The organism is Streptomyces sp. NPDC046939 (assembly GCF_040644575.1).
In the GTDB taxonomy this organism is placed as follows: Bacteria; Actinomycetota; Actinomycetes; order Streptomycetales; family Streptomycetaceae; genus Streptomyces.
In genome coordinates this window covers 1-114,615 of sequence record NZ_JBEYWV010000010.1, presented here as the reverse complement: position 1 = coordinate 114,615, position 114,615 = coordinate 1, and the positions used below count along the sequence as shown (strand labels likewise).

Sequence of the window (114,615 nt, the reverse complement as noted above, 5' to 3'; positions counted from 1 at the left end):
GCTCAGCCTCGTCCTGTCCCTGGTCTGGTTCTGGCAGATGCGGGACCTGCGCAGCGACGCCCGCCTGTGGTCGGAGGAGGTCGCGGGGCTGGGCCCGGACCCGTTCGCCGGGCCCGCGAAGCCCGCGCCGCCGCTCCTGGAACGCTGCACCGACAGGCCGCCGCCGCTCACCGGCGACCTTCTGGACGAGGCCCGCCGCCAGGTCCACCTCGCCCGCCTGGGCTACATGGACATGGAGATGGACACCTGGCAGTCCGAGGAGGGCCAGGCCAGGCTGCGCGTCATCCGTGAGACCTACCGCGCCGACCTGCCGCAGGCGTGCCGCACCCCGGGCAACATCTGGTACTTCGCCGTCCTGATGACAGGGCAGCTCGACAAGATGAACGACCTGGCCGACACGACCGTACGCACCTGTCGTGAGCTGGGCTACGACTGGGAGCTGGCGCTCGTCCTGCAGTTCCGCGCCAACATGGCGGCCAACAGGAGCGACACCGCCCCCACCGGGCTCGCCGACGCCGACGAGGCGCTGGAGCTGTTCACGCGGCTCGGCGACGCGTGGGGCGTCGCGGAGGCGCTGTCCTCGCGCGGCGAGGCCCACGAGAAGCTCGGCCGGTTCGCGGACGCCGCCGCCGACTACGCCCGCGCCCGCGACCTCGCCGAGTCCATGGGCGCGCACGCGCAGGCCACGATCCTCAAGGTGCGGCTCGGGCAGGTCGCCATCGAACAGGGGGACGGCGAGCGGGGCGAGCGGATGCTGTGGGAGACCCTCGACGTCAGCAGCCGGCACAGCAACGAGGCGCGGCCCGCCGCCCGGATGATGCTCGTCGGCCGTCTCGCGGGGACCGGGCGGACCGCCGAGGCGCGCGAGCAACTGGCCGCCCTGCGAGGCGAGTTCAAGGTCGCGGACATCACCTTCTTCCACGGCATGTCGACCGGCATGGAGGCCATGCTCGACGCCGTGGACGGGCACGCCGAGAAGGCGCTCGCCGGCGCGGTGCGCGCCATCGGGCTCGCCTCCGACCCGCTGGCCGCCGTGATCATGCCGAACCTCGCGGCGCTGCACCTGATCACCGCCGCGCGGGCGCTCGCGCTGCGCGGCGGCCCCGGCGACGCGGAGCTCGCGGCCCGGCTGCTCGGCGCGTCCGACGCCTCGCTGCCCACCGGGCACGTCCGGTCCCGGATGGAGCGCGAGTGGCGCGCGGACGCCGAGGCGGCGGTGCGGGCGCTCCTCGACGCCGCCGCGTACGGGCGGGCACACGCCGAGGGCGGTGGCCTCTCCACAGCGGAGGCCACCGCCCTGCTCTGACGCGCACCGACCGGGCATCCCAGCGGGCGCTCAGCTCTTCTTGGTGAACTTGCGGATGGCGACCGGCGCCATGACGACCGTCAGGCCCGCCGTCCAGGCGAGCGTCACCCACAGGCCGTGGGCGACCGGGAACTTGCCGCCGACCATCAGGCCGCGGGCCGCGTCCGCCAGCCCGGACATGGGGTTGTACTTCGTGAAGTTCTCCAGCCAGCCCGGCATGGAGCTCGGCGGGGCGAAGATCGACGAGCCGAACTGCAGCGGCATCATCACCAGGAAGCCCATCGCCTGCACGGACTGGGCGTTCTTCATGGTCACGCCGAGGACCAGGAAGATCCACATGATGGCGGAGCCGAACAGCGCGGACAGTCCGACCGCGGCGAGCAGACCGGCCCAGTGGCCGTTGATGTCGAAGCCGACGAGCACCGCGACGACCATCAGGACCGTGGTGGCGGTCAGCAGCCGCAGCAGCTCCACCGCGATCTTGGCGATCAGGACCGAGCCGCGGCCGATGGGCAGGGACCGGAAGCGGTCCATGATGCCTTTGTGGAAGTCCTCGTTGAAGCCGGTGCCGACGCCCTGCGCGATGTTCATGCTCATCATCGCGACCATGCCGGGGATCACGTACTGCACGTACTGCTGCTGGCCGCCGCCGAGCGACTGGCCGATCGAGCCGCCGAAGACGTAGACGAACAGCAGGGTGAAGACGACGGGCATCAGGACGGCGTCGAACATCGACTCCGGGTCCTGCTTGATCCACAGCAGGTTGCGGCGGATGAGGGCGCCGGTGTGGCGCAGATGGCCGCGCAGCCCGATCCGGGGGTCGGCGTCGACCTTGATGGTGGGAGCGGTCGTGGGGGACAAGGTGGTGGTGCTCATACGGCGACCTCCTGGAGTGCGGGGCGGGCGTCCTGCGGCGCGGACGCCTTCTCGCCGGTGATGGAGAGGAACACCTCGTCCAGGCTGGGCAGTTCGGTGGTGATGGAGCCGATGGTGATCCCGCGCGCGGTGACCGCGCCGACGACGGCGGTGAGCTGCTCGTCGCTGAGGATCGGGACCAGGACGGTGTCGGTCGAGGTGTCGATCGTGGAGGCGGCGAGGCCGGTCAGGCCCATGTCGTCGAGGGCCGCCGCGAGCGGGCGCAGTTCGAGCGGGTCGGCCGGGCGGATGCGCAGGGTGCGCCCGCCGACCTTCGCCTTCAGCTCCTCGATGCCGCCGCCCGCGATGACCTGGCCGCGGTCGATGACGGTCAGCTCGGAGGCGAGCTGCTCGGCCTCCTCCATGTACTGGGTGGTGAGCAGGACGGTCACGCCGTCCCGCACCATCGACCGGACCTCGTCCCACACCTCGTTGCGGGTGCGGGGGTCGAGGCCGGTCGTCGGCTCGTCCAGGTAGAGGACGTGCGGGCGGCCGATCATCGAGGCCGCGAGGTCGAGGCGGCGGCGCATGCCGCCGGAGTACGTCTTGGCGGGGCGGGTCGCCGCGTCGGTGAGGGAGAACCGCTCCAGGAGGGAGTCGGCGCGGCTGCGCGCCTCCTTCCTGGACAGGTCGAGCAGGCGCCCGATCATGTACAGGTTCTCGCGGCCCGAGAGCTTCTCGTCGACCGAGGCGTACTGGCCGGTGAGCCCTATCACGCGGCGCAGTTGCCGGGGCTGCTTCACCGCGTCGTAGCCGGCGACGACCGCCGTGCCGGAGTCGGGGGTGATGAGGGTGGACAGGCAGCGGACGAGGGTGGTCTTGCCCGCGCCGTTGGGGCCGAGGACACCCATCACGGTGCCTTCGTGGACGTCGAGGTCCACGCCGTCGAGGGCCTTGGTCGCGCCGTAGTGCTTGACCAGTCCCCGCACGGACACGGCCACCGGGCGGCCGCTGTCGCCGGGATTCTTGTCGATTCGCGTCATGGGCACCAAGGTGCCAGCCGCCACCGACAAGTCGCCGACAGCGGGCCGACAGACAAGAACGATCGCCGATATATCGCCGACAGAACGGCCGCGGCCCGTCGACGGGGGAAGATCGACGGGCCGCGTTGGTGCCGCTATGGCTCAAGGGCGCATGCCGCGCATCAGTGGACGGAGTGCTCCTCCAGAGGGAACGTTCCGCCGACCACGTCCTCCGCAAACGCCTTCGCCGCGTCGGACATCACCGTGCGCAGGTTGGCGTACTGCTTCACGAAGCGCGGCATCTTGCCCCCGGTGAGGCCGAGTGCGTCCGTCCAGACCAGGACCTGGGCGTCCGTCTCCGGGCCCGCGCCGATGCCGACCGTCGGGATGTGCAGGACCCGGGTGACCTCGGCGGCCAGCTCCGCCGGGACCAGTTCGAGGACGACGGCGAACGCGCCCGCGTCCTGCACCGCCTTCGCGTCGCGCAGCAACTGCTGCGCCGCCTCCTCGCCGCGCCCCTGCACCCGGTAGCCCATGGTGTTGACGGACTGCGGGGTCAGGCCGATGTGGGCCATGACCGGGATGCCCGCCTCGACGAGCAGCTTGATCTGGTCGTGCGAGCGCTCGCCGCCCTCCAGCTTGACCGCGCCGACGCCCGCCTCCTTCACCAGGCGCATGGCGGAGCGCAGCGCCTGGACCGGGCCCTCCTGGTAGGAGCCGAAGGGCAGGTCGCCGACGATCAGCGCCCGGCTCGTGCCGCGCACGACGGCGGCGGAGAGCATGGTGAGCTGGTCGAGGGTGACCGGGACGGTGGTGTCGTAGCCGAGGTGGCAGTTGCCCGCCGAGTCGCCGACCAGCATCACGGGGATGCCGGCCTCGTCGAAGACCGATGCCGTCATCGCGTCGTACGCGGTGAGCATCGGCCACTTCTCGCCCCGCTCCTTGGCGAGGGTGATGTCGCGCACCGTGATGCGCCGGGTGCCCTTGCCCCCGTACAGCGCCTTGGGGTTGCTGCTGTCGGTGGCCGGTGTCTGGGCAGCCTGGAGTTGCGTCATCGCAACGGCTCCTTCATGTCGTCTCGAGGCGCCCTGACGGCGTCCCCGGATCGCTTCCCATGGTGGCACCGCGTGCCGCCCGCGCGCCAGGCCCCCTCCCCGGCAATGCCGTCGCAAAGGCTCGGTAAGGCTTTGTCCCTGATTTCAATACGAGACGGGACCGTATCGAAACGGGGCTAGGGTCGTACACATGACCAGTCCTGCCGCCCCAGCGGCTCCGCGTGTACCGGAGGCCGTGCATCGCCGCCGATGGGCGATCCTCGGCGTGCTCATGCTGAGCCTGCTGATCGTCGTCCTCGACAACTCGATCCTCAACGTCGCGATCAAGACGATCTCGACGCCCGCGCCCACCGGCCTCGGCGCCACCCAGAGCGAGCTCGAATGGGCCATCAACGCCTACACCCTCGTCTTCGCGGGCCTGCTGTTCACCGCCGGGCTGCTCGGCGACCGGCTCGGCCGCAAGAAGGTGCTCATCGGGGGCCTCGTCGTGTTCGGCGTGGGCTCCGCGCTCGCCGCCGAGTCCGGCTCCCCGGTCCAGCTCATCGCGTTCCGCGCGCTGATGGGGCTCGGCGCCGCCTTCGTCATGCCGGCCACGCTCGCCGTGCTCATGAACGTCTTCGAGCGCGAGGAGCAGCCCAAGGCCATCGGCATCTGGGCGGGCGGCGTCGGCCTCGCCATCGCCATCGGCCCGATCACCGGCGGTCTGCTCCTCGACCACTTCTGGTGGGGCTCGGTCTTCCTGGTCAACGTGCCGATCGTGATCCTCGCCGTCATCCTGATGCTCGCGCTCGTGCCCGACTCCAAGGACCCGAAGCCGGGCCGCATCGACCTCGTCGGCGTGGCCCTGTCCATCGTCGGACTCGTCCTGCTCGTCTACGGGATCATCAAGGGCGGCGACGAGGGCGACTTCACCGGCGCCCAGGTCCTCGCCACCATCGTCGCCGGGCTCGTCGTGCTCGCCGCCTTCGTGGTCTACGAGAAGCGCAGCGACCACCCCTCGATCGACATCGACTACTTCAAGAACAAGGTGTTCTCGGCCGCGATCGCCGCCATCGCCCTGGTCTTCTTCGCGCTGATGGGCGTCACCTTCTTCTCCGTCTTCTACACGCAGAGCGTGCGCGGGTACTCGCCGCTGCAGACCGGCGCCCTGATGCTGCCGCTCGCCGTGGCCCAGCTGATCTTCGCGCCGCGCGCCCGGATCGTCGTCGACAAGATCGGCGTACGGGCCACCACCACTGGGGGGCTCGTCCTGCTCGCGGGCATGCTGGCCGCCTTCACCATCCTCGACGCGGACACCCCGATCTGGCTCCTGGAGGTCATGTTCTTCCTGATGGGCACGGGCATGGCGCACGTCATGACCCCGACCAGCGTCGTGATCATGCAGGCGCTGCCGCGCGAGAAGGCCGGCTCCGCGTCCGCGCTCAGCAACACCTTCCGGCAGGTCGGCGGCGCGCTAGGGATCGCCGTCCTCGGCTCCGTGCTCTCCACCGCCTACCGCAGCGGCATCGAGGACAAGCTCGGCCTGCTCCCGCCCGGCCTGCGGGACACCGCGGGCGGCTCCATCGAGGCCACGCTCGGTGTCGCCCAGAAGCTCGGGCCGCGCGCCGAGAGCCTGGTCGGCGCCGCCAACGACTCGTTCCTGCACGCCATGCACGTCACCGCCCTGTGGGGCGCGGGCGTCGCCCTGATCAGCGCCGTCGTCACCGCCCTGTTCCTGCCCGGCAGGGTTCCGGCCGCGCCCGAAGGGCAGCCGGGGGAGACGGAGAAGGTCGGGGCGGGCCACTGACGGGCCGCCCGTACGCGAGCGGTCCCCGGCGGCGCTGAGACAATCACCCCGGAAGCCGGCGGAGTGCCGGATTCCGGGGCGTGGCGGAAAGGCGGAGGCGTGGACACGGAATGGGCCGGGCGGCAGGCGCGACGGCACAGGAGTCCCGGCACGCCGACACCGCCCCCGCAGCCCGGGACGGCGGAGCCCGAGGCGCCGGTCAGGGGCCGCCCCCGCAGCGAGGCGGTGGAGCAGGCCATCGTCGAGGGCGTCGTCATGCTCCTGGAGGAGGGCGTCCCGCTCGCCGAACTGTCCATCGAGCGGATCGCCCGGACCGCGGGCGTCGGCAAGGCCACCATCTACCGGCGCTGGAGCGGCAAGGAGGAACTCTTCGTCGACGTCCTGCGCTCCATCGAGGTCCCCGACCCGGAACTGCCCGGCACGTCCATGCGGGACGACCTCGTCTGCCTCCTCGAACACCTGCGCAAGCGCGGTCTGTCCATGCGCAGATCGGTGCTGCTGCACAACGTGTTCGCGCAGATGAAGACCCTGCCGCGGCTCTGGGACGCGTACCACGAGATCGTCATCGACCCGCGCCGCCGCACCATGCACGACGTGCTGCGGCGCGGCGTCGCCGACGGCGAGCTGCCCCCGGACACCGACATCGAGCTCGCCAACGACCTCCTCACCGGACCCATGCTGCTGCGCTCCATCATGCGGAGTGACATGCCTCTCGCCGACGACCTCGCGGAGCGGATCGTCGACCTCGCCCTCGCCGGACTGCGCGCCGGAGACCCGCGCTGAATGTGCGCGTTTCGTCACAAGCGGCCCATCCCGGCGCCCTGTCCGGAACTCCGGACGCCGTGCCGCTCGTCATCGTGGCCGTACGGACGTCAAGGACCCCGCCCGATCGGGGTGTGACGGGACAGAAAGCCGCCGCTCATCCCCTAGGGTTTTTCGGGCAGGAACGGCGGGCACGGCAGTGAGGCGACGACGGTATGGCGCAGGCGTACGACACCGACACGGCGAACGGCCAGGAGACCCGGCACACCGGGCCGGGTGACCGCCTGCGCGGTCTCGGCCGCCGGCTGCGGACCGACCGCGGTCTGTGGCGCCGCGGCATCGTCCTCGCGGCCGTCGCGGTGCTCCTCGCACTCGTCATGCTGCTGCACGCGCAGATCCCCAACAGCGTCGGCAACCTCGGCTCGCTGATCGAGACGTTCCTGCCGTGGCTCGGCGTGTTCCTCCCCGTGCTGCTGATCCTCGGGGTGCTGCGGAAGTCGGCGACCGCGCTCGTCGCGCTGCTCGTCCCGACGGTCGTCTGGTTCAGCGGCTTCGGCGGCCTGCTCACCGACAAGCAGGGCGGCGGCGGCGACCTCACCGTCGCCACGCACAACGTCAACGCGGACAACGCCGACCCCGTCGGCACCGCCAGGGACGTCGCCGCCTCCGGTGCCGAGATCCTCGCCCTGGAGGAGCTGACGGCCAGGGCCGTACCCACGTACGAGAAGGCGCTCAGGTCGGCCTACCCCTACCACTCGGTGCAGGGCACCGTCGGCCTGTGGAGCAAGTACCCGCTCTCGGCGACCAAGCCCGTCAACATCCGGCTGGGCTGGACCCGCGCCATGCGCTCCACCGTCGCGACGCCGAAGGGCGACATCGCCGTCTACGTGGCCCACATGCCCTCGGTACGGGTCAAGCTCAACTCCGGGTTCACCGCCAGCCAGCGCGACAAGAGCGCGAACGCGCTGGGCGAGGCGATCTCCGACGAGCCGCTCGGCAAGGTCGTCCTGCTCGGCGACCTCAACGGCACCATGAACGACCGCGCCCTCACCGCCATCACCTCCCAGATGCGCTCCACCCAGGGCGCGGCGGGCAGCGGCTTCGGCTTCAGCTGGCCCGCCTCGTTCCCGATGGCCCGCATCGACCAGATCCTGGTCAAGGGCGTGGAACCGGTCTCGTCGTGGACGCTGCCCGAGACCGGGAGCGACCATCTGCCGATCGCGGCGCGGGTCACGCTGTGACGCGGGGGTTCTGAGCCCCGCGGGGTTTCGCAAGGTGTCACAGGGCTTTTACCTGCCGGAATACTGCGTGCGGGACACTTTGTTCCGTACGTAAACTAATGAGTTCAGCCCCGCTCCCTGTGTCCCCCTGTGTCCCCACTCCCTTTGGACGATTTCTCATGCCCCTCGCCCTGCTCGCGCTCGCCGTGGGCGCCTTCGGCATCGGCACGACCGAGTTCGTGATGATGGGCCTGCTGCCCGACGTCGCGGACGACCTCCACATCTCGATCCCCGCCGCCGGACACCTCGTCTCCGCCTACGCGCTCGGCGTCGTCATCGGCGCCCCGCTCCTCGCCGCCCTCACCGCCCGCATGCCGCGCCGCCGCGTCCTCATCGGGCTCATGGTCCTCTTCGTCGTCGGCAACGCGGTCTCCGCCGTCGCCCCCGACCACCACTGGCTGCTGCTCGCGCGCTTCGTCAGCGGGCTGCCGCACGGCGCCTTCTTCGGCGTCGGCGCCGTCGTCGCGACCTCCCTCGTCGCGCCCGAACGCAAAGCCCGCTCCGTGTCGCTGATGTTCCTCGGCCTGACCGTCGCCAACATCGTCGGCGTCCCCGTCGCCACCGCCATGGGGCAGCAGCTCGGCTGGCGCGCCACCTTCCTCACCGTCAGCGCCATCGGCGTCGCCGCGATCGCCGCCCTCGCGGCGCTCGTCCCCGCCGACCACGGGCACGGCTCCGCCGTCGGCGTCCGCGGCGAACTCCGGGCGCTCCGCTCGCTCCCCGTCTGGCTCGCGCTCGGCACCACCGTCGCCGGGTTCGGGGCGCTCTTCTCGGCGTACAGCTACATCACGCCGATGCTCACGGACAGCGCCGGGTTCGCCGAGTCCAGCGTGACGCTGCTGCTCGCCCTGTTCGGCGTCGGCGCCACCGCCGGCAACCTCGCCGGGGGCCGCCTCGCCGACCACTCCCTGCGCGGCACCCTCTTCGGCGGCCTCACGTCCCTCGTCGCCGTCCTCGCCCTGTTCCCGGTCCTCATGCGTACGGAGTGGAGCGCGGGGCTCGGCGTGCTGCTGCTCGGCACGGCGGCGTTCGTCACCGGGTCGCCGCTCCAGCTCATGGTGATGGAGAAGGCGTCCGCCGCGCCGTCCCTCGCCTCGTCCGCCAACCAGGCGGCGTTCAACCTGGCCAACGCGGGCGGCGCCTGGCTCGGCGGCCTCGCCCTCGCGGCGGGCCTGGGCGTCACGTCCCCGGCGCTTACCGGGGCGGCGCTGGCCGTCCTGGGCCTCGGTGTGGCTGCGCTCGCGTATGTTGTCGACGCTCGGCGGGCCACGGTGCGGTTGGGCCCGGGGCGCCTGATCGCGAGCCATGTTCCTGCGGAGCGGGAGCCGACCGACACCAGCGTGTGAGGCGCCGCCCGCGCGGGTGCCGGCGTCTGCGTGGCTCTGTCTCGTTGCCGGGTGCCGCGCCGTCGTGGCTGGTCGCGCAGTTCCCCGCGCCCCTGAGATGCGCACTTCGTGCGCCATCTCAGAGCCATCTCCCGATGGAGGCGCGGCGAAGCCGCACGCCTCCAGGGGCGCGGGGAACGGCGCGAGCAACCACGATGCGACCGTGAGTCGCCCACGAGGCCGCGCTGGGCAGACGGGAAGGCGCCGGGGGCGCGGGGAACGGCGCGAGCAACCACGATGCGACCGTGAGTCGCCCACGAGGCCGCGCTCGGCAGACGGGAAGGCGCCAGGGGCGCGGGGAACTGCGCGATCAGCCGTGGTGCACCCGCACCGAAGCCACCGCCGCAACAGAACCCCGCCCCCCAGAGGGCCTAACCCGAAGCAACCCCCCGAGCCGAACGCCCGCAGAACTATCGCCCGCGCCCCCAGGACGCCACATACCCGAGCGCCGGCGACCCGACCCCGGTGACATCGTCATAGCCCCGGACCGCCTTGAGGGAGGAATCCTTCCCCAGGCTGCGTACAGAGGTCAGCAACCCCTCCGCCGCGTCGTACCCGTTGGCGAAGTCCACCCGCGCGACCGCGAGGTCACCCTTCACCGGGTGGTCCGTCACATCGTGGTAGACCCGCGAGCCGTACCGGTCGTAGATCGCCGGGTTGGCGAACCCGATGGCCCGCCCGCCCCGCGACTGCTGCGCGAGCGCCTGCACACCGGCGATGACGGGCGCGGCCAGCGACGTACCGCCGATGCGGTACTCGTCGTACCCGAGTGATCCGTCCGGCATGGTCTGCGTCTGCCCGACGAGGAACCCGGTGTTGGGGTCGGCGATGGCGGCGATGTCGGGGACGACCCGGTTCAGCCCACCGTTGGCGCGCGCCAAGGCGCTCGGGACGACGCCCTTCTGGTAGTACGGCTGCGCGACGGTACGGCTCGTACCGCCCCCCGCACCGGAGGTGTACGCGCCGGGGAAGTCGACCCAGCTCTTGCCGTCGGCGGAGAGGTTGGCCTTGAGGGTGCCCCAGCCGGTCTCCCACTGGTACGTGTCGCCCTTGCCGACGGCGAGCGAGGTGCCGCCGACCGCGGTGACCCACGCGGAGTTGGCGGGGGTGTCGACCTGCTTGACCCCGGTGTTGGCGACTTCGTCGCCGTTGTCGCCGGAGGAGAAGTAGAAGCCGATGCCCTGGACCGCGCCGAGCTGGAAGACCCGGTCGTACGCGGCGGCGAGCTGCGGCGTCTGGTTGGCCTCGATGTCGCCCCAGGAGTTGGAGACGATGTCGGCGAGGTGCTTGTCGACGATGGTGGCGAGGGAGTCGAGCAGGTCGTCGTCGTAGCAGGAGGCGGCGCCGACGTAGGTGATGTCGGCCTTGGGCGCGACCGCGTGCACGGCTTCGACGTCGAGGGTCTCCTCGCCGTACCAGCCGGCGGCGCCGCACTCCTCGGTCTTGGTGTAGTCGGCGGGAAGGACCTGCTTGAGCTGGCCCTTGGCGTACGGCGCGTCACCGTGCTTGGCCGCGTACGTCTTCGCGTCCTTCGCGATGGTCGGCGAGGCGTACGCGTCGGTGATGGCGACCCGTACGCCCTTGCCGGTGGCCTTGCCCGCACCGTAGGCGGCGCGCAGTTGCTTGCCGGTGTAGCCCTTGACGGCGTACGGGACCTTCTTGCCGTACGCGGTGGGCAGCTTCTCGGCGATGTTGGAGCCGTAGTAGGAGGAGAACGGCCCGGCGTTGCGGAACACCGCGTCGGGTGGCGGGAGTTCGTCCTGGTGGGCGGCCTTGTGGGGGGCGCTGTCCAGGCCGGTGACGGTGAGCACGGCGCCGTGGAGGGAGCGCGGCACGGACGCGGTGCCCGCGGGGGCCCGGTAGGTGTGCTTGCCCTTGGCGTAGTTGTGGAGCTGGGTGCCGAACGCCTTCTCGGCGGCGGCGACGTCACCGGAGACGGATATGTAGTGCTGGGTGGTGCCGGTCACGGTGAGGCCCGAGGACGTGAGCCACTTCGTGACCTCGGCTATCTGCGCCTTGGTGGCGCCGAACCGTTCCCGCGCCTGCTTCGCGCTGAGGTACTTGCCGTAGGAGGCGGAGGACGGGTCGGAGACGGCCTTCGCGTAGGCGGCCAGTCCGGCGGCGTTCCGCCCGGCGAGGTAGACGCGGGCGGTGACCCTGTTGCTGTCGGCCGTCGCGCCCTTGTCGGCCGTGCCGGTGGCCCACAGCGGCTTGGTGCCGGCGAGGGCGGCGCGGCCGCTGTCGGCCTGGGCGGCCGGGGCGGCGAGGGCGAGCGCGCCGGCGAGGAGCGGCAGGGTCGCCGCCAGGCTCAGACCGGCGCGGGTGCGGCGCGAACCGCGGATGGATCTCATAGAACCCCCTGGTCTCATGGAACCCCTGGGCGAGGTGCGCATGGTGCGAACCGCGTGTAACGCACACGCAGGGGCCTCACTCTTGCCAGGAACCGTTCACGTCGGGGGAATGCGGCGGCCAAGAAGGGGTCAAGTCACGTCAAGTCCGATCGGAAACGGCCGATTTGACCGGGGCGCCGCCGCTCAGGGTGTCGTAGACACCGTCGCTCCCCGGTCCTTCAGCATGTCCGTCATCAGGTCGATCTCGGACTGCTGCGAGGCCACCATCCCGCGCGCGAGCCGCCGCTCGGCCCCGACGACGCACAGCTTCACGCACCCCTCGGCCATGTGCACGCCGCCCTTGTGGTGGGCGATCATCAGCCGCAGGTACATGATCTCGGCCGCGCGCCCGCGGGCCATGCCGAGCGCCGCCATCTGCCGGTCGGTGGCCATGCCGGGCATCAGCGCCCCGTCCTCGCCGGCCGGCGCGTCGCCCATCCCCATCCACGCCATCGGCGCCTTCTCCGACACCTTCGGCAGCTCCCACAGGTCGAGCCAGCCGAGCATCATCCCGCGCTGGTTGGCCTGCGTCTGCGCGATGTCGTAGGCGAGGCGGCGCACCTCCTCGTCCTCGGTCCGGTCGCGCACGATGTACGACATCTCGACGGCCTGCTGATGGTGCACGGCCATGTCCCGCGCGAACCCGGCGTCCGCGGACTCGGCCGCCGGCACCTTCAGATCGGCCGGGCCGCCGTCCCCGTCGGCGGCCGCGTAGGTGACGGCGCCCGCGGCCACGGCGACCGCCGCGGCCACGGACACCAGCCACCCTGTCGTCCTGCGCGTCACTTGGAGAGACCGCCCGTGCACGAGGCGCCCGGCTCGGGGGTCTGCTTGCCCTGCACGAACGTCGAGAAGAACGAGGCGACGGCGGGGTCCGACGCGCTCTTCACCGTCCGCTGGTGCCCCCAGGCGCTGAGCATGATCGGGTCCTTCTGGTCCTCGACCGGGCTCATGAGCGAGTACGGCGTGCTCTTGACCTTCGTGGCGAGCGCCTTGACGTCCTTCTCGGCGGCCTTGTCGGTGTACGTCACCCAGACGGACCCGTGCTCCAGGGCGTGCACGGCGTTCTCGTTCGGGATCGCCTTGTCGTAGACGTCACCGTTGCAGTTCATCCACACCGGGTGGTGGTCGCCGCCGACCGGCGGGTTCATCGGGTAGGCGACCTTCTTGGTGACATGGTTGCGCGTGAGCTTCTCGCTCCAGGTGCCGACGCCGTCCTTGTCGTAGGAGAAGTGACCGGAGCCGCTCGGCGCCTTGGCGTCCGGCTTGTCGTCGTCATTGCTCTTCGTCACGGCCCACGCGGTGACTCCTATCAGGGCGGCCACGACGACCGTGCTCACCGAGATCACGGCGATCCGGCCGCGCCGGGCGCGGGCGCGCTCGGCGCGGCGCATCTCCTCTATGCGGCCCTTGCGGTCCTTGGCGGGAGAGGCGGAGGTCTTCTTGGCGGAACCCATGGCATGTCCTTCTGCGGAAAGGGCGAGACGGGCGGGCCCGCTGATCGTAGTGCGCGAAACGGCCTGCGTGGGAGGTGGCTGTCGTCCGTGCCGAGGGCGGCAGGCACTATGGCCCTGGGGGGTGCAACGGGCACTATGAACACGACACCGGCCGATCAAGGACGATCAAGGTCGGCAACGCGAACGAAACGGGCGTGTGGTGGGATGGGGCCGGGCGCCTCCACGTCCCCGGAGCAGGTGGCCTGACCAGCAAGGATGGGTGGAAGCGGAAGATGGACAAGCAGCAGGAATTCGTGCTCCGGACCCTGGAGGAGCGCGACATCCGGTTCGTACGCCTGTGGTTCACGGATGTGCTGGGCTTCCTCAAGTCGGTCGCCGTGGCCCCCGCCGAGTTGGAACAGGCGTTTGATGAGGGAATCGGCTTCGACGGCTCTGCCATCGAGGGGTTCGCCCGGGTCTACGAGTCCGACATGATCGCCAAGCCGGACCCCGGGACCTTCCAGGTCCTGCCCTGGCGCGCGGAGGCCCCGGGCACCGCCCGGATGTTCTGCGACATCCTCATGCCCGACGGCTCGCCGTCCTTCGCGGACCCGCGCTACGTCCTCAAGCGGGCCCTCGCCAAGACGTCCGACCTGGGCTTCACCTTCTACACGCACCCCGAGATCGAGTTCTTCCTGCTGAAGAACAAGCCCCTGGACGGCTCGCGCCCGACGCCCGCCGACAACTCGGGCTACTTCGACCACACCCCGCAGAACGTGGGCATGGACTTCCGCCGCCAGGCGATCACCATGCTGGAGTCGATGGGCATCTCGGTGGAGTTCAGCCACCACGAGGGCGCGCCGGGCCAGCAGGAGATCGACCTGCGCTACGCGGACGCGCTCTCCACGGCCGACAACATCATGACGTTCCGCCTGGTGATGAAGCAGGTGGCCCTTGAACAGGGCGTCCAGGCCACCTTCATGCCGAAGCCGTTCTCGGAGTACCCGGGCTCGGGCATGCACACCCACCTCTCCCTCTTCGAGGGCGACCGGAACGCGTTCTACGAGTCCGGCGCCGAGTACCAGCTCTCGAAGGTCGGCCGCTCCTTCATCGCGGGCCTGCTGCGCCACGCCGCCGAGATCTCCGCGGTCACCAACCAGTGGGTCAACTCCTACAAGCGCATCTGGGGCGGCTCGGAGCGCACCGCGGGCGCCGGCGGCGAGGCCCCCTCCTACATCTGCTGGGGCCACAACAACCGCTCGGCCCTCATCCGCGTCCCGATGTACAAGCCCGGCAAGACGGGCTCGGCGCGCGTGGAGGTCCGCTCCATCGACTCGGGCGCCAACCCCTACCTCACCTACGCGGTCCTCCTGGCGGCGGGCCTGAAGGGCATCGAGGAGGGCTACGAGCTTCCCCCGGGCGCCGACGACGACGTCTGGGCCCTCTCCGACGCCGAACGCCGCGCCATGGGCATCGAACCCCTTCCCCAGAACCTCGGCGAGGCCATCGCCCTGATGGAACGCTCGGAACTGGTCGCGGAGACCCTGGGGGAGCACGTGTACGACTTCTTCCTGCGCAACAAGAAGCAGGAGTGGGAGGAGTACCGCTCCGAGGTCACGGCGTTCGAGCTGCGGAAGAACCTGCCGGTGCTGTAGCGGGCGCCGCGCCGCGCTAGCCGAGCGTGTCCCGCAGGGGCACGCTCGCCCGCTTGCGGTACTCCTGGAGCGCCCAGCCGTTGCCGTCCGGGTCCGTGAAGTAGGCGAACGTGCCGCCGTCGTCCGTGCCGAACTGGACCGGGTCCGAGACGTCGACGCCGCGGTCGGTGAGTTCGGCGTGGGCGGCCTTGATGTCGGTGACGACGAGTTGCAGGCCGTGGTAGGTGCCGGGCGTCGGGGTGCCCGTCGGGATCGGGATGCCGGCGGCGAGGACGATGGAGCAGCCCGAGCCGGGTGGCGTGAGCTGGACCAGGCGGGAGCCCGGCATCAGCTCACGGTCCACGTCGCAGCGGAAGCCGACCTTGTCCGTGTAGAAGGACTTGGCGCGGTCGATGTCCGTGACGGGGAGCGGGATCACTTCCAGGGTCATGTCCATCGGTCAAAGGTAGGCGGGGGAGACCGCCGCCGTAAGGAGGCGCCGCGCGCTCCCCGTACCGTCGGCCGGGACCGTGTACAGGTCGGCGCCGTAGTCGCCCGGCAGCGCGTACGTCAGGTGCCCGGCGTCGCTCCACACCGCCTGATCGTCCACGCTGCGCGGCTCGGCCAGCGCCGTCTCCCGCATCGTGGCCAGGTCCAGTACGTACAGGCGCCAGGGGGCGTCCGCGGAGGCTCCCCGCACGCGTTTCTTGTAGGCGATCCTCGTGCCGTCGGGGGAGAGGGAGGGGCATTCGACGTTCCGGTGGAGGGTCGTGACCGTGCGGGTGGCCATGTCGCCCCGGACCAGGTACGTGCTGCCCTTCGTCGCCAGCGTCGCGTAGAAGTGCCGGTCGTCCTGCGCGAACGTCACGCCCCAGAAGTTCACGTCCGCCGAGCGGTAGGCGCGCCCGTCCTTGATGATCCTGTACGACTCCAGGGTCGGGGTCAGTTCTCCCGTCGCTGTGTCCACGATGGCCGCCCGCGTCGAGAAGTCCGTGCCCGCGTAGCTGTCGCCGCCGACGAACGCCGTCCATGCCGCGTACCGCCCGCTCGGCGACACCCGCGCGCGCGAGGGGATGCCGGGGACCGCGTAGTGCGCCTTCTCGTGGAGGCGAGCGTCCAGGACCGTGGCCCGGTAGGTGTCCGTCAGGGTGCCGTGGACCGACTGCAGGCAGATGCCCGTGCCCGCGCTCGCGTAGAAGCGCAGGCACTTCACCCCGGTCGCCGTCGCTGTACGCCGGCCTCCGTCGGGGGCGTCCGCCCGGACCGTCGCCAGTTCGTCCCTGTGCGGGCCCCACGCCATGTTGCGGAAGACCAGACGCGGGGCGCCGGGGGACAGCAGCACCTTTCCCGTGGTCACCGCCGGGCCGCCCGGCCGCGCCTCGTTCCTGCGGTCCGCGCGCGCGGAGGCGTGCAGGACCGCCGCCGTCGCCACCGCGGCCAGGGCGAGCACCGCCGCCATGAGGACCGTGAGCCTGCCGCGGTTCGTCATGCGGCCACCTTCCTTCCGGGCCGAGGGGGCCACAGCGCGTACGACACCGCGCCGCACCCCACGAGGAGCACCGCCGCCACCGTCAGCGCCGTGCGGTCGCCCCACGCCGTCCACGCCGCCCCGAACCCGAGCGAGCCGCCGAAGCGGGCCAGCGCCTGCCCCGTCTGCACCACCGCCAGGCCGGACGAGCGCCGGTCCTCGGGGAGGTCCCCGGACGCGGCTGCCATGAGCACGCCGTCCGTCGCCGCGTAGAACGTGCCGTGGAGGAGAAGCACCGCGTAGGGCAGCGCCGGGCTGTGCGCGTGGGTGAGGAGGAGCCCGTACACCGTCAGCAGGGCCACGTGGCCGCCGAGGAAGACCGGCCAGGCCCCGACCCGGTCGGAGAGGCGGCCCAGGGGCGCCGCCAGGAGCAGGAACGCCGCCGCCGTGCCCAGAGGGAGGAGCGCGAACCACTTCTCCGGTACGCCGAGTTGGCGCTGGAGGAGCAGGTAGACGAAGGCGTCGCTGACCGTGGCCAGGCCGAGGAGCGTCGCGCAGAGGGTGGGGCGGATCAGACGGGCCCGGTCGAGCCGCTGCGGCGATCGGGGAGCGGGGTCCGGGGCGGAGCCCCGGGACGGCGGCACGAACAGCACCAGCACGACCACCCCGAGCACCGCCACGCAGAAGCTGACCGTGAACACCGCGTCGTACCCGTCCACGGTCCAGCGCAGGACGAGGAACGCCACCAGCGGGCCGAGCAGGGCCCCGGCCGTGTCCATCGCCCGGTGCACGCCGAAGGCCCGGCCCCGCGTCTCCGGTTCGCTCGACAGGGAGATCAGCGCGTCGCGCGGGGCCGTGCGCAGGCCCTTGCCTGTGCGGTCGGCGGCGAGGACCGCGCCGATGAGGGGGAGCGAGCCGGCGAGCAGGAGCAGCGGCTTGCACAGGGCGGAGAGGCCGTAGCCGAGGACGGCGACCGTCTTGTGGCGTCCGCCGCCGCTGTCCGCGAACCGGCCGCCGACCAGGCGGACGAGGGCCGAGAAGCCGTTGTAGACGCCGTCGAGGACGCCGAAGCCGAGCGGGCTGAGGCCGAGCCCGGTGACCAGGTACAGCGGCAGCACGGCGGTGACCATCTCGGAGGAGACGTCGGTGATCAGACTGACCGTGCCGAGGGCGAGCACGGTGGGGCCCACGGCGCGCCGCCGCCCGGCGAGAAACCGGGCGGCGGGCTCCGCGGACGTCGGCGCCGGACCCGACGGGGCGCCGGCGCGGCTGTCCGCTACGTACATGTCACGAGGTCCAGACGCCGGTGATGTCCTTGGCCGTCGCGGCGTTGCCCGCGTGCGGGAGGCCGTGCATGTCCTCCAGGGTGCGCAGCAGGTCGTAGTGGTTGTACGTGGTCGAGGACGTCGAGCCGGGGGTGACCCGCTGCCCGTACAGGACCGTGGGGATCTTGTTGCCGCTCAGCCGGTTGTCCTCGTCGAACGTGACGACCAGGAGGCTGTTGTGGGTCTTCGCCCAGGTCGCGTAGGAGCCGAGCTTGTTCTTCAGCCAGGTGTCGCCGGTGGAGACCGAGCAGTCGTGCATGTCGGAGCAGAGGTCGGGGACGACGAAGGAGACCTGGGGGAGGGTGGAGAAGTCGGCCGGGAACTGGGCGAAGGTCTTCGCCGAGGACGTGGGGACGTTGCTGAAGCCGAACCACGGGTTGTGCTTGCGGGCGTAGTCGCCGGACGAGCAGGTCGTCGAACCCGCGCTGGGCAGGCCCTCGTTGTAGCTGCCCCACGTCTTCCCGGCGGCGATCAGCTCCGAGGCGAGGTTGGGCGCCTTGGAGAAGCCGGGGGTGTAGCAACTGTCGTCGGTGACGCCCTGGGTGGAGCCGGAGAACAGGGCGAAGTAGTTGGGCTGGCTGGGGTGGGTCTCGGCGTAGGACGCGGTGAGGTTGGCGCCGCCCGTGCGCAGGCTGTTGATGTAGGGCGCGCTGGACGAGCCGATGACCTGGCTGTACGCGTGGTTCTCGAAGACCACGACGACCGTGTGGTCCGGGGTGGGCACGGCGGCCGCGGCCTGCGCGGGGGAGATGCCGGTGAGGGCGAGCCAGCCGCCGGTGGCGGCGGCCGCGAGGGCGAGGGCCGAGGCGAGCGCCTTGCCGCGGGCGCGCGCGAGGAGTGATCTGCCGGACACGGTGACCTCCGAGGGATCCGAGGGAGCGGGCGGGGGATCTTGGCGTGCGGCCAGATCATGCACACGCCAAGAGCCTCCCGCGTCACACGTGCCGGTCCTGACGGATGAAGCCTCGGTGAACGGACGGCGCCACCACCCCGGCCCGTCACGCCCGCCGCCATGAGCCATCCCGGCCCCCGCCACGGGCCGTCACGCCCGCCGCCCCGGGCCGCCCCGGCCACCGCCCCGGGCCGTCACGCCCACCGCCACGCCCGCGCCGGCGCGGTCTCAGCGCTGTGACAGCGGTGCCGGTGCCTCCTGGACCGTCCACCCGTTGCCGTCGGGGTCGCTGAAGAACATGAACGTGTTCCACTCCTCGTCGCCGGGGCCCTCCGTCCAGCCCTCCGCGCCCGCGTGCTGGACCGGCGAGACGTCCACGCCGCGCGCCACCAGCTCCTCGCGCGCCGCCGCGATGTCCGTGACGCACACCTGGAGACCGGAGAGCGACCCCGGCGCCATGGCCGACTGGCCGGGAGCACCCGGCATCCCTTCCAGCAGCGAGATCGAGCAGCGTGATCCGGGCGGCGTCAGTTGCACCACGCGGATGCCGGGCGCGACCTGCTGGTCCACGTCGACCTTGAAGCCCACCTTGTCGGCGTAGAACTCCTTGGCCCGGTCCACGTCCGACACCGGCACGACGACCACTTCCAGCGTCCACTCCATGTCCTGCTGTCCTTCCGATGAGGCGACGTTCAGGCGATCATGCGTACGTGGGGCGGCTCCGCCTCCCCATCATGACGACTCCGCGCGCGCCCACAACTCATCGGTCAGGCACCGACCGCAGTACCCTCTTGACCAGCGTGTGATCGAACAGGAGGCCGGGATGTCGGTGCCGCAGGGGCGCAGGAGCAGTACCTTCACGCGGCTGCTGCGGCACGGGTTCACCGATCCGTCCGGCGCCGAGCGGCTGCTCGACACGCCCGCCCTGTCCGGGGTGCGCTCCGACCCGCTGCTCCTGGACGCGCTCGGCGCCACCGCCGACCCCGACCTGGCCCTGCTCGGCCTGGTCAGGCTCGTCGAGGCGCAGGAGCGGGCGGACGGCGACGCGGGCCGCCGCGAACTGCTCGACACGCTCGTCACCGCCAAGCCGCTGCGCGACCGCCTCCTCGGCGTCCTCGGCGCCTCCGAGGCCCTCGCCGACCATCTGGCCCGGCACCCGGCCGACTGGCGGGCCCTCGTCACGTACGAGCACAGCGATCTGCACCCGGGCATCGAGGAGTTCGAGCGCGGCCTCGCGGGCGCCGACGACCCCGACGCGCTGCGCGCCGCCTACCGGCGCTCCCTGCTCTCCATCGCCGCCCGCGACGTGTGCGGCACGACCGACGTGGCGCAGACCGCCGCCGAACTCGCCGACCTCGCGACCGCGACCCTGCGCGCCGCCCTCGCCATCGCCAGCGCGGCGGCGCCCACCGACGCCGCGCTGTGCCGCCTCGCCGTGATCGCGATGGGCAAGTGCGGCGGCCACGAGCTGAACTACGTCTCCGACGTCGACGTCATCTTCGTCGGCGAGGCAGTCGAGGGCGAGGACGAGGGAAAGGCGGTCCAGGCCGCGACCCGGCTCGCCTCGCACATGATGCGGATCTGCTCCGACACCACCGTCGAGGGCACGATCTGGCCGGTCGACGCGAACCTGCGCCCCGAGGGCCGCAACGGCCCGCTGGTGCGCACCCTCTCCTCCCACGTCGCCTACTACCAGCGCTGGGCCAAGACCTGGGAGTTCCAGGCGCTCCTCAAGGCCCGGCCCGTCGCGGGCGACGCCGAACTCGGCGCCGCCTACATCGAGGCCGTCTCCCCGATGGTGTGGCAGGCCGCCGAGCGCGAGAACTTCGTGGCCGACGTGCAGAAGATGCGCAAGCGCGTCATCGCGGGCATCCCGGCGGGCGAGGTCGACCGCGAGCTGAAGCTCGGCCCCGGCGGACTGCGTGATGTCGAGTTCGCCGTCCAGTTGCTTCAATTGGTGCATGGGCGCTCGGACACGTCACTGCGCAGCGGCACGACCCTCGACGCGCTGGCGGCCCTCGCCGAGCGCGGCTACGTCGGCCGGGTCGACGCCGTCCAGCTCGACGACGCGTACCGCTTCCTGCGTACGCTCGAACACCGCATCCAGCTCTACAAGCTGCGCCGCACCCACCTCGTCCCCGAGGACGACGCCGACCTGCGCCGCATCGGCCGCTCGATGGGCATGCGCACCGAACCGCTCACCGATCTCAGCCGCGCCTGGAAGCGGCACACCTCCGTCGTGCGCCGCCTGCACGAGAAGCTGTTCTACCGGCCGCTCCTCGACGCCGTCGCCCAACTCGCGCCCGGCGAGACCCGCTTGAGCACGGAGGCCGCCCGCGAGCGGCTCGTCGCCCTCGGCTACGCCGACCCCACCTCGGCCCTGCGCCACCTGGAGGCGCTCGCCTCCGGCGTCTCCCGCAAGTCGGCGATCCAGCGGACGCTGCTGCCCGTGCTGCTCGGCTGGTTCGCCGACTCCGCCGACCCGGACGCGGGCCTCCTCGGCTTCCGCAAGGTCTCCGACGCCCTCGGCAAGACCCCCTGGTACCTGCGGCTGCTGCGCGACGAGGGCGCCGCCGCCGAGAACCTCGCCCGCGTCCTGTCCGCCGGACGCCTCGCCCCCGACCTCCTCATGCGCGCCCCCGAGGCCGTCGCCCTGCTCGGCGATCCGCACGGCCTCGACCCGCGCCCGGCCGCCCAGCTCGAACAGGAGGTGCTCGCCGCGGTCGGCCGCGCCGACGGCGTCGAGCAGGCCGTCGCCGCCGCCCGCGGGGTCCGCCGCCGCGAACTGTTCCGCACCACCGCCGCCGACCTCATCGCCTCCTACGGGACCGAGGAGAGCCCCGCCGTCGCCGACCAGGGCGCCCTCGTCGACCGGGTCGGCGCCGCCGTCTCCGACCTCACCGCGGCGACCCTCGCCGGCACCCTGCGGGCGGTCGTCAGGGACGGCTGGGGCGATCAGCTCCCTGCCCGCTTCGCCGTGATCGCCATGGGCCGCTTCGGCGGCCACGAGCTGGGCTACGGCTCCGACGCCGACGTCCTCTTCGTGTACGAGCCCCGCGAGGGCGCCGACGAGCAGGAGGCGGCCCGGGCCGCGAACAAGGTCGTCGGCGAGATGCGCCGCCTGCTCGCCCTGCCCAGCGCCGACCCGCCGCTCCTCATCGACACGGACCTGCGCCCCGAGGGCAAGACAGGTCCCCTCGTGCGCACCCTCAAGTCGTACGAGGCGTACTACCGCCGCTGGTCACTGGTGTGGGAGGCACAGGCGCTGCTGCGCGCCCAGCACGTCGCGGGCGACGCCGACCTCGGCGCCGCCTTCATCGAGCTGATCGACCCGCTGCGCTACCCCGCCGAGGGGCTCGGCGACGACGCCGTGCGCGAGATCCGCCGCCTCAAGGCCCGCATGGAGTCCGAGCGGCTGCCCCGCGGCGCCGACCCCACCCTGCACACCAAGCTCGGCCGCGGCGGCCTGTCCGACGTGGAGTGGACGGTCCAGCTCCTCCAGCTCCAGCACGGCCACGCCCTGCCCGGCCTGCGCACCACCCGCACCCGCGAGGCGCTGGCCGCAGCCCGCGCGGCGGACCTCCTGCCCGAGCAGGACGCGGCGACGCTGGACGAGGCGTGGGTCCTCGCGTCCCGGGTGCGCAACGCGGTGATGCTGGTGCGCGGCCGGGCCGGCGACACCTTCCCCTCCGACGGGCGCGAGCTGGGCGCCGTGGGCCGCTACCTCGGCTACGACCCCGGCCACGTCGGGGACATGCTGGACGACTACCGCCGGATCACGCGGCGGGCACGGGCCGTGATGGAGGAGCGCTTCTACGGGGCGCCCTGAAGCTCCCCGCCGACCTGGCGCGGCAGGGCGTGGGGCAGCGCCCCGTACCAGAGCCGCGCCACGAGGAAGCCGAAGGCCAGGCAGATCATGCCGCCGACCGCGTCCAGCCAGAAGTGGTTCGCCGTCGACACGATGACGAGCAGGGTCAGCGCCGGGTAGAGCAGGCCGAGGACCCGGACCCAGGGCACGGAGGCGAGCGCGAAGATCGTCAGACCGCACCAGAGCGACCAGCCGATGTGCATCGACGGCATCGCCGCGTACTGGTTCGACATGTTCTTCAGGTTGCCGGAGGCCATCGACCCCCACGTCTCATGGACGGCGACCGTGTCGATGAAGTGCCCGCCGGTCATCAGGCGCGGCGGCGCCAGCGGATAGAAGTAGTAGCCGACCAGGGCGACGGCGGTGGTCGCGAAGAGGGCCAGGCGCACCGCCGCGTACCGGCCCGGGTGGTAGCGGAAAAGCCACACGAGGACACCGAGCGTGATGACGAAGTGCAGCGTCGCGTAGTAGTAGTTCATGCCGACGATCAGCCAAGTCACCGAGTCGACCGCGTGGTTGACGCTGCGCTCGAAGGCGATCCCGAGGTGCTGCTCGACGGACCAGATCCAGTCCGCGTTCCGCAGGGCCTGCGCCTTCTGCTCCGGGACGGCGTTGCGGATCAGCGAGTACGTCCAGTAACTGACCGCGATCAGAAGGATCTCGAACCAGAGCCGGGGACGCCGCGGCGTACGCAGGCGGTGCACGGCATCGAGGCGGCCACGACCGGTCCGCCCGCCGCGGTCCTCCGCGATGGGTGACGTGGTGGGGGCCTCGCGGCCTTCCAGTGTCGTCACCGTCGTTTCACCCATAGCAACAGAGTCTGCCAGATATCGGCCCTCGTCCGATCATCCCCCGGTCGGGTTCCCGTCGCATCCTCTACGCCCTAGGGACGAGGGCGGACCCCAGGGGACGACGCGGTCGACCCCCGGACCACCAGTTCCGGCATGAACACGAACTCACTGTGCGGCGCGGGCGTACCACCGACCTCCTCCAGGAGCGTGTTGACGGCCGCCTGACCCATCGCGTGCACGGGCTTGCGGATCGTGGTCAGCGGCGGGTCCGTGAAGGCGATCAGCGGCGAGTCGTCGAACCCCACCACCGACACGTCCGTCGGAACCTCCAGGCCCCGCTCCCGCACCGACCGGACGGCACCCAGTGCCATCATGTCGCTCGCGCAGATGATCCCCGTGCACCCGCGGTCGAGCAGCGCCGCCGTCGCGGCCTGACCGCCCTCCAGCGTGTACAGCGAGTGCTGCACGAGATCGCGCTCCACCTCCTCGGGCGCGAGGGCGAGCAGCTCCTTCATCGTGCGGACGAACCCCTCGATCTTCCGCTGCACGGGCACGAACCGGCGCGGTCCCACCGCGAGCCCGATCCGGGTGTGACCGAGCGAGACCAGGTGCGTCACCGCGAGCCGCGCCGCCGCCCGGTCGTCGGGGGAGATGAACGGGGCCGCGACCGCCGGGGAGAAGCCGTCCACGAGGACGAACGGGACACCCTGCCCGCGCAGCCGCTCGTAGCGCCGGGTGTCGGCCGTGGTGTCGGCGTGCAGCCCGGACACGTAGATGATGCCGCTGACCCCCCGGTCCACCAGCATCTCCGTCAGCTCGTCCTCCGTGGAGCCGCCGGGCGTCTGCGTCGCCAGGACCGGGGTGAAGCCCTGCCCGGTCAGCGCCTGGACGATGACCTGCGCGAGCGCCGGGAAGATCGGGTTCTCCAGCTCGGGCGTGATCAGGCCGACCAGGCCCGCGCTGTGCCGGCGCAGCCGCACCGGCCGCTCGTAGCCGAGCACGTCGAGCGCGGCCAGGACGGACTGGCGGGTGGCCGAGGCGACCCCGGGCTTGCCGTTGAGCACGCGGCTGACGGTCGCTTCACTGACCCCCGCTTGAGCTGCTATGTCGGCAAGACGTGCGGTCACGGGACGGGACCTTACCGGTCACATGCCGTATTGCACACCGAGCGGGCCCCGCGGAGGAAGTGCCCTGCCGTGACACGGGGTTGGCAGGGGGACACCCGGAACGGTGAAGCTGCGCCTTCCCGAGGCCCGCCGGGGGTGCCCGGCGCTACCTTGGTGCGGTGGGCCGCAGGGGGCCCGCCCGCTCCGCCCCGAGGGGGCCGCCTCGTGAACAGCACCGTCCAGCAGTACAGGACCGACAGCGCCAGCACGGTCCTGGTCGTCGACGACACCGCCGCGAGCCGCTACGCCATGGGCGCGGTCCTCACCCGCGCCGGGCACGTCGTCGTCCCCGTCGCCTCCGCGGGCGAGGCCCTCGTCGAACTGGACACCCGGCTGCGCGCCGGATCCCTGCCCGACGTGGCCCTGGTCGACGTGGGCCTGCCCGACCTCAGCGGCTACGAGCTGTGCCGCCGCGTCAAGGCGCTGCCCATGCTCGCGGGCATCCCCGTCGTGCACTTCTCCGCCCGCCCCTCCGGGCCCGGCGACCGCTGCCGGGCGCTCGACGCGGGCGGCGAGGCGTATCTGACGGTCCCCGCCGAACCCGAGGAGATCCGCGCCGTCGTCCGCGCCGCCCTGCGCGGCGCCCGCGAACTCACCGACGCGCAAGGCCAGTTCGACCGGCTCGCGCTGCTCTCCGAGGCCGTCGTCGACGTGCAGGGCGCGCGCTGCCTCGTCGAGCTGGCCACCACCACGGCGGAGGCGGCGGCCCGGCTCACCCGGCAGAGCGCCGCCGTCTTCGTCCTCGGCGACGACAGGGACGTGCACGCCGGGCTCTCCCGGCGCGGCGGCACCGCCCCGGCCCCCGACGCCGTCGCGCGCGAGCGGGCCGCCGCGCTCGCCCGGCGCGTGGAGTGCGCCCCCGGCGGCGTGCGGAGCATGATCGTGCCCCGGTCCGTGTGGCCGGACGCCTACTTCGGGCCCCGCGACGTCCAGCTCGTCCTCGCCCGCACCCGCGCCGGGCACCTCCCCGTCTGCCTGGCGATGCCCGTCGCGCCCGACCCCGGCGGGCGGGTCGGGCCGCTCGTCGCACAGCTCGCCCGCGCCTCCGCGCTCGCCGCCGAACCCCTCCTCATGTACGAGCAGGAACGGCACGTCGCCCTCACGCTCCAGCGCAGCTTCCTGCCCGCCCAGTTGCCGCCGCTGCCCGGTGTCGACGTCGCCTTCCGCTACGTACCCGCGTCGCAGCAGACGGAGATAGGGGGTGACTTCTACGCGGCGCTGCCCACCCCCGCCGGCACGCTCGTCGCCATCGGGGACGTCGTCGGGCACTCCCTCGACGCGGCCACCGTCATGGTCGAGATCCGGCACGCCCTGCGCGCGTACAGCATCGAGGACCCCGACCCGGCCCGGCTCCTGACCCGCCTCGACCGGATGTTCCAGCACTACCACCCCGAGAGCTCGGCCACGGTCTGCCTCGCCCTCGTCGACCCGGCGACCGGCCGCACCCTCATCGCCAACGCGGGGCACATCCCGCCCCTGCGCGTGCCCGACGACGGCCCGGCGCACTACGCCGAGGCGGCCGGACCGATGCTCGGGCTCGGCCTGCCGCACCCCGCGCCCACCGTCATCGACCTCGCGCCCGGTGAGCGGCTCCTCATGGTCACCGACGGGCTGATCGAGACCCGCGGCACCGACCTCTCCGTCTCCATGGACCAGCTCAGCGCCGCCGCGAGCGCCGCGCCCGCAGCGCCCGACGCGCTGTGCGACACCCTGCTGTCCTGCTTCGGCGCCGACCGCGCCGACGACATCGCCCTGCTCGCCCTGCGGCTCAGCCCCGTGGTCCCGCCCTGAGGGCCACCGCGTCCGCCAGGCGGAACGAGAGTTGTGCGCGCACGCCGATCACCGTAAGGGTGGCCGGTGGCAGCGGACGCCGCAGCCCTCGCCCACGGAACACGGAGCAGCCATGCCCAACATCACCGTCGACCACTCCGCCGCGCTCGACGGCCGCCTCGACAGGCCCGCGCTCGCGGGCGCCGTCCACCAGGCCTGCGTCGACCTCGTCGGGGCCCGCGTCCCCGCCTGCAAGACGCGGTTCCGCAGCGCCGAGGAGACGGTCGTCGGCGACGGCACCGAGGAGGCGCACGTCGTCCACGTGGAGATCGCCCTGCTCGCCGGACGCACCGAGGAGGCGAAGCAGGCCCTCACGGAGTCGGTCCTGACGCTGCTCCCCACCCACATCAAGGACCCCGAAGGCGTTCACCTCTCGGTGGAGGTACGCGACTTGGCACCGGCCTACAAGTCAGCCCTCGGCTGACCCCGCGATCCCAGCCAGCGCACCGAGCCGCCTGAGCGGTTCCGTGAACGGGCCGTCGATGGGTTCGTTCCTGAGGATGGTGTGGAGGAGGGTGGCCGTCTTCGGGTCGTTCGCCGCGCTCACCGCTGCCAGCGCGGCGAAGTCGTTCACCAGTTGGAGCTGGAGCTCCTCGCGGGGGACGCGGCGGCCGTCCAGCCAGAGCAGGGCCGTCGACTCGGCCAGCGAGATCCAGGAGCGGATCACCAGCTCCAGGCGGGGGGACGGCTCGGCGACGTCCAGGTGCGCGAGGATCTGGTCGTACGCGGCCTGGCGGACGGAGTCGATGAGGGCGTTCGTCGCCGACGCCGTGCCCAGGGCGCAGGAGCCGCCCGCGGAGACCGCCGGGCCGCCGCGCATCAGCGCCGAGAAGCCGGGGCCGTGCTCGTCCACGAAGTCGAAGAACCGGCCCATCACACGCAGCAGCCGTGCGCCGAGCGGCCCTTCGCGGGGCTCGTCGAACCGCTGCGCGAGATCCTCGGCGGCCCGCTTCAACGCGGCCTCGTACAGGCTGAGTTTGCCGGGGAAGTAGTGGTAGACGAGCGGCCGGGAGATGCCGGCCGCGGAGGCTATTTCGTCGATGGAGACCTCGTCCGGCGAACGGTGGCTGAACAGTTCGAGGGCGACCCCGATCAACTGCCGCCGCCGCTCCTCGACACCCATCCTGCGCCGCCGCACCCCGGTCGTCATACGAACACTCTACCGAGCGGAAACGCCCCGCTCAGTTGCCCATTGGCCGCCCGGCCCAGACGTTCCGGGCCGACCACCGCACCCCCACCGCACCCCCACCGCGCCCTCAAGCCCCGCCTGTGTACGAGAGGCAGCGGGGGCCGGGGCGGAGCCCCGGGGCTGGACTACCGCAGCGGCGCCACTTGAACCCCGCCGTCGGTGACCCCGGCAAGAGTCACGTCCGCGCCCCGCGCAACGCGCACCGCAAGCACATGCCCCGCCTCGCTGACCCCCGCCGCGCTCAGGGACTTCACTTCGTTACTGCCCGCCGCCACCAGGTACCAGTGGCCGCCCCGCGACTTCCAGCGCACCCCGGCCACCACCGCCTGGTCCCGCTCCCCGCACGCGGCCGACGTCTGGGACTTGGCCGCGACGACCGCCGAACCGGCCCCCGGCGGGCGGAACAGGGCGAGGGTGCGCGGGCCGCCGCCCCGCCAGGTCTCGGCCCGGGTGCACACCCACTCGGCCCGCCCGTTCCCCTCGGGCAGCCTCTGCTCCGCGTACGCCCACGCGTTGACGGAGCGGACGCCGTGCGAGCGGGCGGCGGCGAGGGAGCAGGCCGTGGCGGCCCAGTCGGCGGGCCGGGCCTCGCGCGGCGCGTCCGGCGCCCCGGCCGTGAGGTGCGCGGGCACGAGTTCGCCGAGGTCGGTGGCGTACCGGGTGGCGTCGGCGGAGGTGAGCGCGAGCGCGTTCCAGCCGGTGCAGGGCTGCCCGGCCGGGGCGAGCGCGGGGCTCGGGAACGGCGCCGTCACGCCGTCCTTCGTACGGGCCAGGGGGCGCGCCGCGTCCGACGGCCTCAGCAGGTCGCGGACGGCGGCGCCGGTCACCCAGGGCGCCGTCAGATACCGCACGTTGCCGTCGGACCGGTCGACGACGACGGCGCCGGACTGGGCGGCGCTCGCCCCGTCGACGCGGGCGAAGTCGAGCGCGGCGCCGCTCGTGCCCTCGGCGGGTTCGGCGTAGCGGACGATGCGCAGGCCGTCGTAGAGGAGCACGACGCGGGCCTGGTCCAGCTCGCCCGCGTAGAGGAGTTGGGCGGGTCCGGGCGGGGCGCCGGCCGGGGTGCCGGGCGTCGCGGAGACCTGGACGCTCTCGCCGGGCCGCGCCCACACCGCGAGGGCGCGGCGCAGGAGCGCCTTGTCATCGGTGAGGGAGCCGCGCGCGGGCCACACGGAGAAGTCGGTGCGGGCCGACGACCGCCATGTCGCCGGGTCGACCCGGGTCAGCTTCGCGGGATCGAGCGCGGCCTGCCCCGCCGGGTTCCGCGCGTACGGGGGCGCCGCCGCGCCGTCCGGGCCCCAGCCCTCGCCGGGCAGGCCGAGGAGGGCGCCGCAGACCAGGAGCGCGGCGGCCCCCGCGACCGCCGCCTTGGCGTGCTGGCGGCGGCGCATGAGGTCGGTGGGGCGCGCGTGCAGGGAGCACGGGTCGAACTCGGGGGAGGAGAGCAGCGCGTACTGCGGCTCGACCCCGTCGGCCTCGTACAGCGCGGCGGTGGTCTCCTGGGGCGTGCAGCCCGCCGCGGTGAGGACGGTGCGCACGGCGGCGTCGTCGAGGTGTTCGAGGCCGCGCAGGACGTACACGGCGCGGGCCGGGCCGCTGAGCGCGGAGAGCCGCTGGTCGAGGGCGAGTTCGTCGGCGCCGCCGGACTTCGGGAAGAGCCGCAGGCCACGCACCCGGGGCAGCAGCGGCGGGAACTGGGACCGCTTGGGCCAGGCCGCGCGGAGCAGCGGACGCCCCGCTTCGAGCGCGCTGCGCAGCACCTTGAGGCGGACGTAGGCGTAGCCCGGGTCGGCGCCGCGCGGCGCGCTGCCGCGCTGGGCGGGCAGGGCCGGGGGCGCGGTGGCGGTGCGGCCGCGGGGGAGGGCCCGCTGGGTGACGGAGTGGGCGGTGAGCACGCGGCGGTTGCGGCCGAGGCTCGGCGGGAGCACCAGATAGGCGAGGCGGACAAGGCGCGGGTAGTGCTCGACCAGGGCCGCCTCGGCCTGCTCCACGTCGATGACGTCGGGCGTGCCGGGGGTGCCGGAGGGCCGTGCGGGACTGGGTTGCTCCACCTGTGGCTGCACGTTCAGCAGAACGAGCGAATCGTGGGATGGTCACCCGGCCCCGCTGCTCACTCCGATCGGACCAGTTCCCGCGCGTAGTTGGCCATCGACCGCTGATAGCGCGGCAGATGCGGGGCCAGCGCCCCGAGCACGAGGGACAGGCCCTCGCGGTCGCGGCCGAGCGAGGAAAGGCACAGCGCGAGCGTGGCCCGTACGGCATCGTCCAGCTCGTCGCTCGGAGCGGTCAGCTCCGGTTCGAGGAGCGCGACACCCTCCTCCGCGCGCCCCGTGTTCCGCAGGGAACTGGCCAGTTGGATCTTCGTGCGGCGCGCACGGTACCCGGAGAGACCGCGCCGCAGTGCCTCCTGGTACAGCGGCACCGCCTTGTCGGAGTGGCCCGTCGAGTCGAAGGCGCAGGCCCGCTCGAAGGGGCCCACCGGGCTGTCGGCGGGCAGCTCCGCCACGAGGCCGTCGATGAGCGCGCGGAACTCGTCGGCGCGCTCCTCGCCGTACTCGTCGAAGGCGGCCCACGCGGCGGCGATCCGCTCTTCCCAGACACTGTTCTCGGTGCCCATAGGGGTGCTCATAGGGGTGCTCATCGGGCCACACTCGGAGATCGGCCGGTGCGCGTCAACCGTTTTCCGAGTGCGGCCCGGCTCCTTGCGCGGACCTACGTGAGCTGCCACCCGCTGAACTCGACGGTGCCGCGCGCCCCGTTCCCGCCGTTCGTCGCGGTCATGAACTGGCCCACGTCCTGTGTCGCCGCCGCCCCCGGCACGGGCACGGTCGCCACGGTCCGCCAGGTGGTCCCGCCGTCCGTGGAACAGGCGCCGGTGTACGAGCCGCCGGTGCGGGTGAGGCGGAGGAGCACCGGGGCCTTGACCCCGGTGATCCGCTGGTAGGTGTCGAGCGTGCCGTCCCCGTTGGTGTCGTAGGAGAGGACCACGCCGTTCGAGGGCGTCACGGCCAGGTTGAGGAACCCCGGCGAACCTGCGGTGGCGAGGGAGTTGCGCACGATGATGCCCGCGCGCGCCCACGCGCCCGTGACGGCCTGCGAGTCCACCCGCAGGACGACGGACGTGCCGTCCTGGAAGGCGCCCTCGCGGTAGATGGTGCCGAACTGCGTGGTGCCCTTCCACAGGTCGTTGCCCGCGCCGTTGATGGCGAACCGGTCGCCGAGCTGGCCGAAGATCGCCTCGTTGTTGGTGTACGTCTTCCAGCCCGCGTCGAGGGGCCCCGCTTCGAACAGCGTTCCCTTGTACGAGGTGGTGACCCGGTCCTCGCCCTGCGGCCCGTACGTGACGTCGAGCGTGTACGGCAGCGGGCGCAGCGGCTTGTCGAGCGGGGTGCCCGGGGCGCTGGCCTGCCAGGAGACGGTGCCCTGGCCCGCCGGGGGCACGCTGCGCAGCGACGTGCCGTCCTCGGGCGTCGCGTCGATGCCCTTCAGCGCGAAGTCGACGCGGCCCGTCGCGCGCAGGCCGTTGACATTGCGGAAGGTGGCCGCCACGCGCGCGTGGCCGCCCGGCGGGAAGGCGGGCGGCTCGGCCGTCACCGTCAGGGAGCCCTGGTAGGGGGCGCGGGAGAGCACGTCGTACACGCGCGAGGCCGTGCGGTAGGCGTCCCCGTACGGGCGCAGCGGGTAGTCCTTGCGCTCGCGGGTCCACGGCTCCTCGAAGGCGAACCAGTCGACCTTGGCGGGCTCACGGCCCGCCGCAAGAGCGTCCTGGAGCTCGTCGAGCCACTTCTGCCAGCGCGGCAGGTAGAAGTCGGCCATCAGGCCGTGCCACTCGCGGTTGCCGTACTCGTGCAGGTTGCCCGGGTCGGAGGTGGCCCGGTCGCCCCACACGGTGATGAGGACCTTGGCGCACCGCTCGAACTCGGCGCGCTCGGCGTCGTTCGTCGCCATGTTCCGCGCGTCCTGGATCCACGGCCCGAGCAGGAAGGCGCTGTGCGTCCCCGTCACGTCGTCGGACAGCCGCATCAGCTTCAGCCACAGGGTGGCGAGGTCCTTGAAGCGCGGCAGGTCCTTGTCGGCGTACGCGGCCTTGAGCTGGGGCAGGTACTGGCGGCTGCGGTGCGCGAGCGCCTGCCGGGCGACGTCGACGAGGTCGTACTTGTACGCCTGGCTGCCGCGCAGGCTCCCGGCCACGCCGAGCAGCCCGGTGAACGCGGCGTCGAAGCGCGCCGGGTCGTACGTCAGCGCACGCGGCGCGTAGTAGGCCGCGCGGTCGGCGGAGAGGTCGGGGCGCGCGGCGAACAGCGAGTCGTGCGGGTCGGAGCGCTCCACGGCCTGCTGCTGGTACGCGGTCTCCTCCATGGCCCGCCAGGCGGCGCGGGCGTCCTTGTCGCGGCGCCCGTAGCGGAAGTCGGCGTACCCGTCGAACCACTCGGCACGGTCGATCTTCCGCTCGGTCCAGGCCAGTTCGGACCACAGCTCGAACGCGGCCGGGTCGCGGTCGGTGCCCTCGGGCATGTACGCGGTGCCGGCCAGGGCGCTGTTCGGCTTGTCGCGCCAGGCGAAGAACTTGTCCATCCAGATGTGCGCGCGGGCGCCGATCGTCGTCCGGCCGCCGAAGTTGGGGATGGTGCCGAACGCGTACGGGGTGCCGCCCCAGTCCTTCTCACGGTCGGTGACGGAGGTGAACCGGTCCGAGACGCCGTCGACGATCAGCATCTTCTTCTTGTCGATGGCGTCGAGGAGCGCGGGCAGCGGGTTCGCCTCCCAGCCGAGGATGACCCAGGTGGCGCCCGGCCGGTTCTTCTGGAGCGCGGTCTCCACGCCGCGCGCCGCGTCCGCGACGGGCACGTCACCGGGGGTGCCGCCCTCGTGGAGCAGGTCCATCTTGAACGCGTCCAGCTCACCGAAGAGATCCCGCTGATGCCCGTAGAAGGCCTCGGCGACCTGCGCGAACGACGTCGTACGGGGGTCGAGCCAGTCGGGGCGGTCGAAGCCGTGCCAGGTGCCCTGCGGCACCACGTGCGCGTCACCGCCGTTGCGCTCCACGAACCCCTTCGGCACATGCCCGTAGTAGCCCGGCATGACGGGCCTCATCCCCAGCTCGCGCAGCCGGTCGGTGATCTTCCTGCCCAGCTCGGCGCGGTCGGCGATGAGCTCGGGGGAGAGCGGACCGCCGTACCCGTAGAGGTTCTGGAGCAGCCACCACGGCTGGTGGGAGGGGGCCGGGAGCCAGGCGCGGGACTCCTCGTCGCTGTAGCCGAAGTCCTTCAGGAGCCGGTGGTAGACGGCCTCCATGCCCGCGATGACGAGCACCTCGTTGCAGCCGTGCAGCGCGAGCACGTCGATCATGCGCTCCCAGTACGGCCAGCCCGCGAACGGCGCCGTGTAGCCGTCGTTGGTGTCGTTCAGCGCGAACCGGTGCGGCAGCGGCGTGGACCGCTCCAGGGCGCGCGTGGGCGCCGGGAGGGTGCGCGGCAGGTCGAGCTGGTCGCCGTTCCACGCGATGTGCGCGTCGCACACGTACTTCAGATACCAGTGGACCCCGGCGAGCAGCGTCGCCGGGGTCGTTCCGTACACCTCGATCGCGCCCCGCTTGCCGGAGACCCGGAAGCGGTCCGCGCCGCCCTTGGGCGGGAGCAGTCTGAGTCTGAACTGGTCCGCGTGGTGCGGCAGTCGTCTGTTGAGCGCTGCGCGGGCCGCTGACGTATCAAGTGCGTGCGGTGCCGCCTGAGCGGCCGTCGGCACGCCCATCCCGAGGGCCGTGCCGAGCCCGATGGCGCCTGCCGTGCCGAGAACCGTGCGTCGCGTTGGCGCGGACATACGTGTGACCCCCCTGCGTCGCGGATGGTGCGGCGCACGGTAACCGGGGCGCATGCCCGTGCTCAACGGTGCGTACGGAGTCTGGCGGGATCGTGTCGATGAGCCGTGAGCGGCGGGGACAGGAGTACGGGATGAGGAAACTGCTGGTGGCAGGGGTTGTGGTGGCCGCGGTGGCGACCGGGTGCGGGGCGCACGAGGACGCGCCCGAGCACCCGCGGATCCCCCGAACGGCCAGCGGCTCACTGGAGCAGTTGGCGCGTACGGCGGGCTGCCGCCCCGACGTCCAGACCGACGCCGCCGAACTCCGCCAGGCCACCTGCGGGACGGGCGGGGAGCGGTACGTTCTCGCCACCTTCGCCTCCGACCGCGGCCAGGCCGAATGGCTGGACGCGGCCGACGACTACGGCGGCACCTACCTCGTCGGCCGCAAGTGGGTCGCGGTCGGCGCGGACCGTGTCGTGACACGGCTGCGCGGCCGGCTCGGCGGGACCGTGGAGCGGGCTGGGGAGGGCCACGCGGGTCACCACTGAGACGGCCGCGCAGCGGCCCGTGGGGGGGATCAGGGGTGGTCAGGTGCAGCGGTCGCCGCGGTTGATGCAGTTCGCCACGCGCCGCATCAGCTTGTCGTCGAAGACGTTGATGAAGTCACCGTGGTCGGTGACCGGCTTGTGCAACTGCTCGGGGAACGAGTCGACCGCGAACCCGGGGCCCGGCGGCACGGCGTAGACGATGCGCTGCACCAACTGCGGGATCGCCTTGAAACCGCCGGGGCAGGCGCCGGTGCGCGGGTCCTCGAACGCGACGTGCGTACGGTGGTTGGCGCTGTCGGTGTTGGCCCCGTCCCAGCAGCTCTGGAACCGGAAGGTGCGTACGACCTTCGAGCCTTGCGGGCAGATCGGGTACTTGTCCTTCAACTGGCGGTTCTCGAAGCCGGTGCAGCTCCAGGACGCGTTGGCGTTCGCGTCACCGTTGGTGAAGGCCTTCGCGTCGCCGGTGATGATCCGCAGGAAGCGCGGCATCGGGACGACCTTGCTGGTCGGGTTCCCGTCGAACTTCAGCGTCACGGACGACGGGGTCTGGATCTCCCCGGTGTTCTGGTCCTTGCCGCCGCCGTCGGCGCCCGCGTCCGCCTCGTCCTTCCCGTTCTGCAGCCGTAGGACCGGCCAGTAGTAGGTCGACTTGTCGCCTTGGTTGCGGCAGCTCGTCTGCCCGGCGGCGAGGTCGTCGTCGCTGGAGAAGGCGTCCGTCGCCTGGTTCCCCACGTAGTCGTGCATGTGGTGGGCGCCGTTGCTGACACCCGGCGCGACGATGACGTTGTCCGGGTTGAACTTGCCGTTCTCGTTGCGGCCGCAGGCGGTGGTGAAGGTGCCGCGGGAGGCGGCGCGCCGGTTGCGGGGTGTCACGACGTTGGGCTGGACGGACTTGATGTCGACGAAGTCGGCGGGGTCGGGGCCGTTGCCGGTGGCGCCGCCGTTCCCGCCATCGTTCCCGGGCGGTGCGGAGGGCTGTTGCGAGGGCTGCTGCGACGGGTTCTGCGAGGGTTGCGGCGAAGGCTGCTGTGGCCGGCCCCAGGAGCGCCCCGTGCAGGCCGCCATCCCGTCGAGCTGCCGCGGCGGCCGTCCGCCGTTGCGCCGGATGTCCTCCCCGATGCGGCCGAGGACGGCCCCGCGCTTGTCCTTCAGCGGGCCCAGGATGCTGTTCTGCACGAACCCGGGGTCCCGCGCGGCGGCGTCCCGGTTCGAGGCGAGCCGCTGGTATGCCTCGGTGATCTGGCTGTCCAGGGCGGCCAGCTCCCCGTCGACCTGGGCGCGGGCGCCGTCCGGGACGTCCGGCAGGGCGGTGCCGACGTCCGGGCAGTCGATGGTGGCGACCTGCCGCGCTTGCTGTTGCTGTGACTGTCGCTGCTGCGTTCCGCTGCCCGCGTCCTGCCCCTGTTCTTCCTGGGCCGACGCGTACACGTTGACCGCGACCAGCCCACCTCCGCCCAGGAGCAGTGCGGCCGACGCGACGGTCATCCGCGTCGCCAGCGAAGAGCGCCGTTTCCGTGAGGTGCGTCCCATGGGACTACGTACGCAACGGGAGGCGCCCGTGTTCAATCGGCGGCCCCTCCTTCTCGGCGGCCACCCCGGTCCAGGTAGGCCAGGACCGCGAGGACCCGCCGGTTGTCGTCGTCCGAGACCGGGAGGCCCAGCTTGGCGAAGATGTTGGAGGTGTGCTTGGCGATGGCCCGCTCGGTGACCACCAGCTGGGCCGCGATCGCCGCGTTCGAGCGGCCCTGCGCCATCAGCTCCAGGACCTCCAGTTCGCGCGGGGTGAGCCCGCCGAGCGGGGCGTCCGCCGCGCGCCGCGACAGGAGTTGCTGGATGACCTGCGGGTCCATCGCGGTGCCCCCGGCCGCCACGCGCCGGACCGCGTCGATGAACTGGTCCGCGTCGAAGACCCGGTCCTTCAGCAGATAGCCGACCCCGCCGGTGCCGTCGGCGAGGAGTTCACGTGCGTACAACTGCTCCACGTGCTGGGACAGGACCAGGACCGGCAGGCCCGGCCGTTCGCGGCGCGCGGCGAGGGCGCACTGCAGGCCCTCGTCGGTGTGCGAGGGCGGCAGGCGTACGTCGACGACGGCGACGTCCGGCCGCAACTCCGCGAGCGCCTTGGTGAGTTCGGGCCCGCTCTCCACGGCGGCGGCGATCTCGAAGTCGTACGCCTCCAGCATCCGCACCAGACCGTCCCGCAGCAGGAACAGGTCTTCGGCTAGGACAACTCGCAAGGGATCTCCATGGTCACCATGGTCGGACCGCCGGCCGGGGAGCTGACGGCGAGGACACCGTCGAATGTACCGATCCTGCGCTCGACGCCGTCCAGCCCGCCGCCGTCGGCGACCACCGCGCCGCCCCTGCCGTTGTCGGTGACGGCGATCCGCAGACGGCCGTCGGTGTGCGCGAGACCGACCCAGATCCGGTCGGCGCCCGCGTGCTTCACCGCGTTGGTGAGCACCTCGCTGACCGCGAAGTACGCGGCCGACTCGACCGGCGCCCCGGCCCGCCCCGCCAGCTCCACCTCGACCTCCGCCGGCACGGGGAGCCGCAGCGCCAGCGCCCGCACCGCGTCGCCGAGGCCGCGCTCGGCCAGCACCGGCGGATGGATGCCGCGCACCAGGTCCCGCAGCTCGGTCAGCGCCTCCGCCGACGACCTGCGGGCCTGCGCGAGCAGCTCCCTGGCCTTCGCCGGGTCCTTCTCCATCAGCGCCTCGACCGTGCCCAGGTCCATGCCGACCGCGACGAGGCGGGCCTGCGCCCCGTCGTGCAGATCGCGCTCGATGCGCCGCAGCTCGGCCGCGGAGGTGTCCACCGCGTCCCGCCGGGACGCGGTCAACGTCCGTACGCGCTCCTCCAGTTGCCCGGTGGCGGGCGCGAGCACGTACCGGGTGAGGAGGAAGTGCGCCCGCAACAGCGCGGGCGTCACGAACAGGCCGGTGGCGAGCAGCGCCGTCGCGAGCACCGCGGCGAGCAGGGCCGTGCCCTGGCCGCTGATCGGCACGAACCCGTACCACCAGCCGACGTGCGTGCCGTCGGTGAAGGCCCGCCACAGCCCGGCCGCGAGCGCGTACCCCTCCAGGGGGTAGAACGTCAGCGCGGCCGGGAGCAGCGCGGTGGCGAACCCGGCCGTCATGTCGACGAGCAGCCACCGCAGGTCACGCCAGGTCGCCGGGTCGGCGAGGAGCAGCCGGGTCCGCTCCGCCCGCCCGAGGAGCCCGCCACGCGGCCCGTCCGGCAGCGGCCGGTACGTGGCCGGGATCCGCACCCCGCACCATTCGGCGGCGACGGCCCGCCGCCAGTTCGCCCAGTGCCGTACGAGGCCGAGCACCCACGGGGTCGTCACGATGCCGAACCCGGTCACCGTCAGCGCCAGCGACAGGACCGACGCCAGGAACAGGGCGAGCGACCCGGCGAACCCGGCCACCGCGACCCCGAGCCCGCGCAGCCCCGCCACCACGGCGCTCCGCGCCCTCGCACCCATCGCCCGCTCCGTCCGTCCGGCACCCGTACGGCTCACAGTGTGGCCGGTCGGAGCGGTCCGGGGCAGTGGCGGCGGCACCCGTGGCGGGGTGGTGCTGCCTACACCCCGGGCACGTACTTGTAGCCGACCCGGCGCACCGTCTGGATCGTGTGCCGGTGCTCGGCGCCCAGCTTGCGGCGCAGGCGGGCGATGTGGACGTCGACGGTGCGGCCGTCGCCCACGTGCCCGTACCCCCACACGGTGGTGACGAGCTGGTCGCGGGTGTGCACCCGGTGCGGATGCGCGACGAGGTGCGCGAGCAGCTCGAACTCCAGGTAGGTGAGGTCGAGTTGGCGCCCGCGCACACTGGCGGTGCGCTGCGCGTCGTCGATCCCGATCAGCGGGTCGGCCAGGGCCGGGGCCTCCTCGGGCGCGTCCCCGTCGGCCGGGGCGGAGGGCACGGGCTGCGGCGGCTGCTTGTCGGCCGGGACGAGCACCAGGTAGCCGATCATCGGCGGGTGGCCCGGCAGGGTGGGCAGGGTGTGCGGAGGGGCGGGCAGCAGTGTGGCGCCCGGCGGCAGGTAGTCGGCGACGTCGACGGCGGGGACGAGGGCGGCGGGCGCCACCTCGTCCCGGTCGACGGCGCGCAGCCGGGTGCGGGGGCGGGCGGGGTGGGGAAGCGGGGAGAGCGGGCGGGCGTCAGCCATGAGTGGTCAACTCTTTCGCGCGGAGTCGTCGGTTCAGGACGTACGTCGTGCGCGCGGACCGAAGGCCGTGCAGCGGGTGGACCGGTGCCGGTTTTAGAGGGCCTGCGCGTTCGTCGCGCGGCAACACACCCGGTCGAAGTCGTGATGCTGGCGGGAGGGCCAGAACGGCTCGAGGTCGTGACGACGACCCCGCGCGGTGATGTCCTGGTGACTGGCCATGCCCTCATTGAAGCAGATGCGGTACGCGAAGAAGAGGGCGCCCGCGGACAACGCGGGCGCCCAAGGGGTCTTCATGGCCGAAAACGGACGGTCTCAGACCTGTCCGGCCTTCTCCAGGGCGGAGCAGCAGGTGTCGACGAGCAGCCGCGTGACGACGTACGGATCGACGTTGGCGTTCGGGCGGCGGTCCTCGATGTAGCCCTTGCCGTCCTTCTCCACCTGCCACGGGATCCGGACCGAGGCGCCCCGGTCGGAGACGCCGTACGAGTACGCGTTCCACGGGGCCGTCTCGTGCAGGCCGGTCAGCCGGTCGTCGATGCCGGCGCCGTAGTTCTTCACGTGGTCCATCGGCTTCGAGCCCTCGCCGAGCGCCTCGCAGGCGGTGATGATCGCCTCGTAGCCCTCGCGCATCGCCCGCGTCGAGAAGTTGGTGTGCGCGCCCGCGCCGTTCCAGTCGCCCTTGACCGGCTTCGGGTCGAGGGTGGCCGAGACCTTGAAGTCCTCGGCGGTGCGGTAGAGCAGCCAGCGCGCCACCCAGAGCTGGTCGGAGACCTCCAGCGGGGGGAGCGGGCCGACCTGGAACTCCCACTGGCCCGGCATGACCTCGGCGTTGATGCCGGAGATCGCGAGCCCCGCCGCGAGGCAGTGGTCCAGGTGCGCCTCGACGACGTCACGGCCGTGGATCTCGTCCGTGCCGACCCCGCAGTAGTAGCCGCCCTGCGCGGCGGGGAAGCCGCCGACGGGGAAGCCGAGCGGGCGGTCGCCCTCGAAGAACGTGTACTCCTGCTCGATGCCGAAGACCGGCTCCTGCGCGCCGAACCGGGCCTCCGTCTCGACGAGCGCGGCCCGGGTGTTCGACGCGTGCGGCGTCATGTCGATGTCGAGGACCTCGCACAGGACGAGGACGCTGTCGCCGCCGCGGATCGGGTCCGGGTACACGGCGACCGGCTTGAGCACGCGGTCCGAGGCGTGGCCCTCGGCCTGCATGGTGGACGACCCGTCGAACCCCCAGACGGGCAGGGACTCAAGGCCGTCCGGGGAGCCCGCGACGATCTTCGTCTTCGAACGCAGCTTGGCCGTCGGCTCGGTGCCGTCGATCCAGATGTACTCAGCCTTGAACGTCACGGGGCCACTTCCTCGCCTACGGGTCACCATCTGCCGCGCAGCCTGCCAACGACCGATTTCCCGGCCATTGCCCGAGCGTGAATCCCGTGTTACCGGGATGCGCCCCGGGACGCCGCTTCCCGGGGCGGCGGCCGGCCGGGTCGCGGGCTCAGCCGCGGCCGAGTGCGTCCCGTACCGCCTCTTCGCTGCGGCCCACCACGGCCGTGCCGTCGTCGGCCGTGATGATCGGGCGTTGGATCAGCTTCGGGTGGGCGGCCAGCGCCTCGATCCAGCGCTCACGGGTCTCCGCGTCGCGCGCCCACGAGGCGAGCCCCAGTTCCTTCGCGGCCGCCTCCTGGGTGCGGGTGATGTCCCACGGCTCCAGACCGAGCCGGCCGAGCACCGCGCGGATCTCGTCCGGGGACGGCACGTCCTCCAGATAGCGGCGCACCGTGTACTCGGCGCCTTCCGCGTCGAGCAGGGTGAGCGCGCTGCGGCATTTCGAGCAGGCCGGGTTGATCCAGATCTCCATGGGGCCCACGGTACGCGAGGCGCCTCCCGTGACCCCCTCAAATAGCCGCTGGCCAGCGGCTTTTGTCAGTGGGCGGCAGTAGAATAGAAGCACTGTTCGAGAGCTTTCGGGGGCTTTCGAGTTCGCGACAGGAGGATGTGCCTGTGCCCGCTGCCGCACCGATGCTGCTGGACCTGCCGTACGCGCCACTCGCCAAGAAGCCGCTCCCCGCGGGACGGCCCCGCGACTGGTACATCACCCACAACCGTCGCCTCAAGGCCATGCGCCTGGCGATAGCCCTGCTCGACTCGGGCGTCTACCTGCCGAACCAGGCCCACAACAAGAAGATCCGCGCCACGGCCGAGCTCATCGGTATCCATCCGCCGTCGGACACGACGTGCCACATGGTGCGGGCGCTGATGCGCTACTGCCGCTGACCTGAGGCGTGGAGGAGGGGCCGGACCACGCGTCCGGCCCCTTCCGCACGCACGCGCCCGGGCGGAGCCCCCGCACGCCGTGGCCGGGAACCACACCCTGCGCCCCCCGCCCCGGAGGACTAGGCTCGCGGAGGTGCCGCCTCCTTCGCCCGACACCTTCGCCGTCGTCGCCGTCGCCGCCTCCGCGGGCGGCATCCACGGCCTCGCCACCCTGCTCGGCGGGCTCGGCGCCGAACTGCCCGTGCCCGTGCTCGTCGTGCAGCACCTCGACCCCCGCCACCGCACCGTCCTCGCCGAGATCCTGGGCCGCCGCACCGGCCTCACCGTCAAACTCGCCGAGCAGGACGAGACGGCCCGCCCCGGCACCGCCTACATCGCGCCGCCCGACCGGCACCTCCTCGTGGGCCCCGACGGCACGCTCACCCTCACCCGTACGGAACTCGTGCACTTCCTGCGGCCCTCCGCCGACCTCCTCTTCGAGTCCGTGGCCGGGGCGTACGGGCCGCGCGCCGTCGCCGTCGTGCTCACCGGCACCGGCAACGACGGCGCGATGGGTGTCGACGCCGTGAAGAGCCGGGGCGGTACCGTGATCGCGCAGGATCCGCAGAGCGCGGAGTTCCGAGGCATGCCGGAGGCCGCCGTGGGTACAGGGGCGGTGGACTTCGTGCTACCTCTGGAGGAAATCCCCACGGTCGTCCGTGGGCTTGTCGAGGTCAAGAGGCAGTAGGTACGCGACGATGAGTGAAGCGCCCCGCGAGGCGGAGACGGACGAGGAGCTGGAGGACCTCCTCGGCTTTCTGAGGGACGCCCGCGGTTTCGATTTCACCGGGTACAAGCGTTCGTCGCTCGGCCGCCGCATCCGTAAGCGCATGGCCGACGTCGGCATCGGCGCGTACACCGACTACCGCGACCTCCTCGAGACGAACGCCGACGAGTTCCGGGCCCTGTTCAACACCATCCTCATCAACGTCACCTCCCTCTTCCGGGACGCCGACGCCTGGACCTTCCTCCAGCAGGAGGTGATCCCCGAGCTCCTCGACCGGCTCGGCCCCGAGGAGGAGATCAGGGTGTGGAGCGCGGGCTGCTCCAGCGGCGAGGAGGCGTACTCGCTGGCGATCATGTTCGCGGAGTACCTCGGCCTCGACGAGACCCTGGCCCGCGTCAAGATCTACGGCACCGACGTCGACGAGGAGGCCCTGCGCGACGCCCGCTCCGGCCTCTACCCGGCGAAGACCCTCGAACCGCTCAGCGCCGAACTGCGCGACCGCTACTTCGAGGTCAACGGCTCGCAGTTCAGCTTCCGGCCCGACCTGCGCCGCCGCGTCATCTTCGGCCGCCACGACATCACCCGCGACGCGCCCATCTCCCGCCTCGACCTCCTCGTCTGCCGCAACGCGCTGATGTACTTCAACGTCGAGGCGCAGACCCAGATCATCGACCGCTTCCACTTCGCCCTGCGCGAGCGCGGCTTCCTCTTCCTCGGCAAGGCCGAGATGCTGCTCAACGACGCCGACCGGTTCGACGTCGTCAGCATGCGCCAGCGCATCTTCCGCCGCCGCGCCGGCAACGCCTCGGCCCCCTACCAGCCCGCCCCGCCCAAGCTCCGTACGAACTTCGGCGGCGAGCTGCAGAGCGTCGCCCGCAACCGGCAGGTCCGCGACCTGGTCCTCGACGCCGCGCCCGGCGCCGCCCTCGCCGTGGACACCGACGGCATCGTCGTCCTCATCAACAACCACGCCCGCGTCCAGTTCGGCCTGACGACCAACGACATCGGCCGCCCCTTCCAGGATCTGGAGATCTCCTACCGCCCCGTCGAACTGCGCTCCCTGATCGACCAGGCCACCCACGAGCGCCGCACCCTGCGGGTCAACGGCGCGGAGCGCCGGTCCGGCGACGACGCCCAGTTCTTCGACATCACGGTGCAGCCGCTGGTCGGCGCGGGCGGCCTGCCCGCCGCCACCAACATCACCTTCACCGACGTCACCGTCGCCACCAAGCTCAAGGCCGAGATCAAGCGCGTACGCGAGGACCTCGAGACGGCGTACGAGGAGCTCCAGTCCACGAACGAGGAGCTGGAGACCACCAACGAGGAGCTCCAGTCCTCCATCGAGGAGCTGGAGACGACCAACGAGGAGCTCCAGTCCACCAACGAGGAGCTGGAGACCACCAACGAGGAACTCCAGTCCGGCAACGAGGAACTGGAGACCATGAACGAGGAGACGCGCATCCGCAGCGAGGAGCTGGACGAGGCGCGCGCCTTTCTGGAGGGCGTCCTCACCTCCATCGCCGCCGCCGTCGTCGTCCTCGACAAGAAGCTCAACGTCAAGAGCTGGAACCGCGGCGCCATCGACCTGTGGGGCCTGCGCACCGACGAAGTGCTCGACACACCCTTCTTCGGCCTGGAGTTCGGGCTGCCCACCCAGGAGCTGCGCGCCGTCGTCGAGGAGTGCGTCCGCTCCGGCAAGCGCGGCGCGCCCGTCGAGATCGACGCGGTCAACCGGCTCGGCCGCAGCTTCGTCTGCTCCGTGCAGTGCAGCCCGTTCGACGGGCACCGCGGCGGTGTCGTCCTATTGATGGAAGAAGGCCGAAGCGTCGGGACGGCCTGACCCGGCGGGCGTAGGCTGACGCCATGGAGCCATGGGGCGGTTCGCCGACACAGGCCGCGCTCGCCTTGCAGCGTGCGACCACGGCCCGTCAGCGCGCGGACCGCGCGCGCAAGCTCGTCGAGCGCTACGAGTCGCTGGCGGCCAGGACCAGCGACGACCTGTACCTGCGCCTGGCCGACGTGCACCGCACCACCGCGACCCGGCACGCGGTCGCCGCGGACCTCCTGGAGGCGCACGCCCGCCGCACCGGCCAGTGGGCCCGTGACGGAGGACCCCAGCCCCTCTTCATGACCGGTGTCGCCGAGGCGTGCGGCACCCGCAGCGTCGCGGTCACCCTCGTCGACGGAGACCGCAACCAGGTCGCCGTCGCCTCCTCCGACCCGTCCTCCCACACGGCCCAGGACCTGGAGTTCGTGCTCGGCGAGGGCCCGGCGCGGGACGCCGTGCGCGACGGCGCCCCCGTCGACGTGTCGGACACCGGCCTGAGCACCCGCTGGCCCGGCTACGGCCCGGCGCTCAGATCCCTCGGCATCGCCCAGGTCGTGGCGGTGCCGCTCCAAGTGCCGGGGGAGTGCATCGGCGCCCTCGCCGTCTTCGACCCCCACCCCGGCGTGACCACCACGACGCAGGTCGCCGAAGTCGCCGACGCGCTCACCCGGAGTGTGTTGATCGGCCAGGACGCGGTACCCGGACTGTTCGGCGGTGTGGACTACCGGGCCGTCGTCCACCAGGCGGCCGGCATGGTCGCCGTCGAACTGCACTGCCAGGTCGGCGATGCGCTGGAACTCGTCAAAGCCCGCGCTTTCGCCGATGGACGCCCCATCGGGGACGTGGCCCGGGATATCGTCCACGGACAACTGAAACTCGGCTGAGAGGTCTTCCACCGTGACGCTCCAGGAGCAGGAACTCGCGGCGGTCTTCGCCCAACTGACAGGTGCGGCCGCGCGGGACCCGCTCGACACGCAGAACCTGCTCGCCACTCTCGTGGAGGGCGGCAGGCGCTTGTTCGACGCGCCCGGCGCCATCGTGCACTACGCGCCCGGGACCACGCCCGTCACCACCGACGGCACGGACGACTCCCTGCGCTCGCTCGCCTCCGACGCCGCCGCCTGGCGCGAGGGCCCCGGCTACGACGTGCGGACCACGGGCTGCGCCCTCATCGACGTCGACGCGACCACGCAGCCCACCCGCGCCCGCTGGCCGCGCTGGACCGCCCGCGTCAAGGCCCTCGGCCACACCCGGGTCACCGCGCTGCCGCTGCCCGCCAAGGACGGCCCGGCCGGCGCCCTCGTCCTCTTCGGCGCGCCCGGCCGCAGCCTCGACGAGAAGGCCCTCTCCCTGGCCCGCTCCTTCGCCGACGCCGCCGCGCACACGCTCTCCCTCCAACGCGAGGTGACCGAGAGCCGCGTCCTCGCGGGCCAGCTCGAACACGCCCTCTCCAGCCGCGTAGTCGTGGAACAGGCCAAGGGCATCCTCGCCGCGCAACACTCCCTCTCCCTGGACGAGGCCTTCTCCCGCCTCCGCAAGTACGCCCGCTCCCACCAGCGCAAGGTGGCGGACGTGAGCCGCGAGGTCATCGAGAACGGGGATCTGCCGAAGGGGGCGTAGCACTGCGCCCCGGCTCGCTACGTCGTGACGGGGGTGCCTCGCCCCCACAGCTCCTCCGCGTGGTCGCGGAAGCGGTCGAACATGCCTGACCCGCCATGACGGCGCGGATGCGACGTTCGCCGGCCCCGCCGCGCGAGCATCACCGGGGAGTCCATCTGTCGCCGTCAACGACGGCAGACAAGGATTCCGCCGAGGCAGCGGATCTCGAAGGCCCCATGTTGAGCGATGTGTTCGCCCACGATGGTGCGTGCCCGCTCGATGGTGGCCTCAAAAGGCACGTCGTGCTGGTCCGCCCACGCGCGATAAGAGGCCAAATGCGCAACGACCGGTTCGGCGTCGCGGACGGTGATGGTGCCGGGCAGTTCGATCGTCTCGACCTGGCCGAACTCCTCTTCGAGGAAGCTCGGCGCTTTCTCCAAGGAGAACCGGGCGCTGAGCGAGATCCGTGCGGGGCCTCGACCGGAGCCGAGAACGTCGCCGGCCGCTCGCATCCACAGCTCGTCCAGCTCGGCCTTGTCGCGATCGCTGTTGGTGGAGGTGACCAGCAGACCGTCAGCCGTGACCACGCGGGAGAGCTCCCGTATGGCCTGGGCGATGTCCGGCGCGTGATACAGCATGTGGAGCGCCAGGGCTGCGTCCACGCTCGCCGAGGCCAGCGGGAGCCTCGCCACATCGGCCACTGCCACGGGCCCCGGTACGGCGACGAGGATGCCGGGCGCGATGTCCAGGCCCAGCAGTTCGAGTTCAGGGCGCTCCTCACGGATCCGCTTGGTGAACTTGCCGTTCCCGCAGCCGACATCGACCACCCGCCCACGCACGGAACTCAGCTGCTCAGTGACGATGCCCGGCAGGTCGTAGCGGGGATGCTGCCACTGGTAGAGGGACTGGCGTGCGGCGAGGTCCCGGTCGCCGTTGTAGGCGCTCCCCGCGAGGCGCTCGCGGTCGGTCACAGCCGCGTCATGGGCGGCGGAGTGGTCGGTCACGTCGGCAGCTCCGAAGAACGGGCGGCGAAGGGGGCCGCGAGGACGGCCATATGGTCGATACGCTCGCGCAGCGGGGCCACCTGCGCAACTCCACCGTACTGCCGCCCGCCCAGCTCCCGGCCGAGATCGACCAGCCTTCGCACGATGCTCGCCGACAGACGGTCCACAGGCGCGTCAAGCACAAAACCGATCATCGCCTCGGTGCCGTCGAGGTCATCAAGGAGCATGTGGCCACGGGCGAGGTCGAGATGTGCGGCGAAGAGGTCGCCCACCGACTGGTCGTCGTCCTCCGCGCCGCGGTAGAGCCGGATTGCCGAGTCCGCGCTGGCGATGGCCTGCTGGACATGGGCGCGACCACCGATGGCCAGATGTGTCGTCCCGGCATACGCGAACTGCTTGGCGACCGGAAAAGCGAACAGACCCGACACCTCGTCATGCCCGAGCATTCCTTCCCGGCAGCGTTCCGCATCCGCCAATGCGATCGCGGCGTTCGCCTTGTCACCTGCTATCGCGAGCGAACGCGCCTCCAGGCTGGCGAGGCGAGCACAGATGCTCCCTTCAGCTCCATGGCGGCGCCCAGCACGGGCGAGCTGGGCCGCCTGCTCGTAACGCCCCGTCCAATATGCGATCAAGGACTCCACCGCCCGCGCCCAGGCCAGCATCCCCTCGTGCCCCGCCGCATCGGCGCATGCGCGGGCGGTACGGGTATGAGTGGCCGCCGATTCATAGCGCCCCACATCCAGGCACACGTGCGCGGACAACCCGCACAGCCGCGAGGCCGAGACGTACAGATCCCTGGTCTGTCTGGGGCGTTGACGGCCACGCAGCAGTTCGAAGACGCCATCCCGTAGCTGCTTGATCTCCACGTGCAGTTCCAGCAGCGGGTGACTGACGTACGAGCGCGCCAGCCGTGCCACATCCGCCTCAAGCTGCTCGACGATCAGCTCATCGGCGTTGCGCTGGGCGATGAATGCGGCGAACTCCGCCGAAGACGAGGCGTCTGCCGACACGGCACCGACCACGGACCACACGGACCTCCGCCCCGCCAGACCGTCAGAGCCCTCCGCCCCGTCAACGTGACGGCGCCGCCGTCTGGTGGTTGCCACGGCACGATCAAGAGCGCCGACCTCGACCGCGAACACCTGGGCCAAGTGGTTGCGGGTGTACGGGACCGGGATGCGCACCTCACGCTCGTAACGCCCGATCTCCTTGCCGGTCATCGCCGCCCGCCCCTCCACGGCGTTGTACCTGTCAGCGACCTTCTGCTGAGTCCAGCCACGATCTGTGCGCAGGCCGAGGAGGAAGGCCCCGATACCCGTCTCGCCCATCCTGTCCCCCGGAATGTGTGGTTCTGGCCCCCATAGTGGCCCCCGGCTCGGCCCCCGCGCTGGCTCCCGACCCAAATGAGGGAAATCGGTTGGCTGTTGGACATGTACCGCAGACCACGCGATGAGCCGAAGGACGCCGGAAAAGCGATGGCCCAGCGCACGATGCTGTTCGACCGGAGAAAGCTCACCGCACGCACAGCCCGCGAGTTCGCCACCGAGACCCTCACCCAGTGGGGTTGCGGGGAACGCCTCGACGACATCCGGCTCTGTACGTCGGAACTGGTCACGAACGCCCTGCTGCACGGCGCGCCCACCGACGACGCGATTCTCGTACGCGTCGGACTCCATGACGGCCAGGTGTACGTCGAGGTGCACGACAGCGGTGACGGCATGCCGGAGCAACGCGCGGCTCAGGCCACCAGCGTCAACGGACGCGGCCTGCTCCTTGTCTCCGCCATCGCCGATGACTGGGGGGTCGCCACCAGCGAAGTGCCCGGAAAACGCGTCTGGGCATCCTTCAAGGTGCCGACGCGGTCTCCGTGCTGATTCCTACTGGCAGCCACCCATCCGCGCTGCGTGCTTCTCATGCCCCCTGGCATGAGCTCCGGCTTGCAGCCGCTGAGCTGACAACGGACTGCTCCCACACCGTAAGGAAACCGGCCGTGACCATGCACCCACTGTCCCCGAACACCGTGCTCGCCAACGCTCTCCACCATGCCGAGGACGTCCTCGCCCCACGCTTCATGGACGGACCACCCGAACGAATCGTGCTCGTCGTCGGCACGCAGATCAACGGAGCGCCACACCTCGGCACCTCCCTGGTGCAGTCCCTCGCCTTCGCCATGGGCGCCCGTCTCCGCGCCCGATTCGATCTGCCGACGGACGTCCTCTTCAGTGCACTCGACAATGCGCCGTACGACCTCGCCACGGACCCGACGACCGGCCACCGCTACCAGCGGGCCTACGCTCAGGCCCTCGGGAAGCAGGCCCTCGACGACCTCGTCGCCGACTTGTACGAGCCGCTGTTCACGGAGCTGTCGCGACGCCTCGGTATTCCGTACCGCATGCAGACGTACTCCCAGCAGCAGGCCGGCGAAGACTTCCGTCGCACATGGTTGAGGCTGTTGCCTCGCATCGATGCTGCCCGCTGGTGGCTCGCTCCTTCCACCGGCACCCCGCATGTCCGTGTGCCGTGTCCGCAGCCCGGATGCGGCTGGTCCGAGAAGCACGCCGAGCGAACCCAGGTGCACACCAGCACTTCAGAGGCGGCCACGATCACCGCCGTCTGTCTCCACCACGGTCCCTACGAGGTGACCATCGCTCCCACGGCGGGCGCGTACCTGGACCTGGCCACGCTGTACCGCAACCTCGTCAAAGAACTCACCCTGTCCAGCGATCGTGGCACGCTCCACGTCATGGTCAAGGGCGGTGACTGGGTCTTCGGCTCTCACCTCGTCGACGAGGCCCTTCGGTCCGTCGGTCTCACCCGTGGCCAGCTCCCCGCCCGCCTCTTCTGTCCACAGATCGTCACGGACACCGGCGCCAAACTGTCCAAGTCCCTGATGCGAGAGGGGCACGCCCCCTTGCCCCACGGCGCCGTCGAGTGGATGCTCGACACCCGGCGGTGGCCCGGCTCGTTGCCCCAGTACGCCGACCAATTGCTCGCTCTGACCGAGACCCTGCTGTCCGACGCCCGCCACTTCTTCCGTTCCTGGTCGGCCGCAGAGATCGGCCGCATGATGACGACACCAGCCCCCAGGAGCATCCCCGCCCCATGACCGACACCACTGCCCGCGTCCACGCACTCAACCTCTACCGCCAGTACTTCGACCTCGTGGCCGCAGGTACCAAGACCATCGAGGTGCGGGTGAAGTACCCGCACCTCGAAGACCTCGCCGCGGGCGACATCATCCGCTTCCGCGTCAAGGGGACCGACGAAACCTGCGACGTTCGCGTCCTACGTGTCACTGAATACGAGACGTTCGAGGCCCTCCTCGACGGCGAAGGCCCAGCCAACGTCAACCCCGACGCCACCCGCGAGGAACAACTCACGAACATCCGCAGCATCTACGGCCCTCAAAAGGAGGCTCTCGGCGCACTCGCCGTCGAGATCACCTTGTAGCCGCAATCCCACGACGTACACGTCGGTGCTGGTGCGCTTCGGCTCTGCACCTCGTGCCGGAGTTGTTAAACGAAGGGTTCACTGCGAGGTTGTCCGGCAGCAGTGGCGACAGTTTGCGACGCATTCGATCCGGATCAGCTATAGATCGGTCAGTGCAAATTTCCTGATTGGAAGCCGGGTATCGCCTGTCAGTGGTGGGAAGTAACGTGCGCGCATGGCAGGAGCCTCTGCCGAATCACCCGACAGTGCTATGAACGGAACGGCCACGCCAGAATGACTCCGGACCTCTTCAGCGCGACCAGCCAACCGACCACCGCCTTGAGCGCGCCCACTCTCGGGGCGCAGCGGAGCAGGTGGATGCAGCAGGCGTCAACCGCACCGAACCTCCAGTGCGGGAAGGACGAGAAGTGGCCGCTCACCCTTGAGCTCGTTCGCCGGATCGGCGCTGGCGAGGCCACGGATATCGACGCGCGGCCGCAGCTGTCGAGTGTCGAGTCGTCGAGGTCCTGGCGGCAGTTCTCGTACGCGCTGCGTCCGATGGGCTTGGTTCAGAAACGAAAAGGAGTTCTTCAACTGACACCCGAGGGCTCCGAACTGCTGGCGGACAAGTCGCGCTCACGTCTCGCCTCGTTGATGGCCGAGCGGATCCGGCTATTCGCCGAGGTGCTCGGGCTCCTCGTGCGCGAGCCGCTGACGGTCGAAGAGGTCAATGCCCAGTTGATTGAGTCGTACAACCTCGACTGGACGAGCGTCAACAACACCCGTGTCCGCATGACCTGGCTCGAAGCCCTGGGGCTGACCGAATGGCTGGGAGAGCGGAAGCAAAGCGCGACCGCTGAAGGACGGTCGCTCTTCGCCACCTGGGAAGTCGTCACGCCTTCGGCGCTGGCCATGCACGACTCGGATGAAGCGGTCGACATTCCCGAAGCCCCAGAGGAGATCGCCGCACTCCTCGCGCACCTGGCCGCGAACGACGGCGCCCATGAGGCCAGGAACACCTACAACATCTGGGTTCCGAGCCCGAAAGAGGACCCCAACAAAATCGAGAACTTGCGGACGTGTATCGCGGCCGCAGAGGACCAGATGGAGAAGGGCGCACTGCTGGGCTTCATCGCGGACCGGTTCGGCCTGAAGCGCAGCAGCGTCGACAGCATGCTGCCGTTCGTGCGGGCCGCCGGGCTTCTTTTGGAGGTTCGTCGCGGGGTGTTCACGGCAACGCCGGCCGCCAAGGCGTGGCTGCGGTCGGGGTCGGACATTGACTTCATCCGGATCCTTCACGCGAACATGAAGTTCGTTGGCGAGCTGATCCGTGCGGCGAAGGCCAATGTTCCGAGGAACGACGTGTACGGGCAAGGCATCACGTACGGCTTGAACAAGGACAAGGTGCGGTGGCTCACGGCCTTCATGGTCGAATCAGGTCTACTCATCGAGACGTCCTGGTCGTCGGTCCAGGCGACGGCGACCGGGCTGCGTCTCATCGAGACACTCCCCCTCGCCGAACCGCACCTGCCGGAGGCCGCCGTGGAGCTGGAGCTGTCTCCGGACCTGGCGAAAAGCACGTCGTGCGCTCCGAGCGAATCGGACAAGGTCTCGCTCATCGTGGAATCACTGACGCGTAGTTCCGTCGACCCGGGCGCCGATGGCTTGGCGCCCGGTGCGGCGTTCGAGGCGTACATCGAGAGCGCGTTCAGGCACATGGGCTTCCGCGCCCAGCGCATCAGTGGTTCCGGTGACACCGACATCCTCGTGCAGTGGTATGACGGCAACGGATCGTTGCGGACCGCGATTGTGGACGGAAAGTCGACGTCATCCGGTCGGGTCACGCACAACAATGTGAGCGACGTGGCAATCGACACGCATAAGGAGAAGCGTTCCGCGGAATACGTCGCTATCATCGGCCCAGCCTTCGGCGGCGACACGATCAAGAACATGGCCAAGCGGAAGCAATGGGCGCTCATCACCGCCGACGAGTTGGGACAGGTCGTCAGCTCTGCCGAGGCGCTCGGCCTGCGGCCTGCGGATGTTGGAATGTTGTTCGAGACGCCGGACGGGCTGTCCAGGCTTGCCGGGCTCATCGACACACGGCAGCGTGAGCTCGACATCCTGTCCCTCGTCATCTCCCGGCTCAAGACCGAGTCGGAGACGGAGGAGGCCGTTTCGGCACGCGATGTCTCGCTGATCGAGCGCGGGTCGCCGTTGGCGCCGAACATCGACGAACTGCTCGACACGTTCAGGCTATTCGACCGCCTCGACCTGGACATCGTGCGGAGCATTGAGGACGTGCAGGATCCGCGTTATGCGACCTACCGGATCGGGGACGCGCGATCGGCGGCGAAGCGCCTTCGCGCCATCGCGACTTCGATCGAGAGGGGCCTCTAGCCTCGAACTTTCGTGACGGCCCTCGACTGCCGATCCATCCCGCCTTCAACTGGGCGAGGTCGTCCCGGAAGTTGGCCACCGACGCACCGTAGGGCGCAACGACGCCGCCGGACTGGTTCGGCACGGACTGGCAGCCGTGGACCAAGCGCCCGCCGAGGGCGGCGTGGGCCTTCATGGACTCGATGCGGCGGTGCTCGTTGAACCAGCCGCCGTGGTAGACCTCGTCGAGCAGGCCACCCATGTCGACATCCAGGTCGAAGACGCTGGACCTTGCTGGCTCTAGCAATGCGTAGGTCTCGGTGGAGCCCTACAAGTACGCATGAGGCCACCACTCCATCCGTGTGGTGGCCTCACTGTTGCTGACGCTACGACAAGACTCTGGCCGAGCGGGGCACAAGAGGGCGGAAAACAAGCGAGACAGCGACTACTGCTGAACAGTGTTTTCGCAGGTCAACGTTTGCTTGCCGGAACCCTCCCAGGTCGCCCGGGCCTGATCTTTAGATGTCGAAGTACAGCTCGAACTCGTGCGGGTGCGGCCGGAGCTGGATCGGGGCGATTTCGTTCGTGCGCTTGTAGTCGATCCAGGTCTCGATCAGGTCGGAGGTGAAGACGCCACCGGCCTGGAGGTACTCGTTGTCCGCCTCGAGGGCGTCGAGGACCGCGGGGAGGGAGGTCGGGACCTGCTGGACGTTGGCGTGCTCCTCGGGAGCCAGCTCGTAGAGGTCCTTGTCGATCGGCTCGGCCGGCTCGATCTTGTTCTTGACGCCGTCGAGGCCCGCCATGAGCAGCGCCGAGAAGGCGAGGTACGGGTTCGAGGACGGGTCCGGCGCGCGGAACTCGACGCGCTTGGCCTTCGGGTTCGAGCCGGTGATCGGGATACGCATGGCCGCGGAGCGGTTGCGCTGCGAGTACACCATGTTGACCGGCGCCTCGAAGCCCGGCACCAGGCGGTGGTAGGAGTTCACCGTCGGGTTGGTGAAGGCCAGGAGCGACGGGGCGTGCTTGAGGATGCCGCCGATGTAGTAGCGGGCGATGTCCGAGAGGCCCGCGTAGCCCTGCTCGTCGTAGAAGAGCGGGGAGCCCTCCGACCACAGCGACTGGTGGACGTGCATGCCCGAGCCGTTGTCACCGAAGATCGGCTTCGGCATGAAGGTCGCGGTCTTGCCGTTGCGCCACGCGACGTTCTTCACGATGTACTTGAAGAGCATCAGGTCGTCGGCCGCGGCGAGCAGCGTGTTGAACTTGTAGTTGATCTCCGCCTGGCCGGCCGTGCCCACCTCGTGGTGCTGGCGCTCGACCTGGAGGCCCTGACGGTCCAGCTCCAGGGAGATCTCCGCACGCAGGTCGGCGAAGTGGTCGACCGGCGGGGCCGGGAAGTAACCGCCCTTGTAGCGGACCTTGTAACCACGGTTGTTCTCGACGGCGCCGGTGTTCCACGCGCCCGCCTCGGAGTCGATCTCGTAGACCGAGCGGTTGGCGGACGTCTCGAAGCGGACCGAGTCGAAGACGTAGAACTCGGCCTCGGGGCCGAAGTACGCGGTGTCGGCGATGCCGGTGGAGGCCAGGTACGCCTCGGCCTTCTTCGCCACGTTGCGCGGGTCGCGGGAGTACTGCTCGCCCGTGATCGGGTCGTGGATGAAGAAGTTGATGTTGACCGTCTTGTCGCGGCGGAACGGGTCGACGCGCGCGGTCGACAGGTCCGCGCGGAGCGCCATGTCGGACTCGTGGATGGCCTGGAACCCGCGGATCGAGGAGCCGTCGAAGGCCAGCTCCTCCGCCGGGTCGAACGCCGCGGCCGGCACCGTGAAGTGCTGCATCACACCCGGCAGGTCGCAGAACCGGACGTCGACGAACTTGACGTCCTCGTCCGCGATGAACTTCTTGGCGTCATCGGCGTTCTGGAACATCCAACTCCTCCTACTCCCACCCGGGGAGGGGCGGGGTTTGCAGCTCGGTGGTGCGGCCGGTGCGGTGGCACACGCTGGCCTTGACCATAGGCAGACGTGGTTTCTCAAGCATGACCCATTTGTTTCGCTCAAGTTAACCGGACCCGGGGGGCCGGGCGGGCGAGGCGGGCGCGCGCAGTACCGTGGACTTCGTGGACAACAGGGAAGCAATGGGATCGTGGCTGTCCGGGCCCCGCGAGGCCCTGGAACAGTCGGGCGCGGACTTCGGATACCGCGGCCAGCAGCTCGGCCTGCCGGAGAACGGGCCCGGTTCCATCGCCCGCCCCGGCCGTCGCATCGCGGCGCTCGTCATCGACTGGGCGCTCTGCATGCTGATCGCATACGGCCTCGTCACCCACGGTTACGACCAGGCTACGGGGAACTGGGCGCTGCTCATCTTCTTCGTGCTCGCCGTTCTGACCGTCGGCACGATCGGCTGTACGCCGGGTAAGCGGATCGTTGGGCTCCGGGTTGTTTCGGAGGCGGGTGGTCGGCTGGGTCTCGGCCGGGTCGTCGTGCGGACCGTGCTCTTGTGCGTGGCCGTACCCGCGCTGGTCTGGGACCGGGACGGTCGCGGGCTGCACGATCGGCTCGCGAAGTCCGTAGAGGTCCGTATCTGAGGCGTGTCGGCTGACCCCCGGTGGGGGCTGGGCGCGCAGTTCCCCGCGCCCCTGGAGCATGCGGCTTCGCCGCAGCCCCATGGCGCTGAGATGGCGCACGCAGTGCGCATCTCAGGGGCGCGGGGAACTGCGCGACCAGCCACGACGCACGCCGCAGACAAAGAACAGACATGGGAAGGCGCCCCGAGCACAAGCTGCTCGGGGCGCCTTCCCATCAACAGAACTCAGCGGAGCGTCAGCGCATCTTGCCGCCCCGAGGCATCCGCATCCCCTTGGGCATGGGCCCCTTCGGCAGCGGCATGTTCGACATCAGGTCGCCCATGGCGCGCAGCCGGTCGTTGGTCGCGGTCACCTGGGGGCCGGGCAGCACGCGGGGCAGCTTCAGCATGGTGGTGCGGAGCTTCTTGAGGGGGACCTGGCCCTCGCCGTTGCCGACGAGGATGTCGTGGACGGGGACGTCCGCGACGATCCGGGCCATCTTGCGCTTCTCGGCGGCGAGGAGGGACTTGACCCGGTTCGGGTTGCCCTCGGCGACGAGCACGATGCCGGCCTTGCCGACCGCGCGGTGCACGACGTCCTGGCTGCGGTTCATCGCGACCGCCGGGGTCGTCGTCCAGCCGCGCCCGATGTTGTCGAGCACGGCGGCCGCCGCGCCGGGCTGGCCCTCCATCTGGCCGAAGGCCGCTCGCTCGGCGCGGCGCCCGAAGATGATCGCCATCGCGAGGAAGGCGAGCAGGAAGCCGAGAATTCCGAGATAGATGGGGTGACCGATCAAGAAGCCGATCGCGAGGAAGACACCGAAGGTGACGATTCCCACTGCCGCGAGTACAAGACCGATCTTCGAATCGACCTTGCGGGTCATCTTGTAGGTCAGAGCGATCTGCTTGAGTCGCCCGGTGTTTGCAGCGTCCGCTGCAGGTTCCTTCCTCGCCATGTTCGGAAGTCTACGTGGCCGGTGGCCGCCGATGAACAGCAGCACCGGCCCGGGGACCCGGCGAAGGGCCTGCGCTCAGCCGCGCGAGCCGAACGATTCGAGGACGCGCTGCGCCTCCACCCGGTCCTTGGCGCGGCGGCGGTCCTCCAGGACGGAGGTCCAGGCGTTGCGGCGAGCGGTGCGCTGACCGCTGCTCATCAGCAGTGACTCGACGGCGCGCAGGGCGTCGGTGAAGGTCGGGATGGCGGTGGCGCGTACGGGCGCGGCCTGCATGGGTGAGGTCCCCCCTCGGTAACGGATCACGGGTCCGGACGGGCGAATCACGGGGTGTGGCTCGGAAACGGAACGGATCACGGCTTTGGTGAAAGGTGCACGAGGCGTGATTTCAGGGTCACTGATTGGTGTTACCAGGGCGTGACCGGACGGTCAAACCGCGATGAAGCCATGTCGGTCATGGCGCTAACGCGGGCGCGGCCCCGACCGTCGTCCTCAGCTGCGAGGACGGTCGGGACCGCGTCGTTCAGGCCGATACCGGCCGGTAGTCTCTTGTGCGTGAATTCACACAGCCCGCTCGGCGCGGAGTGAGTGCGCTCACACCGCCTGCGAGGCCACGTACGCGCCCCGCTTCTCGACCGCCATCTGGAACAGGCGGCCCGCACGGTAGGAGGAGCGGACCAGCGGGCCCGACATGACGCCGGAGAAGCCGATCTGCTCGGCCTCCTCCTTCAGCTCCACGAACTCCTGCGGCTTCACCCAGCGCTCCACGGGGTGGTGGCGCACGGAGGGGCGCAGGTACTGGGTGATGGTGATGAGCTCGCAGCCCGCGTCGTGCAGCTGGCGCAGCGCCTCGCTGACCTCCGCGCGCTCCTCGCCCATGCCGAGGATCAGGTTGGACTTGGTGACGAGGCCGTACGCGCGGGCCTCGGTGATGACCTTGAGGGAGCGCTCGTAGCGGAAGCCGGGGCGGATGCGCTTGAAGATGCGCGGGACCGTCTCGACGTTGTGCGCGAAGACCTCGGGGCGGGAGGAGAAGACCTCGGCGAGCTGCTCGGGGACCGCGTTGAAGTCGGGGGCAAGGAGCTCGACCTTCGTGCGGCCCTCGGGGCGGTTCGCCGTCTGCTCGTGGATCTGGCGGACCGTCTCCGCGTAGAGCCAGGCGCCGCCGTCCTCCAGGTCGTCGCGGGCGACGCCGGTGATCGTGGCGTAGTTCAGGTCCATCGTGACGACGGACTCGCCGACGCGGCGCGGCTCGTCGCGGTCGAGGGCCTCGGGCTTGCCGGTGTCGATCTGGCAGAAGTCGCAGCGCCGGGTGCACTGGTCACCGCCGATGAGGAACGTGGCCTCGCGGTCCTCCCAGCACTCGTAGATGTTGGGACAGCCCGCTTCCTGGCAGACCGTGTGCAGGCCCTCGGACTTCACGAGGTTCTGCATCTTCGTGTATTCGGGACCCATTTTCGCCCGGGTCTTGATCCACTCGGGCTTGCGCTCGATGGGGGTCTGGCTGTTGCGGACCTCCAGGCGCAGCATCTTGCGTCCGTCGGGTGCGACTGCGGACACGACCGGCTCCCTAAAGCTTCGATTCCTCGGCGTACATCAGGGTACGCCCGTGATGTTCATGGCCCTCACCAACGGCCAACCTCTGGCCTTCGGGGTGCATTCCCCCCCGCTGGTGGCGGGGGCCGTTACGCCGGGGTCTTCTCGATGACGCGCGGGCGCAGGTCCGCCTCGCCGAGGACGCGCCGCAGGTGCTTCTCGGCGACCGGCAGCACCTCGTCGATCGTGACCTCGCGGCCCAGTTCGTACGAGAGTGAGGTGACGCCCGCGTCGCGGATGCCGCAGGGGATGATCTTGTCGAAGTTGGAGGTGTCCGGGTTCACGTTGAGCGCGAAACCGTGCATCGTGACGCCCTTGGCGACGCGGATGCCCATGGCGCAGATCTTGCGGTCCTCGCGGCGCTGGCCCGCGTTGGACGGGGCGTACTCCGGGCCGTTGAGCCGGGGGTCGAACTCCGGGTCATTGGCGCGCGGGTCGAAGTCGAGGGTGAGGCCGCCGAGCTGGGGGCGCTGCTCGACCGGGTCGCCGAGGACCCAGACGCCGGCCCGGCCCTCCACGCGCGAGGTCTCGACGCCGAACTCGGCGCAGACCGCGATCATCGCGTCCTCCAGGCGGCGCAGGTGCGCGACCACGTCGACCGGGCGGGGCAGCTTCTGGATCGGGTAGCCGACGAGCTGGCCGGGGCCGTGCCAGGTGATCTTGCCGCCGCGGTCCACGTCGATGACGGGGGTGCCGTCCAGGGGGCGCTCCTCGGGCGCCGTGCGCCGGCCCGCGGTGTAGACCGCCGGGTGCTCCAGGAGCAGACAGGTGTCGGGCACCTCGTCGGCGAAACGGGCGGCGTGCACACGGCGCTGCTCGTCCCAGGCGACCTGGTAATCGACCTTGTCCGCACCGAACCCCATGCGGACGAACCGGAACTCACTCACGACAGTGCCTCCCTCGGCAGCGACCCGCTGCACCGTGCAGATATCGCGCCCTGAACAACTGTACGGCTCCCGCTCCCGGGCTCAGTGGGTGGGGAAGAGGCGGTAGGAGGCGTCGAGATCGCGGACCTCCACGGAGCAGGTGGTGCCCGGGGCCGCGGAGGTGTGCTTGTCCAGGAGGGCAAGGACGTCCTCGGACAGCGCGTCCTTCACGGACTGCGGGCGGCCGGGGAGCAGGCCGACCTCCACGTGCAGGAAGGGGGCGGCGACCCCGTCCACGTACGTGGCGGAGGGGCGGGCGAACGTCTTGCCGACGCCGACCGAGCTGACGCGCTCGACGACGAGGGGGTGGAGTTCGGCCACGAGGGCGGGGACGTCGACCGTGCCGGCGAGGCCGTCGGAGTAGTCGATGACGAGGTGAGGCACGGTAGGACCTTCCGGGTACTTCTCCGGGCACTGGGCGGCCGGATGCGGCGGCGGGGTGCTGCCTTCGACGGCTCACAGGTGCTCAGTACTTCTCGGTGTAATGCGCAAGCATCGTATGTCCCTGCGTACGGCCATGCGGAGGCAGCCTCCGGACTGCCCCTCCGCGCCCCCTTCGGGGGGCACAGCGTCCACTCTTCGCGAAGTTCGTCACACGATCGGATGAAGGGTCCGTCAAGCCCCGGTGGAGGCCGAATATCGCCGCTACATTCGCGCCGTTCCATGAGGGCTGCACCCCGGCCCGGAAGGCAGGAGACCGCATAGCTGATGACGGAACGACCTCCGCAGCGCACACCGAACCGCCAGCTCGCCGCGCTCATCGCGGAGGCTGGATTCTCCAACGCGGGCCTCGCCCGCCGCGTGGACCAACTCGGGCTCGAACACGGTCTTGACCTGCGATACGACAAGACATCGGTGACCAGATGGCTGCGCGGGCAGCAGCCGCGCGGGACGACCCCCGCACTGATCGCCGAGGTGTTCACCCGCCGCCTCGGCCGCCGTCTGTCGGCCCAGGACCTCGGGCTCGACGCATGCGCCCCCGTCTACGCGGGCCTGGAGTTCGCGGGCTCGCCCGAGGAGGCCGTCGACATCGTCAGCGGCCTGTGGCGCAAGGACTCCGGGAGCCACGCCGAGCTCCGCAAGATCGCGTTCACCCCGGCCGGGCTCGTGGTGCCCAGCCGCGACTGGCTGATCGGCCGCGCCGACGACCGCGTCATACGGGGTGAGGCACCGCCCCGCGTCCCTCCGCAGGGGCGGCCCGTCGTGCCACGGCAGCGCACCACCACCGAGCGCGGGCCCGGCCACCGGGTCACCGGCGGCGACATCGCCGCGCTCCGCTCCGTCGGCGAACTGTTCCGCGCCCTCGACCACGCCTACGGCGGCGGGCACGCGCGCCAGGCGCTCGTCCGCTATCTGGAGCACGAGGCGGAACCCATGCTCCGCGGCACGTACGGGGAGCAGACCGGGCGGCGCCTCTTCGCCGCCGTCGCCGATCTGACCCGGCTCGCGGGCTGGACCTCGTACGACATCGCGGCGCACGGGCTCGCGCAGCGGTACTTCGTGCAGGCGCTGCGGCTCTCGCAGGCGGCGGGGGACCGGATGTACGGCTCGTACGTCCTCATCACCATGAGCCGGCAGGCCGTCTACCTCGGCCACGGCCGGGAGGCGGTGCAGCTCGCGCGGGTCGCGCAGCAGGGGGTCGGGGCGTCCGCGCCGGCCGTGCTGCAGTCGCTCCTGCACGCCGTCGAGGCGCGCGGGCACGGCGTCCTCGGCGAGGTGCGGGCCTGCACGGCGTCGCTCGTACGGGCCGAGCGGGCGCTCGAAGCGGCGCGGACCGGGGACGACGTGCCGCACTGGGCGCGCTTCTTCGACGAGGCGCAGCTGGCCGACGAGTTCGGCCACTGCCACCGGGATCTCCAGCTCTACCGGACCGCCGCGCAGCACGCGGAGCGGTCGCTGCGGCTGAGGGCGCCGGGGTTCGCGCGGAGCCGGCTGTTCTGCCGGGTCGTGCTGGCCTCCGCGCGGCTGGGCCTAGGGGAACTGGACTCGGCGTGCGCGCTCGGCGCGGAGGCGGCGACCGCGGCGGCGGACATGCGGTCGGTGCGGGCGCACGAGTACGTGCGCGAGTTCGAGCGCCGGTTGGAGCCGTACCGCGACGCGGGGCCCGTCCGGGGCTACCGGGAGAAGGTCGCGGCGCTCGGTTGACCGGCGGGCTCTCAGGCCGCCTCGTCCACCGGCCGGGTCTCTTCCGGCCGGTTCCCGGACGGGGCGGCCGGGAGGCCCAGGTCGCGCAGGGCCGCCCGCGCCGCCCGGCGGCCCGAGGTGAGGGCGCCCTGGACTGTGCTGGTGTCGCGGTGGTCGCCGCACACGTACAGGCCGTCGACGAGGCGGACGGAGCGGCGCCGGTCGTGCGGCGCGGGCATCGCCGGGACCGCGCGCGGGGTGTGGTGGACGGCCAGGGGCTCCCAGGCGGCGGTCGACGTGCCGTAGAGCGCGGCAAGATGCAGGCGCAGCTCACGGTCGGTGGGCGGGGGGCCGAGCACCGTCGAGGAGACGAGTGCGCGGCCCGCCGGGGCCCGGACCGGGTCGACCTGGCTGATGACGGAGGTGTGCGCGACCGGTCCGAGCCGGTCGGCGTCGAGCAGCAGCGCGGGTTCGGTGAGGGGAGGCTCGGGCGCCGCGTGGTGCACGACGGTCACCTCGTGGAAGCCGGGGACGCGCAGGCCGGGCAGGAGTGCGGCGGCGGAGAGGGCGTCGGTCGCCAGTACGACGCCCCGGCACGGCAGCCGGCCGTGGTCGGCCGTGGTGACCGAGTTCGCCGAGACGGCGGTGGCCCGGACCCCGGTGTGCACGGTGCCCGGTGGCAGCGAGGCCGCGAGCAGTTCGGGGAGCGCGTCCGCGCCGCCCTCCGGCACGGCGAGGCGGCCCGCGGCGTAGGCGCGCAGCGCGAGATCGGCGCACCGGCTGGACGTCGTCAGGTCCGGATCGCACAACAGGGCCGAGAGCAGCGGGCGTACGAAGCCGTGGAGGGTCCGCGCGGGCAGCGGACGGGCCGCCAGGGCGCGGCCGACGGGGAGTTCGGGGCGGGCCAGGAGCCGGGCGGGCTCGGTCGTCGCGAGCCGGGCGAGGGCCGCGCCGAGCCTGGCCTGGTCCACGGGGCCGCCGAGCGGAGGGCGGGTGCCGCGCGGAGGGCGCGGGGCGGTCGCGAAGGCGCGCGCCGCGCTGAATGCGCCCCTCGCGCGCCGGGGGTCGGCCGGTTCGCCCGCGCGATGGCGACGGCCCGCGCTGTGCACGAGGACACCGGGTGCGAACAGCCGCAGCACGAGCCCGTCGAGGCCGGGCGCCCGGCGCAGTTCGGGGTACGAGGTGAGGAGCGGCCGTCCGAGCCGGTCGAGCCGGAACCCGTCGACCTTCTCGGTGGACATCCGGCCCCCCACCACGGACCCGGCCTCCAGGACCAGGACCCGTACACCCGCCCTGGTCAGGTGGTGGGCCGCGGAGAGACCCGCGACCCCGGCCCCTACGACGACGACGGACCCTGCTCCTGCGTCAGCGGGCTCAAGCACGTGCCCCTCCCAGAGTTGCGCGGCCGGCGGCGGCGGCCCGGCTCGGAGGCGTCATGCCTCGACAAGGCCGCGAATCACCCGGGTCAGGGGACGAGGGTAGGTCCGCGCCGCTCCGTGGACAGTCGCGCGCGGGGGCGGCACGGAGGCACGCGGTGCCACGACAGTGCGCCCCGCCCGGCCACCACCGGGGTGGCTAGGAGGAGACCAGCGACCCCGTGTCCACGGCCTCCTTCGCGTTCGCCGCGCTTCTCGCCTCCGGGGTCACCTCGTCCGCCGTCAGGACGTAGCCGGTGCCCGCGTCCGTCGTGGAGCGGGCGAAGACGACGCCGTAGACGCGGCCGTCCGTCGTGAGGAGGGGGCCGCCGGAGTTGCCGGGGAGGACCGTCGAGCGGATGGAGTAGATCTCGCGGGTGACCGTCCCGGAGCCGTAGATGTTCTGGCCGCCCGCGCGGATCGTGTCCGCGACGGTGGCCGCCTGGAGGTCGAGGCCGCCGTTCTCGGGGTAGCCCGCGACGACCGCCGCGGAGCCGCGCGAGGCCGTGTCGTCGAGCGGGAGGGCCGGGGCGCGCAGCTCGGGGACGTAGAGGACGGCCACGTCCTTGTCGGGGTCGAAGAGGACGACGCGCGCGGCGTAGGGGCGGCCGATGCCGCCGACCCGCACCGACGGGTCGTCGATGCCCGCGACGACGTGCGCGTTCGTCATGACGTGCTGGGGCGAGAACACGAAGCCGCTGCCCTCGCGGCCCTGCGTGCCGGAGGAGCCCTCCACCTTGACCGTGCTGCGCTGGGCGGCCCGGGTCGCCGCCGCCGTCACGTTGTCCCCGGAGGGCTTCGCGACCTCGGCCGACGGCTCGTTCGCGAACGGGTCGAAGACCTGCGGGAACCCGGCCGAGGTGAGCGCCCCGCTGGCCCGCGCGAACCAGCCCGGCGTCGAGGACGGCATGGTGTCGTGGACCGCGCCGAGCACCGACGAGCCCCGGATCGCCTGGTTCAGCGCCACCGAGGACGACGACGCGAGGACGCTCGCCGCCACCCACGCCACGACGAGCACCGCCGCCGCGCTCGCGACCGCGCCGCCCGCCCCGTCCGCCACCCGCAGCGGGCCCGGCGCCCGGTCCATGCCGCCGCGCACCCGCGCCGCGAGGCGCCCGGCGAGCGCCTGCCCGGTGACCGCGGGCAGCAGCACCGTGACGACGGCGACCACCGTCGCCGTCGACGTGCCGGGCGTGACCGAGTCCATCACGTACGGCAGCAGCCACACGCCGACGACCGCGCCGCCGACGAACCCGGCGAGCGAGACGAGGCCCGCGAGGAGCCCGCGCCGGTAGCCGGAGACGGCGTAGACGAGCGCGAGCACGATGAGCACGGCGTCGAGGACGTGGTTCTGCGGGTCCATATCGGTTAGGAACGAACACGGTCACCGTGCTGGTTCCGCCAACCGGCCCACATGTGGGAGACCGCACAGCGCGTCCGCCCGAGAGTGGGAGGCGTGCGTGGAGTGCGGAGGGTGGTGCGCTGGGCGCCCGGGGGAGCGGCCCTCGTGGCGCTGGTGCTGTGCGCCGTCGCGGGCGACCGGCCGGGATCGTCGGACCGGGAGACGACGGCCGTCCCCGTGGAGCGCGCGCACGCCGCCCCGGCACCGCGCATCGTGCCGCGCACCCGGTGGCTGGCGGGCATGAAGACGTACGACCGCGCCCCCGTCCGGTACGGGGACCGCGTCGTCGCCGTCTTCGTCCACCACACCGACTCGCCCAACGGCTACGACTGCGCCGACGTCCCCGGCATCATCCGCCTCGTCTACGCGGGCCAGGCCGGCGGCAAGGAGTGGGACGACATCGGCTACAACTTCCTCGTCGACCGCTGCGGAACCGTCTACGAGGGCCGGGCGGGCGGCGTCGACCGGCCGGTCGTCGGCGCCCACACCCAGGGCTTCAACCAGGACACCGCCGGGATCGCCGCCATCGGCACGTTCAGCGAGGGCACGCCCGTGCCGAAGGCGATGGCCGACTCCATCGCGGCGCTCGCCGCCTGGAAGCTCGGCCTGTCCGGCATCGACCCGCGCTCCACCGTCCGCCTGACCTCCAGCAACGACCTCAGCCGCTACAAGAAGGGCACCTCCGCCGCCTTCCACGCCATCGCCGGGCACCGCGACGGCTACAACACGGCCTGCCCCGGCGAGGCGCTGATGCGCGCCCTTCCCGCGATCCGCGCACGCGCCGCCCGGCTCCAGGGGCGCGGCTAGGCGGGCCGCAGTGTTCCGCCGCCGTTCAGGCGGTACGTCCTGCCGTGCAGGCCGGGGCTGGCGGAGGGGTCGTACGTCACCGAGTGGCCGTTGCCGTCGATCACGTCGGAGAGGCGCGCCCCGGGGCCGAGGTCCAGGCCCTTGAGCGACGAGTCACCGGAGACCGACCACCTGGCGTGGGCGCCGAGCGTCAGGGAGGCGCCCGTCACGGCCCCGTCCAGCTTGGAGCGGCCCGCCAGGTCGAGGGAGGCCGAACCGTCGGCGACGACCACGTCGCCCTTCAGCCGCACACCGTCCGCCGAGAAGGTCACGACCCCCTTGTCACGGACGCGCAGCAGCTTCCCGCCCTTCGTCTTGAGCTCGGCGTGACCGCTGACCCGTACGTCGGCGACGGCCTCCCGGACGGAGAAGAGGTCGCCGTCCGCCGCCTGGACCGACCCGCCGTCCATCGCGAACGACGTCTCGCCGTCGCCCCGCAGCACCACCCCGCCCGCGGCGGCCGTCGCCCGGACGTTGCGCAGGGACAGCGAGCCCCCGGGCTCCACCGTGAACGCCTCGGAGTTCGCGAGGTCGAACAGGGTCCCCGTCACCGACACGTCGCCCGCCGTCTGCACGCCCGGCGAACCGCACCCCGCCGAGGTCATCGTCGAGTCGTACACCTCCACCGCACCGCCGGGGCCCGCCGCGACCGGCGGCGCCTGCGCACCGGCCGTCTCCGTCTCGACGTACGACAACTCGGCCGCGCCCCCGTCCGCCGCGCGCACGCCGGGCGCGTACGAGCCCTTGGTGCGCACGGCGCTCGCGCTGAGCGTCGCACGCGCCCCCTTGCCCGAGGCGTACACGGCGGTCGCGCCCCTGCCCTTGGTGGAGAACCAGCCGCCGGACAGATCGAGCCGGCCGCCGTCCAGGGCCAGCGCGCCCGCGTTCAGACCGTGCCGGCCCGCCGCGTCGAGGGACGAGGTGCGGCCCCGCTTGAAGATGTGCGCGTCACGCGTCGACAGGTGGCCGGAGCCGGACACGAGCACCGCCGACTCGTCCCGCTCGTTCGACTCGAACACCTGCCTGCGCGGCGTGGCCTCCGCACCGCTGTCCAGCGTGTACGCACCGGCCGGCGCGGGCGCCGGGCCCGAGCCGTGGTCGGTGTCGAGCGGCACCGTCCCGCACCGCGCGCCGCTCGCCGTCGCGGGCGGGGACGCCACCGGCGGCGTCGCCGTCCCGTCGTCGTCCGAGCACGCGGACAGCGAGGACAGCGTCAGTGGCAGCAGCAGTACGGAGACGGCGGTCGCGGTACGGCGACGCCCCGGGCGGAGCCGGAGACCCAGGTATTTCATGGCCCCTACGTTCACACTTCACGCTCCGTGAGGCACGCCCGGGGCACTCCTGCCGTCACCAGGGCCGTCGTCAGGGCACATCCGGGGCGAAGACGAGCAGCGTCAGATCGTCCCGTACCGTCCCCGCGAACCGCACCACGTCCCGCCACACCGCGTCCGTCAGCGCCGCCGGATCGTCCCGCGCGTGGCCGCGCAACCGTTCCGCCAGCGGGTAGAAGCGGCCGGACGCGTCCCGCGCCTCCGTCACCCCGTCGGTCAGCGCGAGCAGCCGGTCACCACGGCGCAGGGGGAGCGTGTACCGCTCGGGCGGCCCGGCCCCGCCGATCCCGACACCCAGCGGCGCCCCCGACGGCACCGGCAGCTCCGTCACGCGCCCGCCGCGCAGCAGCAGCGGGCACGGATGGCCGCAACTGAGGATCCGTACGACGGGGGAGTCGTCCGGGAACTCCAGGAGCACCGCCGTCGCGAACAGCTCGGCCGGCTCGTCCCCGGCCGTGTCCACGAGGAGGCGGCGGTCGAGGCGCGCCGCCACACCCTCCAGGTCCGGCTGGTCGAGCACCGCCTCCCGGAACGCGCCGAGCAGCCCCGCCACCGTGCCCACCGCGGACAGACCGTGCCCCTGCACGTCCCCGACGACCGCCCGCACACCGTGCGGCCCGCGCCGCACGTCGAAGAAGTCACCGCCGACCAGCGCCCCGCGGTGCGCCGCCCGGTACAGGCCCGCGCACCGCACCGACCCCACCCGCTCCGGCAGCGGCGGCAACACCGCGAACTGGGCGGCCTCCGCGACCGTACGCACCGTCACCAGATGCTCGTCCCGGCGCTGCCGCACCCACGCGATCAGCACGCTCAGGACCGAGACGAACAGCACGGTCAGCAGATCGCTGTTGCCGGGGCGGCCGAACCCCGCCGGAGGCAGCGCCAGGAACCCCACGGCGACGGCGCCCAGCACGGCCGTCGCCGCGGGCCCGTACGACAGGGCGGCCAGCGGCGGGATCGCGCCGAGCAGGAAACCCAGCTCCAGATGCTGCTCCGTGGCGGCCTGGAGCGCGCCCAGACCGACGAGCAGCACGACGGGCAGCCAGCGCACCCAGCGGGGCGGCGGCGCGCCGCGCAGCCAGGCGCGCTCCTCCCCGTCACGGCGGCGCGCCAAGGGCCAGGTCATGCCGGCAGGGCTCCTCTCGCGACGGCCTTACGCCATCAACCCTGCTACGACTCGCCCGCCCCCGCACTCCGCCACGTGCCGTCGTGCAACGACCGCCCCATCAGCACGTCGTCCACGTACTCCCCGTCCAGCAGGAACTCCTCGGGCAGCACGCCCTCCACGACGAAGCCCTCGGCCTCGTACAGCTTGCGGGCCGGGGTGTTGTGGCCGAGCACCCGCAACGTGAGGCGGCGCGCGTCCTGCCGCCGCGACTCCTCGACCGCCGCCCGCACCAGCGCCCGGCCCACGCCGTGCCCGCGTGCGGCCGGTGCGACGGCCAGCCCCTGCACCTGCCTGACGTGCGCGTTCGACGGCAGCGAGGTGGGGCGCACGAGCCGGATGTACCCCACGACCCGCCCGTCCAGCTCGGCGACCAAGTGGTCGCGCGGGCCGAACCGGTCACTGAAGAACGGCGGATAGGGCGGCTCGCGCCGCTCCACGACCGCGTGCAGATACGACCAGGTGTCCCCGTCGAGGCGGCTCAGCGCCCCGTCGTCCTCCGGCACGGCGAAACGTATGAGAGGTGGCTGTCGCGACATGCGCGCCACTGTACGACCGGCAGGATGGGGGCATGACACGTATCGCGGTGGCGGGCGCCTCCGGACTCACCGGCTCGGCGCTCGTCCGCTCCCTGACCCGTGACGGACACGACGTCCTGCGCCTCGTGCGCCGGGACCCACGCGCGGCGGACGAGGTCCGCTGGGACCCGAAGAAGGGGGAGATCGACGCCGAACGGCTCGCCGGATGCGACGCCGTCGTCAACCTCGCCGGTGCCGGGGTCGGTGACCACCGGTGGACCGACGCGTACAAGCGGGAGATCCGCGACAGCCGCGTCCTCGGGACCCGGACCCTCGCCGAGGCGATCGCGGGGCTGCCCGAACCGCCCCGCGTCTTCGTCAACGGCAGCGCCGTCGGCTACTACGGGTCCACGGGCAGCCGCGCCGTCGACGAGTCCGCCCCCGCGGGGGAGGGGTTCCTCGCCTCCCTGTGCGTGGAGTGGGAAGCGGCGGTCGCGCCCGCGCGCGACGCGGGCGTCCGTACGGTCCTCGCGCGTACGGGCCTGGTCGTGTCCCGCGCCGGAGGCGCCTGGGGCAAGCTGTTCCCGCTGTTCAGAGCGGGGCTCGGGGGGCGGCTCGGGGACGGGCGGCAGTACTGGTCCTTCATCGCGCTGCACGATCATGTCGCGGCGCTGCGGCACTGCCTCGACACGGAGGGCCTGGCCGGCCCCGTCAACCTGACCGCTCCGCATCCCGCGACGAACCGTGAGGTCACGGCGGCGATGGGGCGGGTTCTGCGACGTCCGGCACTGTTTCCGGCGCCGGCGGTTGCGCTCCGCTTGGTGCTCGGGGAAATGGCGGGCGAGGTACTGGGCTCCACCCGGGCGGTGCCGAGCCGTCTCCTGAAGTCGGGGTTCGAGTTCGCGTTCCCGGGGCTGGACCAGGCGATCCGCGCGGCGTGAGGTGGGTCGGCCGTCTGCGGGCGGGTGGGGGCTGGCCGCACTCGACACCAGCGGGGACTACCCGAACCGTTCCGTCAGGCGGGGGTACAGGCCCGCCATCAGGGACTCGTTCTCGAAGTCGATCGGCGTGCCCTCCGGCTCCGCGGGGGCGGGCGGCAGCCCGAGGTCGGGGGCGACCGTGCCGGTCAGCTCCTCGTACGCCTCGTCCGCCGCGTACCCCAGATCCTCCCCGTCCCCGTCCACGTCCTCGTCGAACGCGTCGAGGGACTCCGCCAGCGAGTCCGGGTCGTGCAGCGCCCCCTCGAACACCTCCCGCCCCTGCCCGATCAGCCAGCACCGGAAGTAGTCGAACGCGTCGTCGCTGGCCCCGCCGAGCAGCACCCACGCGGCGCCCCACAGGTCCCAGCGGTAGGCGCGGTTGTAGCGGGCCTCGAAGTGCCGGGCGAAGTCGAGCACGGAGTCGGGGTCGTAGCGGAGGAGTCTGTCGACGAGCAGCTCGGCGTGGTCCTCGGGGTCGCCCTCGGCGGCCTCGCGGGTGGTGTCCACGATCTCCCAGAACTCGGTCTCGTCCATCACGGGACAAGCATCGGCCCTGTGCCGGGGGGCCGCACGCCGAGCGCCGGACGTGCGCCAGTTCGTTACGCGTGCACATGCCCAGGGCACCACCTGCCGAGGGCGGCGACGCGTCTACTCCCGCCCGTACCACCCGCACATCCGCCGCGCCGCCTGCGCGAACCGCTCCCGCAACGCCTCCGGAGCCACCACCTCCGCCTCCGGCCCGAGCCCCATGAGCTGGGTGAACGCGACCTCCTCCGACTCGACCGGCAAGGTCACCGTCACCCGCCCGTCCGCGTCCGCGGGCCCCGCCGACTCCAGCGCCTCCCGCGCGGACGCCGTGTCCGTGGCGTACGGCAACCGCCGTACACCGTCGGCCGTCAGCCGTACGACCACCTCGGCGCCGAGGAGCGCCCGCGCGAACTCCTCGGCCCGCTCCTCCCAGAACGCGGGCAGGTCGAACTCCTCGTCCCGCTCGAACCGCTCGTCCAGCGCGGTCACCGACGTGAACCGGTCCATGCGGTACACGCGCCGCCGCGACCCCGACCCGTCCTCGTCGCGCACGGCCGCCGCCAGGTACCAGACCCCCGCCTTCAGGACGAGGCCGTACGGTTCCAGCTCCCGCTCGACCGGCGCATCCGGTGCGCCCCGGCGCGCGTACGCGACCCGCAGCACCCGGTCGCCCCACACTGCCTCGGCGACGGCGGGCAGCAGTTCGGGTGTGCGCGGCTCCTTGAACCAGGCCGGCGCGTCCAGGTGGAACCGCTGCGCCGCCGTCCGCGAGGCGTCCCGCACCGACGGGGTCAGCGCCGCCGACACCTTGAGCCGGGCCGCCGACGCCGCGTCGTCCAGACCCATCTCGCGCAGCGCCCCCGGCACCCCGGAGAGGAACAGCGCCTCCGCCTCGCTGCGGGCCAGGCCCGTGAGGCGGGTGCGGTAGCCGCCGATCAGCCGGTAGCCGCCGGCCCTGCCCCGGTCCGCGTAGACGGGGACGCCCGCCTCGGACAGCGCCTGCGCGTCCCGCGTCACGGTCCGCTCGGAGACCTCCAGCTCGTGCGCCAGCTCGGCCGCGGTCATCGACGGCCGGGACTGGAGCAACAGCACCATCTTGATCAGGCGGGCAGCACGCATGCCGCCATCATGACCCGTGCCACTGACAACGATGCCCGCCGGCCGGGGCTCAGGCCGTCATGGGGTGAAGCGCATGACCGAGAACGTCGCACCCTGCGGATCCGCGAGGACGGCGAACCGGCCCGTCGGGAGGTCCGTCGGCGCCACGAGGACCCGCCCGCCCAGCTCCTCGCAGCGCGCGGCCGTGGCGTCCGGGGCGTCCACGGCGACGTACAGGTTCCAGTGGGAGGGCAGGTCGAGCGGGAACCGGCCGGGCGAGCCGGTCGACATGTCGACCATCCCGCCGAAGGCTTCGTCGGCCACGGTCCATTCCGTGTACGTGGTCCCGTCGCCGAAGGGGCGCCGCCGCGGGCCCCAGCCGAGCACCGCCTGGTAGAAGTCGACCGCGCCCGCCGCGTCCCGCGTGACCAGCTCGAACCAGCAGAAGCTGCTCGGCACGTCCACCGCCTCGAACCCGGCGTGCGACAGCGGGTCCCACAGGCCGAACCCGGCGCCCGCCGGGTCCTGGCAGACCGCGAGGCGGCCCTGTCCCGCCGCGGCGAGCGGACCGGCGACCACCCGGCCGCGGTTGCCGCCCACGCGCGCGGTGACCGCGTCGATCCCGCTCGTCTGGAAGTACGGCAGCCAGGCCGCGGGCTCGCGCGGTTCCGCCGCCGGGCCGACCCCGGCGACGAGGTGCCCGTCCTCGGCGTCGAGCGCGAACATGCTGTAGCCGTCGGTCGCCGGGTCGTCCGCGAGCCGGGAACGCCAGCCGAACAGCGCCTCGTAGAAGCCGCGGGCCCCCTCGGGGTCCGGCGTGAACAGGTCGGCCCAGCAGGGTGCGGAGGGGGTCTTGGAGATCTGCACGCGAATGCCTCCCACGGCCGGGTGAACCCCCCGCCCCCCTGACGACCCGTCCATTCACGCACGCGTGCCCCGTCCCGGCAATCGGGACGGGGCACGCGGCAGGTGCTGTGCGGTTCCTACAGGCCGTAGCGCTCGCGCGCCTCCTTCACGGCCGTCGCCTTGACCTCGCCGCGGCGGGCGAGCTGGGCGAGGGCCGCGACGACGATCGACTGGGCGTCGACGCCGAAGTGGCGGCGCGCGTCCTCACGGGTGTCGGAGAGGCCGAAGCCGTCCGCGCCGAGCGAGGTGTAGTCCTGCTCGACCCACTGCGCGATCTGGTCGGGGACCTGGCGCATGTAGTCGGAGACGGCCAGGACCGGGCCCTGCGCACCGGCGAGCGCCTGGCGGACGTACGGGATCCGCTCCTCGCCCTTCAGCAGCGCGGCGTCGGCCTCCAGGGCGTCACGGCGCAGCTCGGTCCAGGAGGTGGCCGACCAGACGTCGGCGGCGACGCCCCACTCCTCGGCGAGCAGTCGCTGCGCGTCGAGGGCCCAGTGGATGGCGGTACCGGAACCGATGAGGTTGATGCGCGGCGCGTTCGCGGCCGCCACGTTCACCCCCGCCGTCTCCGCCGTGTTGAAGCGGTACAGGCCCTTGACGATGGCCTCGTCGAGACCCTCCACGGCCGGCTTGGCCGGCTGCGGCATCGGCTCGTTGTAGACCGTCAGGTAGTAGAAGACGTCCTGGTCCTCGCCCGGCTTGGCCTCGCCGTACATGCGGCGCAGGCCCTCCTTCATGATGACCGCGATCTCGTACGCGAAGGCCGGGTCGTAGGACAGGGCCGCCGGGTTGGTCGCAGCGATCATCGGCGAGTGGCCGTCCGCGTGCTGGAGGCCCTCACCGGTCAGCGTCGTACGACCGGCGGTGGCGCCGACGACGAAGCCGCGGCCCATCTGGTCGGCGAGCTGCCAGAACTGGTCGCCGGTGCGCTGCCAGCCGAACATCGAGTAGAAGATGTACAGCGGGATCATCTGCTCGCCGTGCGTCGCGTACGACGTGGCGGCGGCGATGAAGTCGGCGAGCGCGCCCGCCTCGTTGATCCCCTCGTTGAGGATCTGGCCGGACTCGGACTCCTTGTAGTACATGAGCTGGTCACGGTCGACCGGGTCGTACGTCTGCCCCTTGGGCGAGTACAGGCCGAGCGACGGGAACAGCGACTCCATGCCGAAGGTGCGCGCCTCGTCGGGGATGATCGGCACCCAGCGCTTGCCGGACGTCTTGTCCCGTACGAGGTCCTTCAGGAGCCGTACGAGCGCCATCGTCGAGGCGACGGACTGCGAGCCAGAGCCCTTGTCGAACGAGGCGAACGCCTTGTCGGCCGGGGCGGGCAGCGGCGCGAGCGGCTGCGTACGGCGGGCCGGGGCCGGACCGCCCAGGGCGGCACGGCGCTCGGCGAGGTAGCGCAGCTCGGGGGAGTCGTCGGCGGGACGCGCGTACGGAACGACACCGTCCTCGAAGCGGCTGTCCGGGATCGGCAGGTCAAGGAGGTCACGCATGTCCTTGAACTCGTCGATCGTCAGCTTCTTCATCTGGTGGTTGGCGTTCTTCGACTCGAAGCCCTTGCCGAGCGTGAAGCCCTTCACCGTCTGCGTGAGGATGACCGTCGGCGCGCCCTTGTGCTCGACGGCCGCCTTGTACGCCGCGTACACCTTGCGGGGCTCGTGACCGCCGCGCGAGACGTGGAAGCACTCGGAGATCTTGTCGTCGGAGAGCACCTTCGCGAGCTCGATCAGCGCCGGGTTCGTGCCGAAGAAGTTCTCGCGGATGTAGGCGACGTCGCGCGTCTGGTACGTCTGGAACTGGGCGTCCGGGACCTCACGGAGCCGCTCCAGGAGCGCGCCGGTGGTGTCGAGCTGGAACAGCTCGTCCCAGGCGTTGCCCCACATCGACTTGATGACGTTCCAGCCGGAGCCGCGGAACTGCGCCTCCAGCTCCTGCACGACGCGGAAGTTCGGGCGGACCGGGCCGTCCAGGCGCTGCAGGTTGCAGTTGATGACGAAGGTCAGGTTGTCCAGACCCTCGCGGGCGGCGAGCGTGAGCGCCGAGGTCGACTCGGGCTCGTCCATCTCGCCGTCGCCGAGGAAGGCCCAGACGTGGGAGTTGGAGGTGTCCTTGATGTTCCGCGCGGTCAGGTAGCGGTTGAACCGCGCCTGGTAGATCGCGGAGAGCGGGCCGAGGCCCATGGACACGGTCGGGAACTCCCACAGCCACGGCAGGCGGCGCGGGTGCGGGTACGACGGCAGGCCGTTGCCTCCGGCCTCGCGGCGGAAGTTGTCGAGGTGCGCCTCGGAGAGGCGGCCGTCGAGGAAGGCGCGGGCGTAGATGCCGGGCGAGGCGTGGCCCTGGATGTAGAGCTGGTCGCCGGAGCCGTCGCCCTCCTTCCCGCGGAAGAAGTGGTTGAAGCCGGTCTCGTACAGCCAGGCGGCCGAGGCGAAGGTGGCGATGTGGCCGCCGACGCCGTGTTTCGAGCCACGGGTCACCATCGCGGCCGCGTTCCAGCGGTTGTACGCGGTGATCTTGGCTTCCATCTCCTCGTCACCGGGGAAGTCCGGCTCGGCGGAGGTGGGGATCGAGTTGATGTACTCGGTCGACAGGAGCTTGGGCAGCGGCAGGCCGCCGGCCTCGCCGCGCTCCAGCGTGCGGCGCATGAGCTGCGCGGCACGGTGCGGCCCGGCCGCCTTGGTGACGGCGTCCAGGGAGGCCTGCCATTCGGCGGTCTCCTCGGGGTCGCGGTCCGGGAGCTGGTCGAGCTCGCTCGGCTGGATGCGCATGGGGTCGGTCATGATCGCCGCACGCCTTCCTGAGTCGAAGGGGGTGGGGTGGGGGTGCCCTTGGTCTTTGGCAGGACAGGGCGGGGTCCCGGTGGAGACCCGCAGGTGACAATAACTCCGTGATCGATGATCGATCAAAGGGTGAAGGAGTAAAACCTCTTCAGATCGAGAAAGTAGGCACAAGGTGCCACGACCCGGGGCACTCCGTGCCCCGCCAGGGGCGCGGGGAACGGCGCGACCAGCCACGACGAGCGATCACTCGGCGACGGTGTGCACATGGCAGACGCTTCCGGACTCACGCGCGGGGCGCACACCCCAGAACATGCGCCTTCACCAGCGCCGCAATCTCGGGATCCCGCCGCCGAAACGCCGCCACAAGCTCCTCGTGCTCCTCGGCATAGGACTGCTGAACGGTCCCCAGCCACCGAATGGACAGCGCCGTGAACACCTCGATCCCCAGCCCCTCCCAGGTGTGCAGCAACACCGAATTACCCGCGGCGCGCACCAGCTCCCGGTGAAAACCGACCGTGTGCCGCACCTGCGCGGTCCCGTCGGCCTCCCGGTCGGCCTGGTACAGCGCCGCGACGTGCGGCTCAAGAGCCGAGCAGTCCTCCGCGAGCCGCGCACACGCCAGCTCCGCAGCGATCGCCTCAAGACCGGCCCGCACCGGATAGCTCTCCTCCAGGTCCGCCGCCGAGAGGTTGCGGACCCGCACGCCCTTGTTGGGCGCCGACTCGATCAGCCGCAGCGACTCCAGCTCCCGCAGGGCCTCCCGTACGGGCGTCTGGCTGACCTCAAGCTCCGTGGCGATCCGGCGCTCCACGATCCGCTCACCCGGCTTCCAGCGGCCGCTGACGATCCCCTCCACGATGTGCTCGCGGATCTGCTCGCGCAGCGAGTGGACGACCGGCGTGGTCATGAGGGCTCCTCCGGAGGGCCAAGGGAGTTGACGTCTAGACAATACGGCGGCGCCCCCGCCCGGAGGTGCTCCGGACGAGGGCGCCGCAGGTGAGGCTGGTAACAGCCGCCACCCTCACGTACTGCCTCAGTACCGCGAAGTACTACAGACCCAGCTCGACCTCGAACTCGCCGGCCTCGAGGATCTGCTTGACCGTGGTCAGGTAGCGGGCGGCGTCCGCGCCGTCCACCAGACGGTGGTCGTAGGAGAGCGTTACGTACGTCATGTCGCGGACGGCGATGGTCTCGCCGAGGTCCGGGTGGTTGATGACGACGGGGCGCTTCACCGTGGCGCCGATGCCCAGGATGGCGACCTGGTTCGGCGGGACGATGACCGTGTCGAACAGCGCGCCGCGCGACCCCGTGTTGGAGATCGTGAAGGTGGCGCCCGACAGGTCGTCCGGGGCGATCTTGTTCGTGCGGACCTTGCCCGCCAGCTCCGCCGTCTTCTTGGCGATGCCCGCGATGTTGAGGTCACCCGCGCCCTTGATGACCGGGGTCATCAGGCCCTTCTCGGAGTCGACGGCGATGCCGACGTTCTCCGAGTCGAAGTAGGTGATCGTGCCCTCGTCGTAGTTCAGGCGGGCGTTGATGACCGGGTGGGCCTTCAGCGCCTGGACGGCGGCCTTGACGAAGAACGGCATCGGGGACAGCTTGACGCCCTCACGGGCGGCGAAGGAGTCCTTGGCCTTGGCACGGAGCTTCATCAGCTTCGTGATGTCGACCTCGATGACCGAGGAGAGCTGCGCCTGCTCGTGCAGCGCCTTGTGCATGTTGTCCGCGATGGCCTTGCGGATGCGCGGCAGCTTGACCGTCTGGCCACGCAGCGGCGACGCCTCCAGGGCCGGGGACTTCGGCGCCGAGGAGGCGGCCGGGGCGGCGGCCGGAGCCTGCTGCGCCTTGGCGGCCTCGGCGGCGGCGGTGACGTCCTGCTTGCGGATGCGGCCGCCGACGCCGGAGCCCTTGACCGTGGACAGGTCCACGTTGTTCTCGGCGGCGAGCTTGCGCACCAGCGGGGTCACGTAGGCGCCGTCGTCCGCCGGGGCGGGCGCGGGAGCCTTCGGGGCCGGGGCGGCGGCCTGCTGCGGAGCCGGCGCGGGGGCCGGGGCCGGGGCGGGCTGCGACGGGGCCGGGTCGGGCGCCGGGGCGGTCTGCTGCTGCGGGGCCGGGGCCGAGGGGGCCTGCGGCGCCGGAGCGGCCGGGGCCTCCTGCGCCGGAGCCTGCTGCGCCGGGGCGGCCTGCTGCGGGGCCGGGGCCGCGGGGGCCTCCTGCGCGGGGGCCGCGGGCTGGGCCGGGGCCTGCTGCGCCGGGGCGGCACCGGGCGCGCCGATGACGGCGAGCTTGGCGCCGACCTCGGCGGTCTCGTCCTCGGCGACGGTGATCTCCAGGAGCACACCGGCGACGGGGGAGGGGATCTCGGTGTCGACCTTGTCGGTGGAGACCTCGAGGAGGGGCTCGTCCTCCGCGACCTCCTCGCCGACCTCCTTCAGCCAGCGGGTGACGGTGCCCTCGGTGACGGACTCGCCCAGGGCGGGCAGCGTCACGTCGGTGCCCTCGGCGGAGCCGGAACCGGCGCTCGCCTCGGGGGTCGGGGCCGGGGCGGGGGTCTCGGCCTCGGTGGACGGCTGGGCCTCGGCGGGCTGCGCCGGCTCGGCGGCCGGGGCCTGCTCCTGCGCCGGGGCGCCGGAGCCGTCGTCGATGACGGCCAGCTCGGCGCCGACCTCGACGGTCTCGTCCTCGGCGACCTTGATGGAGGCCAGGACGCCGGCGGCGGGCGAGGGGATCTCGGTGTCGACCTTGTCGGTCGAGACCTCGAGCAGCGGCTCGTCGACCTCGACGCGCTCGCCCTCGGCCTTCAGCCAGCGGGTGACAGTGCCCTCGGTGACGCTCTCACCGAGCGCCGGAAGGGATACGGAAACCGCCATGGTTTCTGTTGCTCCTTAACGATGCGCAACCACGGGTGCCGTGTTGCGGAAGTCTGTGTCGGTCGGTCGTCGCGCCCAGTTTTCGCGACGCAGTGGCGTGGTGGCCGGCGCCGCGCTCAGTCGTGCGAGTGCAGCGGCTTGCCGGCGAGCGCCAGGTGGGCCTCGCCCATCGCCTCGTTCTGCGTCGGGTGGGCGTGGATCAGCTGGGCGACCTCGGCGGGCAGCGCCTCCCAGTTGTAGATCAGCTGGGCTTCGCCGACCTGCTCGCCCATACGGTCGCCGACCATGTGGACGCCGACCACGGCACCGTCCTTGACCTGGACGAGCTTGATCTCGCCCGCGGTCTTGAGGATCTTGGACTTGCCGTTGCCCGCGAGGTTGTACTTCAGGGCGACGACCTTGTCCGCGCCGTAGATCTCCTTGGCCTTGGCCTCGGTGATGCCCACGGAGGCGACCTCGGGGTGGCAGTACGTCACCCGCGGCACGCCGTCGTAGTCGATCGGGACGGTCTTCAGACCGGCCAGGCGCTCCGCCACCAGGATGCCCTCGGCGAAGCCGACGTGCGCGAGCTGGAGCGTCGGGACGAGGTCACCGACGGCCGAGATCGTCTCGACGTTGGTGCGCATGTACTCGTCGACGAGGACGTAGCCGCGGTCCATCGCGACACCCTGCTCCTCGTAGCCGAGGCCCTGCGAGACCGGGCCGCGGCCGATGGCGACGAGCAGCACCTCGGCCTCGAAGGTCTTGCCGTCGGCCAGGGTCACGCGGACGCCGTCCTGCGTGTACTCGGCCTTGTCGAAGAAGGTGCCGAGGTTGAACTTGATGCCGCGCTTGCGGAACGCGCGCTCAAGAAGCTTGGAGCTGTTCTCGTCCTCGACGGGCACGAGGTGCTTGAGGCCCTCGACGATGGTGACGTCGGTGCCGAAGGACTTCCACGCCGAGGCGAACTCGACGCCGATGACGCCGCCGCCGAGCACGATCGCGGACTTCGGGACGCGGTCCAGCTTCAGCGCGTGGTCCGAGGAGATGATGCGATTGCCGTCGATCTCCAGGCCCGGCAGCGACTTCGGCACGGAGCCGGTCGCGAGGAGCACGTGGCGGCCCTGGATGCGCTGGCCGTTCACGTCCACGGAGGTCGGGGAGGACAGCTTGCCCTCACCCTCGATGTACGTCACCTTGCGCGAGGCGATCAGCCCCTGCAGGCCCTTGTAGAGCCCGGAGATGACGTCGTCCTTGTACTTGTGGACGGCCTCGATGTCGATGCCCTCGAAGGTCGCCTTGACACCGAACTGCTCGCTCTCGCGCGCCTGGTCGGCGATCTCGCCCGCGTGCAGCAGGGCCTTCGTCGGGATGCAGCCGTTGTGCAGGCAGGTGCCGCCGACCTTGCCCTTCTCGATCAGGGCGACGTCGAGACCCAGCTGCGAGGCACGCAGAGCCGCGGCGTAACCGCCGCTGCCACCGCCGAGGATCACTAGGTCGAAAACGGTGCTGGCGTCGTTCGCCACGTCACGTCCTCCATGCATGTGCGCCGTACGCCGGTCTCCGATGACCGGGCGGCGGCTGGTGTTCGGCCGCTCGTTCTTCGGCCCTGGGGTGGGGCCCTGTCCTGCCGCCCCCCATCCTCGCACTTGTCGCAGGCATGCGGGACGTCGGGCCGGTGTCTGAGACCGCGGTTACACCGGAGGCGGGTGTGACAGGTGCGGGTGAACCCCGCATGTTCGTCGAAAGCGAACAGCCCCGGGCGCTCCCGCCCGGGGCTGTCACCCGTACGTACAGGCGATCAGCCGAGCTCGCCCGCGGCCGTGCGCTCCGCGAGGCGGACCAGCGTACGGACCGCGGAACCGGTGCCGCCCTTGGGCGTGTAGCCGAACGGGCCGCCCTCGTTGAAGGCCGGGCCCGCGACGTCGAGGTGGGCCCACGTGATGCCCTCGCCGACGAACTCCTGGAGGAAGAGACCGGCGACCAGGCCGCCGCCCATCCGCTCGCCCATGTTGGCGATGTCGGCGGTCGGCGAGTCCATGCCCTTGCGCAGGTGCGAGGGGAGCGGCATCGGCCACGCCGGCTCGCCGACCTCCTCGGCGATCTCGTGGATCTCCGTACGGAAGGCGTCGTCGTTCGACATGATGCCGAACGTGCGGCTGCCGAGCGCTAGCACCATGGCGCCGGTCAGCGTCGCCACGTCGACGATCGCGTCCGGCTGCTCCTCGGACGCCTTGGCGATGGCGTCGGCCAGGACCAGACGGCCCTCGGCGTCCGTGTTGAGCACCTCGACGGTCTTGCCGGAGTACATGCGCAGGACGTCACCGGGCCGGGTGGCGGAGCCGGACGGCATGTTCTCGGCGAGCGCCAGCCAGCCGGTGACGTTGACCTGGAGCTTGAGGCGGGCGGCGGTGACGACGGCGGCGAACACGGCGGCGGCGCCGGCCATGTCGCACTTCATCGTCTCGTTGTGCCCGGCCGGCTTCAGCGAGATGCCGCCCGAGTCGTACGTGATGCCCTTGCCGACGAAGGCGAGGTGCTTGTCCGCCTTGGAGCTCGTGTACGAGAGCTTCACCAGGCGCGGGCCCGACGCGGAACCGGCGCCGACGCCGAGGATGCCGCCGTAGCCGCCCTTGACCAGCGCCTTCTCGTCGAGGACCTGCACCTTGATGCCGTGCTCCTTGCCGGCCGCCTGGGCGACGGCGGCGAAGGCCTCCGGGTTGAGGTCGTTCGGCGGGGTGTTGATCAGGTCGCGGGCGCGGTTTAGCTCCTCGCCCAGCGCGGCGGCGCGCTCGATCTCGGCCTTGTACGCCTTGTCGCGCGGCTTGGCACCCAGCAGGGCCACCTCGGCGAGGGGCGCCTTGCCGTTCTTCGCGTCCTTCGCCGACTCCTTGTAGGCGTCGAAGGAGTACGCGCCGAGCAGCGCGCCCTCGGCGATCGCGCCCGCGTCCTCGGCGTCCTCGATCGGCAGCGCGAACGCGGCCTTCTTCGCACCGGCGAGGGTACGGGCGGCGACGCCCGCGGCACGGCGCAGCGACTCGGCGTCGAACACCTCGTCCTCTTCGGGGAGCGGGCCGAGACCGACCGCCAGCACGACCGGCGCCTTGAAGCCGGAGGGCGCGGGGAGCTTGGTCACCTCGCCCTCGCCGCCGGTGGCGCCGAGGGTCTCCAGGACGGTGGCGAGCTTGCCGTCGTACGCCTTGTCCACGGCCTCCGCGCCGGGCGCGACGACCAGGCCCTTGTCGCCCTTGGCGACACCGACGACGACGGCGTCGGCGCGCAGGCCGCTGGCCGCGGCGGTGCTGAGAGTCAGAGCAGTCACTGTGGTGAGGTCCCTCTTTCGTGTTGCGGGGTTTGGGTGGCCCGGTGCGAGCCTACGCCCGTGTTTTGCTGTGCGCGCCGTCGAGGTCGCCGTCACGGGGCTCCGCCCCGGACCCCGCTCCTCAATCGCCGGAGGGGCTTGATTCGGCGGGGCTTGATTCACGACGTGAGCGCCTCAATGTCGCGGGCCGTCAGAAAACCACTACCACCAGCGCCGCCGTCGCCGCCGTCTCCGCCACCGCTCCGAACACGTCCCCCGTCACCCCGCCGAACCTGCGTACACACCTGCGCAGGAGCAACTCGGCCGCCGCGCAGCCCAGTACGACGCCGAGCGCCGAGCCGGGCGAGAGCGGCAGGGCCAGGGCCGTGATCACCGCCGCCGTCAACAGCGCGGCGCGCAACGGCACCGTTTCGGCGACCGCCGCGCCCAGGCCCTCGGGGCGGGCGGCCGGGACGCCGGTGCGGGAGGCGAGGGTCAGGGCGAGGCGGGCCGTGACCGCGGAGACGGCGGTCGCGACGGCGCCGCGGGACCAGGAGTCCGCGTACAACTGAGCCAGGACCGCGACCTGGGCGAGCAGGGTCAGGACCAGGGTCACCACGCCGAACGGGCCGATGTCCGACTGCTTCATGATCGTCAGGGCATGTGCCGCGGGCTTGCCGCTGCCCAGGCCGTCGGCGACATCGGCGAGGCCGTCCAGGTGCAGGCCCCGGGTGAGGACGGCCGGGACCGTGACGGAGGCGACCGCCGCGAGGAGCGCGCCCGCGCCGAGGACGGTCAGCGCCCCGCCGAGCGCCGCCGCCGCCAGCCCGACGACCAGGCCGGCCAGCGGGGCGCACACCATGCCGGTACGGGCGGCGTCCCGGTCCCAGCGGGTGACGGTGACGGGCAGCACGGTGAGGGTGCCGAAGGCGAAACGTATGCCGTCGGCGAGGGCGGCGCGGGAGCTTGTTGCGGACACCGGGGGAGGTTATCCCGGGGCGCACCGGCGGACGGCGGGCCGGTCGCACAGTGTCGAAGCGCCGCACAGGGCGAGCGCGGCGACGATCGCGGCCAGGTGCTCCTTGCCCGCCAGGTTCGGCTCGACCAGGCACTCGATCACCATCAGCGCGACGACGAGGGCGCCCGTCCACCGCGCCCGGTGGCGCCAGCACACGTAGACGGCGAGCCCGACGACCGCCGCCGACGGGCCGTTGTCCACGAGCCGCGCGTCGGACGCGGGCAGGCCGAGCGGGGCGTCCGGGCCGAGCGCGACGCCGAGCCGCGCGTACAGGGTGCCGGCGAGCGTGGTCGCGTAGGCGATGGTGAGGGTGCGCCACCGGCCGAGGCAGAGCTCGGCGAGGCCGAACACCACCAGGATCTGCGCGAGCGCGCCCCACACGGGCAGGTCGAGGGCCGGGACGAAGAGGGAGAGCGGCGTGCGCAGCAGGGCGAGCCAGAGCGGGTCGTCGGCCCGGACCGAGCCGGTGTCCTGCACGAACTGATAGCCCCAGGACTGGTTCTGCGCGTATTGCAGCGTCGCCGTCAGGGCCATGGCGGCCGCCGTCAGCGGGGCCGAGCGCCACCGCCGGGCGAGCAGCCGTGCGCGTACGAGGGTGAACAGCGGGCCCCATTCCTCGCGGGCCCAGGTGCGCCAGGCGGTCATCCGGGGTGCTCCAGGCGCGGGCGGCGGCGCAGGGCCGGTACGTCGAGGAAGCCCTCGGCGCGGGCCGAGGCGATGCCGATGCGCGGCAGGTCGGCGCTCTTCTCGAAGAGAAGGAAGCGGGGTTCCCAGACGGGCCGGTACTTGGCGTTGGCCCGGTACAGTGATTCGATCTGCCACCACCGCGAGAAGAAGCCGAGCAGCGCGCGCCACAGGCGCAGCACCGGGCCCGCGCCGATGCGCGCACCGCGTTCGAAGACGGAGCGGAACATGGCGAAGTTGAGCGAGACCTGGGTGATCCCGATCTCAGGGGCGTGGCGGAGGAGTTCGATGACCATGAACTCCACGAGGCCGTTGCCGCAGCCGCGGTCGCGGCGCATCAGATCGAGGGAGAGCCCGGCGGCGCCCCACGGCACGAAGGAGAGCACGGCTCGCAACGCGCCGTCCGCGTCCGCGCATTCGAGCATCACGCACTGCCCGTCGGCCGGGTCGCCGAGGCGGCCGAGCGCCATCGAGAAGCCGCGCTCGGTGGCCCCGTCGCGCCAGTCGTCGGCCCGCTTCAGGAGGTACGCCATCTCGGCGGCGGGGATGTCCGCGTGGCGGCGGACGCGGACGGTGTAGCCCGCGCGCCCGACGCGGTTGTGGGCCTGGCGGACGGTGCGCATCGCCCGGCCCTCCAGGGTGAAACGGGCGGTCTCGACGACGGCCTCGTCGCCGAGTTCGAGGGCGTCCAGGCCGTGGCGCGCGTAGATGGTGCCCGCCTCCTCGCTCGCGCCCATCACGGCGGGCAGCCAGCCGTGCGCGCGGGCCTCGGCGAGCCACGCCGCGATGGCGCCGGGCCACGCCTCGGGGTCGCCGATCGGGTCACCGGAGGCCAGCGAGACGCCGCCGAGCACCCGGTAGGTCACGGCCGCCTTGCCGGTCGGGGACCAGACGACGCTCTTCTCGCGGCGCAGCGCGAAGTAGCCGAGCGAGTCGCGGTCACCGCCCTTGGCGAGCAGGGCGCGCAGCCGCGACTCGTCCTCGGGGGAGAGGGGGTCGACGGCGCGGCGGGAGCGGAAGGCGGCGTGGACGACGGCGATCAGCAGGGCGGTGGAGAGGACGTCGATGACGACGTCGACCCAGTGCGGGGTGGTGATCCCCGGGCGGCGGGAGTCGTCGAGGGTGACCGCGACGAGGCGCAGGGTGCCGTAGCGCCAGCGCTCCGGGAAGGTCGAGCCGGGGCCGTCGTCGGTGAGGGTGACCAGAAGCGCGGCGAGGAGCGAGGCGGCGAGCAGGCCGCAGCCCGCGACGGCCGCAGCGAGGCGCGGGTTGGAGCGGTCGCCCCGCGCGTAGAACTCGCGGCGGCCCAGGAGCAGGGCGGCCACGAACGCGGCGGTCAGGGCGAGCGAGACCCAGTTCTGCGCGTACCGGCGGACCTCCGGGAAGCACATCACGCACCCGAAGAGGAGCAGGAAGAGGCCGCTCAGGACGAGGTTGAGGATCCACGCCGCGCGCTTGCGCCGCCGCATCGTGACCGCCAGGAACCCGGCGACGACCGCGGAGGAGAAGCCCGCCGCGAGCAGGTACGGGGTGAAGCAGTCCTGCGCGTTGTGGCGCCGCAGGTCCTGGCCGAACGAGAACCAGACGGCGCTCAGCAGATTGAGGGACGTGACCACCCGCAGGTACCAGACGGTGAACCGCGCGGCGCGCCGCGCGGTCGGTGTGCTGGTGCCCTGTGGCTCTCCGGTGACGCCCATGCCGGTGAGCATATGGGCGTTTTGGTGCGGTTATGGGGGATTTGGGGTCGGCGTCGCCGACCCCGCGCACTACTCCTGCCCGGCCTCCGCGTCGTCCTCGGCCTTCGGCTGCTCCGCCTCCGGCAGCTCCGCCGCGAGCGCCGCCGCCGACTGGACCAGCGGGAGCGCGAGCAGTCCGCCCGTGCCGCCGCCCAGGCGCACGCCCTGGTCGAGGAGCGGGTCCATCGCCATCCGGTCCAGCGCCTTCGCCTGCGCGGGCTCGCCGCTCGTGTGCGCCGCCAGCCACCAGTCCGGGGCACGGAACGCGACACGCTGGCCGACCAGGGCGCAGGCCGCCGACACGACGCCGTCCAGGATCACCGGCGTACGGCGCACCGCGGACTGGAGCAGGAAGCCGGTGGCGGCGGCGAGGTCCGCGCCGCCGACCGTGGCGAGAAGCTGCACCTGGTCGCCCAGGACCGGGCGCGCCCGGCGCAGCGCGTCCCGCACCGCCGCGCACTTGCGCATCCACGCCAGGTCGTCGATGGGGTCGCCGCCGCGTCCGGTGACGACGGAGGCGTCGGTGCCGCACAGCGCCGCGACGAGCGTGGCCGCCGCCGTGGTGCCGCCGACGCTGAGGTCGCCGAGCACCACCAGGTCCGTACCCGAGTCGGCCTCCTCGTCGGCGAGCGCCATGCCCGCGCGGAACGCCTCCTCGGCCTCTTCGAGGGTCAGCGCGTCCTCGGTGTCGATGCGCCCGGAGCCGCGCCGCACCCGCCGGCTCTCGACGTCCGCGGGCAGTTCGTCCGGCTCGCAGTCGAGCGCCATGTCGACGATCCGGACGCCGACGCCGAGCCGCCGGGCCAGGACCGCGCCCGCGCTCGCGCCCTCGACGGCCTCGCGGACCAGGGCGGCGGCGGTGCCCGCGGGCCGCTTCGAGACGCCGAGCTCCGCGATCCCGTGGTCACCGGCGAAGACGATCACGCGCGGCCGCGCGACCGGCCGCACCGGCACCGAGCCCTGCGCGGCGCTGAGCCACTCGCCCAGTTCGTCGAGGCGTCCGAGGGCGCCGGGCGGCACGGCGAACCGGGCCCTGCGCTCCTCGGCGTCGCGCCGGGTCCCGCCGTCGGGGCGCTCGATCAGGTCGGTGAAGTCGTCGAGATTCAGCGAGCTCATTCGCCGAACAGTACCGGCCGGTCCCGCCCGCGACCCCTGGCGTCCCCCGCGGTCCGGCGGCCCCGTCACCGCTCGCCTGACCATCCGTCACCCGAAGCGACGCACCGACTCCGTAGCGTCATTGCGTGGCGACTGTTCATCCCTTACGTTCACATGTACATCGGATTGTCATACCGCATGACGGCGCCCCACGGATCACCGGCGGCACCACATGCCCGTGGACGCCCGGTGGACGCCCGGTCAGGAGTCTCGGTCAGGAGTTGACGCAGACATGTCCCGCACCCCGCAGGCCGTGGCCGCCCGCCGCCCCGCCTACCTCGCCGAACTCGCGCAGGGCACCGACCGCTTCCACGAACCGCCACGCCCCGACTGCCCCTGGTGCGGCTCCACCCGGCTGCGCACCCGGCTGCGCACCACCGACCTGCTCCAGCACAAGCCCGGCACCTTCACCGTCGACCAGTGCGAGGTGTGCCGCCACTCCTTCCAGAACCCCCGCCTCACCCCCGAGGGCCTCGCCTTCTACTACCGCGACTTCTACGACGGCCTCTACGCCGACCAGGCCGAGAAGATCTTCGGCCCGCAGAGCTCCGCCAAACGCCACCTGCGCGCGGCCCGCGCCCTGCGCAAGTACATCGAGCCCGAGAGCTGGCTGGACGTCGGCACCGGCCGCGCCCACTTCCCCGCCGTCGCCCGCCGCGTCCTGCCCTACACCGCCTTCGACGGCCTCGACGCCGGCCCCGCCGTCGAGGAGGGCCGCAGACGCGGCCGCATCCAGCGGGCCCACCGCGGACTCCTCACCGACCTCGCACCCCGCCTCGCGGGCCGCTACGACGCCATGACGATGTTCCACCACCTGGAGCACGCCGTCGAACCCCGCGAGGAGCTCAAGGCCGCCCACCGCGTCCTGCGCCCCGGCGGCCACCTCCTCATCGAGGTCCCCGACCCCGAGAGCCGCTACGCGAAACTGCTGCGCAAATGGTGGGTGCCGTACTTCCAGCCCCAGCACCTGCACTTCATCCCGCTCGCCAACCTCCGCACCGAACTGCGCGCCCTCGGCTTCACGGTCGTCGCCGTCGACCGCCGCGAACCGCACGTCCCGCTCGACCTGTCGGCCGCCTGCGCCCTGCTCCTCGGCCACTGCCTGCCCCACCGCGACGACCCGTGGCGCAAGGCCCCGGGCCGCCTCCGGCGCCGCCTGCGCCAGGTCCTCGTCTACGTGGCCGCCCCCGCCTTCGTCGTCTGCTACGCCGCCGACGCGCTGCTCGCCCCGCTGGTCAGCCGCACCCGCTTCTCGAACGCGTACCGGATCATCGCCCGCCGCAACCCGTAGGGGCCGGGCTCAGCCGCGCAACGGGAGCGCCTGGCCCGCGACGACGAGCAGCACCTGCTCGCACTCGCCCGCGAACGCGGCGTTCAAACGGCCGAGTTCGTCGCGGTAGCGGCGCCCCGACGCCGTCGCGGGCACGATCCCCGCACCCACCTCGTTCGAGACGGCGACGACGGTACGCCGCGTGCGCCGCACCCCGTCGACCAGCCCGGCCACCTTCCCGCGCAGCGCCTTCTCCCCGCCGCCCGCCCACTCCGCGTCGTCCCAGGCCCCCACCTCGTCCATGGCGTGCGTGAGCCACAGCGACAGGCAGTCGATCAGCAGCGGCGCCGGATCACCCGCGTCGGCCAGCAGAGGCAGCAGGTCGCAGGTCTCGGCGGTCCGCCACGAGCCGGGCCGCCGGTCGCGGTGCAGGGCGACACGCTGGGCCCACTCGGCGTCCCCGTCCCGGGCGCCCCCCGTCGCCACGTACAGCACGTCGGGGAAAGCGGTGAGCCGTCGCTCCGCCTCCACCGACTTCCCCGACCGGGCCCCGCCGAGGACCAGCGTCCTGCGCGGCACGTCGGGCACGCTCTCGTACGCGCCGACGAGCAGCGTCGTCCCGTCCGGCACGGCCCGCGCGCCCGCGGCGGCCAGCCGCCGTTCGAGCTCGGCGCCCGGCGGCACATCGTGGTCCACATGGACGGCGACGACATCGGTGACCGGCCCGACCGCCCCCGCCGACCGCAGCCGCGCCAAGGCGTCCGGCCGCCCCGTCACGTCCAGGACGACCATCTCGTACGGGCTCCGCACCGCCCCGAGCCCCGCCGGCGCGGCGCCCGGCGGCAGATACAGCACCCGCTCGCCCTCGGGCCCCACCACCTCGTACCCGGTGCCGGGCGCGTCCAGGGCGAGCGCCCGCACCCGGTGCCCGGTCAGCAGCGCCAGCTCCCGCCCGTCCGGCACCCGCGCCGGCTGCGGAAGCCCCGCCGGGACCTCGACGGCCGGCCCGTCGTGCGGATGCGACAGCAGCACCTGCCGTACGCCGCCGAGACTGTGCCCCGCGCGGGCCGCGGCGAACGCGGCGCCCGGCGTCAGGTCGAGCAGCAGCACCCCGTCGACCAGGAGCGCCGTCGCCGCGCGGGCATGCGGCCCGAGCGCGGTCGCGCAGGCCGCGCAGGGGCAGTCCGGGCGGGGCAGGCCCTCGGGGGCTCCGGTGCCGAGCAGAGTCAGTTCCACGGGAAGATCTTCCCGCGCCCCCGCGCGGGCCGCGCGCCCGGCTAGGCTTCCAGGGACAGCAGGAGCAGGACATCGGACATCCGGTACGGGAGGCTGACATGGCGGCATGGACGTGGCGGTTCGAGAAGTCCGACGGCACGGAGGTGCCTCCGGCGGTGCAGCCGGAGGAGTTCACGACGCAGGGCGACGCCGAGTCCTGGATCGGCGAACACTGGAAGGCGCTGGCCGAGGGCGGCGCCGATCAGGTCACCCTGTCCGAGGACAACACGGTGATCTACGGTCCGATGAGCCTCCACGCGGAGGAGGCGGCGGCCTCCCAGGAGTGACGTGCGCTGCCGCGACCGGGCGGGGCGGGGCCGAGGCCCTGCCCGGCCCCGGGAGCTGGCTCGCCGTGACGGGGCGTTTGTTGCTCCGGGGGCGGGGCTTGTCGTGACGGGGCGTATGCCGCTCCGGGGCGGGTGTCGCCGTGACGATGCGTGTGTTGTTCCGGGGGCGGGTGTCGCCGTGACGGTGTGTGTCGCTCCGGGGGCAGGTCTTGTCGTGACGGTGCGTCTCGCTCCGGGGACGGGTCTCGCCGTGACGGTGTGGGCCTCGTTGCGGGTGCGGGGCTCGTCGTGGCCGGTCGCGCAGTTCCCCGCGCCCCTAGGGGGCTGCGGCTTCCCCGCGTCCCCAGGTGCGGGGCGGGTCAGATTTCGGTCAGTGTTACCTCAGCTGTTCTCTCCGAGCCGTCCCTGACGTACGTCACCGGTACCTTGTCGCCGGGGCGCTTCTCCGCCAGGGCCTCCGACAGGGACTGCATCGTCGGGACGGCCGTGTCGTCGAAGCGGGTGATGATGTCGCCCGGCTCAAGGCCCGCCTTCCGGGCGCCGCCGTTCTTCGTCACCGTCACCACGGCGACGCCCGCGGGCCGGTAGCCGTCGTCCAGGACCGAGCGGCCGGAGATGCCGAGGGCGGCGCGGCCCGAGTCGGTGACCTTGCCGTTCTTGATGACCTGGTCGGCGACCGTCTTCGCCATGGACGCCGGGATCGCGAAGCCGATGCCGGGGGCCGAGCTGTTGCCGAGGCCCGGGTCGGTCGCCGCGAGGGTCGGGATGCCGATGACCTCGCCGTCCAGGTTGACCAGGGCGCCGCCGCTGTTGCCCGGGTTGATCGCCGCCGAGGTCTGCACCATGTTGGCGATCGTCGCCCCGGTCCCGCCGCCGGAGCGGCCCTCGCTCACCGTGCGGCCGGTCGCCGAGACGATGCCCTGGGTGACGCTGGAGGAGAGGCCCAGCGGTGACCCCATCGCGAGGGTGATCTGGCCGACCGCCACCTTCGCCGAGTCCCCGAACCGCGCCGCCCTCAGCCCCTCGGGCCGCTTCGTCAGCTTGATGACGGCCAGGTCCTGCTCCGGGTAGGCGTACACCAGCTCCGCGGTCAGCGCCTCCGTGCTGTTGGCCGTCGTGACCTTGAACGTCTTCTCGTCGCCGACCACGTGCGCGTTCGTCACGATGTGCCCCTGGTCGTCGTAGACCACGCCGGAGCCGAGGTCGGACGAGGCCTGGATCTGAACGACCGACGGCAGGACGTTCTTGATGACCTTCTGGTAGTCGTCCTGAAGGCTGTCGGCCGCGGCGGGCGCCGCCGGCGCGGCCTGCGTGGTCGAGGCGGACGGCGACGCGGACGGCGCCCCCGCGCTCGAACACCCCGAGGCGAGCGCCACCACCCCGAGCACGGCGACGACCAGCGGGGTACGACGTACGGTTGCGCAAGAGACAGTCATGCCCGAATTGTCCAGCCCGGCGGGGTCTGCCGCCCGCCCCGCACGGCCGAACAGACGTCAGCCGCGTACCCCGCACAGATGCAGCAGCGCCGCCACCCGGCGGTACGGGTCCGTGCGGCCCGCGCGTTCCTCCGCTGCCAGGAGCGTCTGGAGTTCTCCGCGTTCCGGGAGCTCCGCCCCGTCCTCGGCCTGGTCGGTGAAGACCCGGACCCCGTACCAGGCGTGCAGCGGGGCCCCGATGCCGGAGAGCGTGTCCGTCAGGGTGGCGAGCCGGTCGGCGCGGACGTCGAGGCCGAGCCGGTTGCGGTAGGCGGTCGAGTCGAAGGCGCCGAGCGCCGCGACCCAGTCACCGGCGAGGCCCGGCCGCATGGCGAGCGCGTCCGCGTTCCGCACGAGGAGCGAGAGCAGGCCGCCGGGGGCCAGCATCCGCGCCAGGCCCGCGAGCAACGCGTCCGGCTCCTCCACGTACATCAGGACGCCGTGGCAGAGCACGACGTCGAAGCTGCCGGGCAGGAAGTGGACGCCGGTGTCCCGGCCGTCGCCCTCGATGAGCCGCACCCGCTCGCGCACGCCCTCGGGCTCCGCGGCGAGGTCCCGCTGCGCCACCGCGATCATCCCGGCGTCCCGCTCGATCCCGGTGACCTTGTGCCCGGCCCTGGCCAGGCGCAGTGCCTGCGTGCCCTGGCCCATCCCCACGTCGAGCACCCGCAGCCGCTGCCCGACGGGGAACCGGCCGGCTATCTGCTCGTCGAGCTGCCGGGCCATCAGCTCCTGCCGTACGACATTGCGCAGGCCGCCGAGCCCCGACTGCCAGGCGCGCGCCGCGTCCCCGGTGAAGGACTCCGTGCTCAGGGTCGCTCCCCGCGCTTGACCTGAGGCTTCGGCAGACGCAGCCGCTTCATCTGGAGCGTGCGCATCAGCGCGTACGCCACCGCGCCCTTGCGGCGCTCGTCCGGGAACTTCTCCGCAAGCCGCTTCTTCAGGCGGAAGCCGGTGATGGCCGAGTCGATCACGATCGCGACGATGACGAACAGCCAGAGCAGCAGCGCGATGTTCTGCAGCGAGCCGACGCGGACCATGCTCAGGACGAGGATGATCACGGCCATCGGCAGGAAGTACTCGGCGATGCAGAACCGCGAGTCGACGAAGTCACGCGCGTACTTGCGCACGGGACCCTTGTCACGGGCCGGCAGATAACGCTCGTCACCGCTGGCGAGGGCGGCGCGCTGCCGCTCCATCGCGGTGCGGCGCTCCTCGCGCTGGCGGGAGCGGGCCTCCTTCGGCGTCATCTTCGTGTTGGCCACGCTGCGGCGCTGCGACTGGGCCGCGCTGCGCTTGGGCGTGGGGCGGCCCTTGGGCGCCTGCGGGTCTCGGGTCTGCGTGGACGAGGAGGTCACCGGGGCCTTGGCGGCGGGGGCCTTGTCGTCCTTGGATCGGCTACGGAACACAAAAGCCAAGGGTACGCGGTGGGCGTGCATGGACCACAGGCCCGTGGGGAACGATCCGGCAACGTCGTGCGTCCATAGGGGCACCGCAGGGACACGGCGAAGTCGCCTCCGCAGGGACCCCCAAAGGGCCCCCGCAGGGACCTCCGTAGGGAGACACCTACTCCTCACGCCGGAGCGGAGCGCTACGCAGTCGTCCTTGGGGATGAGCGCATCCGCACCTGAACAGTGCGGTAATAGATGCAGGACCCGTACTGTGGATTCTGTCGCAGTGCTGGAGCTGGAACGGCCGGTCGGATCTGTCAGAAGGGGGCGCGCGAAGCCCATGAGCGGTGTCATGAAGCGTATGGGGATGATCTTCCGCGCGAAGGCGAACAAGGCCCTTGACCGGGCCGAGGACCCGCGCGAGACCCTCGATTACTCGTACCAGAAGCAGCTGGAGCTGCTCCAGAAGGTGCGCCGCGGCGTCGCCGACGTGGCGACCAGCCGCAAGCGCCTGGAGCTGCAGCTCAATCAGCTCCAGGGCCAGTCCTCCAAGCTGGAGGACCAGGGCCGCAAGGCGCTCGCGCTCGGCCGCGAGGACCTCGCCCGTGAGGCGCTGTCCCGTCGCGCCGCGCTCCAGCAGCAGGTCACGGACCTGCAGACCCAGCACCAGACGCTGCAGGGCGAGGAGGAGAAGCTCACCCTCGCGGCCCAGCGGCTCCAGGCCAAGGTCGACGCCTTCCGCACGAAGAAGGAGACGATCAAGGCCACCTACACCGCGGCCCAGGCGCAGACCCGGATCGGCGAGGCGTTCTCCGGCATCTCCGAGGAGATGGGTGACGTCGGCATGGCGATCCAGCGCGCCGAGGACAAGACGGCCCAGCTCCAGGCGCGGGCCGGCGCGATCGACGAGCTGCTCGCCTCGGGCGCCCTGGACGACCCGTCGGGGCTCGCCAAGGACGACATCCAGAGCGAGCTGGACCGCCTCTCCGGCGGTACGGACGTCGAGCTGGAACTCCAGCGCATGAAGGCCGAGCTGGCCGGGGGCTCCTCCTCGTCCCAGCAGGCGATCGAGGGCGGTGCGGGCCAGGGCCAGCAGGCGCAGCAGCCGCAGGACACCCCGCGCTTCGACAAGCAGTAATCGCGGCAGAGCACAGACACGGCCCAGGAGGGCGTCATGATCGTACGGATCATGGGGGAGGGCCAGGTGAGGCTGGCCGACGGCCACTTCGCCGAGCTCAACGAGCTGGACGACGAACTGCTCGCGGAGATCGAGGGCGGTGACGAGGAGGGGTTCCGGCGCACGCTCGCCGCGCTCCTCGACGCCGTGCGCCGTCTCGGCACCCCGCTGCCCGACGACGCCCTGGAGCCCTCCGAGCTGATCCTGCCCGCCGAGGACGCGACGCTCGACGAGGTCCGCTCCATGCTCAGCGACGACGGCCTGATTCCGGGCTGACCCGCGCGGCGGTGCGGGGGACGGCTACCGTGAACCCGGTGACCTCCCTCGTACGGTGGGCCAGGGCGCACCCCCTGGCCCTGGACGCCATCGTCGCCCTCGGCGTTCTCGCCGCCATGGTCGCCGGGTCCTTCGTCGATCCGCACGGCCCCGACGGCTCGTACGTCTGGGGCGCCCGCACCCCGGACGCCCTGAGCCTCGTCCTCATGGTGCTCGGCGCCGCCGCGCTGGTCTTCCGGCGGGCCGCGCCCATGTACGTACTGGCCGCGACCTCGGCCGTGTCCATCGTCGAGCTCGTCACCGGCGAGCCGCGCGCCCCCGTCGTGATGTCCGCCGTCATCGCGCTCTACACCGTCGCCGCGACCACCGACCGGCCGACCACCTGGCGCGTCGGCCTCGCCACGATGGCCGTGCTCACCGCCATCGCCATGCTCGTCGGACCCCTGCCCTGGTACGCGCAGGAGAACATCGGGATCTTCGCCTGGACCGGGATGGCCGCGGCGGCGGGTGACGCGGTCCGCTCCCGGCGCGCCTTCGTCCAGGCCATACGCGAGCGCGCCGAGCGGGCCGAGCGGACCCGGGAGGAGGAGGCGCGGCGCCGCGTCGCGGAGGAGCGGCTGCGCATCGCCCGCGATCTGCACGACGTCGTCGCCCATCACATCGCGCTGGTCAATGTGCAGGCCGGGGTCGCCGCCCATGTCATGGACAAGCGGCCGGACCAGGCCAAGGAAGCGCTGTCGCACGTCCGTACGGCCAGCCGTTCCGCGCTCGACGAACTCCGCGCCACCGTCGGCCTGCTGCGGCAGAGCGGCGACCCGGAGGCGCCGACCGAACCGGCGCCGGGCCTCGACCGCCTGGACGACCTCGTCGCCACCTTCCGCCACGCGGGCCTGCCCGTGGAGGTGGCCCGCGCCGCGTCCGCCCCGGCGCTGCCCGCCGCCGTCGACCTGGCCGCTTTCCGCGTCGTGCAGGAAGCGCTGACCAATGTGCGGAAGCACGCGGGCCCCGGCGCGAAGGCCGAGGTCAGCGTCGTGCACGTGGGGCGGGACGTGGAGATCACGATCATCGACAACGGGCCGGTCGCCGAGCCCGTCCCCGCCGACCGCCTCGACGACAGCGGCGGCCACGGCCTGCTCGGCATGCGCGAACGCGTCACCGCGCTCGGCGGCCGCCTCACCACAGGACCGCGCTACGGAGGCGGTTTCCGCGTCCATGCGATCCTTCCCGTCGACGCCCGCACGACCACACCAGGGGATGCCACGCCATGACGAGCGGCACGACCAACGACGCCACCCGGACGATCAGGGTGCTGCTCGCCGACGACCAGGCCCTGCTGCGCAGCGCCTTCCGCGTCCTCGTCGACTCCGAGCCCGACATGCGGGTGGTGGGAGAGGCGTCCGACGGCGCCGAGGCGGTGCGCCTCGCCCGCTCCGAGCGGCCCGACGTCGTCCTCATGGACATCCGGATGCCCGGCACCGACGGCCTCGCCGCGACCCGGGAGATCAGCGCCGACCCCGCGCTCGCCGACGTACGTGTCGTGATGCTGACGACGTTCGAGGTCGACGAGTACGTGGTCCAGTCGCTCCGGGCCGGCGCCTCCGGCTTCCTCGGCAAGGGCGCCGAACCCGACGAACTCCTCGGCGCCGTCCGTGTCGCCGCCGCCGGGGACGCCCTGCTCTCGCCCGCCGCGACCAAGGGCCTCATCGCCAAGTTCCTCGCGCAGAGCGACGGTTCGGACGATGCGACGCCCGGCGGCGCCCACGCCGAACGGCTGGCCGCGCTCACCGTGCGCGAGCGCGAGGTCCTGGTCCAGGTCGCGGGCGGCCTCTCCAACGACGAGATCGCCGAGCGGCTCGAAGTCAGCCCGCTCACCGTGAAGACCCACGTGAATCGCGCCATGGCCAAACTCGGCGCCCGCGACCGCGCCCAACTCGTGGTCATCGCCTACGAATCGGGCCTCGTCCGTCCAAGGGTGGAGTGACTCCACCGCCGTACGTACTACGGCCGCAGTAGGCGCCGCGTAAGAACGGCACCTGGGAGCGACGCATCGGGTCACTCCTGTGGCTGAGGGTGTAGGCGGGCCCGTGCGCATGTCCGCGCCACGGGCCGTCATCCACCGCTCAACCCCCCTGGAGAAGTCCGCCCCATGTCCTGGCTGTCGAGATTCAGCCTCGCTCAACGTGCCCTGATCGGGCTGGTGTCCCTCATCGCGCTCGTCTTCGGCGCGATAGCGATCCCCCAGCTCAAGCAGCAGTTGCTCCCCACCATCGAACTGCCCATGGTCTCCGTCCTGGCCCCGTACCAGGGCGCGTCCCCCGACGTGGTGGAGAAGCAGGTCGTCGAGCCGCTGGAAGACTCCATCGACACCGTCGACGGGATCACCGGCATCACCTCCACGGCCTCCGAGGGCAACGCGGTGGTGATGGCCCAGTTCGACTACGGCAGCGCGAGCGACTCCAAGCAGCTCGTCGCCGACGTCCAGCAGGCCGTCAACCGGGCCCGCGCGCAACTGCCCGACGACGTCGACCCGCAGGTCGTCGCCGGTTCCACCGACGACATCCCGACCGTCGTGCTCGCCGTCACCTCCGACAAGGACCAGCAGGCCCTCGCCGACCAGCTCGACAAGACCGTCGTCCCGGCGCTCAAGGACATCGAGGGCGTCGGCCAGGTCAACGTCGACGGCGTCCGCGACCTCCAGGTCGATGTCACGCCCGACGACAAGAAGATGGCGGCGGCCGGGATCACCGTCCAGACGCTCAGCCAGTCCCTCCAGGCCGGTGGCGCCACACTTCCCGCCGGTTCCTTCGCCGAGGACGGCAAGAACCGTACGGTCCAGGTCGGCGGCGGCTTCACCTCGCTCAAGGAGATCGAGGACCTCATGGTCACCGGTCAGGGCGTGAAGAAGCCCGTACGCCTCGCCGACATCGCGACGGTCAAGCAGGAGCAGTCCACGGCGGACTCGATCACCCGTACCGACGGCCGCCCCAGCCTCGCCGTCGCCGTCACGATGGACCACGACGGCTCCGCCGTCACCATCTCCGACGCGGTGCACGACAAGCTCGACGACCTGCGCAAGGACCTCGGCTCCGGCGCCGAGCTGACCGTCGTCAGCGACCAGGGCCCGGCCGTCTCCAAGTCCATCTCGGGCCTGACCACCGAGGGCGCGCTCGGCCTGCTCTTCGCGGTCATCGTCATCCTGGTCTTCCTGGCGTCGGTGCGCTCCACCCTCGTCACCGCGGTCTCCATCCCGCTGTCGGTCGTCCTCGCGCTGATCGTCCTGTGGACCCGCGACCTCTCGCTCAACATGCTCACGCTCGGCGCGCTGACCATCGCGATCGGCCGCGTCGTCGACGACTCGATCGTCGTCCTGGAGAACATCAAGCGCCACCTCGGCTACGGCGAGGAGCGCCAGGAGGCCATCCTCAAGGCGGTCCGCGAGGTGGCGGGCGCGGTGACGTCCTCGACGCTGACGACAGTGGCCGTCTTCCTCCCCATCGGCCTGGTCGGCGGCATGGTCGGCGAGCTGTTCGGCTCCTTCTCCCTGACGGTGACGGCGGCGCTGCTCGCCTCCCTCCTCGTCTCGCTGACCGTCGTCCCGGTCCTCTCCTACTGGTTCCTGCGCCCGCCCAAGGCGATCCAGGGCATCGACCCGGAGGAGGCCCGCCGCAAGGCCGAGGAGAAGGAGGCCCGCTCCCGGCTCCAGCGGATCTACGTCCCGGTCCTGCGCTTCGCGACGCGCCGCCGCGTCACCAGCCTGCTCATCGCCGTCGTCGTCCTGATCGGCACGTTCGGCATGGCGCCGCTGCTGAAGACGAACTTCTTCGACCAGGGCGAGCAGGAAGTCCTCTCCATCAAGCAGGAGCTGAAGCCCGGCACCAGCCTCGCCGCGACCGACGCCGCCGCGCAGAAGGTCGAGAAGGTGCTCCGCTCCCTCGACGACATCAAGGACTACCAGGTCACCGTCGGCTCGTCCGGCTTCATGGCGGCCTTCGGCGGCGGCACCGACACCAACCAGGCGTCGTACCAGGTCACGCTCAAGGACAAGGCGTCGTACGAGGACACCCAGGACCGCATCGAGCGCGAGCTCGGCAAGCTGTCCGGCATCGGCACGACGCGGATCTCCGCCGGTGACGGCTTCGGCAGCCAGGACCTCAGCGTCGTCGTGAAGGCCGCCGACGGCTCGGTGCTCAGCAAGGCGTCCGAGCAGGTCCGCAAGGCCGTCGCCTCGATCGACGACGTCACCGACGTCTCCAGCGACCTGTCGCAGTCGGTGCCGCGCATCTCGGTCCGCGCCAACGACAAGGCGGCAGCGGCCGGGTTCAACGACACGACGCTCGGTGCCGCCGTCGCCCAGGCAGTGCGCGGCACCACCAGCGGCAAGGCGATCCTCGACGACACCGAGCGCGACATCGTCGTGAAGTCGGCGAAGCCGGCGACGACGATGGACGAGCTGAAGAAGCTGCCGATGGGTCCGGGCGGTGTGACGCTCGGCGACATCGCCACGGTGAAGCTGGTCGACGGTCCGGTCTCCATGACCCGTATCGACGGCGCCCGCGCCGCCACCATCACGGCCAAGCCGACCGGGGACAACACGGGCGCGGTCAGCACCGACCTCCAGAAGAAGATCGACAAGCTGGACCTGCCGGAAGGCGCGACGGCCTCCATCGGCGGTGTCACCTCCGACCAGGACGACGCCTTCAAGAACCTGGGCCTCGCGATGCTCGCGGCCATCGCGATCGTCTTCATGCTGCTCGTCGCCACGTTCCGGTCGCTGGCCCAGCCGCTGATCCTGCTGGTCTCCATCCCGTTCGCGGCGACCGGCGCGATCGGTCTTCTGGTCGTCACCGGTACGGCGATGGGTGTGCCCGCGATGATCGGCATGCTGATGCTCATCGGCATCGTCGTCACCAACGCGATCGTGCTCATCGACCTCATCAACCAGTACCGGGCCCAGGGGCTCGGTGTGGTCGAGGCCGTGGTCGAGGGAGGCCGTCACCGTCTCCGCCCGATCCTGATGACCGCCCTCGCGACGATCTTCGCCCTTCTCCCGATGGCGCTCGGGATCACGGGTGAAGGCGGCTTCATCGCGCAGCCGCTCGCGGTGGTCGTGATCGGCGGCCTGATCACCTCGACGCTGCTGACGCTTCTCCTGGTGCCGACGCTGTACGCGATGCTCGAGCTCCGCAAGGAGCGCCGGGCCACCAAGCGCGCCGCGAAGGGTGAAACCCCGACCCAGCCGAACGCCCCGGAGTCGGAGCGGGCCGGGGTCTGACCCCCTAGGGGCGCGGGTTCCCCGCGCCCCTGGCGGGGCTGGACTACGGCAGGGCCAGCATGCGCTCGAGCGCCAGCTTCGCGAACTGTTCCGTTTCGCGGTCGACCTCGATGCGGTTGACCAGGCGGCCCTCGGCGAGGGACTCCAGGGCCCACACCAGGTGCGGCAGGTCGATCCGGTTCATGGTCGAGCAGAAGCAGACCGTCTTGTCGAGGAAGACGATCTCCTTGCCCTCGGGGGCGAACCGGTTGGCGAGCCGCCGTACGAGGTTCAGCTCGGTCCCGATGGCCCACTTGGACCCGGCCGGCGCGGCTTCGAGCGCCTTGATGATGTACTCGGTGGACCCGACGTAGTCCGCCGCGGCCACGACCTCGTGCTTGCACTCGGGGTGGACCAGGACATTGACACCCGGTATGCGCTCACGCACGTCGTTGACCGACTCCAGCGAGAACCGCCCGTGCACGGAGCAGTGCCCCCGCCAGAGGATCATCTTGGCGGCGCGCAGCTCCTCCACGGTCAGGCCACCGCCCGGCTTGTGCGGGTTGTAGACCACGCAGTCGTCGAGCGACATGCCGAGATCCCGCACGGCGGTGTTGCGCCCGAGGTGCTGGTCGGGCAGGAAGAGCACCTTCTCACCCTGCTCGAACGCCCAGTTCAGAGCCCGCTCGGCATTCGAGGACGTGCAGATCGTGCCGCCGTGCTTGCCGGTGAACGCCTTGATGTCGGCGGAGGAGTTCATGTAGGAGACGGGCACGACCTGCTCGGCGATCCCCGCGTCGGTCAGCACGTCCCAGCACTCGGCGACCTGTTCGGCGGTGGCCATATCGGCCATGGAGCATCCGGCGGCGAGGTCTGGCAGGACGACCCTCTGGTCGTCGCCGGTGAGGATGTCGGCGGACTCGGCCATGAAGTGCACACCGCAGAAGACGATGTACTCGGCTTCGGGCCGCGCGGCGGCGTCCCGGGCCAGCTTGAAGGAGTCGCCGGTGACGTCCGCGAACTGGATGACCTCGTCGCGCTGGTAGTGGTGCCCGAGCACGAACACCTTGTCGCCGAGCTTCTCCTTGGCCGCGCGGGCCCGCTCCACCAGGTCGGGGTCGGAGGGGGAGGGAAGGTCGCCGGGGCAGTCGACGCCGCGCTCGCTCGCGGCGTCGGCTTCGCGGCCGAGCAGCAGCAGCGCCAGCGGCGTGGGCGAAACGTCCAGGTCGACGACTGCCTGGGGGGTCTGGGCCGTGGTCACGTCACGCACCCTTTCTTGTCTGCAGAACGCGGTTCTCGTCAAATTGACGCTATCTATCATATCTGCTTCACGTCAGTTTGACGATGGCGATGTCGTCAGTGTGACCCAAACCGCCTCGGCCGCCCCGTGCCCGCTCCGCCGCGGGTGTGCGAGCATGAAAGAAGAAGCGCGAAACGTCCCGACGATCCGGAATGGATCCGGGCCTTTGCCGGTTGCAATGGTCGGCAAGCAGTCTCCGTACAACCCGGGAGAGATGTAGATGTCCGTATCGGACGAGACCACCACCGTCAGCGACGGCATCATCCTCAGCGACAACGCCGCGGCGAAGGTCAAGGCGCTGCTGGAGCAGGAAGGCCGCGAGGACCTGGCTCTGCGGGTGGCCGTTCAGCCCGGCGGCTGCTCCGGCCTGCGCTACCAGCTCTTCTTCGACGAGCGCTCGCTCGACGGTGACGTCGTGAAGGACTTCGGCGGCGTCAAGGTCGTCACCGACCGCATGTCCGCCCCGTACCTGGGCGGCGCCTCCATCGACTTCGTCGACACCATCGAGAAGCAGGGCTTCACGATCGACAACCCGAACGCCACGGGCTCCTGCGCCTGCGGCGACTCGTTCAGCTGAGCCGAGCCGCGCGAGCGGTGAGCACGGCGGAGGGCGGTCACCCCGAGTGGGGTGACCGCCCTCCGCCATGTCTCAGTCCCGGGGCGCCGGAGTGGTCCCGCCCGGCCCGTTCTTCTCCGCGAGCGGCACGGCCCCGCCGTCGGCCCGTACGACCTCCCGGTCACCCAGCGGCGCGTCGAGCTTCACCGGCAGCGTGTAGAACTTCGCCATCTCGACGCAGACGGTGCCCTTCTTCTCGGTCGACGTGACCCGCACGGTGACCTCGTCGCCGGACTCCTCGGCGGTCGCCGCGTACTTCGCGCACACGCCCCCGGAGAAGTGCAGCGTCAGCGTCCGCCCGTCGTCGCGGTACCCCTGCACCCGTACGTCACCGGTCTTCTTCCCTGTGCCGGTGGACGCGGACGGGGACGGCGGGGTGGAGGCGCTCGGCGCCGCCAGGAACTTCGGCTCGACCGCCGGATGCGTCACCGTGAACGGCTTCGCCTGCCCGGCCGGCTCCACCTGGAACAGCCAGGACGGCACCAGCGCCTGCCTGCCCTCGACGTAGTGCGCGGCGAGCCCGAACGTGGCCTTCGTGACCTCGACCGTCGTGGACGCGGGCGGCCTCGGCGACGACGGGTCGCACCCCGCGCCCTGCACGCCCTGGCCCGGCTCGGCCGAGGCCCCGTCGAGCGGCGCCGCGCTCGCGCACCCGCCGATCGAGGCGCGGTCGCCCGCCGCCGGGCTGTTCAGCCGGTCGATCGTCTCCTTGGCGCCGATCGTCGGGTACGTGGCGCCCTTCACCGGCGCCTTCACCTGCCCGCTGCCGCCGCTCACCTGTCCGTCCGGGCCGATCTGGATCCCGGTCGACCAGCCGTACGTGGGCAGCCCGCCGATCACCTGGTCGGCGTTCACCACGCGGGTGGCGCCCATGAGCTGCGTCGCGTCGAGCTTGGCGTCGTCCTCGCCGAGCGCCTTCAGGACCGGGGCCGCGCTCTTCCTGGCCTCGGCCTCGCTCACCGCGTCCTTCTGGCTGCCGCCGGTCGCGGGGTCCGCGCACTTCGTCCCGCCCGCGCACTTGTTCCCGGCCGAGGGCGCGTACCGGGCGTACGTCCAGGTCCCGGGCGCCTCCCGGTTCACCTGGAGCGACGGCCCCGAACCGTCCTTCGCCGGGCCCAACCGCCAGGCGCCGTCCTTCAGTTCGGGCGTGCCATCGACGCCGAGGGCCTTGGCGAGCGCGGCCACCTCGGCGGCCGTCACCTGCCCCTCGGCCCGGTAGACCGGAGCCTCGCCGGGCCCCTTGGGAAGATCGCCGGACGCCCGGTACCGCGTGCCGTTGGGGTCGGGCTCACCCGGCGCGATTCCGTTCGTCGTCCCCGGCTCGCCGCCCTGTGCGTACCCGTCCAGGGCGAGCGGCGGGGGAGTGCCGTCGCCGCCGACGCCGTCGGTACGGGGCTCGCCGCCACCGCCCGACGTGTTCTGCGCCGCCAGGTACGCGCCGCCGCCCCCTGCGAGCAGCACAGCCGCCGCGACCGAGGCGACCGCCAGCGTGCGCCGCCGCGGGTGCCGATCCTGCGTCTGCTCTTCGGTGCTCACCGCATCGCTCCTTCACCTGTCGCGTCGTATCCCGTATCCCCTCGATGCGGGAGAGCGAAAGGGGACAGCGATGGGACGTGACAGGGGAGCGCGCGGTTCCCTCCCGCGCGCCCGGAAGCCGCGCTCAGTCGCCGAAGTCCGCCATCGCGTCGATGAGCCGCGCCGACTCCGCGGGCACATGCACCCCGTGGATGCCGGACGCCCCGACCGCCCGCACCGCCCTTTCCGTCTCCCAGGGGGCCCGCGGCAGCACCCAGTGCGGCACCATCCGCGCACAGTCGCCGCGCAGCGCTTCGAGCCCGTCCTTGGTCATGAAAGACACGTCGTAGGTCATATCCGCACCGTAGACACGCCAGGTCCCACGAAAAAAGCCCTACTATCGGGTAGTTTCCGCACTTCAGAGCAGCGCGTTCGACCCGATAGCGTGAACCGTCAACCCCTCTCTCCTCAGGAAGCGTGACCTCGCCGTGCGAATCGCAGTCACCGGCTCCATCGCCACCGACCACCTGATGACCTTCCCCGGCCGTTTCGCCGACCAACTCGTCGCGGACCAGTTGCACACGGTCTCCCTCTCCTTCCTCGTCGACAACCTCGACGTCCGCCGGGGCGGCGTCGGCGCCAACATCGCCTTCGGCATGGGCCAGCTCGGCACCGGCCCGATCCTGGTCGGCGCGGCGGGCTCCGACTTCGACGAGTACCGCGCCTGGCTGGACCGGCACGGCGTGGACACCCACTCCGTCCGCATCTCCGAGACCCTGCACACGGCCCGCTTCGTCTGCACCACGGACGCCGACCACAACCAGATCGGCTCCTTCTACACGGGCGCGATGAGCGAGGCCCGCCTCATCGAGCTGAAGACCGTCGCCGACCGCGTCGGCGGCCTCGACCTGGTGCTCATCGGCGCGGACGACCCGGAGGGGATGACCCGCCACACCGAGGAGTGCCGCGCCCGGAACATCCCGTTCGCCGCCGACTTCTCCCAGCAGATCGCCCGCATGGACGGCGACGAGATCCGCCGCCTCCTCGACGGCGCCACGTACCTCTTCTCCAACGAGTACGAGAAGGGGCTCATCGAGTCCAAGACCGGCTGGACCGACGCGGAGATCCTGGGGCGGGTCGGGCACCGGGTCACCACGCTCGGCGCGCGGGGTGTCCGCATCGAGCGGGTCGGTGAGGAGCCGATCGAGGTGGGCTGCCCGGAGGAGGAGGCGAAGGTCGACCCGACGGGTGTCGGCGACGCGTTCCGGGCCGGTTTCCTCTCGGGGCTCGTCTGGGGCGTCTCCCTGGAGCGGGCGGCTCAGGTCGGCTGCATGCTCGCCACCCTCGTCATCGAGACCCTGGGCACGCAGGAGTACGCCCTGCGCAGGGCGCCCTTCATGGACCGCTTCCGCAAGGCGTACGGCGACGCTGCCGCTGAGCAAGTCGAGTCGTACCTCGGCTGAGGCCCCGCCAGGGGCGCGGGGAACTGCGCGACCAGCCACGACGAAAGCCGCAGACGCGTCTGCTCATGCACCGAGCAGACGCGTCCGCGGCTTCGCCGTGGCTGAGCGCGCAGTTCCCCGCGCCCCTATTGGCCTCTCCGCACCTCATAGGTGACGGCACCCTCGGGCCCCGGCGACGACGCCCCGACATACTCGTGGCCCTGCGTGAAGCACCAGGCAGGAATATCAACGGCGGCGACCTCGTCATCGGCGATCACCGTGACCGTTCCGCCCACCCTGACCTCCCCGATCGCCCGGGCCAGCTCGATCACGGGGCGCGGGCAGACCATGCCCACCGCGTCGACGGTCACCGCCTCGGCCGAGCCTCCCGACGGGGCGACGAACACCCCGAGCCTCTCGCGGACGCCCCGCACGACTCCCGGCAGGACGTCCAGGAACCGCTCGACCTCCGCCTCCTCGACCCCGAGCGGCAGCGACACCCGTACATTGCCCTCGCTCACCACGCCCATCGCCCGCAGCACGTGGCTGGGCGTCAGCGTGCTGCTCGTGCAGGACGACCCCGAGGACACCGAGAACCCGGCCCGGTCCAGCTCGTGCAGCACCGTCTCCCCGTCGACATAGAGACACGAGAACGTCAGCAGGTGCGGCAGCCTCCGCACCGGATCACCGACGACCTCCACGTCCGGCACGAGCTCGGGCACCCGCGCCCTGATCCGGTCCGTCAGCTCCCGCAGCCGCGCCGCCTCCCCGGCCGCCTCGGCGCGCACCGCCCGCAGCGAGGCGGCGGCGGCCACGATGCCCGGAATGTTCTCGAACCCGGCGGCACGCCCGGACTCCCGCTCATCGTCAGGTCCTTGCGGCGCGAACCGCACCCCTTTTCGAACCACAAGGAGCCCCACCCCGGCCGGGCCGCCCCACTTATGGGCACTCCCGGCCAGCAGCGACCAGCCGCCCTCCACCGGACCCCACGCCAAGGACTGCGCCGCGTCCACGAACAGCGGCACCCCCGCCGCCCGGCACACCTCGGCCACCTCGGCGACCGGCTGCACCGTCCCCACCTCGTGATTGGCCGACTGGAGACAGGCGAGAGCGGTATCGGCACGCAGGGCATCGGCATACGACGAGACGGACACCGCGCCCTCCCGCCCGACCCCCACCTCGGTCACCGAACCACCGGCTACTTCATGCGCCGCCGCTGAATGGAGTACCGCCGAGTGCTCCACCGCCGAGACCACGAGGTGCCGCCCGACGCGCCGCCGCCCGGCGAGCGCACCGGCGACCCCCTCGTGCACGGCCCGCGTCCCCGACGAGGTGAACACCAGCTCATCGGCCCGGCACCCCACCGCCTCGGCGGCCGCCTCCCGCGCGGCATCGAGGAGAAGGCGCGCCTTTCGCCCTTCCCTGTACAACCGGGACGGATCAGCCCACCCTTCGTCGAGCGACGCCTGAAGCGCCTGCCGAGCAACAGGATGAAGGGGAGCGGAAGAAGCCACATCGAAATACGCCACGCCGCCAAACTTAAGTCGCCGCCCAGGGGCGCGGGGAACTGCGCGAGCAACCACGACGCTCCCGCAGCCGCCACCCCACGTCACGTCCCACCCCGAAGGGCGCCCCAACCCCCCGTCAGAAACGCCCGACAGCCCCGATTCCCACCCTTCGGAGTGACCCGCGGCGCGTTAGGCACCCTCCCCGCGCGACCCCAAATAGCGTCCAGTAGGGTTTGGTCCGCATAAACATCCAAACCCCTGCCCGTGTGCCAGGGCGGCGAGCGACCAGCGAGACGGCCGTAGCCAACCAGCGCGGGCGAGACTCTCGGGAAGGCGCTACGTGAGTCCCAACGGCTCCGACCGCTCGTCGCGGCGCCCGATGCGGCGGAAGCTGCCGCAGGTGCTGACTGCGGGCCTGATCCTGGTAACCGCTACCGGTTGCACATACAAGGACTTCCCCCGTCTTGGTATGCCCACCCCGGTGACGGAGGAGGCCCCAAGGATCCTCTCCCTCTGGCAGGGCTCGTGGGCGGCTGCGCTCGCCACGGGCGTGCTGGTGTGGGGTCTGATCCTGTGGAGCGTCATCTTCCACCGGCGTAGCCGCACCAAGATCGAGGTTCCGACGCAGACGCGGTACAACATGCCGCTCGAGGCCCTGTACACGGTCGTTCCTCTGATCATCGTGTCGGTCCTCTTCTACTTCACCGCGCGCGACGAGTCGAAGCTGCTCCAGCTCGACGACAAGCCGGCGCACACCGTCAACGTGGTCGGCTACCAGTGGAGCTGGGGCTTCAACTACGTCGAGGACGTGCCGGGCGTCAAGGGTGACGCGAAGACCTCCAAGGAGCTCTCCGCCATCCCGCAGCGCTATAAGGACGACTTCCCGGCCAACGCCGGCGGCGTCTACGAGGTGGGTACCCCGGGTACGCGGAACCCGCAGACCAACAACCCCGGCCCGACCCTCTGGCTCCCCAAGGGGGAGAAGGTCCGGTTCGTCCTCACTTCGCGTGACGTGATCCACTCCTTCTGGGTGGTGCCGTTCCTCATGAAGCAGGACGTCATCCCGGGCCACACCAACGCGTTCGAGGTGACCCCCAACAAGGAGGGGACCTTCCTGGGCAAGTGCGCCGAGCTCTGCGGCGTCGACCACTCCCGGATGCTCTTCAACGTGAAGGTCGTCTCTCCTGAGCGCTACGAGCAGCACCTCAAGGACCTTGCCAAGAAGGGGCAGACCGGTTACGTCCCGTCTGGCATCGCCCAGACGGAACACGAGAAGAACCGGGAGACGAACAACCTGTGAGCATCCTCAACGATCCCAAGGGTGCCGCGGCAGCTGACGACTCGTACGAGAAGGAGCTGCCGGCTCGGCCCAAGAGCCCCGGCGCCACCGTGATCAAGTGGCTGACCACCACTGACCACAAGACGATCGGCACGCTGTACCTGGTCACGTCGTTCGCGTTCTTCTGCATCGGCGGTCTGCTCGCGCTCTTCATGCGCGCCGAACTGGCCCGTCCCGGCACGCAGATCATGTCGAACGAGCAGTTCAACCAGGCGTTCACGATGCACGGCACGATCATGCTGCTGATGTTCGCGACCCCGCTGTTCGCGGGTTTCGCGAACTGGATCATGCCGCTGCAGATCGGCGCCCCCGACGTCGCGTTCCCGCGGCTGAACATGTTCGCCTACTGGCTGTACCTGTTCGGCTCGCTGATCGCGGTCGTCGGCTTCCTCACCCCGCAGGGCGCGGCCGACTTCGGCTGGTTCGCCTACTCCCCGCTGTCGGACGCCGTCCGCTCGCCGGGTGTCGGCGCCGACATGTGGATCATGGGTCTGGCCTTCTCCGGCTTCGGCACGATCCTCGGTTCGGTCAACTTCATCACCACGATCATCTGCATGCGCGCCCCCGGCATGACGATGTTCCGCATGCCGATCTTCACGTGGAACGTGCTGCTCACCGGTGTGCTCGTCCTGCTGGCCTTCCCGGTGCTCGCCGCCGCGCTGTTCGCCCTGGAGGCGGACCGCAAGTTCGGTGCGCATGTGTTCGATGCCGCTAACGGCGGCGCGCTCCTGTGGCAACACCTCTTCTGGTTCTTCGGCCATCCAGAGGTGTACATCATCGCGTTGCCGTTCTTCGGAATCATCTCCGAGGTCATCCCGGTGTTCTCCCGCAAGCCGATGTTCGGCTACTCGGGCCTCATCGGCGCGACGATCGCCATCGCCGGTCTCTCCGTGACCGTGTGGGCGCACCACATGTACGTCACCGGTGGCGTGCTGCTCCCGTTCTTCTCCTTCATGACGTTCCTCATCGCCGTACCGACCGGCGTGAAGTTCTTCAACTGGATCGGAACGATGTGGAAGGGCTCGCTGTCCTTCGAGACACCGATGCTCTGGGCGATCGGCTTCCTGATCACCTTCACCTTCGGTGGCCTCACCGGCGTGATCCTGGCGGCCCCGCCGCTGGACTTCCACATCTCGGACTCGTACTTCGTGGTGGCGCACTTCCACTACGTGGTGTTCGGCACCGTCGTCTTCGCGATGTTCTCCGGCTTCCACTTCTGGTGGCCGAAGTTCACCGGCAAGATGCTCGACGAGCGGCTCGGCAAGATCACGTTCTGGACGCTGTTCATCGGCTTCCACGGCACCTTCCTCGTCCAGCACTGGCTGGGTGTCGAGGGCATGCCGCGCCGGTACGCGGACTACCTCGCGGCCGACGGCTTCACCGCGCTGAACACGATCTCGACGATCTCCTCGTTCGTCCTCGGCCTGTCGATCCTGCCGTTCCTCTACAACGTCTGGAAGACCGCCAAGTACGGCAAGAAGATCGAGGTCGACGACCCGTGGGGCTACGGCCGTTCGCTGGAGTGGGCGACGTCCTGCCCGCCGCCGCGCCACAACTTCCTCACCCTGCCGCGCATCCGCTCGGAATCGCCGGCGTTCGACCTGCATCACCCTGAGATCGCGGCCCTGGACCAGCTGGAGAACTCCGGCCACGGTGACAAGGCGCTGGCTGGCAGCAAGGAGGCCGGCAAGTGAAGGTCCAAGGCAAGATGTTCATCTGGCTGAGCCTCTTCGTCCTGATCATGGCCGCTGTGTACGGCGTGTGGTCGAAGGAGCCGGCCGGTACGACGGCGCTCTTCCTGGCGTTCGGCCTGTGCATCATGATCGGCTACTACCTGGCCTTCACGGCCCGGCGGGTCGACACCGGTGCGCAGGACAACAAGGAGGCCGACGTCGCGGACGACGCCGGTGAGGTGGGCTTCTTCAGCCCGCACTCCTGGCAGCCGCTCTCCCTGGCCGTCGGTGGCGCGCTCGCCTTCATGGGCGTCGTCTTCGGCTGGTGGCTGCTGTACTTCTCGGCCCCGATCATCCTGTTCGGCCTGTGGGGCTGGGTCTTCGAGTACTACCGCGGCGAGAACCGGACGCAGTGACACCGCGTTCCTGAACTCCGTCGCGTGAAGGGCCCGGACACTCCTGAGGGAGGGTCCGGGCCCTTCGGCGTGTCGCGGCGTGCCCCGAGCGGCGCACTTCGGCGCGCCGGACGGGCCGAACCTTCTTACCGTGACCGTATGGACGACTCACCGCGCATCCGTACGGTTCTCGGCTGCACCCTGCTGGTGGCCGCACTCGGTGCGGGCGGCACGGCCTGCAGCGGCTCCGGCCACCCGCTCTCCGCCAAGCCGTACGACGCGGCGGGCCAGATCGCCTTCAACGGCCCGAGGACCGGCCACAAGGCGGATCCGGACAAGCCCCTGGAAGTCACCGCACAGGGCGACGAGGGGCGCATCACCGACGTGACCGCCACGGACGCCGTGGGGCGCTACGTGGCGGGCGAACTCTCCGCCGACGGCCGCAGGTGGCACACCACCTCCCCGCTGGCCGCAGACGCCCAGTACACGGTCCGCGTCAGCACCGAGGACGAGGACGGCGCGCCGGGCCGCAAGGTGCTGACGTTCGAGACGGGCAGCCCGAGCGGCGACAAGGCGCTCAAGGTGCGGTTCGGGCCCGAGGGCGGCACGTACGGCGTCGGGCAGCCCCTCACGGCCACGCTCAACAAGGCCGTCAAGGACGACACGTCCCGCGCCATCGTCGAACGCGCGCTGCGGGTGGAGTCCAGGCCGGCGGCCGACGGCGGCTCCTGGTACTGGGTGGACAGCAAGACGCTGCACTACCGCCCGAAGGAGTACTGGCCCGCCCACGCCACCATCACGGCCCGCAGCAACCTCAAGGGCGTGAAGATCACCGACACCCTGCGGGGCGGCGCGAGCAGACCGCTCACCATCACCACCGGCGACCGCATCGAGGCGATCACCGACGCGGGCGCGCACTCCATGACGGTCTACCGCAACGGCAAGGTCATCAACGAGATCCCGGTCACCACCGGCAAGGCGGGCTTCGAGACCCGCAACGGCGTCAAGGTGGTGCTCGGCAAGGAGTACTTCGTACGGATGCGCGGCACCAGCATCGGTATCGCCGAGGGCAGTTCGGACTCGTACGACCTGCCCGTGTACTACGCCACCCGGGTGACCTGGAGCGGTGAGTACGTGCACGCCGCGCCCTGGTCCGTCGGGTCGCAGGGCGCCGCCAACGTCAGCCACGGCTGCACCGGCATGAGCACCTCCAACGCCGCCTGGTTCTTCAAGACCGTGCGCGAGGGCGACATCGTCAAGGTCGTGAACAGCTACGGCCAGGAGATGGACCCGTTCGGCAACGGCTTCGGCGACTGGAACCTGAGCTGGCGCAAGTGGCGCGAGGGCAGCGCCCTCACGCCCGAGGGCAAGACCGACCCGGCCGTCCAGGCCCGGCTCAGCCCCGAGGTCTGAACCGGCGCGCCCGCGGGCCCGCCGCCCGGCTCAGGCGCTGACGGCCTTCCGGGAGCGGAGCAGACCGGCCAGGGCGCCCGCGAACTCGACCGGGTCCACCGGCAGCGTCACCGCGGCCTCGGCACGGCTCCACGTGGCGAGCCAGGCGTCCTGCGGGCGGCCGATCAGGAGCAGCACGGGCGGGCAGTCGAAGACCTCGTCCTTGATCTGCCGGCACACGCCCATGCCGCCCGCCGGCACCGCCTCGCCGTCCAGGACGCAGACGTCGATGCCGCCCCGGTCGAGCTCCTTGAGGACCGCGGGGAGCGTCGCGCACTCGACGAACCGCACCTCGGGGGCGTCCGCCGCGGGCCTGCGGCCGGTCGCGAGCCGTACCTGCTCCCGCGTGTTGGCGTCGTCGCTGTAGACCAGAACCGTCGCGGTCGCCTGCATCGTTCCTCCGAGACATCGGTGTCCTAGGGGCGTACTGGCGCGGAGCCTACCCCTCCCGACAGCCCGTCAACACCGGTTCGTACACCCTCCCGATGGGCCATACGGGCTGGACACACCCCTCAGACACTCCGAACGGCACCCCCCGGAGTGAGGGCGAGATAAGCGACCGACATAATGTCGGTCGTGGCGACAGCAACGACAGTAGAAACCGGGCACGCGCACCCGTCGGTCAATCGACCGAACCTCACCAGCGTCGGAACCATCATCTGGCTGAGTTCCGAGCTGATGTTCTTCGCGGCCCTCTTCGCGATGTACTTCACCCTGCGATCGGTGACGGGACCGGAGCACTGGAAGGAAATGGCCGAGAGCCTGAACCTTCCGTTCTCGGCGACGAACACCACGATCCTGGTGCTTTCCTCCCTGACCTGTCAGCTCGGCGTGTTCGCCGCCGAGCGCGGGGACGTGAAGAAGCTCAGAATGTGGTTCATCGTCACCTTCATCATGGGTGCGATCTTCATCGGCGGTCAGGTGTTCGAGTACACCGAGCTGGTCAAGAAGGACGGGCTCTCGCTCTCCTCCGACCCGTACGGCTCGGTCTTCTACCTGACCACCGGCTTCCACGGCCTCCACGTGACAGGCGGTCTCATCGCCTTCCTGTTCGTCCTCGGCAGGACGTACGCGGCCAGGAGGTTCACCCATGAGCAGGCGACCGCCGCCATCGTCGTGTCCTACTACTGGCACTTCGTGGACGTCGTCTGGATCGGCCTCTTCGCCACGATCTACCTGATCAAGTAGTTCGAAGATCACAGCATCGGGCGCAGAAACCCGACACATTCCCGCAGCACCGACGCAGAAGATCCTGACACCGGGGTAATCCGTGAAAAAGCTCTCCGCACGACGACGCCATCCGCTGGCGGCGGTCGTCGTCCTACTCCTCGCGCTGGCGGCCACCGGGGGGCTGTACGCCGCGTTCGCGCCCGCGAGCAAGGCGCAGGCCGATGAAACCGCCCAGTCCCTCGCCATCGACGAGGGCAAGAAGCTCTACTCCGTCGGCTGTGCAAGCTGCCACGGAACCGGCGGTCAGGGCACCACCGACGGCCCGAGCCTGGTGGGTGTCGGCTCCGCCGCCGTCGACTTCCAGGTCGGTACCGGCCGTATGCCGGCCCAGCAGCCGGGCGCTCAGATCCCGCGCAAGAAGGTCATCTACTCGCAGGCCGAGATCGACCAGCTCGCGGCCTACATCGCCTCGCTGGGCGCCGGCCCGGTCAAGCCGTCCGCGAAGGACTACAGCCCGGAAGGCGCGGACATCGCCAAGGGCGGCGAACTGTTCCGCACCAACTGCGCGCAGTGCCACAACTTCACCGGTGAGGGCGGCGCCCTGACCCACGGCAAGTTCGCGCCGAACCTCGGGGACGTCTCGCCGAAGCACATCTACGAGGCCATGCAGACCGGCCCGCAGAACATGCCGTCCTTCCCGGACACGACGATGACCAAGCAGAACAAGAAGGACATCATCGCGTACCTCGACGCGGTCAACGGCGACAAGTCGGAGACCCCCGGCGGCCTCAAGCTGGGCGGGCTCGGCCCGGTCAGTGAGGGTCTGTTCGCCTGGATCTTCGGTCTCGGCGCCCTCATCGCCGTCGCCATCTGGGTCGCCGCTCGGACCGCAAAGGCCAAGAAGTCATGAGTAGCCAAGACATTCCAGAAGAGAACCTGCCCACCGAGCAGGAGACCGGGCACGGCTCGGTAGCGGTGAAGGACGACCCCTTCGCCGACCCGGGGCTGCCGGAGCACGAGCACCGGATCCAGGACATCGACGAGCGGGCCGCCAAGCGGTCCGAGCGCGTCGTGGCGATGCTGTTCACGATCTCGATGCTGGCCACCGTCGGCTTCATCGCCTCGTACGTCACCATCGACGTCGACAAGATCGTCTACATCTTCCCGCTCGGGCACATCAGCGCGCTCAACTTCGCGCTGGGCCTGACCCTCGGTGTGGCGCTGTTCTGCATCGGCGCGGGCGCGGTCCACTGGGCCCGCACCCTGATGTCCGACGTCGAGGTCGCCTCCGAGCGTCACCCGATCGAGGCCGAGCCCGCGGTCAAGGCGCAGGTCCTCCAGGACTTCGCCGACGGCGCGCGCGAGTCGCAGTTCGGCCGCCGCAAGCTGATCCGCAACACCCTGTTCGGCGCCCTCGCCCTGGTGCCGCTCTCCGGTGTCGTCCTCCTTCGTGACCTCGGCCCGCTGCCGGAGACGAAGCTGCGGCACACGGCGTGGAAGAAGGGCAAGAAGCTCGTCAACATGAACACGAACGAGCCGCTCCGTGCCTCGGACATCACGGTCGGCTCGCTCACCTTCGCCAAGCCCGAGGGCGTGGAGGAGCACGACGAGGACTTCCAGCAGGTGATGGGCAAGGCCGCGCTGATGCTCGTCCGGATCCAGCCGGAGAACATCAAGGACAAGCGCGAGCTCGAGTGGTCCCACGAGGGCGTTGTCGCGTACTCGAAGATCTGCACCCACGTGGGCTGCCCGATCTCCCTGTACGAGCAGCAGACGCACCACGTGCTCTGCCCGTGCCACCAGTCCACCTTCGACCTCTCCGACGGTGCGCGGGTGATCTTCGGCCCCGCCGGTCACGCACTGCCGCAGTTGCACATCGACGTCGATGACGAGGGCTACCTCGTGGCGCAGGGCGACTTCGCTGAGCCCGTCGGTCCTGCCTTCTGGGAGCGCGGATGAGTACTACGACAAGCAACGACGCGCCTTCCCGCGGGAAGGCACCGGCCGGCGAGCGCGTCGCCGACTGGGCGGACGGACGCCTCGGGATCTACTCCCTGGCCAAGTCCAACATGCGCAAGATCTTCCCGGACCACTGGTCCTTCATGCTCGGTGAGATCTGCCTCTACAGCTTCATCATCATCATCCTCACGGGTGTGTACCTGACGCTGTTCTTCCACCCGTCCATGAACGAGGTGACGTACCACGGCAGCTATGTCCCGCTCCAGGGGCAGCTGATGTCGGAGGCGTTCAACTCGACCATGCACATCTCCTTCGATGTGCGCGGTGGTCTGCTGATCCGGCAGATCCACCACTGGGCGGCGCTGATCTTCCTCGCCGGCATGTTCGTGCACATGATGCGCGTGTTCTTCACGGGCGCGTTCCGCAAGCCGCGTGAGGTTAACTGGCTGTTCGGCTTCCTGCTGTTCGTCCTCGGCATGTTCACCGGCTTCACCGGCTACTCGCTCCCGGACGACCTGCTCTCCGGCACCGGTGTCCGCTTCATGGAGGGCGCGGTCCTGTCCGTGCCGATCGTCGGCACGTACCTGTCGTTCTTCCTCTTCGGCGGTGAGTTCCCGGGCGGCGACTTCGTCGCGCGGTTCTACTCGGTCCACATCCTGCTGCTGCCGGGCATCATGCTCGGCCTGCTGGTGGCCCACCTGATCCTGGTCTTCTACCACAAGCACACGCAGTTCGCGGGTGCCGGAAAGACCGAGAAGAACGTCGTCGGCATGCCGCTGCTCCCGGTCTACATGGCCAAGGCGGGTGGCTTCTTCTTCCTCGTCTTCGGTGTCATCGCGGCCATCGCGGCGATCGCCTCGATCAACCCGATCTGGGCCATCGGCCCGTACCGGGTCGACCAGGTCTCCACCGGCGCCCAGCCCGACTGGTACATGGGCTTCTCCGAGGGCCTGATCCGCACGATGCCGGGCTGGGAGATCAACCTGTGGGGTCACACCCTCGTCCTGGGTGTGTTCGTCCCGCTGGTCATCTTCCCGCTGGTCCTGGTCGCGATCGCGGTCTACCCGTTCATCGAGTCCTGGGTCACCGGCGACAAGCGCGAGCACCACATCCTGGACCGCCCGCGCAACGTCCCGACGCGTACGGCGTTCGGTGCCGCGTGGATCTCCTGGTACTTCGTCCTGCTCATCGGTGGTGGCAACGACCTGTTCGCCACGCACTTCCACCTCTCGATCAACGCGATCACCTGGTTCGTCCGCGTCGGCTTCTTCGTCGTACCGGTGATCACGTTCATCATCACCAAGCGGATCTGCCTCGGCCTCCAGCGCCGCGACAAGGACAAGGTGCTGCACGGGCGCGAGTCCGGCATCATCAAGCGCCTGCCGCACGGTGAGTTCATCGAGGTGCACGAGCCGCTCGACCAGGAGTCGCTGCACGCGCTCACCGCGCACGAGCAGTACAAGCCGCTCGAACTCGGCCCCGAGGTCGACGAGAACGGCGTGGAGCGCAAGCAGTCGCGTCTGCAGAAGACCCGCGCCAAGCTGTCGAAGGGCTTCTACGGGGAGAACAACCAGATCCCCAAGCCCACCGCAGAGGAGTACAAGGAGATCACCAGCGGCCACGGCCACCACTGATCCCTGAACTGTCCGCCACGGCAGGAGCCCTCGTCCAGGCACTGGACGGGGGCTCTTTGCCGTCCCCGACGGTGGATAAGGTGGAGCCGCGTAACCCCACTGACACAACTGGAGCGGCCATGAGCGCTTTGCACCCCGCTGGAGGCGACACCGCGGCGGGCCGTTCCTGGCCCGCCGTGCTCAACGGCCTCCTGGAGGGCCGCGACCAGAGCGCCGACGACACCGCCTGGGCGATGGACCGCATCATGCGGGGCGAGGCGACCGAGGCGCAGATCGCCGGGTTCGTGGTGGCGCTGCGCGCCAAGGGCGAGACCGTCGAGGAGATCTCCGGCCTCGTCCGGGCGATGTACGAGCACGCCAACACGATCGAGGTGCCGGGGGAGACCGTCGACATCGTCGGCACCGGCGGCGACGGCGCCAAGACGGTGAACATCTCCACGATGTCCGCCATCGTCATCGCCGGTACGGGCGTCAAGGTCGTCAAGCACGGCAACCGCGCCGCCTCCTCGGCCTCGGGCGCCTCCGACGTCCTGGAGAAGCTCGGCGTCAATCTGGAGCTGACGCCCGCGCGGGTCCCGCAGATCGCGGAGGAAGCCGGGATCACGTTCTGCTTCGCCGTGAAGTTCCACCCGGCGCTGCGGTACGCGGGCGCCGCGCGCGGCCAGCTCGGCATCCGCACCGTCTTCAACCTCCTCGGCCCGCTGACCAACCCGGCCCGCGTGCGCGCCCAGGCCGTCGGGGTCGCCGACGCCCGCATGGCGCCCGTCGTCGCCGGTGTCTTCGCCGAGCGCGGCAACTCCTCCCTGGTCTTCCGCGGCGACGACGGCCTCGACGAGCTGACGACCACCGCGACCTCCCGCGTCTGGATCGTCCGCGACGGCACCGTGCGCGAGGAGGCCTTCGACCCGCGCGACGTGGGCCTCGACCTGGTCCCGGTGGAGGCGCTGCGCGGCGCGGACGCCTCCTACAACGCGGAGGTCGCCCGGCGGCTCCTCGACGGGGAGCGCGGCCCGGTCCGCGACGCCGTGCTCCTCAACTCGGCCGCCGCCCTCGTCGCCGTACGCCCCGGCACGGGCACGCTCGCCGAGCAACTGCGGGCCGGCATGGACCGCGCCGCCGAGTCCATCGACTCGGGCGCGGCGAAGGCGACCCTGGAGCGCTGGGTGAAGGCCACCAACCGCTGACGCGGTACATGTGTGACGCAGAGCGCAGTCCGATCCGTCTCAGGAACCGGACTGCGCTCTTGCCGTATCAGGAACGTATGGCAAGATGCTTTCCAAGGTCATGAGTGACAGCGTGATCGGCCCCGGCCGGCTGTCCGGCAACCCTCCGTCCGTGGCGGGGTGCCCCGGGTGAAGACCAGGCCGCGAGCAGCAAGGCTCGCGGCAAGCGCGGACCCCTCGCGAACTCTCCAGGGGTCCTGGGTCGTTTGAGGGAGCAGTCTCGTGAGCAAGCGAATGTGCTAGGGCCGGTCGGCCCCTTCTCCAGTACCACCATCACCCTCCGCGTGAGCGCGCCCGCGCCCCGCGTCGAGGTCAACACCCGTACGTAGCAGCTCTGTTGATGACGGCTGCCGTGCGGGCTCGTACGCCACTTCGCCACGCCCTGACTTGTCCTGCCGGGAGACAGCCATGTCCGCTCACACCACCGCCACCGTGTCCGCCGAGTCCGCCGTCGAGTCCGCCGACCCCGCCTGCGGCGCGCCGCTGCCCGTGCTCGGCCGCGATGTGACGGTGCCGCTCGTCACCGGCGGCGAGGTGACCTACGCCGCCCTCGACTACGCCGCCAGCGCGCCCGCCCTCCAGCGCGTCTGGGACGACGTCGCCGCCTACGCCCCCTACTACGGCAGCGTCCACCGCGGCGCCGGCTACCTCTCCCAGCTCTCCACCGACCTCTTCGAGAACGCGCGGGCCACGGTCGCCGAGTTCCTCGGCTGCCGCGCCGACGACCAGGTCGTCTTCACCCGCTCCACCACCGACTCCCTCAACCTGCTCGCCGCCGCGCTGCCCGCCGACTGCCAGGTGTTCGTCTTCGAGACCGAGCACCACGCGTCGCTGCTGCCCTGGCGCGACGCCCGCGTGACCTATCTGAACGCGCCCCGCACCCCCGCCCAGGCCGTCGACACCCTGGAGCGCGCCCTCGCCGAGCGCGACCCCCACGGCCCGGCCCTCGTCTGCGTCACCGGTGCCTCCAACGTCACCGGTGAACTCTGGCCGGTGCGCGAGCTGGCGGCGGCCGCTCACGCGCACGGTGCCCGCATCGTGCTCGACGCCGCCCAGCTCGCGCCCCACCACCCCGTCTCCGTCCAGGAGTTGGACGTCGACTGGATCGCCTTCTCCGGGCACAAGCTGTACGCGCCCTTCGGCTCGGGCGTGCTCGCCGGACGCGCCGACTGGCTGCGCGCGGCCGAGCCGTACCTCGCCGGGGGCGGCGCCTCCCGCAAGGTCGCCCGGCGCGTCGACGGCGGCGTGGACGTCGAGTGGCACGACAGCGCGGCCCGCCACGAGGCCGGTTCGCCGAACGTCATCGGCGTCTACTCCATCGCCTCCGCCTGCAAGGCGCTGACCGAGGCCGGGTTCGACACCCTCGTCGCCCGCGAGCAGCACCTGATCCGCAAGGTGCGTGCCGGGCTCGCCGAGGTGCCCGAGGTGAAGGTGCTCTCCCTGTTCGGGGACGACGCCCCCCGCGTCGGTGTCCTGTCCTTCGTGGTCGAGGGCTGGAACTCCTCGCACTTCGCCGCGGCGCTCTCCGCGGAGTACGGGATCGGGGTGCGGGACGGCCTCTTCTGCGCCCACCCCCTCGTACGGACGCTGCTCGGCTCGGACCCGCAGACGCAGGGCGAGTGCGGTGCGCCCGAGGCGGCGCCGGGGGAGAAGTCGCTGAACGCGATCCGGGTCAGCTTCGGCGCGGGCACCCCCGACGAGCACGTAGACCGTTTCATCGGGGCCGTGAAGGAACTGGTCCGCGATGGAGCCAAGTGGACCTACCGCACGGAACAGGGCCGCTGCGTCCCAGCCGCCTAGGGGCGCGGGGAACTGCGCGCGCAACCCACGAAAAGCCGCGGACGCGTCTGCTCATGCACCGAGCAGACG

The 114,615-nt window shown here is 71.4% G+C and carries 100 protein-coding genes, 1 pseudogene and 1 riboswitch (1 of these 102 only partly in view); of the genes and pseudogenes, 42 read left to right on the top strand and 59 right to left on the bottom strand.

What is annotated here, in order from left to right; all coding sequences use genetic code 11:
• Positions 1-1,306: the final stretch of a BTAD domain-containing putative transcriptional regulator gene (locus ABZ877_RS13575; RefSeq protein ID WP_361069212.1), read on the top strand. It extends 1,952 nt beyond the left edge of the window; only the last 1,306 of its 3,258 coding nucleotides appear in the window; its start codon lies beyond the left edge, outside the window; the stop codon is at positions 1,304-1,306.
• Positions 1,307-1,336: 30 nt separating this feature from the next.
• Here the strand turns inward: ABZ877_RS13575 and ABZ877_RS13570 are convergent, their stop codons facing one another.
• The 3 genes from ABZ877_RS13570 to panB form a co-directional block, all read right to left on the bottom strand.
• Positions 1,337-2,182, bottom strand: a complete 846-nt coding sequence (locus ABZ877_RS13570; RefSeq protein WP_361069209.1) for an ABC transporter permease — start codon at positions 2,180-2,182, stop codon at positions 1,337-1,339.
• A complete protein-coding gene (locus ABZ877_RS13565; protein WP_361069207.1) occupies positions 2,179-3,204 on the bottom strand; it encodes an ATP-binding cassette domain-containing protein in 1,026 nt (341 codons plus the stop codon). The genes ABZ877_RS13570 and ABZ877_RS13565 overlap by 4 nt, the downstream gene beginning before the upstream one ends.
• A gap of 161 nt (positions 3,205-3,365) precedes the next feature.
• The gene (gene panB / locus ABZ877_RS13560; RefSeq protein WP_361069204.1) at positions 3,366-4,238 is read right to left on the bottom strand and encodes a 3-methyl-2-oxobutanoate hydroxymethyltransferase; all 873 of its coding nucleotides are present in this window, start codon (positions 4,236-4,238) and stop codon (positions 3,366-3,368) included.
• Positions 4,239-4,428: 190 nt separating this feature from the next.
• Here panB and ABZ877_RS13555 point away from each other — a divergent pair, with 190 nt between their 5' ends.
• The 4 genes from ABZ877_RS13555 (at position 4,429) to ABZ877_RS13540 (ending at position 9,412) form a co-directional block, all read left to right on the top strand.
• Entirely contained in the window at positions 4,429-6,024 is a 1,596-nt protein-coding gene (locus tag ABZ877_RS13555) for a DHA2 family efflux MFS transporter permease subunit (RefSeq protein WP_361069201.1), read from the top strand.
• 99 nt (positions 6,025-6,123) lie between these two features.
• The gene (locus ABZ877_RS13550; RefSeq protein ID WP_361069199.1) at positions 6,124-6,807 is read left to right on the top strand and encodes a TetR/AcrR family transcriptional regulator; all 684 of its coding nucleotides are present in this window, start codon (positions 6,124-6,126) and stop codon (positions 6,805-6,807) included.
• A 194-nt stretch (positions 6,808-7,001) separates the two neighbouring features.
• Positions 7,002-8,027, top strand: a complete 1,026-nt coding sequence (locus ABZ877_RS13545; RefSeq protein WP_361069196.1) for an endonuclease/exonuclease/phosphatase family protein — start codon at positions 7,002-7,004, stop codon at positions 8,025-8,027.
• A 158-nt stretch (positions 8,028-8,185) separates the two neighbouring features.
• Positions 8,186-9,412 (top strand): MFS transporter, encoded by a 1,227-nt coding sequence (locus tag ABZ877_RS13540; protein ID WP_361069193.1) that lies wholly within the window; start codon positions 8,186-8,188, stop codon positions 9,410-9,412.
• A 449-nt stretch (positions 9,413-9,861) separates the two neighbouring features.
• Here the strand turns inward: ABZ877_RS13540 and ABZ877_RS13535 are convergent, their stop codons facing one another.
• The 3 genes from ABZ877_RS13535 to ABZ877_RS13525 form a co-directional block, all read right to left on the bottom strand.
• The gene (locus ABZ877_RS13535; RefSeq protein ID WP_361069191.1) at positions 9,862-11,802 is read right to left on the bottom strand and encodes a S53 family peptidase; all 1,941 of its coding nucleotides are present in this window, start codon (positions 11,800-11,802) and stop codon (positions 9,862-9,864) included.
• Between the two features lie 183 nt (positions 11,803-11,985).
• Positions 11,986-12,627, bottom strand: a complete 642-nt coding sequence (locus tag ABZ877_RS13530; protein WP_361069188.1) for a DUF305 domain-containing protein — start codon at positions 12,625-12,627, stop codon at positions 11,986-11,988.
• Positions 12,624-13,298 carry a DUF3105 domain-containing protein gene (locus ABZ877_RS13525; protein WP_361069185.1) on the bottom strand — a complete coding sequence of 225 codons (675 nt, stop codon included), beginning with the start codon at positions 13,296-13,298 and terminating at the stop codon, positions 12,624-12,626. Before ABZ877_RS13525 ends, ABZ877_RS13530 begins: the two co-directional genes overlap by 4 nt.
• Positions 13,299-13,570: 272 nt before the next feature.
• Here ABZ877_RS13525 and glnA (ABZ877_RS13520) point away from each other — a divergent pair, with 272 nt between their 5' ends.
• The gene (glnA, locus tag ABZ877_RS13520) at positions 13,571-14,932 is read left to right on the top strand and encodes a type I glutamate--ammonia ligase (protein WP_361069183.1); all 1,362 of its coding nucleotides are present in this window, start codon (positions 13,571-13,573) and stop codon (positions 14,930-14,932) included.
• Between the two features lie 16 nt (positions 14,933-14,948).
• On the opposite strand, the gene ABZ877_RS13515 is transcribed toward glnA (ABZ877_RS13520), so the two are convergent.
• The 5 genes from ABZ877_RS13515 to ABZ877_RS13495 form a co-directional block, all read right to left on the bottom strand.
• Positions 14,949-15,368, bottom strand: coding sequence for a VOC family protein (locus ABZ877_RS13515; RefSeq protein WP_361069180.1), 420 nt, complete (start codon positions 15,366-15,368; stop codon positions 14,949-14,951).
• Positions 15,369-15,371: 3 nt separating this feature from the next.
• Complete coding sequence (locus ABZ877_RS13510; protein WP_361069177.1) at positions 15,372-16,400, bottom strand: TolB-like translocation protein; 1,029 nt, start codon at positions 16,398-16,400, stop codon at positions 15,372-15,374.
• Positions 16,397-17,665 (bottom strand): MFS transporter, encoded by a 1,269-nt coding sequence (locus ABZ877_RS13505; protein ID WP_361069175.1) that lies wholly within the window; start codon positions 17,663-17,665, stop codon positions 16,397-16,399. Before ABZ877_RS13505 ends, ABZ877_RS13510 begins: the two co-directional genes overlap by 4 nt.
• Before the next feature lies 1 nt (position 17,666).
• On the bottom strand, positions 17,667-18,557 hold the full coding sequence (locus tag ABZ877_RS13500) for an alkaline phosphatase family protein (protein WP_361069172.1): 891 nt from the start codon (positions 18,555-18,557) through the stop codon (positions 17,667-17,669).
• Positions 18,558-18,824: 267 nt separating this feature from the next.
• A complete protein-coding gene (locus tag ABZ877_RS13495) occupies positions 18,825-19,259 on the bottom strand; it encodes a VOC family protein (protein WP_361069169.1) in 435 nt (144 codons plus the stop codon).
• Between the two features lie 160 nt (positions 19,260-19,419).
• Between ABZ877_RS13495 and ABZ877_RS13490 the strand changes: the two genes are divergently transcribed.
• Positions 19,420-22,425 (top strand): bifunctional [glutamine synthetase] adenylyltransferase/[glutamine synthetase]-adenylyl-L-tyrosine phosphorylase, encoded by a 3,006-nt coding sequence (locus ABZ877_RS13490; protein WP_361069166.1) that lies wholly within the window; start codon positions 19,420-19,422, stop codon positions 22,423-22,425.
• Here the strand turns inward: ABZ877_RS13490 and ABZ877_RS13485 are convergent.
• Complete coding sequence (locus ABZ877_RS13485) at positions 22,410-23,273, bottom strand: phosphatase PAP2 family protein (protein WP_361069163.1); 864 nt, start codon at positions 23,271-23,273, stop codon at positions 22,410-22,412. The genes ABZ877_RS13490 and ABZ877_RS13485 overlap by 16 nt on opposite strands.
• Before the next feature lie 74 nt (positions 23,274-23,347).
• Entirely contained in the window at positions 23,348-24,382 is a 1,035-nt protein-coding gene (locus ABZ877_RS13480; protein ID WP_361069161.1) for a LacI family DNA-binding transcriptional regulator, read from the bottom strand.
• A 204-nt stretch (positions 24,383-24,586) separates the two neighbouring features.
• Between ABZ877_RS13480 and ABZ877_RS13475 the strand changes: the two genes are divergently transcribed.
• Positions 24,587-26,212, top strand: coding sequence for a fused response regulator/phosphatase (locus tag ABZ877_RS13475; RefSeq protein ID WP_361069158.1), 1,626 nt, complete (start codon positions 24,587-24,589; stop codon positions 26,210-26,212).
• Between the two features lie 112 nt (positions 26,213-26,324).
• Positions 26,325-26,675, top strand: coding sequence for a 5-carboxymethyl-2-hydroxymuconate Delta-isomerase (locus ABZ877_RS13470; RefSeq protein WP_361069155.1), 351 nt, complete (start codon positions 26,325-26,327; stop codon positions 26,673-26,675).
• On the opposite strand, the gene ABZ877_RS13465 is transcribed toward ABZ877_RS13470, so the two are convergent.
• The 4 genes from ABZ877_RS13465 to ABZ877_RS13450 form a co-directional block, all read right to left on the bottom strand.
• Positions 26,661-27,401, bottom strand: coding sequence for a TetR/AcrR family transcriptional regulator (locus ABZ877_RS13465; RefSeq protein WP_361069152.1), 741 nt, complete (start codon positions 27,399-27,401; stop codon positions 26,661-26,663). The two genes, ABZ877_RS13470 and ABZ877_RS13465, sit on opposite strands and share 15 nt — an antisense overlap.
• Before the next feature lie 164 nt (positions 27,402-27,565).
• Positions 27,566-29,491, bottom strand: a complete 1,926-nt coding sequence (locus ABZ877_RS13460) for a hypothetical protein (protein WP_361069149.1) — start codon at positions 29,489-29,491, stop codon at positions 27,566-27,568.
• 59 nt (positions 29,492-29,550) lie between these two features.
• Entirely contained in the window at positions 29,551-30,069 is a 519-nt protein-coding gene (locus ABZ877_RS13455) for a tetratricopeptide repeat protein (RefSeq protein WP_361069147.1), read from the bottom strand.
• Positions 30,070-30,152: 83 nt separating this feature from the next.
• Positions 30,153-33,260 (bottom strand): alpha-N-acetylglucosaminidase, encoded by a 3,108-nt coding sequence (locus tag ABZ877_RS13450; RefSeq protein ID WP_361069144.1) that lies wholly within the window; start codon positions 33,258-33,260, stop codon positions 30,153-30,155.
• Positions 33,261-33,391: 131 nt separating this feature from the next.
• Between ABZ877_RS13450 and ABZ877_RS13445 the strand changes: the two genes are divergently transcribed.
• Entirely contained in the window at positions 33,392-33,790 is a 399-nt protein-coding gene (locus ABZ877_RS13445; protein ID WP_361069141.1) for a hypothetical protein, read from the top strand.
• Between the two features lie 39 nt (positions 33,791-33,829).
• Here the strand turns inward: ABZ877_RS13445 and ABZ877_RS13440 are convergent, their stop codons facing one another.
• The 7 genes from ABZ877_RS13440 to ABZ877_RS13410 form a co-directional block, all read right to left on the bottom strand.
• Positions 33,830-35,320 (bottom strand): DUF1996 domain-containing protein, encoded by a 1,491-nt coding sequence (locus ABZ877_RS13440; protein WP_361069138.1) that lies wholly within the window; start codon positions 35,318-35,320, stop codon positions 33,830-33,832.
• A gap of 32 nt (positions 35,321-35,352) precedes the next feature.
• Complete coding sequence (locus tag ABZ877_RS13435) at positions 35,353-36,027, bottom strand: response regulator transcription factor (RefSeq protein ID WP_361069136.1); 675 nt, start codon at positions 36,025-36,027, stop codon at positions 35,353-35,355.
• Positions 36,012-37,277 carry a sensor domain-containing protein gene (locus tag ABZ877_RS13430; protein WP_361069133.1) on the bottom strand — a complete coding sequence of 422 codons (1,266 nt, stop codon included), beginning with the start codon at positions 37,275-37,277 and terminating at the stop codon, positions 36,012-36,014. Before ABZ877_RS13430 ends, ABZ877_RS13435 begins: the two co-directional genes overlap by 16 nt.
• Before the next feature lie 98 nt (positions 37,278-37,375).
• Positions 37,376-37,963, bottom strand: coding sequence for a winged helix-turn-helix domain-containing protein (locus tag ABZ877_RS13425; protein ID WP_361069130.1), 588 nt, complete (start codon positions 37,961-37,963; stop codon positions 37,376-37,378).
• Between the two features lie 93 nt (positions 37,964-38,056).
• Positions 38,057-38,257, bottom strand: coding sequence for a hypothetical protein (locus tag ABZ877_RS13420; RefSeq protein WP_361069490.1), 201 nt, complete (start codon positions 38,255-38,257; stop codon positions 38,057-38,059).
• A gap of 18 nt (positions 38,258-38,275) precedes the next feature.
• Positions 38,276-39,307 carry a glutamine synthetase gene (gene glnII / locus ABZ877_RS13415; protein WP_361069127.1) on the bottom strand — a complete coding sequence of 344 codons (1,032 nt, stop codon included), beginning with the start codon at positions 39,305-39,307 and terminating at the stop codon, positions 38,276-38,278.
• Positions 39,308-39,455: 148 nt separating this feature from the next.
• Complete coding sequence (locus tag ABZ877_RS13410) at positions 39,456-39,818, bottom strand: arsenate reductase family protein (RefSeq protein ID WP_361069124.1); 363 nt, start codon at positions 39,816-39,818, stop codon at positions 39,456-39,458.
• A gap of 161 nt (positions 39,819-39,979) precedes the next feature.
• Between ABZ877_RS13410 and ABZ877_RS13405 the strand changes: the two genes are divergently transcribed.
• The 5 genes from ABZ877_RS13405 to ABZ877_RS13385 all read left to right on the top strand — a co-directional run bounded on the left by ABZ877_RS13405 (position 39,980) and on the right by ABZ877_RS13385 (position 44,448).
• The gene (locus tag ABZ877_RS13405) at positions 39,980-40,234 is read left to right on the top strand and encodes a hypothetical protein (protein WP_361069465.1); all 255 of its coding nucleotides are present in this window, start codon (positions 39,980-39,982) and stop codon (positions 40,232-40,234) included.
• A gap of 133 nt (positions 40,235-40,367) precedes the next feature.
• Positions 40,368-40,961, top strand: coding sequence for a chemotaxis protein CheB (locus ABZ877_RS13400; RefSeq protein ID WP_361069121.1), 594 nt, complete (start codon positions 40,368-40,370; stop codon positions 40,959-40,961).
• A gap of 10 nt (positions 40,962-40,971) precedes the next feature.
• A complete protein-coding gene (locus ABZ877_RS13395) occupies positions 40,972-42,840 on the top strand; it encodes a CheR family methyltransferase (protein WP_361069118.1) in 1,869 nt (622 codons plus the stop codon).
• 23 nt (positions 42,841-42,863) lie between these two features.
• Complete coding sequence (locus ABZ877_RS13390; protein ID WP_361069115.1) at positions 42,864-43,712, top strand: GAF and ANTAR domain-containing protein; 849 nt, start codon at positions 42,864-42,866, stop codon at positions 43,710-43,712.
• A gap of 13 nt (positions 43,713-43,725) precedes the next feature.
• Positions 43,726-44,448, top strand: a complete 723-nt coding sequence (locus ABZ877_RS13385; protein WP_361069113.1) for an ANTAR domain-containing protein — start codon at positions 43,726-43,728, stop codon at positions 44,446-44,448.
• Positions 44,449-44,612: 164 nt separating this feature from the next.
• On the opposite strand, the gene ABZ877_RS13380 is transcribed toward ABZ877_RS13385, so the two are convergent.
• Both ABZ877_RS13380 and ABZ877_RS13375 read right to left on the bottom strand, forming a co-directional pair.
• The gene (locus ABZ877_RS13380) at positions 44,613-45,431 is read right to left on the bottom strand and encodes a class I SAM-dependent methyltransferase (RefSeq protein WP_361069110.1); all 819 of its coding nucleotides are present in this window, start codon (positions 45,429-45,431) and stop codon (positions 44,613-44,615) included.
• Positions 45,428-46,759: an XRE family transcriptional regulator gene (locus ABZ877_RS13375; RefSeq protein WP_361069108.1), complete on the bottom strand. Its 1,332-nt coding sequence runs from the start codon at positions 46,757-46,759 to the stop codon at positions 45,428-45,430. The genes ABZ877_RS13380 and ABZ877_RS13375 overlap by 4 nt, the downstream gene beginning before the upstream one ends.
• A 102-nt stretch (positions 46,760-46,861) precedes the next feature.
• On the opposite strand from ABZ877_RS13375, the gene ABZ877_RS13370 reads away from it, so the two are divergent.
• The 4 genes from ABZ877_RS13370 (at position 46,862) to ABZ877_RS13355 (ending at position 51,260) form a co-directional block, all read left to right on the top strand.
• Positions 46,862-47,305: an ATP-binding protein gene (locus ABZ877_RS13370; protein WP_361069105.1), complete on the top strand. Its 444-nt coding sequence runs from the start codon at positions 46,862-46,864 to the stop codon at positions 47,303-47,305.
• Positions 47,306-47,421: 116 nt separating this feature from the next.
• Complete coding sequence (locus ABZ877_RS13365; protein ID WP_361069103.1) at positions 47,422-48,537, top strand: hypothetical protein; 1,116 nt, start codon at positions 47,422-47,424, stop codon at positions 48,535-48,537.
• A complete protein-coding gene (locus tag ABZ877_RS13360; protein ID WP_361069100.1) occupies positions 48,534-48,881 on the top strand; it encodes an ASCH domain-containing protein in 348 nt (115 codons plus the stop codon). The genes ABZ877_RS13365 and ABZ877_RS13360 overlap by 4 nt, the downstream gene beginning before the upstream one ends.
• Before the next feature lie 357 nt (positions 48,882-49,238).
• On the top strand, positions 49,239-51,260 hold the full coding sequence (locus ABZ877_RS13355) for a restriction endonuclease (RefSeq protein ID WP_361069097.1): 2,022 nt from the start codon (positions 49,239-49,241) through the stop codon (positions 51,258-51,260).
• 31 nt (positions 51,261-51,291) lie between these two features.
• On the opposite strand, the pseudogene ABZ877_RS13350 reads toward ABZ877_RS13355, so the two are convergent.
• Positions 51,292-51,522, bottom strand: a pseudogene (locus ABZ877_RS13350) (hypothetical protein); the annotation flags it as partial.
• A gap of 235 nt (positions 51,523-51,757) precedes the next feature.
• Entirely contained in the window at positions 51,758-53,167 is a 1,410-nt protein-coding gene (gene glnA, locus ABZ877_RS13345; protein WP_361069094.1) for a type I glutamate--ammonia ligase, read from the bottom strand.
• A gap of 191 nt (positions 53,168-53,358) precedes the next feature.
• Here glnA (ABZ877_RS13345) and ABZ877_RS13340 point away from each other — a divergent pair, with 191 nt between their 5' ends.
• The gene (locus ABZ877_RS13340) at positions 53,359-53,826 is read left to right on the top strand and encodes an RDD family protein (RefSeq protein WP_361069092.1); all 468 of its coding nucleotides are present in this window, start codon (positions 53,359-53,361) and stop codon (positions 53,824-53,826) included.
• Positions 53,827-54,061: 235 nt separating this feature from the next.
• Here ABZ877_RS13340 and ABZ877_RS13335 read toward each other — a convergent pair whose 3' ends face one another.
• From ABZ877_RS13335 to ABZ877_RS13315, 5 genes are all read right to left on the bottom strand, one after another.
• Positions 54,062-54,760 (bottom strand): DUF4191 domain-containing protein, encoded by a 699-nt coding sequence (locus tag ABZ877_RS13335; RefSeq protein ID WP_361069090.1) that lies wholly within the window; start codon positions 54,758-54,760, stop codon positions 54,062-54,064.
• A 75-nt stretch (positions 54,761-54,835) separates the two neighbouring features.
• Entirely contained in the window at positions 54,836-55,033 is a 198-nt protein-coding gene (locus tag ABZ877_RS13330; RefSeq protein WP_361069087.1) for a hypothetical protein, read from the bottom strand.
• Positions 55,034-55,351: 318 nt separating this feature from the next.
• Complete coding sequence (gene lipA, locus ABZ877_RS13325; protein ID WP_361069085.1) at positions 55,352-56,317, bottom strand: lipoyl synthase; 966 nt, start codon at positions 56,315-56,317, stop codon at positions 55,352-55,354.
• A 125-nt stretch (positions 56,318-56,442) separates the two neighbouring features.
• A complete protein-coding gene (lipB, locus tag ABZ877_RS13320) occupies positions 56,443-57,240 on the bottom strand; it encodes a lipoyl(octanoyl) transferase LipB (protein WP_361069082.1) in 798 nt (265 codons plus the stop codon).
• 81 nt (positions 57,241-57,321) lie between these two features.
• The gene (locus tag ABZ877_RS13315; RefSeq protein WP_361069080.1) at positions 57,322-57,663 is read right to left on the bottom strand and encodes a 5-carboxymethyl-2-hydroxymuconate delta isomerase; all 342 of its coding nucleotides are present in this window, start codon (positions 57,661-57,663) and stop codon (positions 57,322-57,324) included.
• A gap of 324 nt (positions 57,664-57,987) precedes the next feature.
• On the opposite strand from ABZ877_RS13315, the gene ABZ877_RS13310 reads away from it, so the two are divergent.
• Positions 57,988-59,424, top strand: coding sequence for a regulator (locus tag ABZ877_RS13310; RefSeq protein WP_361069077.1), 1,437 nt, complete (start codon positions 57,988-57,990; stop codon positions 59,422-59,424).
• Positions 59,425-59,435: 11 nt separating this feature from the next.
• On the opposite strand, the gene ABZ877_RS13305 is transcribed toward ABZ877_RS13310, so the two are convergent.
• Both ABZ877_RS13305 and ABZ877_RS13300 read right to left on the bottom strand, forming a co-directional pair.
• Positions 59,436-60,785, bottom strand: a complete 1,350-nt coding sequence (locus ABZ877_RS13305) for an NAD(P)/FAD-dependent oxidoreductase (protein ID WP_361069075.1) — start codon at positions 60,783-60,785, stop codon at positions 59,436-59,438.
• A 193-nt stretch (positions 60,786-60,978) separates the two neighbouring features.
• Complete coding sequence (locus ABZ877_RS13300) at positions 60,979-62,181, bottom strand: MarP family serine protease (protein WP_361069072.1); 1,203 nt, start codon at positions 62,179-62,181, stop codon at positions 60,979-60,981.
• 93 nt (positions 62,182-62,274) lie between these two features.
• Between ABZ877_RS13300 and ABZ877_RS13295 the strand changes: the two genes are divergently transcribed.
• Entirely contained in the window at positions 62,275-63,027 is a 753-nt protein-coding gene (locus tag ABZ877_RS13295) for a peptidoglycan recognition protein (protein WP_361069069.1), read from the top strand.
• Here ABZ877_RS13295 and ABZ877_RS13290 read toward each other — a convergent pair.
• The 3 genes from ABZ877_RS13290 to ABZ877_RS13280 form a co-directional block, all read right to left on the bottom strand.
• Positions 63,024-64,358, bottom strand: a complete 1,335-nt coding sequence (locus ABZ877_RS13290) for a hypothetical protein (RefSeq protein WP_361069066.1) — start codon at positions 64,356-64,358, stop codon at positions 63,024-63,026. The two genes, ABZ877_RS13295 and ABZ877_RS13290, sit on opposite strands and share 4 nt — an antisense overlap.
• Before the next feature lie 70 nt (positions 64,359-64,428).
• Positions 64,429-65,523 (bottom strand): PP2C family protein-serine/threonine phosphatase, encoded by a 1,095-nt coding sequence (locus ABZ877_RS13285; RefSeq protein WP_361069064.1) that lies wholly within the window; start codon positions 65,521-65,523, stop codon positions 64,429-64,431.
• 44 nt (positions 65,524-65,567) lie between these two features.
• Positions 65,568-66,101, bottom strand: coding sequence for a GNAT family N-acetyltransferase (locus ABZ877_RS13280; RefSeq protein ID WP_361069061.1), 534 nt, complete (start codon positions 66,099-66,101; stop codon positions 65,568-65,570).
• A 32-nt stretch (positions 66,102-66,133) separates the two neighbouring features.
• Between ABZ877_RS13280 and ABZ877_RS13275 the strand changes: the two genes are divergently transcribed.
• Entirely contained in the window at positions 66,134-67,021 is an 888-nt protein-coding gene (locus tag ABZ877_RS13275) for a TIGR01777 family oxidoreductase (protein WP_361069059.1), read from the top strand.
• A gap of 57 nt (positions 67,022-67,078) precedes the next feature.
• Here the strand turns inward: ABZ877_RS13275 and ABZ877_RS13270 are convergent, their stop codons facing one another.
• The 12 genes from ABZ877_RS13270 to cobT form a co-directional block, all read right to left on the bottom strand.
• Positions 67,079-67,594 carry a DUF4240 domain-containing protein gene (locus ABZ877_RS13270; protein WP_361069462.1) on the bottom strand — a complete coding sequence of 172 codons (516 nt, stop codon included), beginning with the start codon at positions 67,592-67,594 and terminating at the stop codon, positions 67,079-67,081.
• A gap of 114 nt (positions 67,595-67,708) precedes the next feature.
• Entirely contained in the window at positions 67,709-68,707 is a 999-nt protein-coding gene (locus ABZ877_RS13265) for a WYL domain-containing protein (protein WP_361069056.1), read from the bottom strand.
• A 57-nt stretch (positions 68,708-68,764) separates the two neighbouring features.
• The gene (locus ABZ877_RS13260) at positions 68,765-69,553 is read right to left on the bottom strand and encodes a VOC family protein (RefSeq protein WP_361069053.1); all 789 of its coding nucleotides are present in this window, start codon (positions 69,551-69,553) and stop codon (positions 68,765-68,767) included.
• Between the two features lie 116 nt (positions 69,554-69,669).
• Positions 69,670-72,375: a pyruvate dehydrogenase (acetyl-transferring), homodimeric type gene (gene aceE / locus ABZ877_RS13255; protein ID WP_361069051.1), complete on the bottom strand. Its 2,706-nt coding sequence runs from the start codon at positions 72,373-72,375 to the stop codon at positions 69,670-69,672.
• Positions 72,376-72,658: 283 nt separating this feature from the next.
• Positions 72,659-73,282, bottom strand: a complete 624-nt coding sequence (locus tag ABZ877_RS13250) for a GntR family transcriptional regulator (protein ID WP_361069048.1) — start codon at positions 73,280-73,282, stop codon at positions 72,659-72,661.
• A gap of 142 nt (positions 73,283-73,424) precedes the next feature.
• Positions 73,425-75,245, bottom strand: a complete 1,821-nt coding sequence (gene sucB, locus ABZ877_RS13245; protein ID WP_361069045.1) for a 2-oxoglutarate dehydrogenase, E2 component, dihydrolipoamide succinyltransferase — start codon at positions 75,243-75,245, stop codon at positions 73,425-73,427.
• Between the two features lie 116 nt (positions 75,246-75,361).
• Complete coding sequence (lpdA, locus tag ABZ877_RS13240) at positions 75,362-76,750, bottom strand: dihydrolipoyl dehydrogenase (protein WP_361069042.1); 1,389 nt, start codon at positions 76,748-76,750, stop codon at positions 75,362-75,364.
• A gap of 275 nt (positions 76,751-77,025) precedes the next feature.
• Complete coding sequence (locus ABZ877_RS13235; protein WP_361069039.1) at positions 77,026-78,546, bottom strand: leucyl aminopeptidase; 1,521 nt, start codon at positions 78,544-78,546, stop codon at positions 77,026-77,028.
• A 190-nt stretch (positions 78,547-78,736) separates the two neighbouring features.
• On the bottom strand, positions 78,737-79,504 hold the full coding sequence (gene cobS, locus ABZ877_RS13230; RefSeq protein WP_361069036.1) for an adenosylcobinamide-GDP ribazoletransferase: 768 nt from the start codon (positions 79,502-79,504) through the stop codon (positions 78,737-78,739).
• Between the two features lie 9 nt (positions 79,505-79,513).
• Positions 79,514-80,188 carry a hypothetical protein gene (locus ABZ877_RS13225; protein ID WP_361069033.1) on the bottom strand — a complete coding sequence of 225 codons (675 nt, stop codon included), beginning with the start codon at positions 80,186-80,188 and terminating at the stop codon, positions 79,514-79,516.
• A complete protein-coding gene (locus ABZ877_RS13220) occupies positions 80,185-81,924 on the bottom strand; it encodes a phosphatidylglycerol lysyltransferase domain-containing protein (protein ID WP_361069030.1) in 1,740 nt (579 codons plus the stop codon). Before ABZ877_RS13220 ends, ABZ877_RS13225 begins: the two co-directional genes overlap by 4 nt.
• A 69-nt stretch (positions 81,925-81,993) precedes the next feature.
• Entirely contained in the window at positions 81,994-83,079 is a 1,086-nt protein-coding gene (cobT, locus tag ABZ877_RS13215) for a nicotinate-nucleotide--dimethylbenzimidazole phosphoribosyltransferase (RefSeq protein ID WP_361069027.1), read from the bottom strand.
• Positions 83,080-83,350: 271 nt separating this feature from the next.
• On the opposite strand from cobT, the gene ABZ877_RS13210 reads away from it, so the two are divergent.
• Positions 83,351-84,409 carry a class I SAM-dependent methyltransferase gene (locus tag ABZ877_RS13210; RefSeq protein ID WP_361069024.1) on the top strand — a complete coding sequence of 353 codons (1,059 nt, stop codon included), beginning with the start codon at positions 83,351-83,353 and terminating at the stop codon, positions 84,407-84,409.
• Positions 84,410-84,418: 9 nt separating this feature from the next.
• Here ABZ877_RS13210 and ABZ877_RS13205 read toward each other — a convergent pair whose 3' ends face one another.
• Positions 84,419-85,624: a bifunctional adenosylcobinamide kinase/adenosylcobinamide-phosphate guanylyltransferase gene (locus tag ABZ877_RS13205; protein ID WP_361069021.1), complete on the bottom strand. Its 1,206-nt coding sequence runs from the start codon at positions 85,622-85,624 to the stop codon at positions 84,419-84,421.
• 98 nt (positions 85,625-85,722) lie between these two features.
• On the opposite strand from ABZ877_RS13205, the gene ABZ877_RS13200 reads away from it, so the two are divergent.
• Positions 85,723-85,950, top strand: a complete 228-nt coding sequence (locus ABZ877_RS13200; RefSeq protein WP_361069018.1) for a hypothetical protein — start codon at positions 85,723-85,725, stop codon at positions 85,948-85,950.
• 359 nt (positions 85,951-86,309) lie between these two features.
• Here the strand turns inward: ABZ877_RS13200 and ABZ877_RS13195 are convergent, their stop codons facing one another.
• From ABZ877_RS13195 to ABZ877_RS13185, 3 genes are all read right to left on the bottom strand, one after another.
• Entirely contained in the window at positions 86,310-87,386 is a 1,077-nt protein-coding gene (locus ABZ877_RS13195) for a trypsin-like peptidase domain-containing protein (protein WP_361069015.1), read from the bottom strand.
• Between the two features lie 57 nt (positions 87,387-87,443).
• Entirely contained in the window at positions 87,444-88,151 is a 708-nt protein-coding gene (locus tag ABZ877_RS13190) for a methyltransferase domain-containing protein (protein WP_361069012.1), read from the bottom strand.
• 83 nt (positions 88,152-88,234) lie between these two features.
• Positions 88,235-88,864, bottom strand: a complete 630-nt coding sequence (locus ABZ877_RS13185; protein ID WP_361069009.1) for a DUF3043 domain-containing protein — start codon at positions 88,862-88,864, stop codon at positions 88,235-88,237.
• A gap of 292 nt (positions 88,865-89,156) precedes the next feature.
• Between ABZ877_RS13185 and ABZ877_RS13180 the strand changes: the two genes are divergently transcribed.
• From ABZ877_RS13180 to ABZ877_RS13160, 5 genes are all read left to right on the top strand, one after another.
• Positions 89,157-89,954, top strand: a complete 798-nt coding sequence (locus tag ABZ877_RS13180; protein ID WP_361069007.1) for a PspA/IM30 family protein — start codon at positions 89,157-89,159, stop codon at positions 89,952-89,954.
• A gap of 36 nt (positions 89,955-89,990) precedes the next feature.
• Positions 89,991-90,269: a hypothetical protein gene (locus tag ABZ877_RS13175; protein ID WP_361069004.1), complete on the top strand. Its 279-nt coding sequence runs from the start codon at positions 89,991-89,993 to the stop codon at positions 90,267-90,269.
• Positions 90,270-90,307: 38 nt separating this feature from the next.
• The gene (locus ABZ877_RS13170; protein WP_361069002.1) at positions 90,308-91,537 is read left to right on the top strand and encodes a histidine kinase; all 1,230 of its coding nucleotides are present in this window, start codon (positions 90,308-90,310) and stop codon (positions 91,535-91,537) included.
• Entirely contained in the window at positions 91,534-92,250 is a 717-nt protein-coding gene (locus tag ABZ877_RS13165; protein WP_361068999.1) for a response regulator transcription factor, read from the top strand. Before ABZ877_RS13170 ends, ABZ877_RS13165 begins: the two co-directional genes overlap by 4 nt.
• A 165-nt stretch (positions 92,251-92,415) precedes the next feature.
• A complete protein-coding gene (locus ABZ877_RS13160) occupies positions 92,416-95,541 on the top strand; it encodes an efflux RND transporter permease subunit (RefSeq protein WP_361068996.1) in 3,126 nt (1,041 codons plus the stop codon).
• Between the two features lie 43 nt (positions 95,542-95,584).
• Here ABZ877_RS13160 and nadA read toward each other — a convergent pair whose 3' ends face one another.
• Positions 95,585-96,790 (bottom strand): quinolinate synthase NadA, encoded by a 1,206-nt coding sequence (nadA, locus tag ABZ877_RS13155; RefSeq protein ID WP_361068993.1) that lies wholly within the window; start codon positions 96,788-96,790, stop codon positions 95,585-95,587.
• 250 nt (positions 96,791-97,040) lie between these two features.
• On the opposite strand from nadA, the gene ABZ877_RS13150 reads away from it, so the two are divergent.
• On the top strand, positions 97,041-97,397 hold the full coding sequence (locus tag ABZ877_RS13150) for an iron-sulfur cluster assembly accessory protein (RefSeq protein ID WP_361068990.1): 357 nt from the start codon (positions 97,041-97,043) through the stop codon (positions 97,395-97,397).
• Between the two features lie 72 nt (positions 97,398-97,469).
• Here the strand turns inward: ABZ877_RS13150 and ABZ877_RS13145 are convergent, their stop codons facing one another.
• Together ABZ877_RS13145 and ABZ877_RS13140 are read right to left on the bottom strand one after the other, a co-directional pair.
• Positions 97,470-98,972 (bottom strand): hypothetical protein, encoded by a 1,503-nt coding sequence (locus ABZ877_RS13145; RefSeq protein WP_361068987.1) that lies wholly within the window; start codon positions 98,970-98,972, stop codon positions 97,470-97,472.
• Between the two features lie 124 nt (positions 98,973-99,096).
• A complete protein-coding gene (locus ABZ877_RS13140; RefSeq protein WP_361068984.1) occupies positions 99,097-99,306 on the bottom strand; it encodes a hypothetical protein in 210 nt (69 codons plus the stop codon).
• A gap of 133 nt (positions 99,307-99,439) precedes the next feature.
• Between ABZ877_RS13140 and ABZ877_RS13135 the strand changes: the two genes are divergently transcribed.
• Positions 99,440-100,414, top strand: coding sequence for a carbohydrate kinase family protein (locus ABZ877_RS13135; protein ID WP_361068982.1), 975 nt, complete (start codon positions 99,440-99,442; stop codon positions 100,412-100,414).
• A 125-nt stretch (positions 100,415-100,539) separates the two neighbouring features.
• On the opposite strand, the gene ABZ877_RS13130 is transcribed toward ABZ877_RS13135, so the two are convergent.
• Positions 100,540-101,922 carry an aminotransferase class V-fold PLP-dependent enzyme gene (locus tag ABZ877_RS13130; protein ID WP_361068979.1) on the bottom strand — a complete coding sequence of 461 codons (1,383 nt, stop codon included), beginning with the start codon at positions 101,920-101,922 and terminating at the stop codon, positions 100,540-100,542.
• 319 nt (positions 101,923-102,241) lie between these two features.
• Between ABZ877_RS13130 and coxB the strand changes: the two genes are divergently transcribed.
• From coxB to ABZ877_RS13110, 4 genes are all read left to right on the top strand, one after another.
• The gene (gene coxB, locus ABZ877_RS13125; protein WP_361068976.1) at positions 102,242-103,201 is read left to right on the top strand and encodes a cytochrome c oxidase subunit II; all 960 of its coding nucleotides are present in this window, start codon (positions 102,242-102,244) and stop codon (positions 103,199-103,201) included.
• A complete protein-coding gene (ctaD, locus tag ABZ877_RS13120) occupies positions 103,198-104,934 on the top strand; it encodes a cytochrome c oxidase subunit I (RefSeq protein WP_361068973.1) in 1,737 nt (578 codons plus the stop codon). Before coxB ends, ctaD begins: the two co-directional genes overlap by 4 nt.
• Positions 104,931-105,329 (top strand): cytochrome c oxidase subunit 4, encoded by a 399-nt coding sequence (locus tag ABZ877_RS13115; protein ID WP_361068970.1) that lies wholly within the window; start codon positions 104,931-104,933, stop codon positions 105,327-105,329. Before ctaD ends, ABZ877_RS13115 begins: the two co-directional genes overlap by 4 nt.
• Positions 105,330-105,467: 138 nt before the next feature.
• Positions 105,468-106,721: an Ig-like domain-containing protein gene (locus tag ABZ877_RS13110; protein WP_361068967.1), complete on the top strand. Its 1,254-nt coding sequence runs from the start codon at positions 105,468-105,470 to the stop codon at positions 106,719-106,721.
• 30 nt (positions 106,722-106,751) lie between these two features.
• On the opposite strand, the gene ABZ877_RS13105 is transcribed toward ABZ877_RS13110, so the two are convergent.
• Positions 106,752-107,153: a hypothetical protein gene (locus ABZ877_RS13105; protein ID WP_361068964.1), complete on the bottom strand. Its 402-nt coding sequence runs from the start codon at positions 107,151-107,153 to the stop codon at positions 106,752-106,754.
• Positions 107,154-107,327: 174 nt separating this feature from the next.
• Between ABZ877_RS13105 and ABZ877_RS13100 the strand changes: the two genes are divergently transcribed.
• From ABZ877_RS13100 to ABZ877_RS13075, 6 genes are all read left to right on the top strand, one after another.
• Positions 107,328-107,948: a heme-copper oxidase subunit III gene (locus tag ABZ877_RS13100; RefSeq protein ID WP_361068962.1), complete on the top strand. Its 621-nt coding sequence runs from the start codon at positions 107,328-107,330 to the stop codon at positions 107,946-107,948.
• A gap of 82 nt (positions 107,949-108,030) precedes the next feature.
• Positions 108,031-108,840, top strand: a complete 810-nt coding sequence (locus ABZ877_RS13095; RefSeq protein WP_361068959.1) for a c-type cytochrome — start codon at positions 108,031-108,033, stop codon at positions 108,838-108,840.
• Entirely contained in the window at positions 108,837-109,889 is a 1,053-nt protein-coding gene (locus tag ABZ877_RS13090; protein ID WP_361068956.1) for a Rieske 2Fe-2S domain-containing protein, read from the top strand. The genes ABZ877_RS13095 and ABZ877_RS13090 overlap by 4 nt, the downstream gene beginning before the upstream one ends.
• Positions 109,886-111,523: a cytochrome bc complex cytochrome b subunit gene (locus tag ABZ877_RS13085; RefSeq protein WP_361068953.1), complete on the top strand. Its 1,638-nt coding sequence runs from the start codon at positions 109,886-109,888 to the stop codon at positions 111,521-111,523. The genes ABZ877_RS13090 and ABZ877_RS13085 overlap by 4 nt, the downstream gene beginning before the upstream one ends.
• A gap of 119 nt (positions 111,524-111,642) precedes the next feature.
• Positions 111,643-112,707 (top strand): anthranilate phosphoribosyltransferase, encoded by a 1,065-nt coding sequence (gene trpD / locus ABZ877_RS13080; RefSeq protein WP_361068950.1) that lies wholly within the window; start codon positions 111,643-111,645, stop codon positions 112,705-112,707.
• 96 nt (positions 112,708-112,803) lie between these two features.
• Positions 112,804-112,921, top strand: a riboswitch (SAM riboswitch).
• A gap of 233 nt (positions 112,922-113,154) precedes the next feature.
• Positions 113,155-114,546 (top strand): aminotransferase class V-fold PLP-dependent enzyme, encoded by a 1,392-nt coding sequence (locus tag ABZ877_RS13075; RefSeq protein ID WP_361068947.1) that lies wholly within the window; start codon positions 113,155-113,157, stop codon positions 114,544-114,546.
• The last annotated feature ends 69 nt before the right edge of the window (positions 114,547-114,615 follow it).

Coding starts and splice junctions, on each gene's coding strand:
- ABZ877_RS13570 (WP_361069209.1), bottom strand. CDS start 2,182: ATGAGCACCACCACCTTGTCCCCCACGACCGCTCCCACCATCAAGGTC.
- ABZ877_RS13565 (WP_361069207.1), bottom strand. CDS start 3,204: ATGACGCGAATCGACAAGAATCCCGGCGACAGCGGCCGCCCGGTGGCC.
- panB (WP_361069204.1), bottom strand. CDS start 4,238: ATGACGCAACTCCAGGCTGCCCAGACACCGGCCACCGACAGCAGCAAC.
- ABZ877_RS13555 (WP_361069201.1), top strand. CDS start 4,429: ATGACCAGTCCTGCCGCCCCAGCGGCTCCGCGTGTACCGGAGGCCGTG.
- ABZ877_RS13545 (WP_361069196.1), top strand. CDS start 7,002: ATGGCGCAGGCGTACGACACCGACACGGCGAACGGCCAGGAGACCCGG.
- ABZ877_RS13540 (WP_361069193.1), top strand. CDS start 8,186: ATGCCCCTCGCCCTGCTCGCGCTCGCCGTGGGCGCCTTCGGCATCGGC.
- ABZ877_RS13535 (WP_361069191.1), bottom strand. CDS start 11,802: ATGAGATCCATCCGCGGTTCGCGCCGCACCCGCGCCGGTCTGAGCCTG.
- ABZ877_RS13525 (WP_361069185.1), bottom strand. CDS start 13,298: ATGGGTTCCGCCAAGAAGACCTCCGCCTCTCCCGCCAAGGACCGCAAG.
- glnA (WP_361069183.1), top strand. CDS start 13,571: ATGGACAAGCAGCAGGAATTCGTGCTCCGGACCCTGGAGGAGCGCGAC.
- ABZ877_RS13515 (WP_361069180.1), bottom strand. CDS start 15,368: ATGGACATGACCCTGGAAGTGATCCCGCTCCCCGTCACGGACATCGAC.
- ABZ877_RS13510 (WP_361069177.1), bottom strand. CDS start 16,400: ATGACGAACCGCGGCAGGCTCACGGTCCTCATGGCGGCGGTGCTCGCC.
- ABZ877_RS13505 (WP_361069175.1), bottom strand. CDS start 17,665: ATGTACGTAGCGGACAGCCGCGCCGGCGCCCCGTCGGGTCCGGCGCCG.
- ABZ877_RS13495 (WP_361069169.1), bottom strand. CDS start 19,259: ATGGAGTGGACGCTGGAAGTGGTCGTCGTGCCGGTGTCGGACGTGGAC.
- ABZ877_RS13490 (WP_361069166.1), top strand. CDS start 19,420: ATGTCGGTGCCGCAGGGGCGCAGGAGCAGTACCTTCACGCGGCTGCTG.
- ABZ877_RS13485 (WP_361069163.1), bottom strand. CDS start 23,273: ATGGGTGAAACGACGGTGACGACACTGGAAGGCCGCGAGGCCCCCACC.
- ABZ877_RS13470 (WP_361069155.1), top strand. CDS start 26,325: ATGCCCAACATCACCGTCGACCACTCCGCCGCGCTCGACGGCCGCCTC.
- ABZ877_RS13465 (WP_361069152.1), bottom strand. CDS start 27,401: ATGACGACCGGGGTGCGGCGGCGCAGGATGGGTGTCGAGGAGCGGCGG.
- ABZ877_RS13455 (WP_361069147.1), bottom strand. CDS start 30,069: ATGAGCACCCCTATGGGCACCGAGAACAGTGTCTGGGAAGAGCGGATC.
- ABZ877_RS13450 (WP_361069144.1), bottom strand. CDS start 33,260: ATGTCCGCGCCAACGCGACGCACGGTTCTCGGCACGGCAGGCGCCATC.
- ABZ877_RS13445 (WP_361069141.1), top strand. CDS start 33,392: ATGAGGAAACTGCTGGTGGCAGGGGTTGTGGTGGCCGCGGTGGCGACC.
- ABZ877_RS13440 (WP_361069138.1), bottom strand. CDS start 35,320: ATGGGACGCACCTCACGGAAACGGCGCTCTTCGCTGGCGACGCGGATG.
- ABZ877_RS13430 (WP_361069133.1), bottom strand. CDS start 37,277: ATGGGTGCGAGGGCGCGGAGCGCCGTGGTGGCGGGGCTGCGCGGGCTC.
- ABZ877_RS13425 (WP_361069130.1), bottom strand. CDS start 37,963: ATGGCTGACGCCCGCCCGCTCTCCCCGCTTCCCCACCCCGCCCGCCCC.
- ABZ877_RS13420 (WP_361069490.1), bottom strand. CDS start 38,257: ATGAAGACCCCTTGGGCGCCCGCGTTGTCCGCGGGCGCCCTCTTCTTC.
- ABZ877_RS13410 (WP_361069124.1), bottom strand. CDS start 39,818: ATGGAGATCTGGATCAACCCGGCCTGCTCGAAATGCCGCAGCGCGCTC.
- ABZ877_RS13405 (WP_361069465.1), top strand. CDS start 39,980: ATGCTGCTGGACCTGCCGTACGCGCCACTCGCCAAGAAGCCGCTCCCC.
- ABZ877_RS13395 (WP_361069118.1), top strand. CDS start 40,972: ATGAGTGAAGCGCCCCGCGAGGCGGAGACGGACGAGGAGCTGGAGGAC.
- ABZ877_RS13390 (WP_361069115.1), top strand. CDS start 42,864: ATGGAGCCATGGGGCGGTTCGCCGACACAGGCCGCGCTCGCCTTGCAG.
- ABZ877_RS13375 (WP_361069108.1), bottom strand. CDS start 46,759: ATGGGCGAGACGGGTATCGGGGCCTTCCTCCTCGGCCTGCGCACAGAT.
- ABZ877_RS13370 (WP_361069105.1), top strand. CDS start 46,862: ATGTACCGCAGACCACGCGATGAGCCGAAGGACGCCGGAAAAGCGATG.
- ABZ877_RS13360 (WP_361069100.1), top strand. CDS start 48,534: ATGACCGACACCACTGCCCGCGTCCACGCACTCAACCTCTACCGCCAG.
- ABZ877_RS13355 (WP_361069097.1), top strand. CDS start 49,239: ATGCAGCAGGCGTCAACCGCACCGAACCTCCAGTGCGGGAAGGACGAG.
- glnA (WP_361069094.1), bottom strand. CDS start 53,167: ATGTTCCAGAACGCCGATGACGCCAAGAAGTTCATCGCGGACGAGGAC.
- ABZ877_RS13335 (WP_361069090.1), bottom strand. CDS start 54,760: ATGGCGAGGAAGGAACCTGCAGCGGACGCTGCAAACACCGGGCGACTC.
- ABZ877_RS13330 (WP_361069087.1), bottom strand. CDS start 55,033: ATGCAGGCCGCGCCCGTACGCGCCACCGCCATCCCGACCTTCACCGAC.
- ABZ877_RS13310 (WP_361069077.1), top strand. CDS start 57,988: ATGACGGAACGACCTCCGCAGCGCACACCGAACCGCCAGCTCGCCGCG.
- ABZ877_RS13300 (WP_361069072.1), bottom strand. CDS start 62,181: ATGGACCCGCAGAACCACGTCCTCGACGCCGTGCTCATCGTGCTCGCG.
- ABZ877_RS13290 (WP_361069066.1), bottom strand. CDS start 64,358: ATGAAATACCTGGGTCTCCGGCTCCGCCCGGGGCGTCGCCGTACCGCG.
- ABZ877_RS13285 (WP_361069064.1), bottom strand. CDS start 65,523: ATGACCTGGCCCTTGGCGCGCCGCCGTGACGGGGAGGAGCGCGCCTGG.
- ABZ877_RS13280 (WP_361069061.1), bottom strand. CDS start 66,101: ATGTCGCGACAGCCACCTCTCATACGTTTCGCCGTGCCGGAGGACGAC.
- ABZ877_RS13275 (WP_361069059.1), top strand. CDS start 66,134: ATGACACGTATCGCGGTGGCGGGCGCCTCCGGACTCACCGGCTCGGCG.
- ABZ877_RS13270 (WP_361069462.1), bottom strand. CDS start 67,594: ATGGACGAGACCGAGTTCTGGGAGATCGTGGACACCACCCGCGAGGCC.
- ABZ877_RS13265 (WP_361069056.1), bottom strand. CDS start 68,707: ATGCGTGCTGCCCGCCTGATCAAGATGGTGCTGTTGCTCCAGTCCCGG.
- aceE (WP_361069051.1), bottom strand. CDS start 72,375: ATGACCGACCCCATGCGCATCCAGCCGAGCGAGCTCGACCAGCTCCCG.
- ABZ877_RS13250 (WP_361069048.1), bottom strand. CDS start 73,282: ATGACCACGCCGGTCGTCCACTCGCTGCGCGAGCAGATCCGCGAGCAC.
- sucB (WP_361069045.1), bottom strand. CDS start 75,245: ATGGCGGTTTCCGTATCCCTTCCGGCGCTCGGTGAGAGCGTCACCGAG.
- ABZ877_RS13225 (WP_361069033.1), bottom strand. CDS start 80,188: ATGACCGCCTGGCGCACCTGGGCCCGCGAGGAATGGGGCCCGCTGTTC.
- ABZ877_RS13220 (WP_361069030.1), bottom strand. CDS start 81,924: ATGGGCGTCACCGGAGAGCCACAGGGCACCAGCACACCGACCGCGCGG.
- cobT (WP_361069027.1), bottom strand. CDS start 83,079: ATGAGCTCGCTGAATCTCGACGACTTCACCGACCTGATCGAGCGCCCC.
- ABZ877_RS13210 (WP_361069024.1), top strand. CDS start 83,351: ATGTCCCGCACCCCGCAGGCCGTGGCCGCCCGCCGCCCCGCCTACCTC.
- ABZ877_RS13200 (WP_361069018.1), top strand. CDS start 85,723: ATGGCGGCATGGACGTGGCGGTTCGAGAAGTCCGACGGCACGGAGGTG.
- ABZ877_RS13195 (WP_361069015.1), bottom strand. CDS start 87,386: ATGACTGTCTCTTGCGCAACCGTACGTCGTACCCCGCTGGTCGTCGCC.
- ABZ877_RS13190 (WP_361069012.1), bottom strand. CDS start 88,151: ATGGCCCGGCAGCTCGACGAGCAGATAGCCGGCCGGTTCCCCGTCGGG.
- ABZ877_RS13185 (WP_361069009.1), bottom strand. CDS start 88,864: ATGCACGCCCACCGCGTACCCTTGGCTTTTGTGTTCCGTAGCCGATCC.
- ABZ877_RS13180 (WP_361069007.1), top strand. CDS start 89,157: ATGAGCGGTGTCATGAAGCGTATGGGGATGATCTTCCGCGCGAAGGCG.
- ABZ877_RS13175 (WP_361069004.1), top strand. CDS start 89,991: ATGATCGTACGGATCATGGGGGAGGGCCAGGTGAGGCTGGCCGACGGC.
- ABZ877_RS13165 (WP_361068999.1), top strand. CDS start 91,534: ATGACGAGCGGCACGACCAACGACGCCACCCGGACGATCAGGGTGCTG.
- ABZ877_RS13160 (WP_361068996.1), top strand. CDS start 92,416: ATGTCCTGGCTGTCGAGATTCAGCCTCGCTCAACGTGCCCTGATCGGG.
- ABZ877_RS13150 (WP_361068990.1), top strand. CDS start 97,041: ATGTCCGTATCGGACGAGACCACCACCGTCAGCGACGGCATCATCCTC.
- ABZ877_RS13140 (WP_361068984.1), bottom strand. CDS start 99,306: ATGACCTACGACGTGTCTTTCATGACCAAGGACGGGCTCGAAGCGCTG.
- ABZ877_RS13110 (WP_361068967.1), top strand. CDS start 105,468: ATGGACGACTCACCGCGCATCCGTACGGTTCTCGGCTGCACCCTGCTG.
- ABZ877_RS13105 (WP_361068964.1), bottom strand. CDS start 107,153: ATGCAGGCGACCGCGACGGTTCTGGTCTACAGCGACGACGCCAACACG.
- ABZ877_RS13100 (WP_361068962.1), top strand. CDS start 107,328: ATGTCGGTCGTGGCGACAGCAACGACAGTAGAAACCGGGCACGCGCAC.
- ABZ877_RS13090 (WP_361068956.1), top strand. CDS start 108,837: ATGAGTAGCCAAGACATTCCAGAAGAGAACCTGCCCACCGAGCAGGAG.
- ABZ877_RS13085 (WP_361068953.1), top strand. CDS start 109,886: ATGAGTACTACGACAAGCAACGACGCGCCTTCCCGCGGGAAGGCACCG.
- trpD (WP_361068950.1), top strand. CDS start 111,643: ATGAGCGCTTTGCACCCCGCTGGAGGCGACACCGCGGCGGGCCGTTCC.
- ABZ877_RS13075 (WP_361068947.1), top strand. CDS start 113,155: ATGTCCGCTCACACCACCGCCACCGTGTCCGCCGAGTCCGCCGTCGAG.